Genomic DNA, 110,118 nt, shown 5'->3' on the forward strand with positions numbered 1-110,118 from the left:
CTGCGCAAGGAGTTCGCCGCGCTCAGGCCCGCCCACGTTCCCGACGCGCCCACCCACGCCTCCCTGCTGGCCGCCCGCGCTGCGGCCGGCGACCGGCCGTCCGCGCCGGCGGACCGGGCCTGACCGCGCCCGGCCGGAACGTCCGGCGGGAAAACGATCCGGGTCCGGGTCCGGTTCCGGGTCCGATCGCGGACGGTCATCTGCGGCGCCCCCTGCGGGGCGCGCCCGGCCGCTCCGGCGGGAGCTCCTCCACCGAGGTCTTGCGGATGTGGTCGTAGACCAGGGAGGTACGGACGTCGGCGATGGTGCGGTGCCGGGCGACGTGGTCGAGGACGAAGTCACGCAGGTGGCCGGTGTCCCGTACGGCCACCTGGATGATGAAGTCGTCGCCGCCGGACACCACGAAGACCGCGAGGGTCTCGGGCAGGGCGGTGACGTAGTCGCGGAACGCCTCCACCGACTCCCGGATCTTCGGATGGAGCCGGACGTGGATGAGCGCCTGGACCGGGCGGCCGATGGCGCCGAGGTTGACCTCGGCGTGGAAGCCCTCGATCACTCCCCTGTTCCGCAGGGAACGCACCCGCTCCAGGCAGGTGGAGGCGGCCACGCCGATGCGCTCGGCGAGCTCGCGGTTGGTCTGCCGGCCGTCGCGCTGCAGTTCGGCGAGGATGGCCGCATCAACTTCGTCCATGGACGCATCGTGCCATGACATTCCGAATTTCCTTCGGAATTCGGTGCCTCGCATTGAGATTCCAGCGGTCCAGATGCGAGATTCCTTCCTGAAGTTCGGAGGAAGGAGCACGTGTATGACCGTTCTGGACAACTGGGCGACCGGCCTCGACTACCGGCCCGACCTGCCCACCCGGGAGCTGCCGGTGAAGTGGGTGATCGTGATCGACCGGGATCTGCCGCGCGGGCTGCAGGCCAACGCCGCGGCCTGCCTGGCCGCGGCCGTCGGCAACGCCGTACCGGCGATCCTGGGCGCGGACGGCGCCGACGCCTCGGGCCGCGCGCACTCGGGGCTGCCCTGGACCGGGTGCACGGTGCTGGCCGCCCCCGCCGCCGTCCTGCGCCGGGTCGGGGAGGAGGCGGCGGCCGTACCGGACCTGGTGGTCACCGACATGGCCACGATCGCCCAGCGGACCACCGTCTACGGCGACTACCTGGGCGAACTGGCCCGCACCGGGAGCGAGGACCTGACCTACCTCGCGGTGAGCCTGCTCGGTCCTCGCGCGGACGTGGAACGGCTCACCGGCAGGCTTCCCCTGCTGCGGTAGCCGTACCCGGTCAGGATTCGGGGACGTCGGTGTAGAAGGCCGTGGTGCGGGCCGCGGCGGCCCGCGCGGCGGCCTCGTCGGCGCCCGCCGCGATGTTCGCCTCGCACCACCGCTGACTGCTGAGCGCCACGAACCGCCTGCCCTCCTCGGAGGCGCCCCAGGCCTCGGCCTCCTGCGGGGTCATCCCGGCCCCGGAGGACAGGTGGGCGTCGAGCCCCAGGAGCATCTGGTCCCAGCCGATGCCGACCGCGCCGGGGCCGAACTCGGCCCACCGGACGTCGTCCACGTGGGCGATGTGCTCCAGCACCAGCCGCGTTCCGCCCTCGGCGTCGGGGGCCAGCCGGACCTCGATCCAGCTGACCTCTCCGCCGTACTCCCAGGTGGCGGCGAAGCTCGTGGGCGGGTCGCAACGCTCGACCTTCCCGCCCGCGTTGCCGTGGAGCTGGTAGCGGCCGCCGGGCCGGAGCTCGCCCGAGACGGGCATGAGCCAGCGGGGAATGCGCTCGGGGTTGGTGCAGGCGTCCCAGACGTCCTCGACGGGGGCGTCGTAGGTCCGGCTGACGGTCACGGTGCGCGCCTCCCCCGCCTCCAGCACGCGCGTCCCGACCTTCCGCCGGACGGCGTTGATCTGGTGGGTGACGTCGATCATCAACTCTTCCCCTTCCGCTCCGGGTCGTCCCCGGAGTCGCGCAGACGGCGCTCCCGCCTGCCCCTGGCCAGCTCCGTCGCCAGCGCGTCCAGATGGGGGGTCCAGAAGCGCCGGAAACGATCGAGCCACACGTCGACCTCGCGCAGCGGTCCGGAGTTCACCGCGTAGAGGCGCCGGGTCCCCTCCGGGCGCACCACCGCGAAGCCGCTCTCCCGCAGCACCTTGAGATGCTGGGAGACGGCGGGCTGGGAGATGCCGAACTCCCGCTGGATGACCTCGCACACCTCGCCCGAGGTCATCTCTCCGTCGGCGAGCAGCTCGAGGATCCTGCGGCGGACAGGATCGCCGAGCACGGTGAACGCGTGCACGCCATCAAAATAGTAGTGAGAACTTATATAAATCAATTCCTATGCAGAGGCGGGCCGCCTCGGCGGGGCAGGGCACACCTCGAACAGACGCGTATGGAACGCGTCAACAACCCGGCCGGCGGCGTAGGGAAAGCGTCAAGATGCAGGGAAACCACCGGCTGTCGATATTTCATGGTTTTTGACCCTCATGGAGGGTCTCGGGGTGTTTTCGGGATCGGGGAACGGTGGTCGGCATGCCACAGGGGCGGCTGCGGGTCTACCTGGGCGCGGCTCCGGGGGTCGGCAAGACCTTCGCCATGCTGGAGGAGGGGCTGCGGGGGATGGAACGCGGCCGGGACGTGGTCGTGGGCCTGGTGGAGACCCACGGCCGTGCCCGCACCGCCGCTCTCCTGGACGGCATGGAGGTCGTCCCCCGCAGGATCCTGTTCCACCGGGGCGAGAGCTTCACCGAGATGGACACCGAGGCGGTCATCGCCCGCCGGCCGGGAGTCGCCCTGGTCGACGAGCTCGCCCACACCAACGCTCCGGGGTCGAGGAACGCCAAGCGCTGGCAGGACATCGAACAGATCCTGGAGGCCGGCATCGACGTCGTCTCCACCGTCAACATCCACCACCTGGAGTCGCTCACCGACGTGGTGCGGCGGATCACCGGGGTGACGCAGCGCGAAACCGTGCCGGACGAGGTCGTACGGCGGGCCGACCAGGTCGAGCTGGTCGACATGACCCCCCAGGCGCTGCGTCGCCGTCTGGCGCACGGGAACATCTACGCTCCGGAGGAGATCGACGCCGCGCTCTCGAGCTACTTCCGCGAGGGGAACCTGACCGCGCTGCGGCAGCTGGCGCTGTTGTGGGTGGCGGGAAAGGTCGACGAGCAGCTGGAGCACTACCGCGCCGAGCACGGCATCGCCGGAACCTGGGAGGTACGCGAGCGGGTCGTGGTCGCGCTGACCGGCGGTCCGGAGGGCGACACGCTGATCAGGCGGGCGGCCCGCGTCGCCGGCCGGAGCAGCGGCGCCGATCTGCTGGCGGTGCACGTCACCCGGGCGGGCGGCGGTCTGAGCGACGCCAGCCCGGCGCACCTGGCCCGCCAGCGCGCCCTGGTCGAGGCCCTGGGCGGTTCCTACCACCAGGTGGTGGGACAGGACGTCCCGCGGGCGCTGCTGGACTTCGCCCGCGGCGTCAACGCCACCCAGCTGGTGGTGGGCGCCTCCCGCCGCGGCCGGCTGGCCCAGGTGCTCTCCCGCGGTGTCGGTACGGAGATCATCGCGCTGTCGGGCTCCATCGACGTGCACATGGTCACCCACGGGGAGACCGCCACCGGCCGGCGGCGCCCGTGGCGCTCGCGTGCCGGGCTCTCCCGGATCCGGCGGATGGCCGGATGGGGCCTGACCGCGCTCGGCCTGCCCGCCCTGGCCGCCCTCCTCGTCCTGCTGGGCGGGGCGGTGAGCATGTCCAGCCGGATCCTGCTGTTCCTGCTGATGGTCGCCGGTGTGGCGCTGGTCGGCGGCAGGTGGCCGGCGATCACCGCCGCCGTGGGCGGCTTCGCCCTGCTCAACTGGTTCTTCACACCGCCCCTGCACACCCTGTTCGTGGCCGATGCCGACAACCTGCTCGCGCTCACCGTGTTCGTGCTGGTCGCGATCACCGTTAGCGCCGTCGTCGACCTGGCCGCCCGCCGTACCGCCGAGGCCGCCCGCGCCGGCGCCGAGGCCGAGGTGTTGTCCACACTGGCCGGGCACGTGCTGCGCGGCCAGGCCGCGCTGGTCTCCCTGCTGGCCCGGCTGCGGGAGACCTTCGCGCTGACCTCGGTCACCCTCCTGGAACGCGTCGGCGAGCCGGGCCCCGAGGACCGCGCCGATCCCGAGGCCTGGCGCATCCTGGCCACCTCCGGCGGTCCGCCCTGCGCCTGCCCGGCCGCCGCCGACACCGACGTGGTCATCGACGCCTCCCTGGTGCTGGCGGTCCGCGGGCGGCTGCTGGAGGCTTCCGACCGCCGGGTCCTGGAGGCGTTCGCTACCGAGGCCGCCGTCGCCCTGCGCCAGGAGCGCCTCCAGCACGAGGCCGAGCAGGCCAGACCACTGGCCGAGGCCGACAGGATGCGCACCGCCCTGCTGGCCGCCGTCAGCCACGACCTGCGCACCCCGCTCGCCTCGGCCAAGGCCTCCGTCGACAGCCTGCGCAGCACCGAGATCGCCTGGTCGGAGCACGATCGCGCCGAACTCCTGGCCACCGCCGCCGAGTCCCTGGCCATGCTGGACCGCCTGGTGGCCAACCTGCTCGACATGAGCCGCCTGCAGGCCGGTGTACTCGGCCTGGCCCTGCACCCCGTGGCACTGGAGGAGATCGTGCCGCGCTCCGTCGACGCCCTGGGCCCGCTGCGCGACCGCGTCAGGGGTGACGTCCCGCTGGATCTGCCCGAGATCGTCGCCGATGCGGCCCTGCTGGAACGCGTACTGGTCAACCTGCTGTCGAACGCGGCCCGCCACAGCCCACCGGATCAGAAAGCCCTGATCACCGCCAGCAGGCACGGTGACCGCGTGGAGATCCGTGTGATCGACCGCGGCCCCGGCATCCCGTACGCGGCCCGCGAGCAGGTCTTCCTGCCCTTCCAGCGGCTGGGCGACCGGGACAACCACACCGGTGTCGGGCTGGGCCTGGCGCTCGCGCGCGGGCTCACCGAGGCCATGGGCGGCACCCTGGTCCCCGACGAGACCCCCGGCGGCGGGCTCACCATGATCGTTTCCATGCGCGTCCTCCCGTCGGCGGAGGACGCGCCCACCGGGGAGGGCCCGTGACCCGCGTCCTGATCGTCGACGACGAGCCGCAGCTGCTGCGAGCGCTGCGCATCAACCTGGTCGCCCGCCACTACGAGGTCGCCCTGGCCGGTGACGGCGGCTCCGCCCTGCGCCAGGCCGCGCAGTTCCGTCCCGACCTGATCGTGCTGGACCTGGGCCTGCCCGACATCGACGGGGTGGAGGTGGTCTGCGGCCTGCGCGGCTGGACGTCGGTGCCGATCGTGGTGCTGTCGGGCCGGGCGGGCAGCCAGGACAAGATCGACGCCTTGGACGCCGGCGCCGACGACTACGTCACCAAACCGTTCGACATCGAAGAGCTGCTGGCCCGCATCCGGGCCGTCACCCGGCGCGCCGCACCGCACGAGGCGCAGCCGGCGCAGATCCGGATCGGCGAGCGCACGGTCGACCTGGCCGCCAAGACGGTCTCCGGCGACGTGCGGCTGACCCCCACCGAGTGGCGCCTGCTGGAGCTGCTGCTGCGCAACCCGGGCAGGCTGATCAGCCAGCGGCAGATGCTCACCGAGGTGTGGGGGGCGGGATACGCCAAGGAGACCCACTACCTGCGCCAGTACATGGCCCAGCTGCGGCGGAAGCTGGAGCCCGACCCCGCCCGGCCGGCCCATCTGATCACCGAGCCCGGCATGGGCTACCGGTTCGCGCCTTAAGGCCCGGCCCGCGCCGCCGGACGGTGTTCCCGCCGGCCGGCGACCGCCGCCGTGCCCGGCGCCGGCCGCGGAAGGGAACGCGCCATGCGCACCGCACACACCCGCACACACCCGCACACACCCGCCCCGGCGAGTGACATCGACCACGGAGGATGGGCCGCGATGAACACATCGACCCCGCAGAGGACCGGATCCGCGCGCGCCGAGTCCGCGCTGCGCGGCTGGCTGCTGCACGGCCTGCCGCGCAGCGACGCCAGGACCACCGGCCCGCACCACGAGGAGGCGCCGGGCCACCAGCACTCCTGGTGGCAGGTGATGTGCCTGACCGGTGTGGACTACTTCTCCACCCTGGGCTACCAGCCCGGCATCGCCGCGCTGGCCGCCGGGGCGCTCAGCCCGGTCGCCACGCTGCTGCTGGTGGCGCTGACACTGTTCGGGGCGCTGCCCACCTACCGGGCGGTCGCCAGGGAGAGCCCCAACGGGCTGGGCTCGCTGTCGATGCTGGAGAACCTGCTGCCCGGCTGGCGCGGCAAGCTGCTGGTGCTGTTCCTGCTCGGGTTCGTCGCCACCGCGTTCATCGTGACGATCACCCTGTCGGCCGCCGACGCCACCGCGCACGTGCTGCACAACCCGTTCGTGCCCGAGGCCCTCACCGGCTGGCAGGTACCGGTCACCCTGGTGCTGATCGCCGCGCTGGGCGGGGTGTTCCTGCTCGGGTTCGGCGAGGCCATCTCCATCGCCGTGGTGCTGGTCGCGCTCTACCTGGCACTGAACGTCGTCGTCGTCGGCGTCGCGGTCGAGCACGTGCTCACCGAACCCGCCCTGGTCGGTCGCTGGCACACCACGCTGACCACTGAACACACCAGCCCGATCGCGATGATCGCCGTCTCCTTGTACGTCATGCCGAAACTCGCCCTGGGGCTGTCCGGCTTCGAGACCGGCGTGGCGGTGATGCCCCTGGTCAAGGGGGATCCGGCGCGGCGCGTCGCGGGGGCCAGGAAGCTGCTGACCACCGCCGCGCTCATCATGAGCGGCTTTTTGATCACCTCCAGCTTCGCCACCACCGTGCTGATCCCGCACGAGGAGTTCGCCGAGGGCGGCAAGGCCAACGGCCGTGCCCTGGCGTATCTCGCGCACGAGTTCCTCGGCGACTGGTTCGGCACCGCCTACGACGTCTCCACGATCGCCATCCTGTGGTTCGCCGGCGCCTCGGCGCTGGCCGGACTGCTCAACATCGTGCCCCGGTATCTGCCCCGCTACGGCATGGCCCCGGACTGGTCGCGCGCCACCCGGCCGATGGTGCTGGTCTTCACCGCCGTCTCCTTCGCCATCACGCTGTTCTTCAACGCCGACGTCGAATCCCAGGGCGGCGCCTACGCCACCGGCGTGCTGGCGCTGATCCTGTCGGCGGCGGTCGCGGTCACCCTGTCGGCCTGGACCGCGGGCCGCCGCCGGGCCGCGGTTCCCTCCGGCGTCATCAGCCTGATCTTCGCCTACGCCACCGTGGCCAACATCATCGAGCGGCCCGACGGCCTGGTGATCGCGCTGCTGTTCGTGCTGGCCATCGTGATCACCTCGCTGGTCTCCCGGGCCACCCGCTCCACCGAGCTGCGCGTCACCCGCATCAGCCTGGACGACGCCGCCCGGCGCTTCATCAACGAGGCCGGGGAGATCCACCTGATCGCCAACGAGCCGCACGCCCGGGACTGCAAGGAGTACGTCGACAAGGCCCGTGAGGCCTGGGAGCTGCACCGGCTGCGCACCGCCGAAGGGCTGATCTTCCTGGAGGTGACCGTCCCGGACGCCTCGGAGTTCGAAAGCGAGCTGCGGGTCGTCGGCGAGGAACGGCACGGTTTCCGCGTCCTGCGCATGGAGAGCCCGACCATCGCCAACTCCATCGCCGCGCTGCTGCTGTATCTGCGCGATGAGACCGGCAAGACGCCGCACGTCTACTACCACTGGGCCGCCGAGGGCAACCCGATCGGCGCGCTGCTGCGCTATCTGGTCTTCGGCGGCGGTGACATCCCGCCGCTGACCCGCGAGGTGCTGCGGCAGGCCGAGCCGGACCCCGTCCGGCGCCCTCTCGTCCATGTCGGCTGAGCCGCCGTCCGCGATCTGAACCCCACCTATCAAGATCGACTTTTGGGTCGTCATCACCGCGCCGATGCCCAGGCGCGCCTCAAGCGACAGGATGGTCCGATCAATGCGCGGTTTCGCCTCTCGAGTGCTGCTGGAGCGCTTCCAGCATCCGGCTCAGATCATCGTGTCCGCGTTCGCCGTCGCCGCGGCGCTTGGCACCGTGGCGCTGGCCAGCCCGTGGGCCAGTGAGTCCGGCACCGCGACCCGGTGGATCGATGCGCTGTTCACCGCGATCTCGGCGGTGTGCGTGACCGGGCTGGTGGTCGTCGACACCGCCGGTCACTGGTCGGTCTTCGGCGAGGCCGTCATCTTGCTGTTGATCCAGGCCGGTGGTCTGGGCATCATGACCCTGGCCACCCTGTTCGCGATGATGATCTCCGGTCGGATCGGGCTGCGCGCCCGGATGTGGGCTCAGGCCGAGACCAAGGCCTTGGCGATGAGCGACCTGCGCCGGGTGATCGTCAAGGTGGTCCTGTTCAGCCTGACCACTGAGGCGCTCACCGCCGCGGTGCTGAGTGCCCGCTTCGCCCTCGGCTACGGCCAGCCGTTCGGCCGAGCCGTCTACTGGGGCATCTTCCATGCGATCTCGGCGTTCAACAACGCCGGCTTCGGGCTCCTGCCCGACAACCTGATGCGCTTTGCCACCGATGGATGGATCTGCCTGCCGATCGCGGGTGCGGTCATCATCGGCGGCTTGGGCTTTCCGGTCATTTTCGAGCTGCATCGCTCCTGGCGCCATCCGAGCCGGTGGTCGGTGCTGACCCGCATCACCGTCGTCACCACCCTGGTCCTGCTCATCGTGGGTTTCCTGATCTTCACCATCACCGAGTGGGCCAATCCCAGGACCCTGGGGCCGATGGGTACCGGCGGCAAGCTGCTGGCAGGCTTCTTCACTGGGGTGATGCCCCGCACCGCCGGATTCAACAGCCTGGATATCGCCGGCATGTACCCGACCAGCTGGATGGCCACCGATGTGTTGATGTTCATTGGCGGCGGCAGCGCCGGCACCGCCGGCGGCATCAAGGTCACCACCTTCGCCGTGCTGGCCTACGTTCTGTGGGCCGAGCTGCGCGGTGAGACCCAGGTCAACGTCGGCCACCGCCGCCTGGCCGCCGCCGTGCAGCGCCAGGCACTGGCCATCGCCCTGCTGGGCGTGGGGTTGGTCATCGCCAGTACTTATGCGTTGCTCGCGCTGACCCCGCACGGCCTGGATCGGGTGGTGTTCGAGGTGGTCTCGGCTATCGCCACGGTGGGGTTGTCGACCGGGATCACCGCCGATCTCACCGCGGCCGGGCAGCTGCTCGTCGCGGCGTTGATGTTCGCCGGCCGGGTCGGCCCGGCCACCCTGTTTTCCGCCTTGGCCCTGCGCGACCGCACCCGCCGCTATGAACTGCCCGAGGAAAAAGTCATCGTCGGCTGAGCCGCCACCGGGCGAAGCGGCGGACCGGCGCTCGCCGGCGTTCGGTGTCAGGGCGCCGCGGCGGTGTGGGCGATGATCGCGGTTGCGATGTCGTCCAGGGCGAGGACCTGACTGACCTGCCGGGTGGCGATGGCCGCCGACGGCATCGAGAAGAACCGGGAGGTGGCCTGGTCCTGGGCGATGACGGTGCCGCCGCAATGCGCGATGGCGCGCACCCCGGCCTGGCCGTCATGGCCCATCCCGGTCAGGACGACGGCCAGCGCGCGCGGACCGCAGGTGACCGCCAGGGTGGCCAGCAGCAGGTCGGCCGAGGGCCGGGACGGCGGCAGGGGCCCGGCCTCGATCAGTCCGATCCGGGACTGAGAGGTGATCAGCAGGTGCCGGCCCGGCGGGATCACCAGGACCAGGCCGGGCCGCAGCACGTCGTCGTCGGCGGCGACCTGGAGGCTCAGCTTGGTCCGCCGGGCCAGAATGGCCGCCAGCCGCTGACCGGGGTTGGCCGGGTCCTGGTGCAGGACGACCAGTACGGCCGCCGGCAGCTCCGCGGGCAACGGCCCCAGCACCCGTGACAGGGCGTCGAGCCCGCCGGCGGAGGCGATCAGCGCCACCACCGGGAAGGTCACGGCGAAATCGGCGTCGTCAGCACGATCCGGAATCGCACCGCCCTCGATCGGGCTGGTGAAATCATCCCCCAGACCGGTCATACCATCACTCAACCACACGGGCGCCCGTGTCGGCGTCCGCTCCCGGGGTTCCGATCCCGTCACCCCATCCGGCCGGGCCCGGACTCACCTGCCGGGGCGGCCGGTCGCCTCGCCGGGGAGGTAACCGCCGTCCCCCTCCGCCGTCCGGCCCGACCCTCCGTCCGGGTCGTCCTCGTCGGAGGCGACCCAGTCCAGGTCGGCTCCCACGTGCCCGCCCGTGGACGGGGCGGTGCGGCTCGGCCGGGGCCCGTCGTCGTCCGGGCCGCCCTCCACCGGTCCCCTCGCCCGGCGGGCGGCGTCCTCCGGGGTGCCGCGGGGACCGTCCGTCCCGGCGGGCATGGGATGCGGGCTCGGTCCGGCGATCGTCTCGGTGTGGCCCTCTATCTCGTCCGTCCGCGCCCCCACCGACTTCTCGTCCGAACCCGCCGTCGCCGGCGACTCGTCGTCGCGGCCGGCCATGTATCCCATGGGCTCGGACCAGCCGCTCTTGGGCTCGGCGTCGTCGTACGGGCGCCCGCCCGGCTTGGCGTTGGAGCCGCGGATCGACGCGGGACCGACGTCCCCGCCCATGTTGTGCAGCTCGGGATCGAAGGTGGTGCCCTTGTACTCCTCCCTCGCCTTCTCCCGCTCCCTGTCCTCCTCGGTCCGAGGAGCCGTCCCCTGCGGTGCTCTCTTGTTCATGACCATTCCTGCCTGCGGTTTTCCCTACCACCCCTCGATGCCCAACTGGTCCCGGACATAACAGGACACCGCCCGGCGGGACCCCGCAAGAACAGCGGCGCGGGCCGCCGGGGAAGACGGCCCGCACCGGGAGACCTCACCCCGCCTGGGGAAACCTCACTCCACGCGGGAAAGCCTCAGCCCACGCGGAAAGCCTCAGCCCACGCGGAAAGCCTCAGTCCGCGCTCTTCCACTGCGCGATCAGTTCGTCGTAGTCGAGCGTCTCCGGCTTGCCCCGCTCGTCGGCGAGCTTGGGCACCGGGGCGCCCGGCTGGTCCAGCCAGTACTGCGGGTCCTGCTCGGGGTTCAGCTTGGGCGCGCAGTCACCGCCGTACCCGCGGCGCTCCAGCCGGGAGAGGATGTCGTCCTGCTGCTTGGCGAGGTTGTCCATCGACTGCTGGGGCGTGGTCTCCCCGGTCACCGCGGTGGCGACGTTCTGCCACCACAGCTGGGCCAGTCTCGGGTAGTCGGGCACGTTGGTCCCGGTCGGGGTCCACTGCACCCGGGCGGGCGAGCGGTAGAACTCGATCAGCCCGCCGTACTTGGCGGCGTTGTCCGAGAAGTAGTCGCTCCTGACGTCGGAGTCCCGGATGAAGGTCAGTCCCACGATGGACTTCTTCAGCGAGACCGTCTTGGACGTGACGAACTGGGCGTACAGCCACGCCGCGGCCCGGCGTTCCTTGGGGGTGTTCTTGAGCAGGGTCCACGAGCCGGCGTCCTGGTAGCCCAGCTTGTTGCCGTCCTTCCAGTACGCGCCGTGCGGGCTGGGCGCCATGCGCCACTTCGGCGTGCCGTCCTCGTTGACGACCGGCAGTCCTTGCTTGGTCATGTCGGCGGTGAACGCGGTGTACCAGAAGATCTGCTGGGCGATGTTGCCCTGCGCCGGGACCGGGCCGGCCTCGCTGAAGTTCATCCCGGCCGCCTCCTTCGGCGCGAACCGCTTCAGCCAGTCCACGTACTTGGTCAGCGCGTACACCGCCGCCGGGCCGTTGGTGTCGCCGCCGCGGCTCACCGACGAGCCGACCGGCCGGCAGTCCTCCACCCTGATGCCCCAGTCGTCCACCGGCAGCCCGTTGGGGATGCCGGGGTCGCCGTTGCCGGCCATGGACAGCCAGGCGTCGGTGAAGCGCCAGCCCAGGGACGGGTCCTTGCGCCCGTAGTCCATGTGGCCGTAGACCTTCTTGCCGTCGACGGTGCCGTTGCCGTTCACCTTGTTGGTGAAGAAGTCGGCGATGTCCTCGTAGGCGGCCCAGTTGACCGGCACGCCGAGCTCGTACCCGTAGGCGTCCCTGAACTGCTTCTTGATCTTCTCGTCGGTGAACCAGTCGTAGCGGAACCAGTAGAGGTTCGCGAACTGCTGGTCGGGGAGCTGGTAGACCTTCTTGTCCGGCCCGGTGGTGAAGCTGATGCCGATGAAATCGTCGATGTCGAGCGTGGGCGACGTCACCGCCCTGCCCTCGCCGGCCATGTAGTCCGAGAGCGGGAACACGTAGTCGCCGCGGGAGTGGGTGCCGATGAGGTCGGAGTCGTTGACGTAGGCGTCGTAGATGTTCTGGTCGCCCTGGATCTGGGTCTGGAGTTTCTCGATGACGTCCCCCTCCTGGATCAGGTCGTGCTTGAGCCTGATCCCGGTGATCTCGGAGAACGCCTTGGCGAGCTGCTGCGACTCGTACTCGTGCGTGGTGATGGTCTCGGAGACGACGTTGATCTCCATTCCCCGGTACGGCGCGGCCGCCTTCATGAACCAGTCCATCTCCGCGAGCTGCTGGTCCCGGGAGAGCGTGCTCGGGGTGAACTCCCGGGTGACCCAGCGCTCCGCCGCCGCCTTGGCGTTCGCCTCGTTGAACTCGCCGGCGGGCCTTCCCCCCTCGTCGTCCTGCGCGCACGCCGCCGCCGTCAGCAGCCCGAGAACGGACAGGACGACGACCGCCCGCCTCCTGAGTGTTCTCTTGAGTGGTAACGACATCGTCTGGCTCCTCTCAGGCCGGCGTTGTCTCTCAGGTCATCCCCATCTGCCGATCACCAGCGCCGTCAGCAGAGCGCACGCCAGCGCCAGCCACATCGACAGGTCGGTGACGGCGATCCACACGGTGAGCACGACCGCCGCGCTGATCAGGCCGATGTACAGCCGGTCGCCCCGGTCGGTCTCGATCCGCAGGAAGCCGCGCCGCGCCACCGGCGGCGAGATCCTGGCCCAGACCGCCATCCCGGCCAGCAGCAGGGCCAGCCCGACGAACACCAGGGCCGTGGGCAGGGTCCACACCATCCACTCGAACACGGTCAGACCCTCCCGAGGGCGAACCCCTTGGCGATGTAGTTGCGGACGAACCAGATGACGACCGCTCCCGGGATGATCGTCAGCACGCCCGCCGCCGCGAGCAGTCCCCAGTCGACCCCGGCCGCGCTCACGGTCCGCGTCATGGTGGCGGCGATCGGCTTGGCGTTGACCGAGGTGATCGTCCTGGCGATGAGCAGCTCGACCCAGCTGAACATGAAGCAGAAGAACGCGGTGACCCCGATCGCGGAGCGGATCAGCGGCAGGAAGATGCGGATGAAGAACCGCGGCAGGGAGTATCCGTCGATCGCCGCGGTCTCGTCGATCTCGCGCGGGATCCCCGACATGAAGCCCTCCAGGATCCAGACGGCGAGCGGGACGTTGAACAGCATGTGCGCGATGGCGACCCCGAGGTGCGTGTCGAACAGCCCGACGCTCTGGTAGATCTGGAAGAACGGCAGCAGGAACACCGCGGGCGGGGCCATGCGGTTGGTCAGCAGCCAGAAGAACAGGTGCTTGTCCCCGGCGAACCGGAACCGGGAGAAGGCGTAGGCCGCCGGGAGCGCCACGATCAGCGACATGACCGCGTTCATGGACGTGTAGACGATCGAGTTCAGGTAGCTCGAGTACCACACGGGGTCGGTGAAGAACGTCTGGTAGTTGTCGAACGTCACCCGCTGCGGGAACAGCGAGAAGCTGCCGAGGATGTCCTCGTTCGGCCGGATGGACATGCCGAACATCCACAGCAGGGGGAGCATGAGCGTCGCGGCGTACAACCAGAACACCGTCCGGGCCCACGGGAGCTGCCGCCGGGCCTTGGCCGCCACCGCGACCGGTTCCGTCCGCCTCCCTTCTCCGGCCACCGTGCTCACCTCCCCGTCCTGGTGAGCACGGTGAAGAAGACGTACGAGACGATCTGCACGATGAGGAAGTACAGCAGGGAGAAGGCGCCCGCCGGTCCCAGGTCGAACTGGCCGACGGCGATCTTCGACAGCAGGATGCTCAGGAACGACGTGGCGTTCCCGGGGCCGCCTCCGGTCACCACGAACGGCTCGGTGTAGATCATGAAGCTGTCCATGAAGCGCAGCAGGATCGCGATCGTCAGCACGCCGCGCAGGCGGGGCAGCTGGATGTGGCGGAAGGTCGCCCAGGCGGAGGCCCCGTCGATCTGCGCGGCCTGGAAGTACGGCTCCGGGATCGACCGCAGGCCCGCGTAGGCCAGCAGCGCCACCAGCGGGGTCCAGTGCCAGACGTCCATGAGCAGGACCGTGATCCAGGCGTCGGTGGAGTCCAGGGTGTAGTTGAAGTTGACGCCCAGGACGTTGTTGATCGTCCAGCCGCCCAGCCCGATGTCGCCGCGCGCGAAGATCTGCCAGATGGTGCCCACCACGTTCCACGGGATGAGCAGCGGCAGCGCGACCAGGACCAGGGCCACCGACACCCCCGCCCCGCGGCGCGGCATCGACACCGCCAGCGCCACGCCGAGCGGGATCTCCAGCAGCAGCACCTGGGCCGAGAACAGCAGGGTCCGCAGGAGGGCTGCGCGGATCTCGGGATCGCGGGTGACGCTCCGGAACCAGTCCAGCCCCACGAAGATCCGGTCGGTGGGGCTGAAGATGTCCTGGACGGAGAAGTTGACGACCGTCATCAGCGGGATCACCGCGGTGAAGGCGACCGACACCACGACCGGGAGCACCAGGAACCAGGCCCGGTTGTTCTTCGTCCTGCTGTCCGCCCGGGAGGCGTCCTGCTCGCCGGGCGCCTCCCGGGCGGCGCCCGCGAGGACGTCGCCGGTGAGGATCTCCCCGGCCACCTGCCCGCCGGCGACGGTCGCGCCCGCCGGGGCGAGCTCCTCGGCGCCCTTGCCTGTCACGCTCCCTGCCTCCCTTCCGGAGATCTCCCGCGGGCTCCTTCGAGGGGCCCTTCGAGGGGTTGTTCGAGGGAGCCTCCGAGGGGCGCCAGCGATCCGCACCGGACCTCGTCCCGGAACAGGAACGCCCGGCCGGGATCGAAGCGGAAGAAGGCGACGGCGCCGGGCTCGTGCCGGGAGCCGGGGCCGGTCTTGGAGACGAGGGTGTGACCGTCCACCCGGGCGTGCACGAGGTGGTAGGAGCCCATGCGGTCCACCCCGGTGATCCGCGCCTGAAGTCCCGGGGCCGCCCGCGCCCCGGCGTCCCGGCCCGGCCCGTCCCACCCGGGGGCATCCCGTCCAGCTGTGTCCGTTTCAGGACCGCCCCATCCGGGAGCGTCCCGCCCGGGGACGATCCGGACGAACTCCGGCCGGACACCGATCCGCACCGGGCCCGGCGGGAGGTCGCCGCCGTCGCCCGCGGCGCGCCCGACGACCGCCCCGCCGACCCTGACCACGCCGCCGGTGATCTCGGCGGGCACCACGTTCATCCCGGGCGAGCCGATGAAGTGGCCGACGAACTCGTGGGCGGGCGCCAGGAACAGCTCGGTCGGCTCGCCGGCCTGCACGATCTCCCCGTCCTTGAGGACCACCACCTCGTCGGCGAAGGTCAGGGCCTCGGTCTGGTCGTGGGTGACGTAGACGAGCGTGTGACCGGTGTCGCGGTGGATCTCCTTGAGCTTGCTGCGCAGCGTCCATTTCAGCGCCGGATCGATCACGGTGAGGGGCTCGTCGAGCAGCACCGCCGCGACGTCGGGGCGGACCAGCCCGCGGCCCAGGCAGACGATCTGCTGCCGTCCCGGGTCCAGCCGCCGCGACCTGCGCCCGAGGTGGCCGTCCAGCCCGAGCAGCTGCGACACCGTACGGACCCTCCGGTCGACCTCCGCGCGGGGATACCCGCGGTTGCGCAGCGGGAAGGCGAGGTTGTCGTACACCGACATCTGCTCGTACAGGACCGGGAACTGGAAGACCTGGGCGATGTTGCGGCCCGCGGTCGGCACCGAGGTGACCTCGCGGTCGCCGAGCCAGATCCGCCCCGTCGTCGGCGAGATCAGGCCCGAGATGATGTTCAGGAGCGTGGTCTTGCCGCATCCGCTCGGCCCGAGCAGCGCGTAGGCCCGGTTGCTCCGCCAGGTCCACGTCATCGGCTTCAGCGCCCAGGTACGGCCTCCGTCATAGCTGTGGGACACACCCTCCAGGCGGATGTCAGCCATGCAGATCCACCTCCGCCGCCGACGCGGCCGGCAGGCTCCCGCCGGCCTCGTCGAAGACGAAGACGTGCGCGGGGTCCACGTAGGCCGTCGCCGGCTCCCCCGGAGTGAACAGCTGGGTCCCGGGCAGCTGGGCGACGAGGTGCCGCCGTCCGGGCAGGAGCAGGTGGAGGAACGTCGTGCTCCCCGTCACCTCCGCGAGCCGGATCTCCGCGGGGAACTCCAGTCCTCCGGGGCCGGTCCGCTCGATGGTCACCTGGTGGGGGCGGACCCCGAGGACGACGTGACGGCCGGAGCCCTGCGCGCCGGGCGCCGGGAACGAGGCCCCGAGGCACTCGATCCTGCCGTCGCGCACGACGCCCGGCAGGAGGTTCAGCGGCGGGTCGCTGAGGGTCGCGGCGACGGCCAGCGTCGGCGGCCGGTCGTACATGTCCGCCACGTCGCCGGTGTGCTGGACCCGGCCCTGGCCCAGGACCACCGCCGGCGCCGCGAAGGCCAGCGCCTCGGCCGGATCGGCGGTGGAGTACAGGACCACGCCCGGCGAGTCCGCGAACCTGTCCTTCAGATCGGCGCGCAACTGCTCCCGGAGCTTGTAGTCGAGGTTCGCGAGCGGTTCGTCCAGCAGCAGCACGTCGGCGGGCCGGGCCAGTGCCCGGGCGATGGCCGTGCGCTGCTGCTGGCCGCCGGACAGCTCCGCGGGCCTGCGCCCGAGCAGTTCCCCGATGCCCATGAGCCCGGCCACCTCGCGCACCCGCCGGTCGATCTCCCCTCTCGGGAAGGAGGGGTCCAGGCGGAGCGGGGAGGCGATGTTCTCGTACACCGACAACGAGGGGTAGTTGATGAACTGCTGGTAGACGAAGGCCACGGATCTTCTCCGTACGGAAATCGACGTGACGTCTTTCCCGTTGACGAGGACACGCCCGGACGTGGGCGGGAGCAGTCCCGCCGCGACGCGCATCAGCGTCGTCTTCCCCGCTGCCAGCGGGCCGATGAGAACCGTCATTCCGGCCGGGAATTCGAGGTTGATATCGTCCAGCCAGATCTCTCCACGCTGCCGTACGCCAACGCCATCAAGAATCAGCGTCACGGCGCCCGGTCCTCCCTGCCAGAGCATGGTCGGAACCGTGCGGTCAGCGTAGACGCTCCGGCGTGCGGTCTAGTCCTGAACCAACATCCACCTCCATATAACATGATCTGGAAGTGCGTGCCTAGATGCCGAATATCGCCACACAAATCCACACAGTCACGGCATCACCAGCTTTATCGATCAATAATTGGATTTATTGATCAAAGTAGGTCACAACCCAAAAGTCGCACGCAGCCAGGCCATATCATGAAGATCTCGCTCATGCGGTTCGCATCCCCGGTGGAAGAACACTCGCCGGGCGGCGAAAAGGCGCAGGGCCGCTCGGCGAATCCGGCCGCCTCCAGCACCGCGATCAGCGCCGGTTCACGCTCGACGCGGCCCTGGCGGTGAACGTGCTCCACCACCTCGACGACCCGGTCGACGCCATCGGCGAGGCCCATCGCGTGCCGGCTCCGGGCGGGGTGTTCGTCACCGCCTCCCCCAGCCGCCTGGACTCCCCCGAACCGGCCCACGTCTGGCGGCCGGAGCCGTCGAGCTTCGACGCCGAGGACGCGCCCCGGCTGGTGGCGGAGGTCTTCGGCCGGGCCGAGACCGAGCGCTGGGACGCGCCGCTGATCACCCTTCCCGACGAGCGCGCGGTCCGCGACTACCTGATCGGCCGATGCGTCCCGTCCGAGGCCGCCTCTGCGGCCGCCACCCGGGTCCGGACACCGATCACCGTCACCGAGAAGGGCGCGTTCGTCCACGGCTACCGGTGAGCGCGGACACGGAGCCCTCCGTACGGAGGCGGGGGTTGACCTCGGATCAGCCGTGGTAGCGCACGTGTCCTCTCCAGGAGGAGGCGTCCGCCTGTGCTTGCGCCTCGGTGGTCATGATCGTGTAGCCGATCTGCATGAGATAGACGGCCCGCTGCTCCGCCAGTTTCAGAGCGGTGATCCTGGTGGAGACCGACCCGGAGTACCAGTCGCAGGGGGTGGCGCAGGCGAAGGCCGTCTGGGTGCCTGACGTCGTGGTGGTGGTGGCCGATGTGGCCGATGTGGCCGCGGCGGCCGATGTGGGGACGAGAACTGTCACGATGAGGCCCCCGGCCAGCAGCGCGGTCCTGACGAAGGTGCTTTTGGCGCGCACGATGGGTCCTTTCCGATCAGGGCGGGTTCGGCTTTCTCCCCCACCCTGCCTGGGCGGCCGCGCGCGTCCCAGGACGGTGGCCGGACATTAGCCGGACATTCCCCGGCCACCCGAAGGTCGTCCATGACGTCCCGGTCCCAGGCCCCCAGCCCGGCCCGAGAACGCCGACCGATGATCGCCAACTCTCCCGCTCCTTACACCACCGCGGCAAAGACCTCCCCTACGCCACGAGCACCACCCACGATTCCCAGAGTTTCCGGAGCCCTCTACGCGCGTGCGCGCGAGCCAGATCCTGTGGGGCGTGGCAGATCTGCTGGGGGCGCCCTTTACGCCCGTGCGCGCGAGCCAGGCTCCTGCGTCGGGGACGGGCGTCAGGGCCACTCGTCGTCGAGGGGGTGTCCGCCGCGGAGCGGTTCTTCTCCGGTGCGCAGGTAGGCGACGGAGACGCCGAGCCGTTCAGCCAGGAGCTGGAGGACGAGACTGGTCGGCTGCTCCTGGCCGGCCTCGATGCGGGCGATGTAGCCCGTGCCGAGTTCGGGGTGGCCGAGGATTTCCTGGGATATGCCCCGGTAATGTCGGGCCTGTCGGATTCGGGTGCCGATCCCGGGATAACTTTCCACCCTGACTCCTAGTGTCGTGGTGTGTTAGTTAGGTTCGACATGATCGCATCCCGCTGTGGCCGCGGACAAGACGCTGCGGGCCTTGACGTCAAGCAGCTGCTCCGGGCCGAGCGTGCCAGACGCGAAGGAACGCGCCGACCACGCCCTCAGCACGAGGCCGGGCATCTGCAGGACGACACTGAGGGATCTTCGCCAGGGAGTCGGCGGCCTCGTTCAACAGATGCGCCGAACGCCCCTTCACGTGCTCGATCCGCGGCCCCGGAAGGCCGGCCGCCTACCGCGGGGACACGGCAGGCGGCACGAACAAGGGGCGACCGGGTCCGGCCATCAGGTGAACCGGCCGCAGAACTCGGGCGTCTCATAGGCCCCACCGCGATCCGGAGATGCCATGACCTATCCCCCACCCGGCGGCCAGCCCCCGCACGGCCAGCACCCACCCCAGCAGCCCTACGGCCAGCCCCACACACGCCCCATGCCCCACCGGCAGCCGCCCTCCGGATACGACCAGTCACGCCCGCCCCACCCTCCCCAGCAACCACCGCCGGGCTACCCCTACGGGTACGGCCACCAGCCGCCGCCCCCGCCGCCGAGGAGCAACACCGGGCTCATCGTCGCAATCGTCGCCGGGATAACCCTCGTCCTCGTCGCGGGCGTCATCACCACCCTCACGCTCCTGAGCAGTACCAGTACGCCGACCGCGGACGACCGGCTCCGCGCCTTCCCCGATGACCCGCCGAGCGTGTTCGAAGCACAGCCGGACACCAGCGACTCACCAGCGACGCAGGAGCCGGCCGAGACTCAGGCCGCCCAGGTCGCCGAGGTCGGCGAGACCGTCACCGTCAACGGATTCCAGAGCGGCGTGCAGGTCGCCGTCACCGTCAACCGGGTCGTCGACAACGCCACCCCGACCAACGAGTTCCTCAAGCCCAAGGACGGCAACCGGTACGTCGCCGTCGAGCTCACGCTGAACAACACCGGCACGGTGGTCTACACCGACTCGCCGCTCATCGGCGGAGTACTGATCGACGCCGAAGGGCAGCAGCACCAGCCGACATTCGCCGAGGTCAAGGAGGGGACTTCATTCGGCGGAGCGGTCAACATCGCCCAGGGCGACTCCCGTAAGGGCGTGATCGTGTTCGAGGTGCCCTCCGCGGCGAAGCTGGCGAAGTTGCAGTTCGGCCCGGCGATCGGCCAGCAGAAAGGCGAGTGGGCCCTGTCCTGACAGCGTCTGACAGGATGACTTCCGTTGTGGTTCGATCTTTCGCTGTAGCGACCGGCGGCAACCGCAACGATGTCGCTCCGCGGCCGGAGATCGAACACGGCCGGGGATCACCCGCGTCCGCTCTCCGTGCGCCGCTGCCGCAGCACCTGCCGTACCTCCATCAAAGCGAATCCGAGCAGGTTCAGCCCCTGCCACAGCTCCGGCCGCCCGGCCCGCTCGTCATCGGCCGCCAGCCCGATCCCCCAGACGCGGTCCACCGGGCTGGCCTCGACCAGAACCCGTTCTCCCGTGCCCAGCAGGAACTCCTCCAACGCGGCGTGCTGCCCGAACTTGGCGAGGTTGCCCCGCACCACGATGCGGGACCGGGCCGCCGTCCACGCCTCATCGTCGAACCCCCGCACCCGCCGTCCCAGGTCCTTGGCCTGCTTGGGATGCCCGGATGCCACGACCGCCGCCGCGGTCTCCTCGTCGCCGAACAACCGCGCCTTCTCGGCCATCATGAAGTGCTCGGCGGTGCGGTAGGTCACGCCGTCCACCGTGAAGTCGGCCGGCCACCACTGCGACAGGCACCCCGCCCCGACCCCGCCGGACCGTGGTGCCCGGTGCCCCCAGAACATCAGGAACTTGACCCGTTCACCCCGCTCCACCGCCGCGATCACGGCCTCCACGTCCCGCACGCCAACCGCCTCCGTCATCCCGGCCCCGTCCTCGATCGGCCGACCCACGGCCACGATCCGCCGAAGATATCCGGCCGCCCCGACAGTCTCGACTCCTTTATGAGTCACACCGCGGCCATGGACACGACCGCCGTCAGCGGGGATGCTCAGGACAGCCCTCATTCATCGATTGTTCACCGGACAGCCAGACAGCATAATGTCAGGACAAACCTGGGGCGCTTCGGGCCCCTGAGAGGAGTCGTCATGGTTTCCCTCGACCGAAGATCCTTCCTGGCGACGACCGGTGGCGCGCTCGCCAGCGGAGTGGCGCTCAACACGCTCGGGGCGCACGCCGCCTGGGCCGCGGCGGGCTGCGCGCCGGCCGATCCCGGCAGGATCGGCTACGGGGAGCTGCGCCGTACGGCGGCCCGCAACACCGGTGAGGAACTGCTCGCCCTGCCCGCCGGGTTCTCCTACGTCGTCCTCGGCAGGACCGGGACCCCGATGGACGACGGCACGCTCACGCCGATCGCCCACGACGGCATGGCCGCCTTCCCCGGTACCCGCCGGCACACCGCCCGGTTGATCCGCAACCACGAGGTCCGTACCCCGCCGGGGTCGCCGACCGGCCGGGTGCACGTTCCCGGCTCGGCCCGCTACGACGAGCTCGGCGTCGGCGGGACGACCACGCTGGAGGTGGACCTGCGCGGCGGCGAGGTGGTCCGCCAGTTCGTCAGCCTCAACGGCACGATCGTCAACTGCGCCGGCGGCCGGATGTTCGGCAACCGCGGCTGGCTGACCTGCGAGGAGACCACGGCCGGCCCCGCGCAGGGCTGGCAGCGCAAGCACGGCTACATCTTCGAGGTCCCCCTCGACGGTCCCAGGCCGGGCAGGCCCGCGGCCTCGATGCCGCTCACCGCGATGGGGCGTTTCTCCCACGAGGCCGTCGCGGTCGATCCCCGCACCGGCTACGTGTACGAGACCGAGGACGACTCCGGCAAACCCAACGGCTTCTACCGCTACCGGCCCAGGGACCCGCGGAACCTGGCCGCCGGCGGCGTGCTGGAGATGCTGAAGATCAAGGGCCGGGACGGTTACGACTGCCGCGAGGGCCAGCGCATGGGCGCGCGCCTGCCGGTGGAGTGGGTGCGCGTCGACGATCCGGACCCGGACCTGGAGAACGGCGCCCCGACCTGCGCCCAGCAGGGTCTGGCCAAGGGCGGGGCGAAGTTCAACCGTCTGGAGGGCTGCTGGTGGGGCGACGGCAGCGTGTTCTTCAACTCCACCAGCGGTGGTGACGCCAAGAACGGCGACCCGCCCAACGCCGACGGGTTCGTCGAGGGCTACGGCCAGGTCTGGCAGTACGTCCCCGGCCGCCGCGGCGGCGGGACGCTCGTGCTGGTCTACGAGTCTCCCGGCCGCAGGGCCCTGGACTCCCCCGACAATCTGACCTTCACGCCACGAGGCGGCATCGTGCTGTGCGAGGACGACGCCTCCGACGCCGACGCCGACCCGCACCCCCTGGCCCCGGGGCTGGCCAACGTCAATCGGCTGATCGGCCTGGACCCGCGCGGCGGGGAGCCGTTCGAGTTCGCGGTCAACATCAGCGACGACAGCGAGTTCGCCGGGGCGTGCTTCAGCCCCGACGGCTCGGTGCTGTTCGTCAACAACCTCGGTTCCACCGCCGCCGCCGACCCGCCCGGCCGGACCTACGCCATCCGCGGCCCCTGGGGGCGCGGGCCGCTGTGAGAACGGGACCGGAGCCGTCGCGGGGAACGGCTCCGGCGTCTCGACATCCACTCGACATCCGGCGGCCGGGGTGCTGGGATCGGAAATGTCGTACGGCGGTGCCAAGATCGGCCGGTGGGGCGCCGCGATGCCGCAGACGTTTCCGGCGTCCCCGATGTCCCCGACGGAAGGAAACGATCGTGGCTCTCGCGGGTGGCACGCTGCCCCCGGACGACGTCGTCGTCGCCGCGCTGCGCACCGGTGACGAGGCGGCGTTCGCGGCACTGCTGGACGCCTGGTCGCGGGGGATGCTGCGGCTGGCCCGCGCGTACGTCTCCACCGACGACTCCGCGCAGGAGGTCGTGCAGGACGCCTGGCTGGCGGTGGTCGAGGGGATCGACGGCTTCGAGGGCCGTTCCTCGCTCAAGACCTGGGTCCACCGGATTCTGGTCAACACGGCCAAGAAACGCGGCGTCCGCGAGAACCGGGCGATCCCGTGGAGCAGCGCCTTCGAGCGGCAGGGCGGGCCGTCCGACGGCTCCTCCCGCTTCTCCGGCGAGGACGGCGTCCCGCCCGGCCCGTGGAAGGACTTCTCCGTGCTCTGGCCGACCCCGGAGGACGAGGCGCTCGCCTCGGAGGTGCGCGGCCAGATCGCGGCGGCCCTCGCCGGTCTGCCCGACAGACAGCGAATCGTGATCACACTGCGCGACGTCGAGGGGTGCACCTCGGAGGAGGTCTGCGAGATCCTGGACATCTCCGCGGCCAACCAGCGGGTCCTGCTCCACCGTGCCCGGACGTGGGTCCGGGCACGGATCGAGGCCTATTTCGAGACGGTTGGGCGGCCCGCGTAGTGAAACGGTTTACTTCCGACAGAGATAAGGCGGTCGACGCCGTGAAGCGGTTCAGGTGCGCTGAGGTCGTGGAACTCGTCACGGTCTACCTTGAGGACGCCCTCGATGAGCCGGCACGGCTGGGGATGGAGCAGCACCTGGCCTGCTGCGGTGAGTGCGGACACCGCCTCGACCAGTTCCGCGCCGTCATCGGCGTCCTCGGCGCGCTCCCCTCCGAGGAGGACCTGCGCGGCGACGTGCGCGACCGGCTGCTGTCCGCCTTCCGCGACCGGCACCGCCGCGGCGCCTGAGAGCGCCTGCGCACCGGAGGGCGTCACCGGACCGGCGACACCATTCTGGGAACGTCTCCGCACCGGAGGATTCCGCCGGGCCGGAGAGCGCCGCTGAGCTGGGAAGGATCCTTCGCGGCCGTCTCCCTTCCGACGATCTTGCGTGATCCCCGTAACGTTCGCGCGCCTCGCGGGTCTGTAGATCCGTACGCGTCGGGCGGAAGGGGAGACGATGACCGGTCTGGCGATCGAGGAGACGCCGATCCGGGACCGTGGGGAGGTGGAGCGCTACGCGCGGGACTGCTTCAGCCCCGCCGGGGATCGGGCGGCAGCCGGCGACCGGGTGGGGATTGAGCTGGAGTTCCTGGTCTTCGACCGTGCGGACGTGACCCGCCACGTCCCGCGGGCCAGGGTCGAGGAGGCCCTCCCCCGCCTGCCGGGCGGGAGCCGCGTGACGTTCGAGCCGGGCGGTCAGCTGGAGCTGTCCGGTCCGGCGGGCCCGCTCGCTGAGGCGGTCGCCGGGCTGCAGGCCGACGTCGCCGCCGTGCGCGGGGCCCTGCGGGAGGCGGGACTGGTGCCGGCCGGGGTGGGGCTCGATCCGGTGCGGCCGCCGCGGCGGCAGCTGCGCCTGCCCCGCTACGACGCGATGGCGGAGTTCCTGGGCGTGCCGTACGGGCCGCTGATGATGTGCTCCACGGCCTCGGTCCAGATCAACCTGGACCTGGGCGACGAGCCCGCCGCCCGCTGGGAGCGCGCGCACCTGCTGGGGCCGGTGCTCAGCGCGGCCTTCGCCAACTCGCCGCTGCGGGAGGGCCTGCCCACCGGCTGGATGTCGGGCCGGCAGGCGGTCTGGGAGAACCTGGACCGGTCGCGGACGGCCCCGGTGTCCACGACCGGCGACCCGGTCGCGGACTGGGCGGAGTACCTCCTCGACGCCCGGCTGATGCTCGTACGCGAGGGCGGGGACCCGGGGAGCGAGCCGCGGTGCCGTACGGTCCGCGACGGCTCGACCTTCCGCGACTGGCTGGGCGGGGGCGGGCACCCGCCGACCCTGGCGGATCTGGCCTACCACGCCACGACGGTCTTCCCCCCGGTACGGCCCCGCGGATGGCTGGAGATCCGCTACCTCGACGCTCAGCGCCCGGAGCACTGGCCGGTGTGCACGGCCGTGGCCCACGCCCTGGTGACGGACGGCCGGGCGGCCGGCGCGGCGCTGGCCGCCTGCGAACCGCACCGGGGTCTGTGGTCGCGGGCCGCGCGGTGCGGCCTGCGGGATCCGCTGATGCGGCGGGCCGCCGAGGTCTGCTTCCGGGCCGCGGTCGAGGCGCTGCCCCGCCTGGGGGCGCCCTCCGGCCTGGTCGGCGAGGTGGCCGCCTTCGCCGACCGCTACGTGACGTCCGGCCGGTCCCCGGCCGACGACCTGATGGATCTGGTGAGCTCGCCGGGACGGTCCCTGCCGGACTGGCTGATCGAGGAGGCGCGGGTATGAGTGAGCACGAGATCAAGGAGCTGATCGCCGCCGAGCTGACCGCCGTGCGCAGCCGGTCGCTGGCCTACACCGATGCCGACGACGAACTGCTGGTGCGCCAGCACTCCGCGCTGATGTCCCCGCTGGTGTGGGACCTGGCGCACGTCGGCAACTACGAGGAGCTGTGGGTGCTGCGCGAGGCGGGCGGCATCACGCCGCTCCGTCCCGAGATCGACGACCTCTACGACGCCTTCAAGCATCCGCGCCGGGACCGTCCGTCCCTGCCCATCCTGGGTCCGCAGGAGGCCCGCCGCTACATCTCCGGCGTGCGGGGCCGGGTGCTGGACGTGCTGGACAAGATCGACCTGGACGACCCCGACCCGCTGCGCCGCAACGGCTTCGTCTTCGGCCTGGTGATCCAGCACGAGCACCAGCACGACGAGACGATGCTCGCCACCCTGCAGCTGTCCGGGCAGCCGGGACTGGTCGCCGAGGGTGACCTGCCGCCCGGCCGGGCCGGTTCCGCAAGCGGCGCCGAGGAGGTCTTCGTCCCCGGCGGCCCTTTCCTGATGGGCACCGACCTGCTGCCGTGGGCCTACGACAACGAACGCCCGGCCCACCGGGTCGACCTGCCCGCCTACTGGATCGACAGGTTCCCGGTGAGCAACGGCGCCTACGCCGCCTTCATCGAGGCCGGTGGCTACGACGACCCGCGCTGGTGGTCCGCGGAGGGCCGGCGGTGGCGCGAGAACAGCGGCGCCTGCGCCCCGCTGTTCTGGGTCAGGGACGGCGGCACCTGGTGGCGCACCCGCTTCGGCCGCGATGAGCCGGTGCCCATGGACGAGCCGGTCCAGCACGTGTGCTGGTACGAGGCCGACGCCTACGCCCGCTGGGCGGGAAAGCGGCTGCCCACCGAGGCCGAGTGGGAGAAGGCCTGCGGCTGGGACCCCGCGGCGGACCGGGCCCGCAAGTATCCCTGGGGGGACGAGGACCCCGGCCCCGGCCGGGCCAACCTCGGCCACCGGGCGGCGCGACCGGCGCCGCTGGGCGCCTTCCCCGCCGGGGCCAGCGCGTACGGCGCCGAGCAGATGATCGGCGAGGTGTGGGAGTGGACCTCCTCCCGCTTCCTGCCCTACCCCGGCTTCCGCAGCTTCCCCTACCCCGAGTACAGCGAGGTCTTCTTCGGAGGCGACTACCGGGTGCTGCGCGGCGGCTCCTGGGCGGCCGATCCGGCGGCGGTCCGCACGACCTTCCGCAACTGGGACCACCCGATCCGGCGGCAGATCTTCTCCGGCTTCCGCTGCGCCCGCCCGGCCTCCCCGGGAGACGCGTGATGTGCCGCCACGCGGCCTGGCTGGGCGCGCCGCGCACCCTCACCTCGCTGATCCACGAGCCGGGCAACGGGCTGTTCAAACAGTCCTACGCGCCGCGCCTGCAGCGGTACGGCACGGTCAACGCCGACGGCTACGGCATGGGCTGGTACGACCCCGACCACCCCGAGCCGGTCCGCTACCGCCGTTCGGTCCCCATCTGGACCGACGCCAACCTGCCCGCCCTGGCGCGGATCGCCCGCTCGCACTGCCTGCTGGCCGCCGTACGCTCGGCCACCGTCGGCATGCCGGTCGAGGAGACGGCCACCGCGCCCTTCACCGACGGGCGGTGGCTGCTCAGCCACAACGGCCGCGTCGCCCGGGACGCGGTCGGAGACCTCGTCGGCGACCCGGCCGGCGGCCCGGGAAGCGGCGGTGAGCCGGCCGGCGGCGCGGAGAGCGCCGGCGGCCCGGAGAGCTCCTGCGACTCCGCCTGGCTGGCCGCGGCGGTGTTCCCGCGGCGGCGGGCCGGGCTCCCGCTCGGCGACGCCCTCGCCGAGGTCGTCTCGCACGCCGGGGGCAAGGACCCCGGGGCCCGGCTGAACCTGCTCGCCTGCGACGGCGCCTCGCTCGCCGCGACCGCCTGGGGCGACACCCTCTTCTTCCACCGCGACGACCGTCCCGGAGGCGGTGTGCTCGTGGCGAGCGAGCCTCTGGACGAGCGGCCCGGCTGGCGGGCCGTACCGGACCGGAGCCTGCTGCTGGCCTCGCCCGGCGGCGTGCACGTCCAGCCGCTCTGACACGCCCGCGGCCCGGCCCGCCCCTCCCAACCTGGCCCGTCTCCCAGCCCGATCCGCCTCTCAGCCCGGCCCTTCTCTCAGCCTGACTCTTCTCTCAGCCTGACTCTTCTCTCAGCCTGACTCTTCTCTCAGCCTGCCCCACCGACCCTGGAGGCCCCGTGCCCGTCAGCCAGTCAGCCGTCCATGTGATCAACCATCTCGACCGCGACTATCTGCGCCAGGCCCTCGAACACGACGTCCGCGCCGGGCTGACGGCCACCCCCAAGCAACTCCCGCCGAAGTGGTTCTACGACGCGACGGGCAGCGAACTGTTCACGCAGATCACCCGGTTGCCCGAGTACTACCCGACCCGCCGGGAGCTGGCCATCCTGCGCGAGCGGGCCGCCGACATCGCGGCGGCCTGCGGCGCGGACACGCTGGTCGAGCTCGGCTCGGGGACCAGCGAGAAGACCGTCCTGCTGCTCGACGCCCTCACCGCGGCCGGGACGCTGCGCGCCTACACGCCGGTGGACGTCGACGCGCTCACCCTCGCCGAGGCGGCGCGGCGGATCACCGCCCGCTCCCCCGGGCTCACCGTACGGGCGGTGTGCGCCGACTTCGAACACCATCTCGGGCTGCTGCCGCGGGCGGGCCGGCGGATGGTGGCCTTCCTCGGCGGAACCATCGGCAACCTCGATCCGGCCGCGCGCGCGATCTTCCTGAAGGACCTGCGCGCCACCCTCCGCCCCGGTGACACCTTCCTTCTCGGCGCCGACCTGGTCAAGGACACCGCCCGGCTGGTCGCGGCCTACGACGACGCGGCCGGGGTGACGGCCGCGTTCAACCGCAACGTCCTGCACGTGATCAACCGGGAGCTGGAGGCCGACTTCGCCCCGGACGCCTTCGAGCACGTGGCGCTGTACGACGAGCGGCACGACTGGATCGAGATGCGGCTGCGCGCGACCCGGGACATGCGGGTCCGGGTCGGCGGCCTGGACCTGTCGGTGTCGTTCGCCGCCGGAGAGGAGATGCGCACGGAGATCAGCGCCAAGTTCCGCCCGGACGGGCTCCGCGACGAGCTCGCCGCGGCCGGGTTCGCGACGCTGCGCCAGTACACCGACCCCACCGGCGACTTCAGCCTCACCCTGGCCGGTGTATGACCCCCGGAACCCACGGAACCCACGGGGCCCGGCCGGTGCACGCGGCGGTCGCCGAGGCCTGGCGGGCGGCGCGGCCCGGCGCGCCGCCCGGCCACCTCGACGCCGCCGGCTGCAACGTCCCCAGTGACCAGGTGTTCGACGCCGTCGTCGCGCACCTCCGGCGGGAGCGCGAGGTGGGCGGCTACCGGGCGGTCGCGGACCTGACCGCGTCCCGGTCCGCGCTGGCCTCCCTGGTCGGCGCGGGCGCGCGGGACGTCGCCTTCCTGGAGAGCGGGACGGCGGCGATGGCGGCGCTGCTGGGCGGGTGGCGGCTCCCTCCGGGCAGCCGGGTCGGGTTCACCCGCGCCGAGTACGGCAGCACGCTCATGCTCCTGCACCGCCTGGCGCGGGAGCGCGGCTGGCGGCTGGTCGAGGTCCCGGTGGACGACGACTCCCGCGTCGACCCGGGCGGGCTGAGGTCCGTACTGGCCGGCGGGCTGGACCTGCTGACCGTCCCGCACATCGCCTCGCACCGGGGCGTCGTCCAGCCCGCGCGGACGATCGGGCGGCTGTGCCGTGAGGCCGGCGTGCCGCTGGTCCTGGACGTGTGCCAGTCCATCGGGCACGTGGACACCGGCGGCGTCGGCGCCGCCGCCTACGTCGGGACGTCCCGCAAGTGGCTCGCCGGGCCGCGCGGGGCCGGCTTCCTGATCGTCCCCGGTCTCGCCGGAGACGGTCAGGAGTCCGGCGGAGCCCGGAACGGCCGCGGGGACGGCGGGACCGGGCACGACCGGGAGCCCGGCGGAACAGGACGCCGCTGGGAGATGGACGCCGCGGCGCCCGCGCTCGGCGGCCACGTCTGGGCGCGGGGAGAGCCCTCGCCCCTGCCGGGCGCGGCCCGTTACGAGACCGCCGAGGGGTCGATGGCCGCGCGGTCCGGCCTCGGCGTCGCCGTACGGGAGCACCACGCGCTCGGTCCCGCCGCGGTCCGCGCCTGCCTGGCGGAGCTGGGCGTCACGGCGCGCCGTCTCCTCGACGGCGCCGGCGGCTGGCGTGCGGCCGAACCGCTCGGCGAGCCCTGCGCCGTCGTCACGCTCAGGCCCCCGCCGGGCGCGGATCCCGCGGCGGCCGTCGTGGACGCCGCCTCCCGGGCCGCGGAGGCGTCCCTGCTCGTGGGCACCGTACCGGTCGGCAGAGCCCCGCTGGACATGCGGACCCCCGTGCTCCGCGTCTCCCCCTTCCCCGGAACGCCCGTGGAGACCCTCCACGCCCTGGCGCGTCTCCTCTCCGGAGCCCGTCGCACGAACCTGGGCAGACCTGGCTAGACGACCTCGAACCCCCGGGGCGAGACGGGGCGGGTGGCGCGGTGATCGGCGGCCTCCCGGCAGACCGGCCGCGGGTCAGCGGCGGGCGGCGCCGGAGTCGCGGGCGACCATCAGCGAGGCGGTGTCCACCGCCTCGAAGTCGGAGCCGCGCAGGTTGCCCAGTCTGCGGAGCTGGTCGTTGTCCCAGCGGCTGTCCGGGGTTCCGCTGATGTACCAGGCGGAGCCGTTGTCGGCCACGATGAGACCGTACTTCTTCATCGCCTCGGCGATCACCCGGGCCTGGGGCGGCAGCCCGCTGATGTCCACGCCGGGCTTCAGGCGCAGGCGCAGTCCCATGGGCGGCAGCGCGGCGTCGGCGGAGTCCGAGGCGAAGTGGCGCGCGGGCCAGAGGTATTTGCGCTGACTGCGCGGTACGGTGACGCGGACGGCGTGATCGATGCGCCCGGCCGCGACCTCCTCGTAGCGCACCAGGCCGGGGGCGACCGGCAGGCCGGCGGCGTCGGCGGAGGTCCATCCGGCCGGGCGCAACTTGTTGGAGTTCAGGTCGAACACCGCTCCCGACCCCGCCTTCCAGCCCTTTCCGGAGGGATAGGCCGAGTACAGCTCGTAGAGCTTGCACGCGCCGGTGTCGACGACCAGCACGTGGCGGTCGCCGTCACCGGAGGGACCGCCCTCGATCGCGGCGCCACGCGGGACCGGGTAGGGGCCGGGGTCGCTCTCGGAGCGGTATTCGAAGGAGACGGGGACCCCGGGCTGGCCCGGCTTGACGTAGGTGATGGGGATGCCGATGGGGGCGCCCTCCCACAGGCCGGAGCCGAAGTCGGCCTTGACCTTCCTGGAGGCGCCGATGCTCGACACGTAGGCCCGGCTGGACGCGTGCGCCGGCAGCCGGGAGACGTCGGAGTGCCAGACGTTGTCGGCGGGCAGGTTGGGGCATCCGCCCAGCGAGCCGGGGGCCGGAGCCGTACGCTGCGCTCCCGCGGCCGGTGACGCCGTCACCACGGGTGCCGCCCCGAGCGACAGGACGGTGAGCAGGACCGATAGGCGACGGCCTGCGGATCTGTTTTTCATGGCGGCAGAGCCTGCAGGAACTCTCGGAAAAACGTCAACCCGTATATCCCTGTTTAGTACGTTCCAAACCCCGCAAAGAGCAGTCTTGACGCAGGTCAGAAGCGAGTGAGAAAATCTTGATGGCTCAGTGGATGAGCCACTCATCCAGCAAAGGGAACACCTTGTGATCATCGCCCGGGACACCCTGGTGGACGCACTCGTCGCGCGCCTGCGCGACGACGTGCTGAGCGGGCGCTACCCGCCCGGCGCCTACCTGCCCTCCGAGCGGGAGCTCGCCGCGGAGTACGGCGTGACGCGCACCAGCCTCAAGCACGCCCTCTCCCGGCTCGGCCAGCTCGGTCTGGTCGAGACCAAGCACGGCGTGGGCACCCGGGTGCTCGACTACCTGAGCTCCGGCGGACCGGAGCTGCTGCCCATGCTCGTCGTCGCGAACGGACCGGACTGGCTGGAGGAGATCTTCCAGACGCGGCGCGAGATCGGTGCCCTGGTCTACGCCCACGCCGCCCGGCGGCGGCGCCCCGAGCACTGCGCCGACCTGCGGACGCTCCACGGAGCGGTGGCCGCCGCGGAGACGGCCGACGACGCGCAGCTCGCCGAGTGCGAGATCCACCGGGTCCTGGCCGCCGCCTCGGGCAACCGCGTCTACGGCTTCCTGGTCAACTCGCTGCTCAACGCCTACCTGCCGGTGCGGCAGCTGCTCATCGCCCCGTTCCGCGACCCCGGGCGGGCGGCCGAGAGGCTCACGCCGCTGATCGACGCGGTCTGCGCGGGGGAGGCCGAGGAGGCCCACGCGGCGGCGACCCGCTATCTGGCCGAGACCGAGCGCCTCATGCTGGGAGGTGAGGACCGCTGACCCGCTTCCACGAGACGATGACCGGCACGACCCGCGACGGCCGGCCGATCCTGCTGCGCCTCGACGCGGTCGTCGACGGCCCGCTCGTCCCCTGGGGCGAGGTCACGGCCCGCGCCTCGGGCCGGCTCACGGTCGGCGGGCTCGCCGACGACGTCCCGGTCACCGGAACGATCGAGATCGCTCCCCTGACCCGGCGGCGCATCCGCTACCGGCTCTCCTCCGGGGACCATCGGCTGGACGGCTGGAAGTCGATCGATCCGCGCCGGCCCGTCCGGTCCATGACGACGCTGCCGGTGACGATCAGTTCCGCCTCCGGGCAGATCGCGGCCGAGGGCGTGCTCCGCTTCGACCTGCGCCGCGACCTCCTGCCGTTCCTCGGCGGCCTCCGGCCCGGAGGCGACGCCGGGCCCGACCCGCTGGCCTCCCGGTGGCGGGGCCGGCCGGGACGGCTGGAGGTCTGGTACAGCACGCTGAGCGATCCCGTCTCGGGCGCCGGCGTGTGGATCCACCACGAGCTCGTGGCCCCCGCCGACGGATCGCCCGCCTACACGCACGGCTGGGCCGCCGTCTTCCCCGCCGACGGCCCGCCGGTCCTCGGGCGGTTCGGCCCGGACCCGCTGCGGCCCGGCGCGCACCCGTTCTCCGCCGGGGAGGTGACGATGGGCCCCGCCACGCTGACGGGCCGGGCGGGCGACCTCGGCTGGCGGCTGACCCGAAGCGGCGGCGGAGACGTCCTGTACACCTTCCCCGCCTGGGCGTGGCGGCGGGAGATCCTGCCCGCCGCGCAGATCGTGACGGCGCCCGCCGCCCGTTTCACCGGCACCGTCTCCTACGGCGGGCGCCGTCTGGACCTGGACGGCGCCCCCGGCGCGACCGCCCGCATCTACGGGCACGGCAACGCCCGCACCTGGGGCTGGCTCCACGCCGACCTCGGCGGCGGTGACGTCCTGGAGATCGTCGCCGCCGTGTCCACCCGGCCGGGCCTGAACCGGCTCAGGCCGCTGCCGCTGCTCCGGCTGCGGGTGGACGGCCGGGACTGGCCGGCGGGCGACCCCCTGCTGAACGCCGCGCGCTTCACCGCGCGGCTGGGCCTGCCGCACTGGTCGGTGCGCGGCCGCGTCGGCGACCGCCGGATCTCGGTCACGGTCACCCTGCCGCCCGGACAGACGCTCGCCGTCGACTACGCCGACCCCGACGGGGCTCCCGCGGTGTGCCACAACAGCGAGCGGGCGAGCGCGACGGTCGTCGTCGAGACCAGGGCGGGCGGGCGCTGGCGCCGCGAACGCGAGTGGCGGCTCGACGGCACCGCCCATGCCGAGATCGGGTCGCGTGACGCCGGGGCCGTCCGGCGGAGCCCTCCGTGACCCCCGCGCCCCCTGGCCCAGCGTCGGGAAGGGGACCGGACCGGCATCGTGACTCCTGCCCCTGCCACGGTGTCGGTCCGGTCCCCTTCCCGACGCGCTCCGCGATCGGGGCCGCGGTCGGCGCCGTGCTGGGCGTCGAGGACCCGGCCGAGGCGGAACGGGTCGCGGCCCGCCTGCGCGCATTGCTTACGAGACTGCCATGGGCGGCGCGGGCGGGGTTCCACGCCGGTATCGGCGTGCTGGAGGCGACGTCCTGGCTGGTGGGGGGCGGACCGCTGGCCGGTCTCGGCCCGCAGCGGTGCGACGCGGTGGTGCGGGCGGTGGCGGCCCGCGCCGAGCCGGTGGCCTTCGCCCTGAAAACAATGATGATCATGGCGCGGTCCGCGGACCGCTGGGTCCCGGAGCCCGGGGAGACGTCCCGCGACCCCTGGCTGGACTGCGTCCCGGTGACGGAGTGGCCGCGCCGCTCGACCGCCGACGCGGTGGTCGTCGGCTCCGGGGCGGGAGGTGCCGTGGTGGCACTCGAACTGGCCCGGCGGGGACTCCGGACGGTCGTGGTCGAGGAGGGCCGCCGCTTCACCACGGCCGACTTCCGGGGAAGGCCGCCGGTGGAGCGCTTCACCGAGCTGTACCGCGACGGCGGGGCGACGGTCGCCCTCGGCCGTCGCCCCGTGCTGCTCCCCACGGCCTGCGGTGTCGGAGGCACGACCCTGGTCAACTCGGGTACCTGTTACCGCACGCCGGAGGCCGTGCAGGACGACTGGCGCCGGCGGTGGGGGCTGCCGTGGGACCTGGACCCCCTGCTCGACGAAGTCGAGCGCATCCTTCGCGTCGCGCCGCAGCCGCTCGGCGTGCTCGGGCGCAACGGTGAGCTGGCCCTGCTGGGCGCCGCGCGCCTCGGCTGGCGCGCCGCCCCGCTCCGCCGCAACGCCCCGGGCTGCCGCGGCCGCGGAGAGTGCGTCGCGGGCTGCCCGTCCGGCGCCAAATACGGCGTGCACCTGTCGGTCCTGCCCGGCGCATGCGCGGCCGGCGCCCGGATCGTCACCGGCGCCCGCGCCGAGCGCATCCTGGTGGAGCGCGGCCGCGCGGCGGGTGTCGTCCTGAGCCCGTCCGGCGCGGCGAGCGCCCTCGGAGGCCTGCCGGGCACGGCGCGCACCGTCTGGGGCCTGTCCGGCACGGACCGGACCGAGATCCTCGCGCCCGTCGTCGTGGTGTGCGCCGGAGCGTTGCAGACACCGCTGCTGCTACGCCGGTCGGGCCTCGGTGACCACCCGCACCTGGGCCGCAACCTGCGCATCCATCCGGCCGTCAGCGTCGCCGGGGTCTTCGACGAGCCCGTGACGGCGTGGCGCGGCGTCCTGCAGAGCGTCGGGATCGAGGAACTGCACGGCGAGGGCGTCCTCATCGAGGCGACCGGCGGCCCGCCGGGCCTCAGCTCGTTCGTTCCGCCGGGCGTGGGCCGCGAGCTGCGCTCGGTCGACGGTGACCGGCTGGCCGTCCTGGGCGCGATGGTGGCCGACGGTCCCCGGGGCAGGGTGTACGGCAGGCGCCGGGCCCTGCTCCGCTACGACCTGGGTCCCGCCGAGGCGATCCGTCTCCGCCGGGCCATCGCGGCCATGGCGGAGGTGCTGTTCGCCGCGGGCGCCCGCGAGGTGCTCACCGGCCTGCCGGGGCGGCCGCGGGCGCACTCGGCGGACCTGCTCGCCGCCGTCCCCCTGGACGGCCTCCACCTCGCCGGCTTCCATCCGACCGGGACCGCCCGGATGGGGGCGCCGGAGGCGGCCTGCCCCGTGGACCCGGGGGGCCGGCTGCGCGGGGTGCGGGGGGTGTGGGTGGCCGACGCGTCGGTGCTTCCGACCTGCCCGACAGTCAATCCGCAGCTCACCGTCATGGCCATGGCTCTGGCGATCGCCCGGCGCCTGTCCGGCCGGGCATAGGGACGGCCCGGCCGCACCGAGGCGAAGCCGGTGACCGCCGTCCTGCATCGGGCTGCCGAGCTGGTCGGGCTGGACCCCGACGCGTACCTGCGGGGGACGGCGAGCGGGCTGGACCCCCGCCTGCGCGAGGTGGCGCAGGAGTTCGCCGGCCGGGCGGCCTCGGACAAGGCGCTGCGGGCGATGGGCTACCGGGAGAGCGGGAGCGGGGCCGCGTTCGCCTTCGAGCGCACCCGGTGATCCCTGCGGAGGTGCCGTGACGCGTTCCGGCCGGACGGACCCGGATGACGAGGCGGTGCCTACACGGCGAGGGCGGGGCTGGCGGCCGTTCCCAGCAGGAGCCTGGCCTGCTCCCACAGGTCGTCCAGGATCTCCGGGTCGTTGCTCAGTTTCGCGAACAGCACCAGCCCTTCCAGCTGCGCCACCAGTGAGCGGGCCGTGCCCGGCCGCGGCGCCGGGATGGCGCCCTCGCCCGCGGCGTCGTCGAGGGCCGCCTGGACCAGGCCGATCTGCTCGGTGAAGATCTCCTCCAGGCGCTCCTGGACCCGGCTGTCCTGCTGGCTCAGTTCGAGCGCCAGGTTGGCCAGGAGGCAGCCGTGCACCGCCCCGCCGGACAGCTTGGCCCGGCGCTGCCCCTCCGCCTGCTCGCGGAAGAGCCGTTCCAGCCGGTCGAGAGCGGGCTCCGGCCCGTTCAGGATGGCGGTCCAGGCCGCCCGCTGCGCCTGCCAGTGGGCGTCGACCACCGCGATCGTCAGGGCCTGCTTGGACTCGAAGAAGTGATAGAAGCTGCCCTTCCGCACATCGGCGCGCGCGCAGATCTCGGCCACGCCGATGCTGCCGTACCCCCGGCTCAGCATGAGCTCGCAGGCGGCCTCGAGGAGCCGTTCCCGGGCGGTGCTCGATCGTCCCATGTCCGAAGTATACGGTCGGTCAACTATGATTGGACATAGTTGACCGGTCGTCTATAAGCTCGGTCCGCACCTGCGAACCAGAAAGGGCACCGATGCCTGACTTGATCACTGTCGCCGTCGCCTACCACAGCGGCTACGGCCACACCGCGCGCCAGGCGCGGGCCGCCGCCGAGGGCGCACGTTCCGTGCCCGGCGTGCTGGCGGAGCTGCACGACGTGACCTCCCTGACCGGCGAGCTGTGGGAGGCGCTGGACAGGGCCGAGGCCATCATCTTCGGCTCCCCGACCTACATGGGCAGCCAGTCGGCCGCCTTCCAGTCCTTCGCCGAGGCCAGCGCCAAGGTCTGGGCGGACATGGGCTGGCGAGACAAGATCGCTGCCGGTTTCACCAACTCGGCCGGGGTGAACGGCGACAAGCTCAACACGCTCACCTCCATGGCGCTCCTCGCCGCCCAGCACGGCATGACCTGGGTGACCCTGGGCCTGCCGCCGGGCTGGCTGTACAGCGCCGACGGCCGAGACGACGATCTCAACCGGCTCGGCGGCTTCCTCGGCGCGATGGCACAGTCGCCCTCCGACGCGGGCCCCGACATCGCCCCCTCCCCCGCCGACCTGCGTACGGCCGAGCACCTGGGACGCCGGGTCGCGCAGACCGCGCTCCGGCTCGCCTCCGGCCGCCGCGTCCTCGACGGGGCGGCGGCCTGATGGGCGCGCGCATCCCCGCGTGGTCCAGTGGAAGGCTGGAGCGGCTGCTCGGCCTGGACCACCCGATCGTGCAGGGCCCCTTCGGCGGCGGCCTGTCGTCCGTCGCGCTGGCCGCGGCCGTGTCCGAGGCGGGCGGCCTGGGATCGTACGGCGGGCACATCCTCTCCCCCGGTGAGCTCACCGGACTGGTGGCCGAGCTCAAGGCCGCGACCACCCGGCCGTTCGCCGTCAATCTCTGGGTCCCCCACCCCGGTGAGGAGAAGCTGCGGGCCGAACCGGCCGACGTCGACCGGCTCCGGCCCTACTTCGAGGAGCTCGGCCTCCCCGCGCCCGAGCCCGGCCGTCAGGCCGGGCAGGACTTCGACGAGCAGGTGGACGCGCTGCTCGCGGCCGGTCCCCCGGTGCTCAGCTTCGTCATGGGCGTCCCGCCCGCGCGGGTGCTCGCCGAGGCCCGCCGCCGGGGCATCGCGACGATCGGCACCGCGACGACCGTGGACGAGGCGATCGCCCTGGAACAGGCGGGGCTGGACGCCGTCGTGGCCTCCGGCAGCGACGCGGGCGGTCACCGGGGCGCCTTCCTGCGGCCCGTGGGCGAGTCGCTGGTCGGCACCTTCTCCCTCGTCCCGCAGGTCGCCGACGCCGTCTCCGTCCCGGTCATCGCCGCGGGCGGGATCGCCGACGGGCGCGGCGTCGCCGCGGCGGTCACGCTCGGCGCGCACGGCGTGCAGATCGGCACCGGTTTCCTGGCCACCGAGGAGTCGGGGGCCAGCGCGCTGCACAAGGCCGCCCTGCACACCCCCGACGCCCGGGTCACCGTGCTCACCAGGCTGTTCTCCGGGCGCCTGGCCAGGGCGATCCCCAACCGGTTCGTCCGGGAGATGGCGGCCTCCGAGGCGGAGGTGCCGCCGTACCCGGTGCAGAACGCGCTGATGCTGGGACTGCGCCGGGAGGCGGCCCGGCGCGGCCTGGCCGACCTGGTGAACCTGTGGGCCGGTCAGGCGGCGCCGCTGACCGTGGCGGCCGGCGCCCGCGACTACGTCGGGCGGCTCCTGGCCGAGACGGGGGAGATCATGGGGGATCGCCGCTGACGCGCCCCCGGAGCGCCGGGCGTCACGGGGCTTTCCCCTGAACCTCACTCCCTTCCTCCGGTGAGCCACCGGAGGAAGGGAGTCCGGTCACGCGGATGATCCGTACCGGAGCGGCCCTGCGACGGGCACCGGGGAGCCGAGGAGAGTACGGGGGCGGGTCCGGCGGCAGGCCGTACCCGCCCGGAGTCCTCAGCCGGGGAGGGTCTCCCCGCCGATCGGGGCGAGGATCTCGCCGGTGTAGTAGGACGACAGCCTCTCGGCCGCGAAGAAGACGTAGGACGGCGCGATCTCGTCGGGGTCGGCGGCCCGCTTCATCGGCGCCTGCTTGCCGAACTCCTCGACCCTCTCCTCGGGGAAGGTCGCCGGGATCAGGGGGGTCCAGACCGGTCCGGGCGCCACCGCGTTGACCCGGATGCCCCGTTCCAGGAGGTTCTGCGCCATCGCGTAGGTGAAGGCGTTGATCGCTCCCTTGGTCGCGGAGTAGTCGAGGAGCGTCTTGTTGCCGCGCAGCCCGTTGATGGACGAGGTGTTGATGATGGCGCCGCCCTCGCGGAGATACGGCAGCGCCGCCTTGGTCACCCGGTAGTAGCTGTGGATGTTGACCGCGAACGTGTGCTCCCACTGCTCGTCGCTCAGCTCCTCCAGCGACTCCACCGGCGACTGGTAGGCCACGTTGTTGACCAGGATGTCGAGACCGCCGAGCTCGGCCACCGTCTGGTCGACGATCGCCGCGCAGTGGTCGCGGTCGGCCAGGTCGCCCGGGAGCAGCACGCAGCGCCGCCCGGCCTCCTCCACCAGTTTCCTGGTGTGGTTGGCGTCCTCGTGCTCGATCAGGTAGGCGATCGCGACGTCGGCGCCCTCCTTGGCGAAGGCGACCGCGACCGCGCGGCCGATCCCCGAGTCACCTCCGGTGATCAGGGCGCGCTTGCCGGCCAGCAGGTCCCTGCCCACGTAGTCGCGCATCTCGTCACGGGGCTCGGGAGTCATCTGCCCGGTGTCACCCGGGTACGACTGACTCTGCGGCGGCGGTGTGCTGTTCGGTTCCTCAGGCATGTCTGCGAGGTGCCCGCCCGCTCGCGCCTTTAACACCCCGCGGCCCACCGTGCGAAACGGCGCCGGACATCCACCGGTCTCCTCCTCGCCCGGCGCCGCCCGCACAGGCCCGGTCGTCAGCGCCGCTCCTGGATGCGGATCATGTTTCCCGCGGGGTCGCGGACGGCGCAGTCGCGGATCCCGTACGGCTGCTCGATCGGCTCCTGGACGACCTCGGCATCGCCGGCCTGCAGTCTCTCGAAGGTGCCGTCGAGGTCGGCGGTGGCCAGGACGATGCCCGCGTAGGTGCCCTTGGCCATCATCTCGGCGATGGTACGGCGCTCGTCGTCGGTGATGCCGGGGTCGGCGACCGGCGGCTGCAGGACGATGGAGACGCCGGGCTGACCGGCGGGACCGACCGTGATCCAGCGCATCCCGTCGTATCCGACGTCGTCGCGGACCTCGAAGCCGAGGGCGTCGCGGTAGAAGGCCAGGGAGGCCTCCGGATCGTCGTGCGGCAGGAAGCTCGCGTGAATGGTGATGTCCATGGTGATCAGGCTAGGCGCGGCTCCGGGTCCGGAGCTTCTCGATTCCTGACCGGTTCGCTCCCCTGATCGGGGTCCTACATCGCCCCCAGGTACACCCAGGCGCCGTCGTGCCGGACGAAGCGGCTGTGCTCGTCCATCTCCCCCGCCTTCCCGCGCTCCAGATAGTGGGCGCGGAACCGTACGGTCCCCTCGGTGTGGATGACGCCGCCGCCGGTCCTCTCCAGGACCTCCAGCCGCACCCACCGCAGCGCCGGGTCGAGGTCGAGGCGGGGCGGGCGCGTCGTGGGATGCCAGGTGCGCAGGAGGTACTCGCCGTCGCCGACGGCGAAGGCGCTGAACCGCGAGCGCATGAGCAGCTCCGCGGTGGCCGCGGCGGCCTCCCCCCGGTGCAGCCGCCCGCAGCAGTCCCGGTACGGGGCGGGGAGCCCGCACGGGCACGAGGTGGTGAGGGCGGGCAGGGCCCGGGAGCGTGAACCGCGTCGCGACATGCCCTCAATTGTGCCCCTCTGTGCAGGTCCCTCTGTGCAGGTCCCTCTGTGCAGACCCCTCTGTGCAGGCCCCTCCGTACGCGCCGGTTCAGGCCGCCCCCGTCCGGACCGTGCCCGTCCGGACCGCGCCCGTCCGGACGGGCCGCCGGGACGTCAGTTCTTGACCGCCCGCAGGATCACGAACTTCGGGTCGCTCGCGACGACCTCGCAGTTGCCGAAGATCCGGCGGAGCTTGACGTGGTATCCCAGGTGCCGGTTGCCGATCACCCACAGTTCGCCCCCGCGGCGCAGCGCGGCGCGCGATCCGGTGAACATGCGCCAGGCCGTCGCGTCGGTCGTGGCCCGGTGCGTGTGGAAGGGCGGGTTGTTCAGCACCAGGTCCACCGTCCCGGCCGGCACACCGGCCATGCCGTCCCCCACCCGGAACTCCGCCGTCCTCCGCTCGCCGGCGTTGGCCCGGAACGTGGCCTCGGCCGAGGCCACCGCCTGGTGGGATTCGTCGATGAACAGCACCTCGGCCTCGCCGTTGGCCAGCGCGGCCGCCGTCCCGACCACCCCGTTGCCGCAGCCCAGGTCCACCACGCGCTCCGGCCCGCGGCGCCGGGGAAGATTGCGCAGGAAGAATCCGGTGCCGATGTCGAGACGGTCGGCGCAGAAGACGCCGGCGTGATTGGTGACGGTCAGGCCGGCGGCCGCTCCGGCATCGGCGGGCAGCGTGTAGCTCCGCGGCCAGGGGTTGGGCGTCCGGGCGAGGCCGGGATCGGGCGAGCAGAAGATGAGCCGCGCCTTCTTCACGGCCAGCGACGTCCTGGTCGGTCCGAGGATCCGCTCGAAGAGCCGGAGCGTCGAGGTGTGGATCTCGGTGACCATCCCCGTGCCGACGACGACGGTGCCCGCGTGCACGTGGGGCGCCAGGCGGTGCAGCTGGTCCTCCAGGAGCGCGAGCCCCTTGGGTACCCGGACCAGCAGCACGTCGATCCGGTCCGGCGGCGTGTCCCTGGTCGAGAGCAGCCGTACCGCGTCCGCGTCGATCCCGTTGCGCTTCAGGTTCGCCCGGGTCGCCTCCTGGGCGAGGAAGGAGTCGGTGACCTGCACGGGGCGGTGATCGGCGAGTGCGGTGGCCAGAGCGCCCCACCGGTCGCCCACCACGACCACGGCGCCCGACAGATCCACCGGCCCGGCCACGGCGCCCGACGGGTCCGCCGGCGCGCCGCCGGACCCCCGCAGGTGCCGGAGCAGGTATTCGTCGGCGGCGTCCCAGGCGCGGAACGGGTCGCGGGGGTCCTCGGGGAAGCGGGCGAGGTCGAACTCGCCCGTAGGCGTCGTCAGGCGGTTCGTCACACCCGGGGACGGTGACGCGGTCGCCCGGGCGCCGGGGCGACGCCGCTCCGGCGCCGGCGGCTCCGAGCCGGGCGGCACCGAAGTATCAGAAGTCACCCACGCAGTTTACTTCCGGCAGCTCATCCCCCCTCACCACATGATCCCGGCCGTCCCCCGGGCGCCGCATGCCCCGAACCCCTCCCACCGGTACGGACTTTGCGGGGCCACGGTGATCCCGCGTCCCCTTCCCCTGGGGGCGGGCGGCCCTCCCGCCGCCCGCCGTGAGAGATCGGCATCCCCCTGCATCTACCTATCGCTTGCTTGGTTAAGGGGCTACTCTCGACGTGAGTCCCGCGCAGGAGCCTCGGCGGTGAACGCCTCGCCCCGCACGCCCCTGCCCGCGGACGGCGACGCCACCGCTGCCGATCACCGACCAGGAGGCTCCATGACCGGCACCACCCCCCGCTGACCGGCACGGCGGCGCTGGTCACCGGCGGCGGCAGCGGCATCGGACTGGCGTGCGCGCGGCGCCTGGCCGCCGACGGCGCCATCGTGACCATCTGCGGCCGGACCGAGGCGCGGCTGAAGGAGGCCGCCGAGACGATCGGCGCGCGCCACATCGTCACCGACGTCACCGACGAGGAGCAGGTCGCGGCGGCGGTGACGTTCGCCGCGGCACCCGCGCCGCTGCGCGCCGTCGTGCACAGCGCGGGCGGATCCACCTCGATCGGCCCCCTGCCGCACCTGGACACCGACGCCTGGCGGGCCACGCTGGAGCTGAACGCCACCGGCACGATGCTCACCCTCAAGCACGCCGCCCGCACCATGGCCCGAAACACCCCGCGGGGCGGTGCGTTCGTGGCCATCTCGTCGATCGCGGCGTCCACCACGCACCGCTGGTTCGGCGCGTACGGCGTGTCGAAGGCCGCCGCGGACCATCTGGTGAAGCTGGGCGCCGACGAACTGGGCCCGGTGGGCGTGCGTGTCAACGGCATCCGGCCGGGCCTGGTCCGCACCGAGCTGGTCGCGGGCATCACCGCTCCCGGCCCCGTACTGGACGACTACCTGGCGTGCATGCCGCTGGGCCGGGTCGGCGAACCCGATGACGTCGCCGAGGCCGCCCGGTTCCTGGCCGGGCCCGAGTCGTCGTGGATCACCGGCCAGATCGTCAACGTCGACGGCGGGCACCACCTGCGCCGCGGCCCCGACTACCGCGCGATGTTCGAGCCCATGTTCGGTGCCGACGCGCTGCGCGGAATGCCCCCCGAGGAGTGAACCCCTACTCCCCTTCCGGCGTGCCGTCCCTTCCGGCGTGCCGCTCGTGCCGTCAAGGGCCGGAGGCTCCGTCCGGATCCGTGCTACCGCATCTCCGCACACCGGTGGCCCGGGGGCGGCGGGGTGATGTGGAGGCGGTCCAGGAGCATCGACAGGAGTTCGTCGGTGATCTGGTCGAGGGTGGCGTCGACCCAGCCGACGGCCCAGTCGTGCATGAGGCCGTTGACGGCCCCGATGAACGCGGCGGCTGTGACGCGGTAGTCGCGGTCGGGGATGTGGCCGCGCTCGGCGGCGTCCCGGGCTTGTGCGCACAGGAAGTCGATCCAGCGGGCGCGGCGGTTCAGGCGCTGGCGGTCCAGGCGGGGGCTGACGCCGATGACCTCGACGAAGGCGATGCGGATGTGGCGGGGATCGGTGGTGGCTCCGGCGGCGTAGGCGCGGAACAGCCGGGTGTAGCGGTCGTAGGGCTCCAGGTGCCGCACCTGGGGCAGGATGTCCAGGACGGACCGCTCGGCGACGTCGTTGACGTGCAGGTGCAGTTCGGCCAGGAGGTCTTCCAGCGTGCGGAACTCCTCGTAGAACTGGCGGGTGGACAACTCGGCGGCCCGGCACACGTCGGCGATCCTGGTGGCGCGGTAGCCGGGCTCGGCGCCGAAGAGGTCCAGGCCCGCCCGGAGGAAGCGGGCGCGGCGCTCGGCCTGCCGTTCGCTCGCCGACCTGCCTCCGTACCGGCCGGCCGCCGGTGTGATTCTGCCCGCCACCGTGTCCTCCGCTCCGCGATGCACCGATTTTCTCCCACCGGGGCTTGTGGCGCGGATCACAGGTATCTACTCTCAGGTAACAAGGTTTGAAAATATAGATATTCAGACTTGCCGGGCTCCGGCACACGGCCCGCAGCAGCTGCGGAACCGCCCGGCCGGCCACGCACGATCACTTCCTTCCATCCGCGTGAGCGTCTCCGGGCCCCTCACGCCGTCGCCGAGGCGCGGGGCCCGTTGCGCACTCCTTGCACCCCCCACCCCCCCCATGGAGGAATGACCATGCATGCCTCTGCCTGTGCACGCTGGCGCAGATCCCTGCTCGGCGGTGCCGTGGCGGTCATGACGGCCGCCGGCACCGTCTGCGGCCTCACCCCCGGGCCCGCGAACGCCGCCCTCGCCCTGCAGGAGGTGATGCTGGTCGGCAACAACTGGGAAGGCGTCGCCGACGTCATCAAGCCGAGCGGCACTTTCGCCAGGATCGGCCGGATCAACCTCATCCCCGACAGGAACGAACGGCTGCGCGAGATCTACCTCAACCCCATCCGGCTGGCCTTCTTCCTGGGCATCCGGGAGACCGTCGGCGAAGGCCACGACCAGTACATCGACGACATGTACTCCACCCCCGACGGCTCGGCCATCGTCGTCTCCCGCCCCAGCTTCGCCGACGTGGCCGCCGTCGACACCGCCACCGGCAGGCTCAGGTGGCGCTTCCCGGTGTCGGGATTCCGCTCCGACCACATGGCCGTCTCCCCGGACGGCACCCGCGTGGCCGTCTCGGCGTCCACCTCCAACACCGTCCACGTCCTGGACATCACCACCGGCCGGCAGATCGGCTCGTTCAAGACCGGCGACAAGCCGCACGAGAACGTCTTCGCCGACGGCGGCAGGCACCTGTGGAACATGTCGATCGGCGAGGTCAACAACGACTTCGACGATCCGTCGCAGGACTGGCTGAAGGGCGACCGCAAGATCACCGTCGTGGACGCCGCGACGTTCAGGAGGGTCAAGGTCATCGACATGCGGCCCCGGCTCGACGCCTTCGGCCGCAGGGACCTGTCCGACGCGGTCCGGCCCGTCGCCTTCACCCCCGACGAGTCCAGGTTGTATTTCCAGGTGTCCTTCTTCAACGGCTTCGTCGAGTACGACGTGGCCGCCGACAGGATTCTCCGGGTGAAGACCCTGCCCGAGAACCCCGACACCAGCGACGACCGCAGAACCTTCGTCAACGACTCCCGCCACCACGGCATATCCATGAGCCCTGACGGCGCCAAACTGTGCGTCGCCGGCACGATGGACGACTACGCCACCATCGTGGACCGCGCCACCCTGCAGGAAGGGCCGCTGGTGGGTGCGGCCAAGCCCTACTGGGCCACCGTCAGCGGCGACGGCGCGGCCTGTGTGATCTCCGAGAGCGACGCCGACCAGGTCACCGCCATCGACTTCGCCACCGGCCGCAAGATCACCTCTATCCCCGTCGGGGATCATCCGCAGCGGATCCGCCTGGCCCGCCTGCCGGCCGGCTGGACCGGCACGACCGGTTGATCGCCTGGTGCGGGCCGAGGCCGATGCCGTCCGGATGTGGAGCCGGTCGACTACCGCGTCGTCCGCGGCGTGAGGCCGCACAACCCGGCGCCCCGGCCGTACCGCCGGGGAACCGCGCGGGAAAGCCGGGGGCGGAGCCTCTGCCGCCGGTCCCGCCAGCCCGGGCGAGCGGCCTCCCCGCGCGGCGGCCGCACCGCGCGAACCCTCAGGGGAGGCGGCCGATGTGGGCGAGGGCCTGCTTCAGCAGGGTCCCCTGCCCACCGGTCATCTCCTTCTGCACCATGGGCGAGGCCGCCTCCTCCGGCGTGAACCAGACGAGGTCGAGGGCGTCCTGCCGGGGACGGCAGTCCCCCGCGACCGGGACGACGTAGGCCAGGGACACCGCGTGCTGCCGGGGGTCGTGGTAGGGCGTGACCCCCTGCGTCGGGAAGTACTCGGCGATGGTGAACGGCTGCGGAGAGGCCGGGACGCGGGGCAGCGCCACCGGGCCGAGGTCCTTCTCCAGGTGGCGCATGAGCGCGTCGCGGACGCGCTCATGGTGGAGCACCCGCCCGGACACGAGGGCGCGGCTCACCGTCCCGTCCGCCCCGATGCGCAGCAGCAGGCCGACATGCGTGACCACTCCGGTGTCATCAACCCGCACCGGCACGGCGTCGACGTAGAGGATCGGCATCCGGGCACGTGCCGACTCCAGCTCGTCAGGAGTCAGCCAGCCGGGACTGGTTTCGGTCATTTCGGTCATTAATCGATCGTACTTCCCGGCCGTTCGGATGGCACGATCGCTCCCTCCGCAAGAGCCCGGTTCTCCCGGGAATCGGGCCGGGTCCCGACGACGACGGTGGCGTGCGTTTCACCCGATACGGCCACCCTCGGGACCAGCCCGCCGCGCGCGACGCCGTCGGCGGCCCGCGTCGCCTGGTGCTCACCCGTCTCGACCAGCAGGACACCGTCCGGTGCCAGCCACAGCGCCGCCGCGGCGGCCACCCGCCGCACGACGTCGAGCCCGTCCGCTCCCCCGTCGAGCGCCGTCCGCGGCTCGTGCACGCGGGCCTCCGCAGGCAGCAGCCGTACCTCCCCGCTGGGGACGTACGGCGCGCTGGCGACCAGCACGCCGACCCGGCCCCGCAGCGCGGCGGGGAGCGGCCCGTAGAGGTCGCCCTCGTACACCCGGCCGCCGGCCGCGGCGACGTTGCGGCGGGCGCACCGCACCGCCGCGGGGTCGATGTCGACGGCGTGCAGTTCCACCCGGCCCAGGGCCGCCGCCAGCGCGGCGCCCACCGCTCCCGAGCCGCAGCACAGGTCGACGACGACGGTCCGGCCGCCGGTGGGGGCCGTGATCCGCCGGGCGAGGGTGGCGGCCTGGCGGACGAGGAACTCGGTGCGGCGGCGGGGGACGAAGACCCCGGGGTCCACGGTCATCCGCAGGCCGCAGAACTCCGCCCAGCCGAGGACGTGTTCGAGGGGCAGGCCGGCGACGCGCCGGTCCAGCATGACGGCGAGGTCGGCCGGCGTCCGCGCCGTGGAGACGAGCAGGCGGGCCTCGTCCTCGGCGAAGACGCAACCGGCCGCCCGGAGCCTGGCGACGATCTCGGACCGGGACGGGGCCGGCGGGGAAAGCGACATGGGAACCCTTCGGAAACTGCCGATGGGCGCTCCCGGGCGCTACGCGGGGCGGACCGCGCGGCCGCGAGGCGGGAGCGCCCAGCCTGATCTGGCGGTAATGGGGCTCACCTCCTCGAAACGATCGCCGCTGGAGAGGGCCACACTATCCGATCCGCGTCGCGGAGTCCGTGCGGCCTGCCGGGGACCCGGGCGTCGCGGAGTCCGTACGGCCTGCCGGGGACCCGGGCAGGGAGCCGCGTGCCACGTGCGCAAGAGTGACCTCGGTGAGCATGGCCTCCTCGTGGTCGCGCATCGCCTCCCACAGCTCGGCCAGCGGCCCGGCCACCCCCGGGTAGCCGCCGTGGTCGCTGCCCTCGGGAACGCCCTCGACGATCGCGACGATCTCGGCGAGGGTGATCTCCTCGGCGGGGCGGGCCAGCCAGTAGCCCCCCTCGGGGCCACGCTGGCTGTGCAGCACTCCGGCCCGCCGCAGCTGGAGCAGGATGCTGTCGAGGAACCGGCGCGGGATTGCCTGGGCCGCCGCGATCCGCTCCGCGTGGACGGGGCCGGGCGGAGCGGCGGCGAGCTCGGCCGTCGCACGCAGGGCGTACTGGGTTCTGGCGGAGATCCGCATGACCGTCCGATCAGGTGGTGACCTGGTGCAGGCCCCAGCGGCGGCGCAACGCGGTGTCGGCCGCGCCGAAGAGCAGGTCGACCGCGATGCCGATGACCAGGATGACGATCATCGTGGCGAGCAGGCCCGCTGAGTCGGCCAGCTCGCGGGCGAAGTGCAGCTGCTCGCCCAGCGACGCCTGGTTGGCGATGATGACCAGCAGCTCACCGGCCATCAGGGACCGCCAGGCGAACGCCCAGCCCTGCTTGAGCCCGGCCAGGAACGACGGCAGGGAGGCGGGCAGGATCACGTGCCGGTACAGGCTCAGCCGCCGCAGGCCGAGCATGTGCCCGGCGCGCAGCAGGATGGGCGGGGTGTAGTCGACGCCCGCGATGAGCCCGTTGGCGATGGACGGCGCCGCGCCGAGGATCACGACGAACGTGATGGCGCTCTCGGTCAGCCCGAACAGCAGGATGGCCAGCGGGAACCAGGCGATCGACGGCATGGTCTGCAGGCCGGTGATCAGCGAGCCGACCGCCCGGCGCAGCGGGCGGATCCTGGACACCAGGGCGCCGACGACGAGACCGACCGCGATGGCCAGTGCGAACCCGACGACGGCCCGGCGCATGGTGACGGCCACGGCGCCGTAGAACTCGGCCTCGCCCATGCGGTCGGCCAGCTCGGTCAGAGTGGTGACCGGCCCGGCGAAGACGTACTCGGGCCACCAGCCCGCGAGCACGACGCCCTGCCAGACCGCCAGGACGATCACGATCGCGGAGGCGACCGGCCAGATCCCCGACCACAGGCGGGAGGCGAACCCGCGCCGCTGCCCGACGGACAGTTCCAGCGCGTCCAGCCCGGCGAGCTGCCGGGCGTGGATGTCGGCCTGCGGGGTTCGCGCGTCGACGGCCACCTCGGGCCCCTTTCCGGATCGTTCCTCCGACGGCCGTCCGGCCGTCCCCTGGGATGTGAGGTCAGCGGCCATGGCGCAGGACCTCCTCGCGCAGCCGGTCGGTGATCTCGGCTGCCTGCCGGGCCACCTCCGCCGAGTCGGTACGGCGGGGCCGCTCCAGCGTCACCGGGAAGTCCCGCACCACCCGGCCGGGCCGGCTGGACAGCAGCACCACCCGGTCGCCGAGCCGTACGGCCTCGCGCACGTTGTGCGTGACGAACAGCACCGACAGGCTCCGTTCGCGCCAGATGCGCTCCAGCTCGTCGTGGAGCAGGTCGCGCGTCATCGCGTCCAGCGCGCCGAACGGCTCGTCCATCAGCAGCACGTCGGCGTCCTGGGCGAGCGCGCGGGCCAGCGCGACCCGCTGGCGCATGCCGCCCGACAGCTCGTGCGGACGCTTGCCGCCGAACCCGTCGAGGTGCACGATCCGCAGGAACTCGGCGGCGCGAGAGCGCCGCTCCGCCTTCGCCACGCCCTTGGCCCGCAGCGCCATCTCGACGTTGGCCGAGACGGTCAGCCAGGGGAACAGCGCCGGTTCCTGGAACATCATGGCCACCCGGTCGCGGTCGGCCTCGATGGTCCCGGCGGTGGGCGCGTCCAGCCCGGCCACCAGCGACAGCAGCGTGCTCTTGCCGCAGCCGGAGGCGCCCAGCAGGCAGACGAACTCGCCGGGGGCCACGTCGAGGGAGACTCCGTCCAGGGCCAGCAGGCCGTTCGTGCCGTGGCCGTACACCTTGGAGACCGACTCCAGGCGGACGGCGGGTCCGCGGCGTGCGGCCCGGTCGGCGGTCTGCCCGTTCAGCGGATCGGTCAACGGCGGGGTCAGCGGAGCGGTCATCGGGTGTCGCCTCCTACTTGTCGGAGATGGAGGGCCGGCCCTTGGCGGCGAGGACCTCGTTGAGGATCTTCAGGTCGTAGATGCCGTTGAGGTCCACCGGCTCCAGCAGGCCCACCTTGACGGCGTGGTCGGCGCTGCCCACCAGAGACGAGGCGATCGGGTCGTTGGTGAAGGTGATGTTCTTGAACGCGGCGTCGAGCACCTCGGGCTTGAGCGGCTTGCCGGTCAGCTTCTCCAGCGCGGCGTTGGCGGTCCGGGCGGCCCCGGCCGGGTCGGACTCGATGAGCGCGTTTGCCTCGACGTGCGCCTCGACCAGCTTCTTGACCGTCTCGGGGTGCTCCTTGGCGAACTCCTGGCGGACGATCAGGTGGGTGATCACGAACTGCTTGTCCGGCCACAGGTCGCGCTCGTCGACGAGCACCTTGCCGCCGCTCTCGGTGATCAGACGGCTGGCGAACGGCTCGGGCACCCAGGCTCCGTCGATGTCGCCGGTGGCGAAGGTCTGGATGGTCTGGGAGTTCTCCTGCGGCACGATGGAGACCTCGCCGCCGCCCTTGGTGTCGGTCTTGACGCCCTGGGAGTCGAGCCAGTAGCGCAGCGCCACGTCCTGGGTGTTGCCGAGCTGCGGGGTGGCGATCTTCTTGCCCTTGAGATCGGCGACGCTCTTGATCTCGGGCTTGACGACGAGGAACACCCCGCCCGAGGCCGCTCCCGCGATGATCTTGATGGCCTCGCCCTTGGACTTGGCCCAGGCGTTGATGGCCGGGTTCGGGCCGACGTAGGTGGCGTCGACCGCACCGGAGAAGACCGCCTCGATGGCGGCCGGACCGGCGTTGAACGTGCTGGTCTTCAGAGTGGTTCCGGAGCCCAGGTGCTTGGCGAACAGCCCCTTCTCCGTCCCGACCAGCGCGGTGGCGTGCGTGATGTTCGGGAAGTAGCCCAGGCGCACCTCCGCGGGCCCGCCGTTCCCGCCCGCCGCGGTCGCGCCGGTGGACTCCGTGCCGCCGCAGGCCGCCACGGCCGTCAGCGCCAGCGCGGCGACGGCCACCGCCACTCCGCGAAGCCTGCGGTCCTTGCGAGCGCTCATGATTCTCCCTATTTCCCACTTATTTAGTAGACTTAGTGTGTTTATAGGGCCGGAGAGCTCTCACGTCAAGCTCTCCGGCGGTAACGGGATGATGACGAACGGTCATGGGCGCGCCGGAGCAGCCGGGGGACGCGGGCCCGGCCGCTCCGGCGCACCGGTCAGGGGTGGGCGATGAACCGGCCGAAACGGCCCTGGTGGTACAGGAGGGGACGGCCCGAGCCGTGCAGGACCGCCTCCGCGACCAGGCCCACGACCAGGACGTGGTCGCCCACGTCCACCGTCTCGTACGGCAGGCAGACCAGGTGCGCCGAGACGTCCCGCAGCAGCGGCGCCCCGAGCGGCCCGGGGCTCCAGCGGGTGGGCGCGGCGAAGCGGTCGACGCCCTTGCTGGCGAAGCGCGCGGCCAGCTCGGCCTGGTCGCTGGCCAGGATGTTGACCGCGAAGTGGTCGGCCTGGCCCAGCCACGGCCAGGTGGTGGAGCCCTGGTCGACGTAGAACGAGACCAGGGGCGGGTCCAGGCTGACCGAGGAGAAGGAGGTCGCGGTCAGCCCGACGGGCACGCCCTGGCTCTGCGCGGTGATCACGACCACGCCCGCGGCGTGCACGGCGAGCGCCCGGCGGAAGGTGCCGCGATCCACGGGCCGGACCGGCGGAGCCTCCGGAAGGGTCCCCGGGAAGGTCCCCGGAAGCGTCTCGGTCATGCTCCCGCCCCTTCCCTCAGCACCGCGGTCACCTGGGGGGCGACCCGGTCGGCCCAGCGCGCGAGGACCTCGCCGGGATCCGGTGTCTCGGCTTCCAGCAGCGCCAGCCCGGGGGTCGGCACGTGGGCGCCGAGCTCGACCAGGACGGGCCGCAGGTGCAGCTCGACCGCCAGGGCGTGCCGGGGGTCGCCCATGACCAGAAGCGGCAGCGCCGTGGTCCCGGCCAGCGCGCCGCCGGGGAGCCGGTCGAGGAAGGCCTTGAGCAGCCCGGTGTAGCTGGCCTTGTAGGTCGGGCTGGCCACCACGAGCACCTCGGCCCCCGCGACCAGCTCCAGCGCCACCTCCACTCCCGCGGACGGGCCGGGCGCCAGCAGGTGCGGCCCGAGCGCCGCCAGGTCCACGACCTCGCCCGGACCGTGGTGCCCGATCCGCCGCCCGATCGCCTCGGCGGCGGCCTCGGCCGCGGCCCGTGTCCTGGACCCGGCACGGGGGTTGCCGACCAATGTCACGAGGGAGCCCACCGGCGCACCGTCCTCTCGTCGCTCCTTGTCCGCCACCGGGATGCTCACGAGACCACCACCGGGTCGAGCCGCCTGTCCGCGCTCCGCGCGTAGCGGGAGGCGGGCCGGTCCAGGCCGTAGTTCTCGCGCAGCGTACGGCCCTCGTACTCGGTCCGGAACAGGCCCCTGATCTGCAGTTCCGGCACGACGTGGTCGACGAAGTCCGCCAGGCCGCCGGGCAGCACCGGCGGCATGACGTTGAACCCGTCGGCCGCGCCGTTCTCGAACCACACCTGGATCTCATCGGCGATCTGCTCCGGCGTCCCGGCCACGACCCGGTGCCCCCGGCCGCCCGCCAGGCGGCCCAGGAGCTGCCGGACGGTGAGGTTCTCCCGGCGGGCGAGGTCGATGACGAGCTTGCGGCGGCTCTGGGCCCCCTCCGTCTCGACGGAGACGTCGGGCAGCGGCCGGTCCAGCGCGTCGTGCGTCAGCTCGATGCCCGTCATGCTGGAGAGCTGGGCCAGGCCGTACGCGGGGATGATGAGGTCCTCCAGTTCCTTGCCCAACCGGAGCGCCTCCCGCTCGGTGGAGCCGATGATCGGAGAGATGCCGGGCAGGACCAGCAGCTGGTCGGGGCGCCTGCCGTACCGGGCGAGACGGCCCTTGAGGTCGGCGTAGAACTCCTGCCCCTCGGCCAGGGTCTGCTGGGCGGTGAAGACCGCCTCGGCGTGGCGGGCGGCGAACTCCTTGCCGTCCTCCGACGAACCGGCCTGGACCAGGAGCGGGTGGCCCTGCGGCGGGCGGGAGGTGTTGAGCGGGCCGCGGACCCGGAAGTGGACGCCGTCGTGGTCGAGCGTGTGGATCTTGCCGGCGTCGGCGTAGAGACCCGCGCGGCGGTCGCCGACGACGGCGTCGTCCTCCCAGCTGTCCCAGAGCCGGGTGACCACCTCCAGGAACTCGGTGGCCCGCGCGTAGCGGTCGGCGTGGGCGGGGCGCTCGATGCCGAAGTTGCGCGCCTCGGCCTCGCCCGCGGAGGTGACGATGTTCCATCCGGCCCGGCCGCCGCTGATGTGGTCCAGCGAGGCGAACTTGCGGGCCACGTGGAACGGCTCGTTGTAGGTGGTGGACACGGTCGCGATCAGGCCGATGTGGTCGGTGACCGCGGCCAGTGCCGACAGCAGCGTCAGCGGCTCCAGCCCGCCCAGCGCGTTGTGCCGGACGTCGCCCTGCAGGGCGAGGCCGTCGGCGAGGAAGACCGAGTCGAGCCTGCCCCGCTCGGCGATGCGGGCCAGCTCCTGGTAGTGCCGGACGTCGGTGAGGCGGGCCGGTTCGGTGAGCGGGTGGCGCCAGGCCGCCTCGTGGTGGCCGACCCCCATGAGGAAGGCGTTCAGGCGGAGCGTACGGAAGCTCATCAGGTGGTCCTCCACGTCGAGAAACGGCGCTCCACGCTGAGCAGGAGCAGGTTGAACAGCAGACCGAGCGCGGAGATCGTGATGATTCCGGCGTACATATCGGGGATGCGGAAGTTGAACTGCGTGTCCTGGATGAGGTAGCCGAGTCCGGCCTTGGCCCCGACCATCTCAGCGAAGATCAGCACGAGGATGGAGTAGGCGCCAGCCAGCCGGATGCCGGTGAAGATGGTCGGCACGGCCGCCGGCAGGATCACCTTCTGGAACAGCCTGACCGGGCCGAGCCCCATGGACCGGGCCGACTTGATCAGCAGCGGCTCCACGGTCCTGACCCCGCTGACGGTGTTCAGCAGGATCGGCCAGGCGCAGGCGTAGAACACGAAGACGATCTTCGAGGTCTCCCCCAGGCCGAAGATGAGGATGAAGACCGGCAGCAGGGCCACGGCCGAGGTGTTGCGGAACAGCTCCAGCACCGGGCTGAGGAACTCGGCGACCGGCCGGTACCAGCCGATGGCCAGGCCGAGCGGGATGGCCAGCACGATGGCCAGGCCGAAGCCGGACAGGGAGCGGATCAGCGACGCCTGGAAGTGGTCCAGCAGCTGCCCGCTGAGCAGCAGGTCGTACCAGGCGGCCAGGATCTCCGACAGCGGCGGCACGAACACCGCGTCGACCACCCCGAGGCGGGGCAGCGCCTCCCAGACGCCGGCCAGCAGCACCAGGGCCAGCGACCGGTTGACCGCGGCGAGCAGCCGGGCCGCCAGCGGGGGCCGCGTCCTCCCGGCGACCTTGAAGAAGTTGGTGGCCCTGTCGTCCGCGGTGGGGACGTCGCCCCGCGGCGGGCCCACCGGGTTCACCGGGTTCACCGGGCTCGCAGCCTCCGTTCCGTCCGCCTTCTCCGGCTGCGCCGCCCTGCGCGCCGGGCCGGCGGGGGCGGGGGCGGGGGCGGCGGAGTCCGATGCGGGGTGGGGAACGGTCAGGGTGGTGTCGTCAGCCAACGGTCCGCTCCTGTTCCTGGGCCGCGGCGACCTCGTCGCGCAGCAGAGTCCAGATGTGGTGGCGGTACTCGCCGAATCCCGGGTCGGCGCGCAGGTCGCCCTCGCGCGAGTCGAACGCGATGTCGAGGACCCGCTTGATCCGGCCGGGCCTGGAGGTCATCACGGCGACCCGCTGCCCCAGGTAGACGGCCTCGTCGATGCCGTGGGTGATGAACACCACCGTCTTGTTCGTCTTCTCCCAGATGCGCAGCAGCTCCTCCTGGAGGGACTCCCTGGTCTGGGCGTCGAGCGCGGCGAACGGCTCGTCCATCAGCAGCACGTCCGGGTCGAAGGCGAGGCTGCGGGCGATAGCCACGCGCTGACGCATGCCGCCCGACAGCTCGTGCGGGTAGCGCTGCTCGAACCCGCTCAGCCCGACCAGCTCCAGGTAGTGCCGGGCCCGCTCGCGCCGCTCCCCCTTCGGTACGGCCTTCGCCTCCAGCCCGAACTCAATGTTGGCCAGGGCCGTGCGCCACGGGAACAGCGCGTACTGCTGGAAGACGATGCCGCGGTCCAGGCCGGGGCCGTCGACGACGCGGCCGTCGATGAGGATCTGCCCGGTGGTGGGGGCGGTGAGGCCGGCGATCAGGTCGAGCAGCGTGGACTTGCCGCAGCCGCTCGGGCCGACCAGGGTGAGGAACTCCCCCTCGCGCACGTCCAGGTCGATGCCCTCGACCGCGGTGAACGGCCGGTCGGATCCCCGGATCTGGAAGACCTTGCCGACCCCCCGGATGCCGATCTTCACCGGTCCGGCGGTGATGTGGTCCGTGGTGATGTGGCCCGTGGTGAGGTGGCCCGTGGTGAGGTGTTCGGCGGTGTGCGGGCTCACGAGGCGCTCCCGTTCCCGAAGGGGTTGAACTCGTTGGTGTACAGGTCAGACGTCTTGACCTGGCCGGACGTGATCTCGCCCTCGCGCTCCAGCCAGTCGATCCAGGTCTGGAACTCCTTGGCGTCGATCACGCCGCCCTTGCCGCGCACGCCGCTGCTCTGCCAGAACTCGACGGCCGTGGTGTCCTCGTTGCGCCCACGCTTGGCGATGATCTCCTTGTACTTGGCGACCACCTCCTCACGGGAGTGGGTCTGGGTCCACTCGATGGCCTTGGCGTACGCCTCGACGAACTTCTTCGTGGTGGTCGGATTCTCGGCGATGAAGTCCTCGCGGAGCACGACGCTGCCCGCGGTGAAGGAACCGAACAGGTCGATGTCCTTGAACAGGGGGGTGATGCCCCCGCGCTCCAGGGCCTTGTCCCGCAGGATGCCGCCGAGCGCGGCCACGTCGATCTGCCCTTGCCGCAGCGCCTGCTCGGTGTTGACCGGCGGCACGACGACCAGCTCGACCTTGTCGATCTCCTCCGGGGTCAGGCCGCCGCGCTTGAGGTACTCCTTGAGCACGGCCTCCAGGTGGGCGCCGAGCGTGTTGACCCCGATCTTCTTGCCGATCAGATCGCGGGGCCCCTTGATCGGCGAGCCGTCGGCGACGTAGTAGCCGATGTAGCTCTTCTCGTCGCTTCCGTAGTAGCCGACCACAGCCTTGATCGGGGCCCTGGCCGCGACGAGTTTGATGATGGCGCCGTTGAAGGCGCCGCCGAAATCGGTCTGGCCGGTGGCGGCCGACTGGATGTCCTGCGGGCCCGAGATGGTGTTCCCGATCCACTTGAGCTTGATGTCCCCGAGGTAGCCGAGCTCCTGGGCCAGCTCGGGGAAGGTGACGGCGCCGACGCTGCCCTGGTAGCGCAGCTCGGTCACCTCCGAGCTGCCGGGTTTGGCGGAGCCGGAGGCCGAGCCGCAGGCGACCAGGGAGGCGGCCAGCAGAACGGAGAGGAGGGCATGACTGGTTCTGATCACGGAAGTGGTCCTCAGGAAGGGCATGCTCGCGCGGGGCCGTGCCGCGGGCGGGGCATGCCGGTGGAAAACAGAGTGGAGTTCACGGAGGAGGGCGTGGGCGCCGTCGGCCACGCGCGGGGCGAGGGTGGGGAGGGCGCGTCCCCGCGGTCCGGGGACGCCCCGTCGGCCACCTGCGCGGGGCGAGGATCGGCGGGCGGCGCTATGGCCGCGCGCTCTCGCCGGGCAGGACGGAAACGGGTGGGCGGCGATCCGTGATCAACGACACTGCGCGCTGGCGACGTGACCGAAGTCCACGTGCGGGCGCCGGGTCAGGCGAAGTCCCTGGCTCATGCTCCGAACCTACGGCCGGGCACGGGATAAGTCAACATTTCCTACTGGTTTTGAAGGAAAAGCGGCCGGGTGCGGCTCCCCGACGGAGAACCGCACCCGGCGCGATCGGTTACGGGCGGCCGATGAACCGCGTCAGTCCAGGCAGAACTCGTTGCCCTCGGGGTCGGTCATCACGATGAAGCCGGCGCTCATCGGCAGGTCCGGCTCGTGGCGGCGCACCCGCTTGGCTCCCAGGGCGACGAGCCGGTCGCACTCGGCCTCCAGCGCCGCCATCCGCTCCTCCCCCCGCAGTCCGGGAGCCGCGCGGACATCGAGGTGCACGCGGTTCTTGGCGACCTTGCCCTCCGGCACCCGCTGGAAGAACAGCCGCGGGCCGTGCCCGTCCGGGTCCTCAAGGGCCGATCTCGTGTTGCGCTCCCCCTCCGGCACGCCGGCCCGCTCGAGGAAGTCGTCCCACGCGGCCAGCGGGTCGACGCCCTCGGGCAGGTCGACTCCGGGCGGGCCGGGATGGACGTAACCCAGCGCATCGCGCCAGAAGGACGACAGCGCCCGCGGGTCGTGGGCGTCGAAGGTGACCTGGATCTGACGGCTCATCGGATGCTCCTTCGTCGTGGGTGCGCAACCACTCTGACATCGATGGCGGACAGGAACGGTCCGCTATCTCTGGCAGAGTGGTGACATGGACGCGGTGAGCGGTGAGGAGCGGGGGACGACGGAGCGGGTGCTCACCCTGCTCGGCCTGCTGCAGCAGCGCCGGGTCTGGACCGGCCCCGAACTGGCCGGCCGGCTCGGGGTCACCCCGCGCACGGTACGGCGCGACGTCGAGCGGCTGCGCACGCTCGGCTATCAGGTGCTCGCCAGCCAGGGGGTCGGCGGCGGCTACCAGCTCGCCCCGGGGCAGGACCTGCCGCCGCTGCTACTGGACGACGAGGAGGCGATCGCCACCTCGGTCTCGCTGCTCGCCGGCGCGGGCGGCGCGGTCGCCGGCGCGGGCGACGCCGCGCTCCGGGCACTGGCCAAGCTCGACCGGGTGCTGCCCACCCGGTTGCGGCACGAGGTGCGGACGCTCTCCGGCTCGGTGGAGTTCTTCGGCGGAGGCCGTACGCCGGTCGATCCCGAGGTGCTCATGACACTGGCCAGAGCCTGCCGCGACGAGGTCGAGGCCGGCTTCGGCTACCCGTCCGGGAGCGAGGTGAGACGCCGGCGGGTCGAGCCCTACCGTCTGGTCGCCTCCGACCGGCGCTGGTACCTGTTCGCCTACGACCTCGATCGCGACGACTGGCGCAGCTTCCGCGTCGACCGGATGACCGACGTGTCCGCACGGACCTGGCGCTTCCGCCCGCGCCCGGCGCCCGACGCGGCGGCGTACGTGCAGGAGAGCGTGGCCAGCCGGGTCTACCCGCACCAGGCGCGCTTCCTCGTGCACGCGCCGGCCGGCACGGTGCGCGCGCAGATCCCGGCGTCGGCGGCCGTCGTGCACCGGCGGGGGGAGGAGTTCTGCGAGGTGCTCAGCGGTGGCGGCAACCTCGACTTCGTGCTCATGCACGTGCTCCTGCTGGGACACGACTTCGAGGTGCTGGACCCTCCGGAGCTGCGGAGACGCTGCCGCGTGCTGGCGGAGAGGCTGTCCTCGGCCGGTGGAGCCTAGCCCTGCGGGATGTTCTCGCCCTGCGGGATGTCCTTGACGAACACGAGCCCGTCGACTTCGGGCAGGTGGGACGGGTCCATCGGGGCGTAGCCGAACCAGGGGGACACACCGGGGGCGGGCAGCGCGTCGCCGAGGGCGGCGGTCAGCCCGCGGACGTCGATGAGGCAGCGGTCCTCGGGGAGCGTGTACAGGAGCCCTTCGAGGGTGTCCGGGGCGGGGGTGTCCACCCCCCGGTGCCGGATCGTGCCGACAGCCGTGGCCAGGAAGGCGTACTCCTCGCCGAGGTGGGCGTTCACGATCGAACCGGCGCTCCACCACTCCAGCGGCAGGTCGCCCAGCCGCATCGAGCTCTTGCTCCGCTGGAGGTGGGCGTTGTGGGCGTGAGCCAGCACCGGGCCCCGCTCGGCGACGGCGAGGAGGTTGGCGGCCATCATCGAGTCCCGCAGGGCGCACATCCGCGTCACGCGGGCCGGTGAGGTGTCGGCCATCCAGAAGTGGTAGCCCAGCAGGCCGGTGGCGGTGCGCCCGTACAGGCGCGCCCGCTCCCAGTCGTCCCGGGAGGTCGCCGCGATCAGGTGCGGCGTCTGCGCGTCGAGCAGCGCCACGAGATCGTCGGCGAGCCACCGCAGCTGCCGGGCCTCGGCGCTCTGCCCCACGGACTGGGACGGGTCCATCACCGCGGCGGGGTTGGACCAGCGGTCGTCGTCGCCGAGGAGGCGGTCCAGTGTTCCCGCCGTGCAGGGAAGCAGGTCCGGCTCCGTCCAGGCCGCGAGGTAACCGTGGAGCGCGGTGAGGGCCTGGCGGGGGCTCGCGGCCCAGTACTCCAGCGGGCCGTCGAAACCGGCGAAGCGCAGGTGCTCGGAGGCGGGCCGGCCCTCGTTGCGGGCGCGCATCCAGCGCACGAGCTCGCGGTTGGCCTCCGACGCGCCCCAGCCGTGGCTGAAGCCGCGTTCCATGACCTCGTCGAGGGTGCCCGTGCCGGAGGTGACGTAGTCGTCCACGACCAGGCCCATCATGCAGTCGCTCTCGATCGCGATCGACCGGTAGCCCTCCTCCTCGACCAGCTGACGGAAGAGTTCGTTACGCACGTCGAGCAGGGTGTCCTCGCCGTGGGTGGGCTCGCCCAGGGCGAGCAGCCGCGGACGGGCCGGGAGCAGCCGCATGACGGCGGCGGCCTCGACGGCATGGGCGGCGTCCTTGATGCCAGCAATCATGCCTTCAACAATATCGTTGAAGTATTTAGTTGAAGGTTTACCTCGATATCACCAGGATTATAAGGCTCAACCCTCAAATACGTGATCGAAGCGGTCGTCGGCGGCGACCGTTGCTAGTCTCGCGATCATGACAACCAGGAACTCCCACTGCTCCTTCTGCGGTACGGCTTACGCCCCGGACCAGCCCTGGCCGCGGACCTGCGCCGGCTGCGGCAACACCGCCTACCTCAACCCGCTGCCGGTCGCGGTGATGCTGCTGCCCGTGGACGGAGGGCTGCTGGTGGTCCGCCGGGACGTCGAGCCGCGCCGCGGTGAGCTCGCCCTGCCCGGCGGGTTCATCGACCTGGGAGAGTCCTGGCAGGAGGCGGCGGCCCGGGAACTCCGGGAGGAGACGGGCGTCGTCGTCGCGCCGGGGGACGTCCGGCTGTTCGACGTGATCAGCGCCCCCGACGGCACCGTGCTGATCTTCGCGCTGGGACCCCGCACCGGATCGGCCGCCCTCCCGCCGGTCGCCGCCACCGCCGAGACGACGGAGTGGCTGCTGATCGACGAGCCGCAGGAGCTGGCGTTCCCGCTGCACACGCGGGTCGTGGCGGAGTACTTCGCCGCGGAGGGCGCGACCCTGCCCGGATAGCTCCGGCCGCCGGCCAGGTCTCGTGCCGGATCCGGCACCGGCGGCCGGTCAGGTTTCCCGCGGAAGCCGTACGGTGACCGTCTGGGAACCGCCGCCCCGGTCCGCCAGCCGCCCGAAGGCGAGGGTGAGCCTCTCCCCGGTCGTGGCGCCCCTCAGCAGCCGGTGCCCGCCGAGCACCCCGTCCACCGGCCGGTCCCAGGTCACGGTCAGCTCGTCCAGGTCGCGCCTGGGGTCCGACACGGTCAGCGTGGCCGTGCCGTCCCCGTGCTCCCGGACGAGGACCGAGCACGGGGCGGAGGCGGCCAGACCGCCGGCGGCCCCGCCGTTCCAGAAGTTGACGGCGGTGATCCCGAGCGAGGGGATCCGCACGCCCTGCAGGCGGGCGGTGTTGGCGAGCACGCCCGCCCAGCCGGGATCGGCCGCACGGGCCCCGGTCCCTTCCGGGCTCGCGCCCGGCAGGAGCAGGTAGGCGTAGCCGGCTCCGGCGGGATCGACGCCGTGGTCGAGCCAGAGGGTCACATAGCTCCGGGTCGCCTCGGCCGGGTGCCCGGGGCGTTGCCTGCCGGTGCGCTCCTCGCGCAGCGTGCGCAGGGGCCCGCCGTCCAGCACGACGTAGCCGCCGTGCCCCGCCAGGTGCGCCCAGCCCGCCGCGGCGTCCACGGTGAGGGGCGCGGCGGTCCTGCGGTTGTCCACGACGGTCTCCACAGGCACGCCGTCCTGCCCCGTGATCCCGGCGCCCAGGCAGACCACCGCGTCGTCGAGGAAGAACCACGACTTGAAGGCCTCCATCGTGCTGTCGAGGCCGTTCAGGTGCTGGCCGACCGCCGCGTACGTCCCGTCGGTGGCGCCGCCCACCCAGCGGCCCGGCGGACGGCTGCCGCCCCACGCCTCGCCCGCGCCGTCGGCCAGCCGTTTGGTGGAGACGGTCGTGCCCGGCAGGCGGTAGGGGTCGACGGTGGGCCAGAAGCAGTCGGAGTAGTGGTCGCCGTGGCCCTCGCCCCACCAGTAGAGCATCCCCGAGCCGGTGTGCCAGCCCCGCAGGTTCTCGCCGTTGCCGTACTCGTAGTGGCCGATCCGGTCCGAGGCCATGCTGAGCGCCGCACACCACCCCGGTCTGCGGTGGACGGCGCGGGCGCTCATCGCCATCAGCCGGTGCCCGGAGGGCTCGCCGGCCGCCGGGACCGCGTCGTCGTCCAGGACCGCGGCGAGGCGCGCGTGGAACCCCAGGTCCTCGCGTTCGGCGGTGGCGAGCATGGGGCGGTGGGCATCCCGCAGCGCCCACCCCTTGACCATGCCCTGCCAGCGGGCCCGCTCGGCGGCCGAGGCCTCCTGCCCCAGCAGCAGGATCGCGGCGGCGATCAGGTGGCCCCTGTGGTGGTCCCCGTACGGCACCCTGCCCACCGCGCGTCCGCTGACGAGGTCCATGCAGAAGCCGTCGTGGATGAACGGCGCGAACGACCGCTCGACCATGTCGAAGACGATCTGCCGGTCCGGGTCGGTGATCTCCCACGGTGAGCCCCGCAGCACCGCGAACATCGTCGCGAGGCCGGACAGCAGCGTCCCCCCGTAGGTGCCCTGGTAGGGGATGGACGTGTGCTGGACGAACGAGCCGTCGCGGTAGAACCCGTCGCCCTCGGTGACGTAGGAGAAGACCGGGGAGAGCGCCGAGACGGCCAGCGCGGCCTTGGCCGGGTCGGAGCCGAGGACGGCGCGCAGCAGCGTCACGGTGCACAGGTCCACGCGGTTGGCCGCGGTGCTGGTGCCGCTGTAGTCGTCCAGGCGGCGCTCGGGGACGAAGTGGTCCACCGCGCTCAGCAGCGCCGCGCCCTGCCGGTCCGTCAGTGCGGGCCGATCAGCAGGGCCGCGTCGAGGAGCTTCCTCGGGGCGCCGATCTGCCAGTTCCACCAGTTGCCGGCCGGGACCGCGCCCGCGGCGTACACCCGCCACCGGTAGTGGTCGATACCGGCCGCGACGGCTCCGGCCAGGTCCACGTCGCCGGTCAGGCCGGTGCCCGGCAGGGCGTACGCCCGGGCCATGGTCTGCAGCCGGGCCGGAGTGGCCCGGAGCGAGGGGAACGGAAGGTCCGGCCAGAGCGACCCCCCGGCCGGCGCCATGGCCCGCCGGTACCGGGCCGCCGCCGCCCCGCGTTCCGCCAGCCGGGTCCGGTACGGCTCGGCCTCCGCGTCGAAGCCCGACCCCGCCGAGACCTCCCGCCAGCGGCGGCGCAGCGCGGCGAAGGCGGCCTCCACCTCCGGCGGCACGTCCCCGGACGGCCGTCCGGCCGCCGTCCGGGGGGTGTCCGCCGCGGCCAGCGCCCCGGCCAGGACTCCGGTCGCGGCGGCTCCGCCGAGCCGCAGGACGAATCGTCTGGAACAGCCGGTCACCGAGCAATTGTCGCGCGGGCGATCGTCACTCCGGAACGCCCGCCGCGCAGATCAGGAGATCGCCTCGGCGGGGCGGGCACGGAGGACGAACCGCACGGGAAGGGCGGTGGCGGCCAGGGTCAGGACGGCCACCGAGGCGACCAAGGCCAGGTAGGCCGGCGGCGGCACGTGCGGCCGTGCCGAACCGGTCATGCCCAGGCTGAAGGCCGTGAGCGTGACCAGCGAGATCACTGTGCCCACGGCCACCGAGACCAGCACCGCGGTCAACGTCTCCAGACGGGCCATCCGCAGCACCTGCCGGGGCGTGGTGCCGACGAGACGGAGCAGGGCGAACTCGCGGGAGCGGTCCGAGGCGGACATCGCCAGCGTGTTGACCGCGGCGATCGCGGTGAACGCGATGATCAGGCCCATCGTCACGTAGTTGACCTCGGCGTTCGGCGTTCCCACCGCGACGGCCCGGACCCTGTCGAGCACCGCGACGCCGGGCGCGGCCCGCTCCAGGGCCGCGCGGGAGAGCGACGGCGCCGAGACCAGGGCGGTGGAGAACGGGTCGTCCACGTGCGGACGCACCAGCCCGTGCGCCAGGAGGAGCTCACCGTACCCGAGGCCCCGCTCGTAGAGGGCGACGACGCGGAGCGTCACGGCAGTGCCGTCGCCGAGGGTGAGCCGGAGCGGCGAGCCGACCGACACACCGAGGCGGGATGCGGCGGTGCGGCTGACGGCGACCGTCTGCGGGCCGAGCCCGTGCAGCGACCCGGCGACCACCCCGGGGTCGAGTGTCAGCGAGAGCCCCGCGGGCGTGACGGCCTGCGCGCCGTACTTCTCCAGGCCGACCCGGACCGAGGTGTGCAGCACCTCGGTGACCGCCTCCACGCCCGGCACCCCGCGTACGGCCTCGGCCGCGGCGGAGGAAACCCGCGTGCCGAGCACGTAGTCGGCGCGGTCACCGGCCGCCGCCTCCTCCTGCGCGGCGTACCCCATCGTGGTCTGCACGAACAGGATCGTGCACGTCATCGCGACCATCAGGCTGAGCGGAGTGATCACCAGGGCCAGCCGGTGCGACCCGGCCCGCAGGTTCGCGGCGGCGAGGTACCCGCTCACCCGGGAGGCGCGCAGCACCGCTCCGAGCAGCGCGACGGCCACCCGGGCGATCACCGGACCGAGCAGGGCGGCCGCGACCGTCCACACCAGTGCGGTCAACATCGTCACCGGGCCGGACGCCGCCTCGGTGGACAACCCCGACAGCACCAATGTCAGCACGGTACCGCCCGCGGCGCACAACAGCCCGGCGAGCATCCGTCTCCGGGGCAGGCGCGCGGTCGGCAGCGCCGCCTCACCGAGGGCCTCGACCGGGCGGATGCGGGCGGTACGGCGGGCGGAGACGCGCGCGGCGGTCCAGGCGGCCAGGACGGTCGCCGCGAGCGCGGCGAGTACCGGGAACGGGCTCACCACGAGCCGCAGGTTCTCCGGCATCACACCCAGCGCGACGAACCGGGAGCGCAACCAGAAGCCCAGGCCGATCCCCAGAGCGGAGCCCAGGGTTCCGGCGACGACGCCGAGCACGAGCGCCTCGCCGCCGAGCAGCCGACGCACCTGCCGTGGTGTCGCCGCGACCGCCCTCAGCAGGGCGATCTCCCGGTGGCGCTGCTGGACGGAGAGCGCGAACGTGCCGACCACGACGAGGATCGCGACCAGCAGCGCGGTGCCGCCGAGGGCGCCGCCCATGCTGACCAGCTTCAGCCGCGCCTGCTCCGCATCGAGGAACTCGGCCGCGCCGCGCTCGTCGCCGGTGTGGACGACCGCACCGCCGGGCACCGGGGGCAGGTCGATCCGAGGTGCGCCGGATCGGGGAAAGACGCCGATCGCGCTGACCAGACCGGGGCGACCGGCCAGGCGGCGGGCCTCGGAGGCGGCGAAGAACAGCGTGTCCTGGCTGGGCAGGGCCTCGGCGGTGACGCCCGTCACCCGGTAGACCCGTGAGCCCGCCGGTGACTCCACGGTCACCTCGGCGCCCACGTCCAGCCCCGCCCGCGCGTCCGCCACCAGTTCGTTCCCGTCCCTGGGCGCGCGTCCGGCGCGCAGGGTGAACGGAGTGAGCGGAGCCGACTCCCAGCCGTGCCCCCAGAAGGACCGGCCCGCGACCAGGACGGGGAACGTCACCTCGGTGACCACCCGCCCGACCCCCGGGAGCCGGCCCAGCTCCCCGGCGAGGGAGGCGGGGATCCACCGGCGCTCCGACAGGGCCTTGGCCTTCGCCTTGGTCTTGCCCTCCGACTTCCGGATCGTCTCGCGGACGTACCGGTCGCCCGCGACGAGCACCGGGGCACCCGCGTAGCGCTCGGGGGCGACGCCGCCGCGCAGCCCGGTCTCCAGCAGCATCCCGCAGGCGCAGACCAGGGCCGCCGCGCACATCAGGGCGAGGAAGGCGCCCGCGAAGCCGGCCTTGCGGTGCCGGATCGTCCGCAACGCGAAGAAGATCATTACACCCACGCTCCCAGCCTGGTCATCCGCTCGGCCACCCGGTCGGAGGTCGGCGCGGTCATCGCGTCCACGATCCGGCCGTCGGCCAGGAACAGGACGGTGTCGGCGTAGGAGGCTGCCACCGGATCGTGGGTGACCATCACCACGGTCTGGCCCATGCCGTCCACCACCTCGCGGAGCAGCCTCAGCACGTCACGGGCGGTCATCGTGTCGAGCGCGCCGGTGGGCTCGTCACCGAAGACCACCTCGGGCCGGATCGCCAGCGCCCGGGCGATGGCCACCCGCTGCTGCTGCCCGCCGGAGAGCTGGGCGGGCCGGTGCCCGGTCCGCCCGTCCAGGCCGACCCGCGAGACGATCTCTCGGAGCCAGGCCCGATCCACCCGGTTGCCCGAGAGCCGGAGCGGCAACGTGATGTTCTCGGCCACGGTCAGCGACGGCACCAGGTTGAACGCCTGGAACACGAATCCGATCCGCCGCCTGCGCAGCTTCGTCAGCCGCGTCTCGTCCATCCCGGTCAGCTCGGTGCCGCCCAGCCGTACCGAGCCCGAGGACGGTGAGTCCAGCCCGGCCGCGCAGTGCAGAAACGTGCTCTTCCCCGACCCCGACGGTCCCATCACCGCGGTGAAGCTCCCCTGCGGGATGCCCACCGTCACCTCGCGCAGGGCCGCCACCGCACCCTGGCCCGCGCCGTACACCTTGCTCACCGCGTCCAAACGCACCACGTCCGTCATGCCTGCCAGCCTGCTGGCCTGCGGTCCGCCAGGCCAGAGATGTGATCACCGGCGGACCGTGACATCGTCATGATCCGGACACTGGTAGACATGTCCCGTGATCCGTGTGCTGTTGGCCGAGGACCAGTACGTCGTCCGGGGCGCCCTGGCGGCGCTGCTGGGCCTGGAGGAGGACCTGGAGGTCGTCGCCGCTGTCGAGTCGGGTGACGCCGTGGTGCCCGCCGCGCTCCTGCACCGGCCCGACGTCGCGGTGCTCGACATCGACATGCCCGGCGCGCTCGACGGCCTCGCCGCCGCGGGAGAGCTCCGCCTGCGCCTGCCCGCCTGCCGGACGCTCATCCTCACCGCGTACGGCAAGCCCGGCCATCTCCGCCGGGCGCTCGGCGCGCGGGTGGACGGGTTCCTGCTCAAGACCGCACCGCCGGAGGAACTGGTGGCCGCTATCCGCGCGGTGGCCGACGGCGAGCGGGTGCTCGACCCCTCGCTGGCGGTGACGGCCTGGGACCTGGCCGACAACCCGCTCACCCCCCGCGAGGCCGACGTGCTCCGGCTGGTGGCCGAAGGGACCGACGCCGCCGAGATCGCCGGGCGCCTCTTCCTGAGCGCGGGGACCGTGCGCAACTACATCACCGCGATCGTCGCCAAGCTCAACGCCCGCAACCGGGTCGACGCCGTGCGCATCGCGAGAGAGGCCGGCTGGATCTGACCGCGCCGTGCCCACACAGCCGGGACGGGGAGACGGGGACGGGTCCGCCGAGGAGGGACCGGGGCGCCGTGCCGTCCGAGGCGCGGGGAGCCTCAGCCTGCGGGTACGGACATGGCGAGGGACGCGGTGGGGACACGGGCCTCGATCTCGAACCGCTCGCCGTCGCGGGTGGTGGTGAGACTGCCGCCGAGGGCGGCCAGCCGCGTGGTCAGATTGCCGACTCCCGCCGAGCCGCGGCGCCCCGCGGTCCGGTCCGGGGCGGGGACCGCGGCGGGGACCGCGTCCGGGCGCACGCCGTCGTTGCGCACGCGGAGCCGTACCTCGCCCTGCTCGCAGTCCGTCGCGATCGTGCAGCGGCGTGCGGCACTGTGCCGGAGCACATTGGTCACCGCCTCACGCAGCACCGTGCTCAGCACGGTCTCGACCTCAGCGGCGACCCGGCCGTGGCCCAGCTCGACCGTGACATCGATGCCCGCGGCGCCCAGGAGCGACCGCGCCGACTCCGCCTCGGCGGCCAGCGACATCTCGTGCCGTTCCCCGGAGACGGAGCGCATGTCGGCCTCGGCCTTCTCCACCATCCCGAGCACGTCCTCGATCTCGGCGCGGGCCCGGACGGGGTCGAGCCTCCTGGCCAGCTCGCACCTGAGGAGGATCGCCGCCATGCTGTGGCCGAGCAGGTCGTGCAGGTCCCGGGCGGCGCGCAGGCGCTCCTCGACCACCGCCGATCGGGCCAGCTCCTCCTTGACCGCCTGGACCTCCTCCGCCAGCAGGGCCAGACGGAGGAGCCCGTGGACGACCAGGCCGGTCACCAGCGTGCTCACGGTGTAGTTCACCGTCACGGCGGGCTCCAGCCCGAGGACGACGCCGATGACCGCGGCGCTCGCCGTCACGGAGGCGACGAGCGGCCAGGCGAGCACCGCGGGGAAGGCCAGCAGGAGCGGACCGGAGAGGAAACCGGCGACGCCCAGCCAGACCTCGCCGAAGGCGGGGATCGGGAGATAGGTGAGCAGGGCCATGGCCGCCAGTGACCGCAGGTGGCGGCCGGACACCAAGCGGAGCTGCAGGAGGAGGATCAACCCGAGGCAGGCGGCCGCCGGGAGCAGCGAGCCCGCCGGGAGCCGGAGCAGCGCCTTGGCGCTGAACCCGGCCAGGACGACGGCCAGCAGGGTGAGGGAGAGAACCGAGGCGTGCCGGTCGTCCGGCGGGAGCGACGGAGCGGATCCGGCGCAGGGAAGCATGACGGAGACGGTGAAACGTCCGGTGGGGGACAGACCCGTCGCGAGCGATCCGCCCGCCTCGGCGACCCGGCCGGGAAGGTCGCTCAGGCTCTCGTCCTCCGCGGTCCTGACTCCGTCGTTGGAGACGCGGAGCCGGACTCCGCCCTCGGACGTGTCGGTCTCGATCTCGCACGTCGTCGCCGTGCCGCGCCGTACGACCTCGGTCACCGCCTCCCGGAGCACGGCCGCGAGCAGCGCGCCCGCGGGCCCCAGCGGTTCGGCGTGGCCGACGCGCACGTGCGCGGTCACGCCCGCGGCCGCCAGCATCGCGCGGGCGGTGGTGATCTCGGGCGCCAGAGACATGGCGCGGTACCCGGAGGCGGCGGTCCGCGCCTCGGCCAGGGCGCGCCGTGCCGTCCCCGCGACCTGTCCGAGGATCTCGGCCGTGTGTTCCGGCTCGGCCAGGGCGCGCCTGCCGCCTTCGGCGATCATGACGAGGCCCCGCCCGAGACCGTCGCTCAGTTCGGCGGCGATGCGCAGCCGCTCCTCGGCGACGGCGGCCGCGGCGAGGGCGAGCCTGGCCGAGTACAGCTGGTCGACCCGCTCGGTGAGCCGGGTCAGGCCGTAGACCACCAGCGCGATCAGGATCATCGTGATCGTGGCGTCGGCCGTGGCCGACGCCTCGCCGTACCGGACGGAGCCGATCACCGCCGCCGCCGCGGCGACCGCCGGAGCAAGCGGCCACAGCGGCGTCAGCAGCAGTGACCCGGCCAGGAAGCCGAGCATGCCGACGGACGCGCCGGAGGCGAGAACGCCCCAGAACCCGGCTCCGGCCTGTACGGCGAACAGCATCGGCCCCCGGAACCGTCTGAGCACCGGCAGGACATGAACGAGCTGCAGCGCGAACACGACGATCGCGATCGGCACCCCGGCCAGCAGGTACACGCTCGCGAACGCGCCCAGAACGGCGAGGGTTATCCCCCGGGCCAGGTGGGGCGCCTGCATCTGTGGCAAATCCGTACCCCCGAACATCCGGGGGAACAGCCTAGACGAGCCGGCCTGCCGATCGCTGCTCCCAAGGCGCGGGCCCGGCGGCGAATGCGCGGACTGGACCCCCGTCCACGCAAGGTGGCAGAGCAGTTCGCCGCCCGGCGACGCGACGGCGACCGGGAGCGGCTATCCGCGTTTCACCCGCCGCGGGCTTACGATCCCACCCGGGGTCCGACACGAGAAGAGACTGATCATTTCAATGTCCACCGGGCGAAGACGCGATCCAGGCCGCCGTCGATTCGGCGTGGGACGGGCGAGGGGTTCCGCCCGCGCCCAGCTCGCGCTGATCGCCGCCGTCCAGGTCCTGGTGATGGCCACCTGGTTCTCCGCCTCGGCGGTCGTCCCCGCCCTGCGCGGCGAGTGGGGCATCACGCAGGGCGCGGCCACGTGGCTCACGGTCTCGGTGCAGCTCGGTTTCGTGACCGGCGCGGTACTCGCCGCGGTGCTGAACCTGCCCGACGTCATCCCCGCGCACCGGCTCGTCGCGGTGTGCGCGCTGGCCGCCTCGGCGACGACCGCGAGCGTCGCGGCCTTCGCCGACGGTCTGGGGACGGCGGTGCCGCTGCGCTTCGCCACCGGCGTCGCCCTGGCCGGCGTCTACCCGCCCGGCCTGAAGCTGATGGCGTCGTGGTTCGAGCGGGGACGCGGCTTCGCCCTCGGGCTGCTGGTCGGCGCCCTGACGCTGGGCAGTTCGCTTCCGCAGCTCATCAACGGCTTCGCCGCGCTGCCCTGGCGGACGGTGCTGTACGTGTCGTGCGCGCTGGCCGCCGCGGGCGCTCTGCTCGCCGCCTGGTCGGTACGGCCCGGCCCGCACTCCGCCGCCGCGGCGCCGTTCGCCCCCCGGTACATGGTCACCCTGTTCCGGGAACGCGGTCCCCTCCTGGCCAATCTCGGCTACCTGGGGCACATGTGGGAGTTGTACGCCGTGTGGACCTGGCTGCCCGCGTACATCACCGCGAGCCAGGCGGCCCACCCCGGCCGGACCGCCGGAGCGCTGCCGCCCGGGGTGACCGCGTTCGTGGCGATCGGGGTGGCCGGCCTCGCCGGGTGCCTGCTGGCCGGGTGGCTCGGCGACCGCGTCGGCCGGGCCCGGCTGGCGGCGCTGGCGATGACGGTCAGCGGCACCTGCTGCCTGCTGGCCGCGGTCGTCTTCGGCGGGCACCCCCTGCTGGTGTTCGCGGTGCTGATCGTCTGGGGCGCGTCCGTCATCGCGGACTCGGGCCTGTTCTCCGCCTGCACGAGCGAGGTCGCCGACCGCCGCTACGTCGGCACCGCCCTGACCACGCAGACGGCGGCCGGGTTCCTGCTGACCGTCGTCACCATCCAGGCGACACCGCTGCTGGCCGAGGCGGCCGGCTGGCGTGTCGCGGTGGCGGTGCTCGGGATCGGGCCGCTCGCGGGCGCGGTCGCCATGGTCCTGCTCCAGCGGTACATGACCTCGGTTCACTCACAGACGACCGGAAGGACGACGGTGCACACCCATGAGCACGACATGGCCGAAAGGCGCCCCGAGACCAGGTGACCGCGCCGAGCTCTCGCGCACGGTGGAGGCCGCCGACATCGAGCTGTTCACCCGGATCAGCGGCGACCGCAACCCGCTGCACTACGACGAGCAGGCCGCCGCGGACTCGCGCTTCGGCGGGATCATCGTCCAGGGCGGGGTGACCAGCGCGATCCTCAACGCCGTCGTGGCCGAGCGGCTGCCCGGGCCCGGCACCGTGTTCCTGAACGTGAACTGGAACTTCCTCGCGCCGGTACGGCCCGGAGACGAGATCACCGGCGCGGTCCAGGTCATCGAGGTGCGGACGGACAAGCCGATCACCAAGCTGCGTACCACCGTGACACGCCAGGACGGCACCCTGGTCCTGGAGGGGACGGCGGTCTGCTACACGACGGCGCTGATCTGACCGGCCCGTTCCCGGGAGAGGTCAACCCGGCCCCGGGTACACGGTCGTGTCCTCCCGTCTCGTCGCAGCCGTGCGGTAGGCACCGGGAGAGGTGCCGGTCTCCCGCTTGAAGGCGGCGGCGAAGGCCAGGTCGGACTGGTATCCGACCTGGGCCGCGACCGCGGCCACGGTGGCGCGCCGGTCGCGCAGCAGGGTCCGGGCCCGTTGCATGCGGACGGCCAGCAGGTAACGCATGACGGGCCGGCCCACCTGCGCGGTGAAGCGGGCCGAGAAGGCGGCCCGGGACAGGCCCGCGGTACGGGCCAGCGCGGCCACGGTCCACGGATGGGCCAGGTCGCCGTGCATGGCGTCCAGGGCCCTGGTCAGGCACGGGTCGGCGAGCCCGGCCAGCCATCCCGGCCGGTCGACGGTGTCGCTGTGATGCCGCAGGGCGCGGACGAGCATCGCGTCCGACAGCCGGGCCATCACCAGCTCGCTCCCCCGCCCGCCGGCGAAGGCCTCGGCCCGCAGCACCTCGACGAACGGCGCCAGCCAGGCGGCGGCGTGACCGGGTACGTGGATCACCCGCGGGAGGCCGTACAGGACGGGATGGTCCGGTTCCCCGATGAGGAACGCGCCGCAGACCACGACGGTGTCGGCTCCGCCGATGTGCAGGCGGTTGCCCGGGGTGCGCATCGCCAGCTCGAAGCCGGACACCCTGGCCGCCCGCCGCCCCCCGTCCGGGGAGCGCAGGACGTGGGAGTCCCCGCGCGGCAGGATCACCAGGTCTCCGGTGGCGAGCCGCACCGGCTCGGCGTCCCCGTCGCCGCTCCCGCTCCCGCTGTCTTCCCCTCGGGGTTCGAGCGCCAGCTCGCACTCGCCACGGGCGACGATGTGCACCCCGCGCAGCCCCGGCTGGTCGAACCCGACCTGGAACGGGGTTCCCAGCTCCAGCCACCGGTAGGCGGCGCTCTCGAAGCGCAGCTCGCGCATGACCGTGTCCAGCAAGTCCATGGTGAGACGGATTCTATGGTTTTCCGGACGATCACACATGGTCCGTCTGCCCACGGCTTCCTAGCCTCGTATTCAGGAGGCTGATGATGAAACCGAAGAACGACTCCGGCGGCCGGGCCCCTCGACACGGGGAGGGCGGGCCGGACATGGACCTGATCTCACAGATCACGCGGATCGCCCAGGTCAAGATACCCGTCACCGACCTGGCCGCCAGCGTGGAGTGGTACCGCCGGCTGCTCGGCCTGCGGCTGTGGGTGGAGATCGTCGAGGACGGGGTCGTGCGCGGCGCCGGGCTGATGGATCCGCACGACCGCTTCAACCTCTCGCTCCGCCACCGGTCGGTGTGCGCGAGCGAGCCGGATCTGCGCGGCTTCGACGTGGTCGCCTTCACTCCGCAGTCGCGCGCCGCCCTCCACCGGCTGGCCGAGCACTGCGACCGGCTCCGGATCGCGCACTCCGGCGTCCAGGAGACGCCCGGCGGCGCCCTGCTCGACGTGCCCGACCCGGACGGCACCGTGCTGCGTTTCTACGACTTCACCCAGCCCACCGGCGGTTTCACCGGGGTGGAGTTCCGCGACGGGCGGCACGTGGGTTTCTACGACACCTCACGGCTGCCGGCGTCCCGCGCCGCGGACGGCGCGTGACGTCCCGGCCCGGCCTTCCGCTGCGGCCGGATTCAATGGCCCGCTCCTGGAACGCTCGCCGCCTCGGCCGAGGGCGCGACGCCGTACGCCAGCCCCGGCTCGGCCAGGCACACACGGCGCAGGGCCCGCCGGACCGCTCAGATCGCGGCGATCAGGGCGATCAACTGCTCGCGGAAGGCGGCGTAGTCGTCCAGCGCGCCGAACAGGGTGTCGGAGTCGCGCTCCTGCCTGCGCGCCTCGTCCAGCACCTCGCGTCCGGCGGCGGTGATCTCGATGAGGGTCCGGCGCCGGTCGCGCGAGTCCGTCTCCTTGACCACGTAGCCGGACCGCCGCAGGTGCTCGACCGTCCGGCTCATCGTCTGGTCGGTGACCCGGCACAACGTGGCGAGCTCCCGCTGGGGCAGGCACCCCTGCGCAACATGGTGCAGGGCGATGAGGCCCGCGTGGGTGAGGCCCCGGGCCGACAGGAAGGCGTGGAAGCGCCCCTCCACCACGCGGGCGGCCACCGACAGCAGACGGCCGGTGGGCCAGGAACGGATGTCGGCGCGCACGTCATCCGGGTATCGCGCGACATGCTGTTCATCGCCTTCTGCCACCGGCCCATTGTCCCAGAACCGTCCGGGTCCCTCCCGTCATTGTTCAGCTCGCTGATTAACCACATAATAGTCAGCATGCTGAATGATTCGGGCGAGCGAGGGGCGCATCGCGCTCTGGTCATCGGCATCGCGGCCAGCGCCGTGCTGACCGGGATGGTGTGGCTGCTCGGCCAGCGCCTGCACGGCATCCGGCTCCTGCCCGACCAGGGCGCGGCCTGGTACTACTGGAAGCTGCCCGAGCCGACCGCCTGGAGCCGGGCCTCGGCCTGGCTCGGTTACGCCGCCCACCAGGCGGCGATCTGGGGACTGATCTACTACGCCCAGACACGGGTCCGCCGCTACACCTCGGGCCTGCACACCGTCAACGTCGTCGCCCTCGCGGTGAACTTCGCCTTCGTGCTCCTGCACACCCTGCAGACCCACCTGTTCTACGACGGTCTCGCCCAGGACGTCTCGATCTTCAGCTCTCAGGGCTCGGTGGTCCTGCTGCTGGTCGTGGTCCTGCTGATGGAGAACCGCCGCCGCGGCCTGTTCCTCGGCCGGCCCGCGCCCATCGGCGCCGAGGTCACCGGGTTCGCCCGCAAGTACCACGGCTACCTGTTCAGCTGGGCCGCCGTCTACACCTTCTGGTACCACCCGATGGAGGCCACCAGCGGGCATCTGATCGGCTTCTTCTACATGTTCCTGCTCCTGCTGCAGGGCAGTCTCTTCCTGACCCGGGCGCACACCGACCGCAGATGGACCTTCACCCTGGAGATCATGGTGGCGGTGCACGGCACCCTCGTGGCCGTCATGACCAGCGGCCCCGGCGGCGCCTGGCCGATGTTCCTGTTCGGCTTCCTCGGCGTCTTCCTCGTCACGCAGATGCACGGCCTCGGACTGTCGGCGGCCGTGCGATGGCTGCTCGCCGCCGCCTACGCGGGGGCCGTCCTGGTGGTGTACGGCGCCCGCGGCCTCGGCTCGGCCCACGAGATCGTCCGCATCCCCGCGATCGAGTACCTCCTGGTGGCCGTGGTGGCCGTACTGATCTGGCTCGGACTGAGAACATCCAGACTCCTGACCGGAGCCGAACCCCCCGTCAGCCGTCGAGGACCCGGTCGTCCAGGTGAGCCCCGTAGAACGCGGTCTGGCGGGCCATGACGACGCTCATCGGCGTACCGCGCGGCACGCCGTAGACGGTTCCGGGGAAGTCCAGGCCGCGCTGCTTGTCCCACAGTTCGTCGTGCCGGTCGGGGGAGAACAGCTCGGCCGGGTCCCCGGCCGCGATCCAGCCGATCGGCACGACGCTGTCCGGCTCCAGCCGCGAGTTGACGTGCAGCACGCTGTTGATCCGCAACTCCGAGCGCGTCCCCGCAACGGATCCGGGGAACAGCGACGCACCCGTGGCCACGAAGACCTCGTCCTCGACGGCCGCCCCGTTGACGTGTGCGTGCGGGCCGATCAGCACCGCGTCGCCCAACACCGCCGGATGCTTCGCCCGGCCGCGGACCAGCGCGTTCTCCATCACCACCACGTCCGCGCCGGTACGCACCTCGCCGTCCTCGGCGGTGAGCACGGCACCGTGCAGGATACGCGCCCGCTCACCCAGGACGACCCCGCCGCAGAGAACCGCCGAGGGTGCGACATATGCCGACTCGGGAACCACCGGTCTCTTGCCTCGATGCTCGATCAACATGCCTCGAGCGTACAGACGTCACCGGCGCCACCGTGCGGTGGCGCCGGTGACCTGTGTGCGGCGTCTCACCGTGCCGGCGCCGGGCCTTAGGTCCGGTACGCGCCGTATCGGCGCGACCCGCGCCGTACCGGCCGACCGCGCCGTCACCACGAGTCGACGAACAGGCCCTCGGGCGTGCCGGGCGGCACCGGTGAGGCGCGCAGGGCGCGGGTCAGCCACGCCCGTGTCTCCGCGGGGTCGATCACCGCGTCGATCTCCAGGTGCGCCGCGACGTTGACGGCCCGGCCCTGCTCGTAGGAGAGGGCGACCATGCCCTGGAACGCCTTCTCCCGCTCGTCGGGGTCGGCGATGGCCTCCAGCTCGCGCCGCATCGCCAGCCGGACGGCGCCCTCCAGGCCCATGCCGCCGAACTCGCCGGTGGGCCAGGCCACGTTCAGCGCCGGGGAGTGGAACGCGCCGCCCGTCATGGCCTGGGCGCCCAGGCCGTACCCCTTGCGCAGCGTCACGCTGAACAGCGGGACGGTCAGCTTCGCCGCCCGCAGGAACAGCCGGCACACGTGCCGGACGGCCGCCTCCCGCTCGGAGGCGGGCCCGACCATGAATCCGGGCGTGTCGACCAGGGAGAGCACCGGCAGCCGGTGTGCCTCGCACAGGTTGAGGAAGCGGGCTCCCTTGTCGGCGCCCGCCGCGGTGATCGCCCCGCCGAGCACGGCGGGGTCGTTGGCCAGCACCCCGAAAGCACGGCCCTCGAAACGCGCCAGGACGGTGATCATGCCGGGGGCGAAGTCCCTGCGCAGTTCGAGCACCGAACCGGTGTCGGCGAGCGCGTCCAGCACCCGGCGGACGTCGTAGACGCGCTTGCGGTCCTCGGGCAGCAGGAACCGCAGCCCGCGCTGGTCGGCGCAGGACCAGTCGGCGAGGTCGCCCTGGAAGTAGGCCAGGTACCGCCGGGCGGTCGCGACCGCCTCCTCCTCGTCCCCGACCACGATGTCACAGACGCCGTTGGCCGCCTGCACGCTCACCGGGCCGATCTCCTCGGGAGCGTAGGTGCCCAGGCCGCCGCCCTCGATCATGGCGGGGCCGCCCATGCCGATCGTGCTGTCGCGGGTGGCGATGACGACGTCGCAGCAGCCCAGCAGCGCCGCGTTCCCGGCGAAGCAGCGGCCGTTGACGACGCCGACGAGCGGCACACGGCCGCTCAGCTCCGCGAAGCGCACGAACGAGGTGGTGTCGAGGGCCGAGACCCAGGGGGCGTCGGTGTCTCCGGGCCGTCCCCCGCCGCCCTCGGCGAACAGCACCAGCGGCCACTTCCACCGCCCGGCGAGCTCGACGAGGCGGTCCAGCTTGCGATGGTTGTTGTATCCCTGCGTGCCTGCGAGAACGGTGTAGTCGTAGGCGGCCACGGCGCAGGCCGCGCCGGGGCCGAACAGGTCGGCGTTGACCGTGCCGACCCCGGTGATCAGGCCGTCCGCCGGGCTCCGCCGGAGCAGGTCCTCCTCGTCCCGGCGGCGGCGCTGGGCGGCGACGGCGAAGGCGCCGTACTCGTTGAGGCTGTCCGGATCCAGCAGGGCGGCCACGTTCTCACGGGCGGTGCGGTGGCCGAGCGCGCGGCGTCTGGCCACCGCCTCCGGCCGCGCGGAGTCGCGTGTCAGCTCCCAGCGTTCCCGCACCTCGCGCAGGGCGGGACGGATGTGGTCCAGGTCCTGGGAGAGGGGAGCGGCCGTGTCCTGCGCGCTCTCCTGCTCGCCGTACGGCTCCAGGAACAGCACCGGGCGGCCGTCGGCGACCGTGTCGCCGGCCCGGACCGCGAGCTCGCGGACCCGCCCGCTCACCGGGGCCTCCACCGGGAAGCGCATCTTCATGGCCTCCAGGACCGCCAGCGGCTGACCGGCGCGTACGGCCGTGCCCGGTCCGGCCTCGACGGCGATCACGACGCCGGACGTGGGCGCGACGACCGCCACGGTTCCCGGCGGCGCGGCGGCGTCGGGGACATCGGAGGGGTCCGCCGGTCCCCCGGCGGTGTCCGTGGCGAGGTCCTCCGCGGGATCCGGCAGGAAACGTCCTCGCGGCAGCGCCTCCGCGGCGGCGAGCAGTTCGGGCAGGCGCGTCTCCAGCCAGGCCGTCGTCATCCGCGCGTGATGGATCTCCGGCCGGTCGAGTACGGCGCGCAGCAGCGCGATGTTGGTCGTCACCCCTTCGACGCGGAACTCGGCCAGCGCCCGTGCCGCCCGGCGCAGCAGGGCCGGAAGGTCGGATCCGGAGCGGGAGACGACCAGCTTGGCGAGCAGGGGGTCGAATCCCAGCCCGGGAGCGAACCCGGCGCGGACGAAGGTGTCCACCCGCAGGCCGGGACCGCCGGGCGGCTCGAAGGCGCGCAGTGCGCCGCCCGAGACGCTCACCCGTCCGTCGGCCGACAGGCTCTCCATGGTCACGCGCAGTTGGACGGCGGAGGCCGCCGGGGGCGGGAGGGAGGGATCGAGCTGCCCCTCCAGTCCCAGGTCGCCCAGCCCTGCGCCCGCCGCGAGCCGGAGCTGGGCGGCCACGAGATCGACCCCGCTCAGCTCCTCGGTGACGGTGTGCTCGACCTGCAGGCGCGGGTTGACCTCGATGAAGAAGAACTCACCGCCGGGTCCGACGAGGAACTCGACGGTTCCCAGCCCTTCGTACCGGACCTCACCGGCCAGCCGGAGCGCCGCCTCGATCAGCCGCGTCCGCAGGGCGGGATCCAGGGCCGGGGCGGGGGCGAACTCCACGAGTTTCTGGTGGCGGCGCTGGACGGTGCAGTCGCGTTCCCACAGGTGGGCGACCCGGTGGCCGTCGCCGACGATCTGGACCTCGATGTGGCGGGCGTCCTCGACGAGCGCCTCCGCGTACAGGCCGTCCGCGCCGGATGCGGTCCGGGCCTCGGCTCCGGCCTCGGCGTAGGCCGCCGCGAGAGCGGCCCGGTCCCGGACGATCCGGATGCCGCGCCCGCCTCCGCCGGCGAGCGCCTTGACCACCACGGCGCGGCCGGCGAGCGTGTCCATGAACGCCCGGGCCTGCTCCAGTGTGGTGGCCTCCCGGGTGCCCGGGACGACGGGCACCCCCGCCCGATCGGCCAGGGCGCGGGCGGCGGCCTTGTCGCCGAAGACCTCCAGCGTCGCGGGTGCGGGCCCGACGAAGACGACGCCCGCCTCGCCGCAGCGCCGGGCGAACTCGGCGCTCTCACTCAGGAAGCCGTACCCGGGGTGCAGATGCGTCGCCCCGGCCTCGACGGCCGCGCCCAGCACCTTCTCCATGTCCAGGTACGCCGCGGCGCCCAGGCCGGGCAGCGGCCGCGCCTCGTCGGCGTGCAGCACGTGCGGCGAGCGCGCGTCGTCCTCGGAGTGGACCGCGACCGAGCGCCAGCCCAGGTCCGCGGCGGCCCGCGCGACGCGCACGGCCACCTCTCCCCGGTTGGCGATGAACAGCGTCGGGGTGCCGTGCATCGGGCTCCTCACTCCGAGAGCGCCCCCACCCCGTGGACCGGCGGAGTACGCCATGGACCGGCGGACATACCGACCGATCGGTATGTCCGCCGAACATACCATCCTCCCCGGCGTCCCCGGCGTCCCCGGCGTCCCCGGCGCGGCGCGCCCCCCGTTCGGGCCGGAGCAGGTGCGGACGTCGGGCACCATGGACAGGTGGCTCACGTGCTGAACGAGGGTTCCGGTGGCGCGGCCGGCGCATCGCCCGGCCACCCGGGCGTGCTCGACGGCCCGCCGTTGCGGGCGCTGGCCGATCTCGTCGCGGACGGCGAGGTGGTGGTCCTGAGCGGGGCCGGCATCTCCACCGAGTCCGGCATACCGGACTACCGCGGGGAGACCGGCCGCAGGCGGCGGGCCGAGCCGATGACCTACCAGACGTTCGTCGGCAGCCCCGCGGCCCGCCGCCGTTACTGGGCCCGCAGCCACCTGGGGTGGCGGCACATCGCCCGGTCCGTTCCCAACGCCGGTCACCGCGCGGTCACCGGGCTCCAGGAGCGCGGGCTGATCGCCGGGGTCATCACCCAGAACGTCGACGGTCTGCACCAGGCCTCCGGCACCCGGGAGGTGATCGAGCTGCACGGCGGCCTCGACCGCGTGCGCTGCCTCGGCTGCGGCGAGCGCACCTCCCGCGCCCTGCTCGACCAGCGCCTGCGCGTCGCCAACCCCGGCTGGCACGCCGAGGCCGACACGGTCAACCCGGACGGCGACGCCGTCCTCGCCGACGACCTGGTCGGCTCCTTCACCGTCGTGGACTGCCTCGGCTGCGGCGGCCTGCTCAAGCCCGACGTGATCTTCTTCGGTGAGAACGTACCGCGCTCCCGGGTCCAGGCGTGCTACGCGCTCACCGAGCGCGCCGGCATGCTGCTCGTCCTCGGATCCTCGCTGACGGTGATGTCGGGCTACCGGTTCGTCCGGCACGCCGCCGAACGCGCCATCCCCATCGCCATCATCAACCAGGGCCCGACCCGGGGCGACGCCCATGCCCTCCAGGTCCTCGACGCCCCCCTGGGACCGGCCCTCACCGCGCTCCTGTCGGAGCTCGGCCCGGCGGCCCGGTGACGGGAGCGGGATCCGCCCTCGTTCCCCCGATCCGCGCCTGTTCCTTCCATCCGCGCCCGTTGCTCCGGGTCGCCCTCATCCCTCCGGCCCGCGCTCACTCCTTCTCCGGCTCCTCGTCCGGGTCGCCGCCGCCGGGCTCGGCCATCGGGCGGGCCATCCGGGCCTGGGCGGGCTCGGGCATGAGCTTGCCGGCCACGCTCTGCAGCACGTTCTTCTTCGACCCGGCCACCACGTGGTCGTCGCCCTTCATCAGCGCCTCGAACCCCTGGCGCGCCACCTCCGCCGGGTCGTCCTTCTTGCCCGAGCCCACCTTGGTATCCTCCATGTCCGCGCGGCGGAAGAAGTCGGTGTCGGTGGGGCCGGGCAGCAGGGCGGTGACCGTGACACCGGTGTCCTTGAGCTCCTCCCGGATCGCCTCCGAGAAGGAGTACAGGAACGCCTTGGACGCGGCGTACACCGCGTGGAACGGCCCCGGCATCGTGCCGGCGATGGAGGAGGTGAACAGCACCCGGCCCTGACCGCGCTCGACCATGCCGGGCAGCACCCGCTTGGCCAGGTGGACCGCGGAGACCACGTTCAGCTTGAGGAGCTTCAGCTCGGCGTTCAGATCGGTGTCGCGGGCGAAGTCACCGCTGACTCCGATGCCCGCGTTGATCGCGACCGCGTCCACCGGGCGGCCGGACGCGGTGACACGGGTGTAGAACTCCTCGACGCCGTCATAGTGGGCGAGGTCGACGCGCACGCTGGAGACCGTCGCGCCGAGATCCTCCAGGGAACGGGCGGCCTGGACGATGTCCTCGTCCTCCGCAGCGATGACGAGATCGAACCCGTTCCGGGCGAACTGCCCGGCGAGCTCGTAACCGATTCCGCTGGACGCGCCGGTCACAACGGCCAGTGGCCTGGTCCCGGGAACGCTCATGGTCTCTCCTTCACTGTGCTGGCATCGGGAACGGTTCCGTTCCCTTGATCGGGCACATGACGCATCAGGCGGACAGTTCCCCCGGTCGAGCACATGACGCATCAGGCCAGACAAAAGAAGGACAGTCGTGGCAGGTTCAGCCCATGGCACAGGGGTAGGGCAGCGGCACATGCCAGACCGATCGACGAGGAGCGCAGGCATGACCTTCAATCCGCTGCAGGAACGCGGCATCCCTCTGGACCGCCAACTGCGCAACTGGCGCGAGCTGAACGTCGCCCCGATCGATCCCGACCACGCCGATCCGTACACCCGGTGCCGGATCATCGCCCTCAACGGCATCGAGGTCGAGTCGATCATGTTCAGCCACCAGTTCGCCCGCCACTGCCCCGACCCGGCCGTCAAGCAGCAGCTCGCCGAGGTCCGCTACATCGAGGCCCAGCAGCAGAAGGTGGTCAACTGGCTGCTGCCCGGCCTGGCCTCGGTGCTGGAGACGACCATCGCCTACGAGCAGGTCGCCGTGGACCTGACCGCCTGGGTCGCGCGCATGGAGCCCGACCCCTACCTCAAGCAGGCCTACCAGTTCGGCGTGCTGGAGGACTTCGACCACCTGTACCGTTACGCCAACCTGTTCGAGATGATCGAGCACCGCAAGGCGGAGAAGCTCGTCGACGACCTCACCGAGGTCATGCCCGGCCGGCCCACCTACCTGCACCACCGCCATCCGATCGACAACGTGCGCGAGCCGTACGACAAGAACACCACCGACCCGATCTCCAAGCTGCACGCGCTGACCATCATGGCCGCCGAGCAGCAGACCATGAACTTCTACATGAACGTCGGCCCCACCTACATGGAGCCGATCGCCCGCCAGCTGTACCAGGAGATCGGCCTGATCGAGGAGGAGCACGTCACCCACTACGAGTCGCTGGTCGACCCGGGTGAGACCTGGTGGGAGATGCTCCTCAACCACGAGTACAACGAGTGCTACCTGTACCACTCGTTCATGCAGACCGAGTCCGACCCGAAGGTCAAGGCGATCTGGGAGCTCCACCTGAACATGGAGCTGGAGCACCTGCGCCTGGCCGCCGAGCTGTTCAAGCGGCACGACGGACGTGACCCGGAGCAGGTGGTGGCCTCCGCGCTGCCGGCGCCGGTGACCTTCGAGCCGAACAAGGCCTACGTGCGTGAGCTGCTGGCCACGCAGATCGACTACACCACCATCGGCACCGGCTACGTGCAGGAGGCGCACGAGCGCTTCGAGCAGCTGCAGCAGGCCATCCACGGCGGCGACGTCTCCCAGTCGCCCGGTGAGCTGGTCATCGCCGAGAACCGCGACAAGTCCGGGCGTGAGTACCGCCACGAGACCGAGGGCCCGCACCCGGTGCCCAGCCTGCGCGTCAACCGCTGATCCCCTCCGGGGTCGGCCCCCGGAAGGCCGCACGGGCCCGCGCCCCGGCCCGCGGCCTCCCCCGCACCCCGCCGCACACATCGGCCCGCATCCCCCCAGAAGGGGACGCGGGCCGTGTGCTGTGCAGGCGCGGACGAGAAATTTCATCCGAAATCCGAACTCCTCCGAACCACATGTGCGCCGTGAGTGTCGAAATCCCTGGAGCGGTCCACTGAAAGTCCTCTGGAACGGTCCACAGGGGCTGAGCCCACCGGACATGGTGAATGGGGAGAGTTTGATGACGAGCACTGCGAGGTCGCGCCGGTCCGTGGGGGCGAAGGCGAGGCGGGGGGCGGCCGTGACGCTCGCCTCGGCGGGTCTTGCGGCGGTCGCGGCATGCGGCACCGGCACCGGCGCCGGCGACGCCGTCGGGGGTGACGCCGGCGGGAGAACCGGTTCCGCCGGAACCGAGACGCCCACGATCCAGACCGTGCTGCTCGCCGCCGCCGTACGGGCCGCCGGTGAGCACACCGCCGACACGTCCGTCGACTGCCGCAAGGTCAAGTGCGTGGCGCTCACCTTCGATGACGGCCCCGGAGAGTACACCGACGAGGTGCTGAGCCACCTTGCGGCCTACCGCGCCCGCGCCACCTTCTTCGTGGTGGGGCAGAACGTCGCCGCCAATCCCGGCGTCGTCCGGCGGACCGCGAAGGCGGGACACGAGATCGGCAACCACAGCTGGTCCCACCGCAACCTGACCACGCTGTCGGCCGCCGGCCTCCGAGCCGACCTGAACCGCACCAGCCAGGCCATCAAGGCCGCGACGGGCACCGCGCCCAAGGTCATGCGGCCGCCGTACGGGGCCTTCAACGACACCGTCCGGAGGAACTCACCGCTCCCCGTCGTCCTGTGGAGCGTGGACACGGAGGACTGGCGCTACCGTGACAGCGCCCGCGTGGTGCGCAAGGCCAAGAGCGTGGGCCCCGGGGGCGTCATCCTGTTCCACGACATCCACCCGACGACGGTGAAGGCGATCCCGCAGGTGCTGGAGGCCCTCTCCGCGCGCGGCTACCGGTTCGTCACGGTCAGCCAGCTGTTCGGCGGGAAGCCGCCGAAGGTCGTCTACAGCGGCGGCCCCGCGGCCGCCGCGGCTCTCTGACCCGGGTCCGCGCAGCCGTGGGGCCCGGACCCACGCCGCGGACCGCCGGTCACGCGGGACGCTGCCACGCCGCCTTGAGCGTGCTGAGCCGCCAGGGTGTCATTTTGAGTACGGTGATGCGTTCGTCCCGGTGGTCCTCACCGCCCAGGATGCGCGGATCGTAACCGAGCGGCTCGTCGGCGTCCGCGAACAGATCCCACACCTTCCTCCTCGTCGCCTCGTCGTCGGCGAAGGCCGCGTCGCACTCGGCCACCGCCACCTCGTGGGCCGGGTCCCAGTACGAGCACGACACGTACGGACGGCGCGACAGGTGCGCCACCTTGAGCGGAGTGGGCCGGGTGAACACCCATCCGGTGACGCCGTCGCCGGTCCGCTCCCAGTACGGGTGCACCACCCGCGAGCGCGGCCGGCCGCGGCTGTCCACGGTGGCGAGGGTGCACCACACGATGCGGTGGGCGATCCTCACGAACTCGTCGAGCAGCCCGGCGGGCGGAAGGTCGGCGGACGGAGCGCTAGGATTCACAACCATGGTTGTGAATCCTAGCGCGGAGACCCTCGACCTGTCTCTGGTGGCCCTGTTCGCCGGCTGGGCCATGACGGAGGAGGTGCGACGCCGTTTGACGGACGACGGCTTCGGCGACCTGCGCTTCAACGACGGTGTGGTCATCCAGCACCTCCTGCGGGGACCGCTGTCCATCACCGCCCTGGCCGAGCGCATGGGCGTCACTCAACAGGCGGCCTCCAAGACCGCCGCCGACATGGAGCGCCGCGGCCTGCTCACCCGCGAGCCCGCCCCCGGCGACGCCCGCACCCGCCTGCTGGGCCTGACACCGCACGCCACCGCCTCCGTCGAGGCGGCCCGCGCCCACCGTGCCGTGCTGGACGCCGAGCTCGCCGAGCGGTTCGGCGCAGACCGGATCGCCGAGACCCGCGCGGTGCTGGCGGCCGTTCTGGCCCACTTCGACCATGATGACGCCATCCGCCGCCGCCGGGTCCGCCCGCCCGTCTGACCATCCGCTCGGCCCTCTTGCGGCGCGGCGCCGAGGCTGCGGCGATCAGTCCGGAGGAGAGAAGACGTGCCGTGCCGGGTTTTCCGCGTATGTGACGATGGGAAGGTGACGGAGACGATGACCGCCTGGATGGTCCGCCGGCCCGGCCCGGTGGCCACCCGCCCGCTGGAGCGAGTACGGCTTCCCGTGCCCGAGCCCGCCCCCGACGAGGTGCTCGTCCGGGTCGAGGTGTGCGCCGTCTGCCGCACCGACCTGCACCTGGCCGAGGGCGACCTGGCCCCGCGACGGCCCGGTACGGTGCCCGGGCACGAGGTGGTCGGGCACGTCGCGGCCCGCGGCGCCGGAGCCGGCCGGTTCGCCGTTGGGGCGCGGGTGGGCGTGGCCTGGCTCCGCGCCGCCTGCGGCACGTGCCGCTACTGCGCCCGGGGCTCCGAGAACCTCTGCCCGGACTCGCGCTACACCGGCTGGGACGCCGACGGCGGTTACGCCGAGTATCTGACCGTGCCGCAGGACTTCGCCTATCCGCTGCCCGCGGACCAGCCCGCCGAGAAGCTGGCCCCGCTGCTGTGCGCGGGCATCATCGGCTACCGGGCGCTGCTCCGCTCCGACCTGCCGCCCGGCGGGCGCCTGGGCGTCTACGGCTTCGGCGCCTCGGCCCACCTCACCGCCCAGGTCGCCCTCGCCCAGGGCGCCACGCTGCACGTGCTGACCCGCTCCGGGTCCGCCCGCGAACTCGCCCTGGAACTGGGCGCCGCCTCTGCGGGCGACGCCTACGACGCTCCCCCCGAGCCGCTGGACGCCGCCATCCTGTTCGCCCCGGTCGGCGACCTGGTCCCGGTGGCGCTGGCGGCCCTGGAACGGGGCGGCACCCTGGCCGTGGCCGGGATCCACCTCACCGACGTCCCGTCCCTGGTCTACCGGGACCACCTGTTCCAGGAACGCACCCTGCGCAGCGTCACCGCCAACACCCGCGCCGACGGCCACGCCCTGCTGGAACACGCCGCCCGCCACCCGCTGCGCGTCGCCACCACCCCCTACGACTTCGACCGGGCCGACCGGGCCCTGAAAGACCTGGCCGCCGACCGCGTCACCGGCGCCGCCGTCCTCCGCATCGCCGACTGACCGTCCCACCCGCCGGCGACGTCACGACCGTCACTCCGCTCATGAGCGATCCCCTCCGGGGTGTCCTCCGCGCACCACCACACGCACCCACCAATGGGCCCCGCAAGACTGGTGCCGCCGAGCCCGTGGGGCTAGGCAAGCGTCCTCAATGCTCGCCGCCTCCCGGTCCGGGGTTTCCGGAAGTCCGGCAGATCCGCCACAAGCCGCACGGCAAATCTGCCACGGCGCGAGGGGGGACGGTCGCCCTTCCCCATGGGGAGACGCTCGCCCTCCCCCATGGGGGGATGGACTGCATGGCGTGATGTCGGCGTGCCCAGGCGGGAGCGGCCGGTGAATTCGGCATGAAGAAGCCGCGCTCTCGCGAAGGGCGCCAGGCGCTTGTCAGGCGGCCGGAGCTCGCGGCGTCAGGCGGACCTCGAGGTCCGCGTCCAGGGCGCGGGCCAGGCGTTCCAGTACCGGCAGGGTGGGGATGGTGCCGCCGGCTTCGAAGCGCGCCACCGCCGACTGGGTCATGCCGGCCTCCCGGGCCAGGTCGTTCTGGCTCCAGCCGCGTCCCTCCCGCATGGCCCGGACCGCCTTGCCCAGCTCGTAGGCGATGCGCGCGGCCTCGTAGGCCTCGGCCGCACCCGGTTCGGCCATGCGCCGGTCCCGCAGTTCCCGCCAGGTTTCCTGTTCGCTCATACCGCCTCTTCTTCCTCGTCGACGGTGTGCGCCAGCGCGATGCAGCGGCGCATGGCCCGCCGAGCCCGCTTGATCTCCCGATCGTCGCGTGCCCGCGTCTTGGAGAACACAGTCAGCAGCACGATCCGGCGACCGGGCGCGATCCAATAGGTGATGCGCATGGCGAGCTCGTCGAGGTGGAACCGGAGTTCGCGGAGCTTGCCGTCGAGCTGCTTGGTGTAGGGCTTCCCTAACAGGGGCCCTTCCGCCGCGAGCAGATCGACGTAGAAGACCACGCGTGCGAACAACGTCGCAGGCAGGTCCTCAAGCCACGCGCGAACTTCTGGCTCCAGCTCGACAGTACCCCAACTCATAGCATCGATGCTATGAGTGGCGTCACTGTTGCGATGCGCTTTCGCGTAAAGACGCAAAGTAACGATCACCGCTCCGATGCCAACTGGACCGCACAGAGCTTGACGTTGGTACCGCCGAGCCCGTGGGGCTAGGCAAGCGTCCTCAATGCTCGCCGCCTCCCGGTCCGGGGCTTCCGGAAGTCCGGCAGATCCGCCATGGCTTCGTTCGTCGGTTACGGTGCCGGATGCTGCCGATTTCGGGCACTGGCGAGGTCTTGTCGATCCCATCACCCGTGACTTCCGGCACCACCTCTGTTGCGCCGGCTACCGCCTGCCGATGACCAAGCTTCTCGCCCCCCATGGTGACGAGCCGCCACGAGTCAGCGTGCGCTGCCCTCGGCATGAGCCAGCGTTGCCGTGTGACGGTGAGCCGTCGCAGCCACAGCCGCAGGGGGTATGCAATTCCTCTAGTCGACGCTTGATAAAGCGAATGCTTGAATAAGTCGCATGGGAAGCACCCTTGCGGATCAGCAGCTCGATGCTCTGTTCACAGCGCTCAGCGACCGCACCAGACGAGACATCGTGGCCCGGCTGAGCAGGGGCGAGGCGACGGTCAAGGAGCTGGCCGAGCCGTACGCCATGAGCCTGCAGGCCGTTTCACAACACATCCGGGTGCTCGAGCGGTGCGGTCTGATCAGCCAGAGACGGCACCGGCAAACCCGGCCATGTCGACTCGAACCCGCGGCGCTCGATGCCGCGCTGTCATGGATCGAGGAGAGCCGGCGCGTCTGGTCAGAGCGAATGGACCGGCTGGAGACGCATCTCGCCCGCCTTCAGGAGGGTGAGAAGCAGTGAACGGCGACGAACTCATCTACCGGCGGGTCTTGCGCGCACCGCGCGAGCTGGTGTGGCGGTGTCTGACCGAGCCCGCCGAACTTGCGCATTTCTGAGGCCCGAGCGGCATGGCCGCGCCGATCGACGGCATCGTCGTCGAACTCCGTCTCGGTGGCCGCTTCGAGACCCTGATGCTCGGCGAGCAGGGCAGCCATCGGATGGTCGCCACCTTCACCGAGGTCGTCCCGCCCGAGCGACTGGCCTGGGTGGAGCCGACGACCGGGATGCACACCATCAGCACGCTGACGACCTCGGCGACGGCACGACCGCAGTCGTCATCCGTCAGCGGAACGTGCCCGAGCCGATGCGCACGCCCCAGGCCCGCGTCGGCTTCCTCACCTCCCTCGACAAGTTCGAGCAGCACCTGAGCCACCTGATGCGGGGAGACCGATCGTGACCGACCCTCAGCACTGGGTGGCGCACACCTACACGGGGCTCGCCGACCTCCTCACCGCCACGGCCGCCGACACCTGGAACGCCCCCTCCCTGTGCGAAAAACGGCTGGTGCGCCATGTGATCGCACACGTGACGATGCCGGTGCGGCTGACCGCCGAGCGGTTCGGCGCCGAGATGGCGGCGGCCGGCGGCGACTTCACCATGCTTTCCGACACCGTGGCCGCGCGGGACGCTTCACTGCCCGTCGCCGACCTGCTCGACCAGCTCCGATCACCGAGACTGCACGGCTGGCAGCCGCCGGGCGGCGGTGCGGCCGGTGCGGCCGGTGCGCTCAACCATGCCGTCATCCACTCCCTGGACGTGACGATCGCGCTCGACCGGCCCGCGGTCGCATCGGCACAGGCGATAACCGCCGCCCTCGACCAGCTCACCGCCAGCAACGGCACCTGGTTCGGGGGCGATCTGACCGGTGTGCGGCTCGAAGCCGCCGACACCGATTGGAGCTGGGGAGACGGCCGGCTCATCCGCGCCGACAGCCGTGCCCGTCTTCGCGCGGACCGGGTCTGGACTCCGGCCGCTCCGCCGCGACCTGCTCCGCAGGCGCGCGCGATGGGCGGTCCTGCGGGGAGGAGCCGAACCGGATCGACCACGGAGAAGGTGTCGGGGCGGCGATGACGGTGAGGATGAACTCACGGGAGCGGCTCAGCCGGGGCTGGGATCCCGTACGAGCCGATCGCGGTACCGCATGCCTGTCCGGTGAGTTGTCCGCGCCCGAACCGACCCCCGGCGGCGCCGACTCTCAGCCGGGCAGGAACCGGCGGGCGTAGGCGCGGACGTCGGCGTCGGCGTCGGACAGGGCGCCGCGCAGTGCGGCGGCGACCTCCGGCCGGGTCGCCCACGGGCCCAGCGCGAGCACGGCCGCCTTGCGCACGTCGAGGTTGCCGTCTCCCAGCGCAGTGATGAGCGGTCCGGCCGCGTCCGCCGGATCGCCCGCCCCGAGGCACCGGGCCGCGCCGGTCCGCACCTGCCACGCGGGGTCCTCCAGTGCCCGCACTGCCCGGGCGAGCAGGGGCGATCCGGTGGCGCCGGAGGACTCCAGGGCGGCGGCCCGGACGAGCGGATCGGGGTCGTCGGCGAGCTCCGCCAGCGCCGCGGAGGGTTTGCCGATCGTGCCCAGGCCCGTGGCGACCCGGACGCGGACCTCACGGGAGGCGTCACCTGCCGCGGCCGCCACCAGATCGCTCTCGTCCAGGGAGACCAGGCCCCGGATCGCCTCGATGCGCACCCGGTGGTCGGCGTCCCGCACGCCCGTGGCGAAGGTCTCCGGCGTCCCCAGGCGCAGCGCCCGCAGTACGTCCAGGACGGTGCTCCGGACCGCGGCGTCGGGGCTGTCCGCCCGCGCGGCGAGGTCCGCGCCGAGTGCGGGGGTGGCGGGCAGCACCTCGACCAGCTCGCGCAGGCCGCTCGCCGCGGCGCGCCGTACCGTGCCGTGGTCGTCGGCGAGCGCGGCGGCCAGCGCCCCGCCCGCGCCCTCCGGGGCGCTCTCGGTGAGCGCCGCGATCGCCGCCCGGCGCACCTTGGGGTCGGGGTCGGCGAGGTAGGGAGCGAACCGGTCCAGGGACGGCTGCTCCTCGGTGAGGCGGTGCAGCTCCAGGATCCGGGGGGAGCGCCCGACGGTGGCCCGGCCGGTGCGGGCCGTCTCGGTCCGGCGCACCGCGGCGCTGGTGTGGGCACCGACGAGTACAGGTTCCGCCCGGACCGGCTGGAACTCCTCGACGGGCACCAGGTACGGCTCGACGGGGCGCTTGAGGAACTCCATCGCGCCGTCGGGCCGCCTGCGCAGGTTCAGGTGGAACAGCCAGGAGGCGTCGTCCCGGGCGGGCAGGTCGGCCCGCTCGTGGTAGAGGCCCCAGCGGCTCTCGGTCCGAACCAGCGAGGAACGGGCGGCCATCTCCGCGCAGTCGCGGATGAAGTCCACCTCCGCGCAGCGCATCAGCTCGTGCGGGGTGCGCGCGCCCATCGAGGCGATCTCCTCACGCATGCGCTCGAAGGACTCCAGTGCGATCTCCAGCTTGGCGCCGGTCTTGGGCGGGGCGACGTAGTCGTTGACGAAGCGGCGCAGCTTGTACTCGACCTGCGGCTGCGGCGGCCCGTCGGGGTTGCGCAGCGGGCGGTAGACGAGCTCGTGGGCCGCGGTGACCTGGTCCTCGGGGAGCGTCTGCGGGACGGCGTGGCAGGCGGCGGCGTGGGCTCCGGCGAGGTCGCCGAAGACGAACGCCCCGATCATGTAGTTGTGCGGCACGCAGGCCAGGTCGCCGGCCGCGTACAGGCCGGGGACGGTCGTGGCGCCGTTCTCGTCCACCCACACGCCCGAGGCCGAGTGGCCTCCGCACAGGCCGATCTCGGAGATGTGCATCTCCACGTCGTGGGTGCGGTAGTCGTGGCCGCGTCCGGCGTGGAAGGTGCCCCGGGTGGGCCGCTCGGTGGAGTGCAGGATGTTCTCCACCGCGGTGACCGTCTCGTCGGGCAGGTGGGAGAGCTTGAGATAGATCGGGCCGCGGGCGGAGGCGATCTCGGCGGCGACCTCTGCCATCATCTGGCCCGACCAGTAGTCGGAGTCGACGAACCGCTCCCCCCGGTTGTTGACCTGGTAGCCGCCGAACGGGTTGGCGACGTAGGCGCAGGCAGGGCCGTTGTAGTCCTTGATCAGCGGGTTGATCTGGAAGCACTCGATGCCGCTGAGCTCGGCACCGGCGTGGTAGGCCATGGCGTAGCCGTCCCCGGCGTTGGCCGGGTTCTCGTAGGTCCCGTAGAGGTAGCCGCTGGCCGGCAGGCCGAGCCGCCCGCAGGCGCCGGTGGCCAGGATGACCGCCCCGGCCCGCACGGTGACGAACCGCCCGCTGCGCGTGTCGAACCCGGCCGCGCCCACCGCCCGGCCGCCCTCGGTCAGGACCCGGACCGGCATGACCCGGTTCTCGATCCGGACCCTGTCGCGGATGTCGCGGCGGCGCAGCACCCGGTAGAGGACCTTCTTGACGTCCTTGCCCTCGGGCATGGGCAGCACGTAGCTGCCGGAGCGGTGCACGCGGCGGACGGCATACTCGCCGTACTCGTCCTTCTCGAACTTCACGCCGTAGCCTTCGAGCCTGCGGACCATGTCGTGGCCGCGGGTGGCGGTCTGGTAGACGGTCTTCTGGTTGACGATCCCGTCGTTGGCCCGGGTGATCTCGGCGACGTAGTCCTCGGGGACGGCCTTGCCGGGGATCACGGCGTTGTTGACCCCGTCCATGCCCATGGCCAGGGCTCCGCTGTGCCGTACGTGGGCCTTCTCCAGCAGCAGCACCCGGGCGCCGCGCTCGGCCGCGGTGATCGCGGCCATCGTGCCGGCGGTCCCGCCGCCGACGACGAGCACCTCGCACTCCAGTTCGAGGCGGTCCTCGATCGGGGGGATCTCCATCACAGCTCCTCGATGATGCGTTCACGCAGATTCGTACGGGCGGCCTCCCCGGCGGGTACGTCCAGGACGGCCCGCACCCCGGTCCGGCCCGGCTCTCCGGTACGGCCCAGCACCGCCACGCGGTCGGCCAGCAGCAGCGCCTCGTCCACGTCGTGGGTGACGAACACGACCGTCGCGGCGGTGTCACGCAGCACGTCCAGCAGCAGGCGCTGCATCCCGGCGCGGGTCTGCGCGTCCAGCGCTCCGAACGGCTCGTCCATCAGCACCGCGCGCGGCGCTCCGACCAGGGCACGGGCCAGCTGCACCCGCTGGCGCATGCCGCCGGACAGTTCACGGGGCAGGTGCCCGGCGAACCCGCCCAGCCCGACCTTCTCGATCCACTCCTGCGCGACCCGCCCGCGCTCGCCCCGGGGCACGCCCCGGATGCGCAGCGGCAGCTCGACGTTGCGCCGGACCGAGCGCCACGGCAGCAGCCCGTCGTCCTGGAAGACCATCGCCCGGTCCGCCGAGGGGCCGGTGACCTCCTCGCCTCCGGCGAGCACCCGGCCCCCGCGGGGCGGGAGCAGCCCGGCCAGGGCGCGCAGCAGCGTGGACTTCCCGGAGCCGGAGGCGCCCACGACGACCAGGACCTCGCCGGGAGCGACGTCCAGCTCGACGTCCCGCAGCACCGCGTCCCGGCCGTAGCCGAGACCCGCCCGCTCCAGCCGGAAGGCGAGACCCGTACCGCCCGCGTGCCGGGCGCCGTTCGCCGTCACACCGCCCGCCGGTCGTCCGGCGGCGCTCTCCGTGACCGACGTCATCTCCCGCTCCCTTCCGCTCGGGGCAGCCAGCGGGTGGCCCGCCGCCCGATCAGTTCGATGGCGGCCGAGGTCAGCCAGCCGAGGACGCCGATGGTGATCATTCCGACGATCACCCCCGGGTAGTCGACGACCGTGTAGGCGTGCCAGGTCCGGTAGCCGACCCCGAACTCGCCGGAGATCATCTCGGCGGAGATCACACAGATCCACGCCACGCCCATGCCGACCGAGAGCCCGCCGAAGACGCCCGGCAGGATGCCGGGCAGGACGACGTTCCACAACACGTGGCGGCGGGTCCCGCCGAGGGTCCTGACCGCCTCCTCCCAGATCGTCGGCAGAGCCCGTACGGCGTGCCGCGTGCTGACCGTGATCGGGAAGAAGGCCGCGGTGAAGGTGATGAAGACGATGCCCTGCTCGTCGGTGGGGAAGAGCAGGATCGCGATCGGCACCAGGGCGATGGCGGGGATCGGCCGGACCGCCTCCAGCAGCGGCAGCAGCACGTCTCCGGCGCGCCGGGAGCGGGCGACCAGGATGCCCGTGGTGATCCCGGCGACCGCGGCGAGGCCGAAGCCGGTGAGGATGCGGATCAGGCTCTGCAGCAGGTCGAGATGGTAGAGCGAGGTCGTCAGCTGCGCGCCGAACCGCTCGGCGATCTCGCCGAGTGTGGGAAGGCGGTCGAAGCGCAGCCAGAGGCGGGCGTCGGCGGCGGTGAGCACCTGCCAGAACCCGGCCGCGGCCAGCAGGGAGGCCGCCCGGATCCCCCACCGGAGCGCGGTCCGGCCGCCCGCCGTCCCCCGGGGACCGGCCGGGTCCGCGGCCACGTCCGTATCCGGCGGCGAGGAGGGGGCCAGCGTCGGGGAGCCGGCCATCACGCGCCGTCCTTCTCCGCGCCGTCCTTCTCCGCGCCGTCCTTCGCGGCGGCCTTCAGGGCGTCGTCGTAGGAGACGGTCCTGGCGCCGCGGTGGGCGTCGAGGTAGGCCTCGGCCCCGTCCTCGGTGGTGAAGGGCAGGAGGCGGGCGTTCTCCTCCGCGTCCGGATCCTCGACCCAGAACGCCCGGTCGGCGAACCAGCGGGTGCCGGTGGCGGCGTCGGGCACGTAGGCGGCGCGGACGTCCGCCGCCCCGTCCGCCTCCGCCTTCGCGATCCCGCGGAGCAGGCAAGTGGGGGTCGCCGCGGGACGGGTGGTCTCCTCACCGGCGAGCCAGAGTTCGGAGGCGGTGGCGGGGTCCCTCACCGGGATCCCGCAGACGGGGTCGTCCCCGGTGATCGCGGCGGGGTTGACGGTGGAGGCGGTGTCGGCGTCGTAGGCCGGGCCGTACGCCTTGCGCAGGTAGGAGTCGTTGACGAAGCGGGACAGGTCCACCCCGGAGAAGCCGTCGCCGATGCGCTTGAGGTAGGGCACGTCGTGCTCGTGGGCGGCCCGCAGCTGCGGCTTGAGGGTGACGTCGAAGGTGGAGATGCCGCCGGGGCCGTTGTAGAGGTAGACCACCTCGGCCGGGAGCCCGGTCTCCTTCGCGACCGACTCGGCCGCCTCCAGCGGGTGCTCGTGCAGGTAGCGGGTGGCGTCGATCTGCGCCTTGAGGAACGCGTCGACGACCTCGGGGTGCTCCGCGGCATAGGCCGCGCGCACCACGGTGCCGTGGAAGGTCGGCACGTCCAGGGAGGCGCCGTCGTAGAGCAGCCGGGCCTTGTCCTGGAAGACCAGCAGGCCGGGCCAGGCGACGAACTGGGCGTAGCCCTGGACGGTCCCGGCCTCCAGCGCGGAGGCGCCGACCGGCGGCTGCTGGTTGACGGTCTCGACGCCGTTCACCGGGTCGATCCCGGCCTTCTCCAGCGCCTGGACCAGGGTGCCGTGCCCGGCGGAGCCGACGCTGGCGGAGATCTTCTTCCCCTTGAGGTCGGCGAGGGTCCTGGCCTCGGAATCCTTCGCGACGACGACCATGTTGAGCGCGCCGCGCAGGTTGTAGCCGGTGACGGCGACCAGTTCGGTGCGGGCCTCCTCGGCGCCCTGCGTGCGGGAGGCGTTGATCAGCAGCGGGTAGTCGCCCATCGAGCCGATGTCGACCTTCCCGGCCACCATCTTCGCGGTGATCGGCGCGCCGGTGTCGTGGTCCTGCCACTCGACGGTGTACTCGTCGCCGAGCCGCTTCTCCAGGTAGCCCAGCGAGCGCAGCAGCGTGCCCGCGGTCACGGTGTTGATCGTCTTGGACTGGTAGCCGATGACGACCCGGGTCTTCCCGGCGCCGCCGTCACCGCCCGCGGCACCGGCGACCGAGCAGCCCGCGACGGCCAGCAGCAGGGCGGCCGCGACCACCGCACGGAGGGGGTTCATCTTCGCAGGACCCTTCATCGCAGCAGGTAGGGGATGTTGATGGTGACCGCGTCCACGGGGCAGCGGGCGGCGCAGGGGCCGCAGTACCAGCACTCGTCGACGTACATGTAGGCCTTGCCGGTCTCGTCGCTGATGGCGAGCGAGTCGAGCGGGCATGCTTCGACGCAGAGCGTGCAGCCGTCGATGCACAGGGCCTCGTCGATGGTCACCGGGACCTCGACGCGCTGGGTGATCAGGGGCATGTGTTCTCCTCGGTGGCCTCGCGGGCCTCGGGGGCGTCAGGGGCCCGGGTGTCCTCGACGTCGCGGCGCAGATGACCGCGCATGGCCAGGCGGTCGCCGCGGAAGCGGACGAACTCCAGGTCGACCGGGCGCCCGTCGGCCAGGTGGGTGAGCCGCTCGATCATCAGGAGGGCGGCTCCGCGCGGGGCGTCGAGCACGGCGGCGGTGTGGGCGTCGGCGCTGACGGCCTCCACGGTGAGCTCCGCCGTGCCGAGCGGCTGCCCGGTGATCCGCTCCAGCAGCACGAAGATGTCGTTGCGCTCCAGGTCGGCGTCGAACAGCGGCTCCCCGACGTCCCGGACGAGGTAGGTCAGGTCGAGCGAGAGCGGCAGCCCGTTCAGGCGGCGCAGCCGTTCCAGGTAGACGACCGGCTCCCCGGTCGCCACCCCGAGCCTGCGCCCGACCGCGGCGGGCGGCTCGATGAGGCCCATGGTGCGGACCTCGTTGCTCACCTCGCCGTGCTCGTGGAGCGTCTCGGCCAGCCCGAGCAGCCGGTGCAGGCCGTGCGGGTACTTCCCGGCGGCGACCGTGGTGCCCACCCCGGGGCAGCGCTCCACGAGGCCCTCGCCGCGCAGCAGGTCCAGCGCCTCACGCACGGTGTTGCGCGAGGCGCCGAACTCGCGGGCGAGCGCCGCCTCCAGGGGCAGCCGGCCCCGGCCGTACCCGCCGTGCACGATCTCCCGGCGGAGCAGGTCGGCCACCTGCCTGGCCCGGTCGGCCCTGCTCCGCCGTGCCCCGCCCGCGGCGGATACGGCCGCCGTCTTCCCCATGCCCGCCTCCCGACGTCGCCGGCGTGATGACGGGCATAACCCTACTCAACCAGTAGGGATACTGGAATAACGGGAAGATTGCGCCATCCACGATCCCGCTCGCACCGCTCCGACCTGCGGTTGAACGGAGGAGGCGGCGAGACCCGCCAGCAGACCCGCCAGCAGGCCGGCCCCTGAGCCGCGGCGGGCCCGACCTGGAGGCCCTGACCTGGAGGCAAGCTTCATGTATTTCCTATTGATTTATAGGGTAATTTGGCTCAAGTTCGGGGATGTGAGCAGCGAGCTTCTGACCGCGCGCCGCCACGTCGACCTCCGGCGGCCGGGGATCGGTCCCATGAGCACGGGCGGGGCCCTGGGGGGTGCCCCCGCCCGTTTCCCCAGGGGATCCGCGTGGCCGCGGAAAGGCACTTCGTGAGTGAGCAAGATCTGACAGCGGGCGGCGAGAGTCGTACCACGTTCACCGAGGACCGGGCGTCCGCCGTTCTCAGCGTCGTCGCCCCGGGGCTCGCCTCCCCGCTGTTCAGCGGTCTCACCGTTGTCGGCTGATCCCACGGTGACGGCGGGACCGGCCGGAACGGATGAGACGGCGGCGCCCCGCGCGTCCCGCACCGGGCGGACCAAGATGTTCCTCCTGCTCGGCGCGGTGACCTCGATAGGCCCGCTCGCCATCGACCTCTACCTGCCCGCGCTCCCCCAGCTCGCCGGCGATCTGGACACGAGCGCCGCCGCGGACCGGCACCGCTCCCGGCGCGGTTCTGCGATCACTCGCCGCGGTGGCCCGGCACCGGACCTTCGCCGTCCTCACCCTGACCGCGGCCTTGTCCAGCGGTGCGATGTTCGGCTACATCTCCGGCGCCTCCTTCGTGCTGCAGGAGGGATACGGGCTCTCCCCGCAGGGCTTCAGCCTGCTGTTCGGCGTGAACTCGGCCGGAATGATCATCACCGGGCAGCTGGCCGGCCGGCTCGCCGGACGCGTCCCGATGCGCCGCCTGCTCGCGATCGGGCTCGCGCTGTCGGGTACCGCCGGAGTGCTGCTGCTCGTGGCCGCCCTCGCCGGCCTCGGCCTGCCCTGGGTGACGTCCGCCCTGTTCCTGATGACCTCGGGACAGGGGATGATCTACCCCATGGCCCTGACCCTGGCCATGTCCAGCCAGCCCACCTTCCGCGCCGGGAGCGCCTCGGCCCTGTTCGGCCTGGTGCAGTGGATCGTCGGCGGGCTCACCGGGCCGATCGCGGGCGCCTTCGGCACGCACACCCTGCTGCCGCTCGCCGTCACCATCGCGGCCCTGAGCCTGAGCGCCTGCCTGTCGGGAGGCGTCCTGCTGAGAAGGGTCCACTGAGATCGTTACCGCCTTCCGCGGAAGCGGCGGGCGAGGGTTAAGCGTTCCCCAGGAATCCACCTTCCCGTAAGAGAGGTCCCGGCCGTGCGGGTAAGCGATCCGGTATGCGCTATCACGCTCTGGTCTGCGGCTACGACGGCACACTGTCTACGGACGGCCGGGTCGGCGACAGCACCGTGGCCGCCCTTGAGCGCCTCGTGCGGTCGGGGCGGCGGCTGATCATGGTGACCGGCCGGGACATGGACGGGCTCACCTCCGTCTTCGACCGGCTCGACCTGTTCGAACGGATCGTCGCCGAGAACGGGGCCGTCCTGTACGACCCGGCCCGGCAGGAGGCCACCGTGCTGGCCGAGCCTCCGCCCGCGGAGTTCGCCGACCGCCTGCGGCGGGCCGGTGCGCGACCGCTCAGCGTCGGCGAGGTTGCCGTCGCCACCCGGGAACCCCATGGCGGGACCGTCCTGGACACGATCCGCGACCTCGGCCTCGAACTTCAGGTGATCTTCAACAAGGGGGCGGTGACGGTCCTGCCGTCCGGCGTGAACAAGGCCACCGGCCTGGCCGCCGCCCTCGACGCGCTCGGCCTGTCGCCGCACAACACCGTCGGCGTCGGCGACGCCGAGAACGACCACGCTCTGCTGTCCGCCTGCGAATGCCCGGTGGCCGTCGCCGACGCCGTACCCGCGATCAAGGAGCGCTGCGACGTGGTGACCGACCGGCCGGGCGGGGACGGCGTCACCGAGCTCATCGACCGGATCCTCGATGACGACCTCGCCGACGTCGACCCCGGGCGCCGCCACCTGCCGCTCGGCACCGCGGAGGGCGGGGAACGGGTGCGGCTGGCGCCGTACGGCACGCGACTGATGATCGCCGGCCCCTCCAACAGCGGCAAGTCCACGACCGCGGCCGCCCTGCTGGAACGCGTCTCCAAGGCCGGTTACCAGTTCTGCCTGATCGACCCCGAGGGGGACTACACCGACGGGATCGGGGGCGCCATCGTGCTGGGCGACGCCCGGCGCGCGCCCACCGAGGAGGAGATCCTCCAGGTGCTCGAGAAACCGGCGCAGAGCGTCGTGGTCAGCCTGCTGGGCGTGCCGCTGGACGACCGGCCGGGATTCTTCGAGGCGTTCCTGCCGCGGCTGTCGGCGGTGCGCGCCCGGCAGGGCCATCCCCACTGGCTGATCGTCGACGAGGCCCACCACATGCTGCCCCAGGGGTTCGGGACGGAGTCGGTGGAGCTGCTGGGCAAGGTCGGCGGCCTGCTGCTGGTCACCGTCCATCCGTCCCTGGTCAGCGAGCCGGTCCTGCAGGCCCTGAACGCGGTCGTCGCGGTGGGGGAAGACCCGGCCGACGTCCTGACCACCTTCGCCTCCGCCGTCGGGCGGGACGGAGTCCGCTCGGACCTGCCCGGCGACCTGGCCACGGGAGAGTTCCTCCTGTGGCGGCCGGCCGGCGAGCCGGTCCGGGCCCGGCTGATACCGCCGGAGGGCGAACGTCAGCGGCACCTCCGCAAGTACGCGGCCGGTGAGCTGGGGGAAGAGGACAGCTTCTACTTCCGCGGCCCGGACGAGGCGCTGAACCTGCGGGCGGGCAACCTGACGGCGTTCTGCCACATCGCCGACGGGGTCGACGACGGCACCTGGGAGCATCACCTGCGCCAGGGGGACTACTCACGCTGGCTGGCGGAGAACGTCAAGGACGAGGAGCTGGCCGCCGAGGTCGCCGAGATCGAGCAGGAGGCCGGAAAATCCGGAGGGGCCGGGCGGGAAGGCGGCGGATCGGCCGCCGAGACCAGGCGGCGGGTGCGCGAGCTCATCGAGAACCGCTACACCGCCCCCGCCGAACCGGGCGGAGGCGCGGGTCACCTCAGAGGTAACGCCACTGGGCGCAGATCTCCCTGAACTCCTCGGGCACCTCGTCGGGTGAGGGCAGCGGCCGGCCCCGTACGACCGTGCCGCTGCGGATCTTCTCCCGCCAGTCGCCGATGCCCTTGACGAACCCGCCGTGGTCCTTGTTCCCGTACTCCAGCATCTCGGGCTCCCACTCGACTCCGAGGAACGCGCAGAGCCGTCGCAGCTCGGTCTCGGGGTCGGCGACCAGCGCCTCGTACCTGACGGTCACACCGTCCAGATGGGTGCGGGCCTCCTGCAGGTAGGTCATGTAGCTCAGCGTCCGCGGTACGGCCTCCTCCAGCGGGCGGTTCTCCGGGTCGCCCTCGTGCCACGACTGCATGATCGACACCGGGTGACGGAGCAGGAAGATGAAGCGGGCGTCCGGCCAGCAGGCCGAGATGCGCCGCCAGGCGAACACGTTGCTCGGCGTCTTCTCCACCAGGATCGGCTTGCCGCTGCGGGCCAGCTCGCGGTGGAGCATGCGGTCCCACACGATGTGCTCGATGTCGCTGTGGGTGTGGCCGAGCAGTTCCATGGCCTGCCGTACCGGATCGGTCGGCAGGCCGACGGTCAGCCGCCGGAAATGCGTCTCGATGGGCGAGTGGATCCGTGAGTGGCTGTTCAGCAGGACGCGCAGCAGAGTGGAGCCGGACCGTACGGACGACAGCAGGAAGACCGGCTCGCGCAGCAACCGGTCGTGCGCGGGGTCGACGGGCGGGCGCACCACGTCACCGGGGAGCCGTACCGTCTCCGGCGGAGGCGACGGAGGCGACGGGGCCGGCCGGGGGGTTCGCGTCACCCGTGTCAACGTGTACCCCGTCAGCCCTCCGAGCGTGGCGTTGGCCCGATATTTCCAGCTCATAGACGGCAAACGTAGACAGGGACGGTGAACCCCGAGTTAACCGGCGCTGCGAGAATCATCCGCCGTCCCGTGCCCGTCGGCGCCCGAGAAGCCTCCACCCGGTGAGAACGGCCGCGGCGATCCCCACGGTCACGCCGATCGGGACCCATGGGATCTCCGTCCCGGTGCCGCCGGGGGCACCGGCCACGGGAGAGGCGGCGGGCGTGACCACCGGAGAGTCCTGCGAGGCGGGCGGTGGTGTGGCCGTACCGAGCGCGGAGAGAAGTTCCCCGGAGAGCGCTTCGTCGTCGCCGGACACGTCCTCTCGGCGGAGCGGCCGGTCACCGGGGAGGACCGGCCGGTTCCCGGCGCACAGCGAGGTCGTCAACGCGACTCCGGGATCGCCTCCCACCAGGTTGGACACCTTGTCCGAGGCCAGTACCAGGTAGCGGGAGCCGATCGTGAAGGCGTACCCGCACGCGGCCCCGTCGGCGTTGCTCACCACCTCGAACTCGGCGGCCGGTGCTCCCTTGTAGACCTGGTCGGCCCGGAAACGGTAGACGACCGGCGGCGGAGGGCCGGACGAGCCGCCCGGGGCCCGGCGGGCGCTCACCACCGTCCCGGTGAAGGCGGCCGTCGCCGTCCCCACCTGCTCGGTCGGCGTCAGTTCCGCACAGCTGCACGCGCAGGCCGTACCGGGAACGGCCACGGCGGCGGCCAGGATCAGGAGAACGACGAACAGCCGGTGTCTCATGCCCCTCATGACGCGTATGCGGCATCGGCGGTTCGATGCCGGCGGGGTGAGCACCAGATGTTACCTGCCGGTAATGAGAATTTCACCGTCTTCAAATTCTCATTACCGGCTCATACGCTGCGGCCACCGAAGCGCTGCGGCCCGTGCCACGCCGAAAACCCCGCGCCACGCTCAAGACGCCACGCTCAAGACGCCACGCTCAAGACAGAGTGTGAACAAGCCGTCGTCACGCGTGCCGCCGCGCCTCACCCCCCGCCCAGCTTGCTTGAGGAGTGCGCATGGCGCGACGTCGCTCGACCCTGCCCATCTGTCTGCTGTCGGCCGTGACCGCCGTCACCCTGACCGGCACGGCTGCGGTCACCCCGGCCGCCGCGGCTTCCGCCGTGGTCCGGACCGGGGGCGCGCCCGTGGCCACCACCGGGTTCCGGTTCGTCGACGTTCCCGGCGCCGGCGTGACCCTCAAGGCCAACGTCATCGCCCCGTCCGCCGCCGGCCGGTATCCGGCCGTCATCCTCCCCTCCAGCTGGGGACTGAACGATCTGGAGTACCTGGCCCAGGCGAAGGCCCTGGCCGGGCGCGGCTACGTCGTCGTCTCGTACACGCCGCGGGGATGGTGGTCCTCCGGAGGCGAGATCGACACCGCCGGTCCCCAGGACATGGCCGACCTGTCCAAGGTCATCGACTGGACGATCGCCAGCACCGCCGCAGACCCCGCCCGCATCGGCGCGGCCGGGATCTCGTACGGCGCCGGCCTCAGCGCGCTCGGCGCGGCGTTCGACCCGCGCATCCGGGCCGTCGCCATGCTGAGCGGCTGGACCGACCTGACCTACTCTCTCTACGGCGACTCCACCCGGCACCGGCAGTCGGCCGGGCTGCTCAAGCTCGCCGCCGACCTCCTCGGCAGGGCCGGTCCGGAGCTGACCGACAAGCTGGAGGACTTCGCCGCCAACCGCGACGTCGCCGAGGTCGCCGCGTGGGCGGGCGTCCGCTCCCCGGCGACGTACCTCGACGCCATCAACGCCAACCGGCCCGCGGTGCTGATCGCGAACGCCTGGGGCGACTCGTTCTTCCCGCCCAACCAGCTCCTGGACTTCTACGGGCGGCTGACGACCCCCAAGCGCCTGGAGCTGCGGCCGGGCGACCACGCGATCGCCGAGTTCACCGGTGTGCTGGGGCTGGAGAACGACGTCTGGACCAGCGTGCACCGCTGGTTCGACCAGCATCTGGCCGGCGTCGACACCGGCATCGCCGGTGAGCCGCCGGTCCAGGTCAAGCCACACAACAGCGCCATGGAGGGGTACGCGGACTGGACGGCGCTCGCCCCCACGACCCGCCGGTACGGCCTGGGCCACATCCGCCGGTTGGACGGCACCGGCCTGCTCGGCGGAGACCCCGGCTCCGGCTGGAGCAAGACCCTCCCGACCGACCGCGACACCAGGGCCAACGGCGGCCAGGTGCTCATCACCAACGGCGTCGCCGCGTTCACCGGGGAGCGGCCGAAGATCTGGCTGCCCGCCGTGGACCGCGGCCGCGCCGGGGTGTGGGCGTCGGAGCGGCCGTCCACCATGCAGCGGATCCGCGGCGTTCCGAAGCTCCACCTGGAGCTGACCGGCGCCCCGGCGCAGGGCACCGTCGTGGCCTACCTCTACGACCTCGACCGGCTCGGCAACGCCAAGCTGATCACCCACGCCCCTGTCAGCTGGCTGGACGGCGGCGGCGACCGCGGCGTCGACCTCGACCTCTCGGCGACCGCCTACGACCTGCCGGCCGGTCACTCCCTGACCCTCGTCGTCGACACCGTCGACCCCCTGTACTACGACGAGAACGCGCCGAACGGCTCGATAACCATCGGCGGCGGGTCCTACCTGGACATCCCGCTGACGTAGGCGCCGGGTGCGGACGGGCCGCAGCGGGACAGCCCGTCCAGCATCAGCTCGATCGACCGGCGGGCTGCGGCCTGCGCCGCGGCGAGGTCCTCACCGCCGTGCAATACGCCCTCCACCATGCCGAACAGCAGCTCCAGGTCGTGCGGGTGGAAGTCGCCACGCACCTCGCGACGCTCCTGGGCGCGCTGCAGGGGCCCGGCCAGCGCCGCGACGATCCGGCGCTTGTGCCGTTCCCGCGCCCCGGTGTCCAGGCGGTGCGTGAGCGTCACCAGCGAGCGCATCGTGATCTGCGCGTGCAGCACCTCCCGGAGCAGATCCCGGAAGGCCACCGGCCGGTCCGGGTCGCCGGCGCAGGCCTCCAGCCGGGAGATCTCGTACGCGATGACCGCGTCGGCGAGCGCGTTGCGGTCCGGGAAGTGACGGTACAGCGTGGCCTGGCCGACTCCCGCCCGGCGGGCGATCTCCGGCATCACACCCAGGGACCGCGGGTCGGACATCATGCCCACCGCGGCCTGGATGATCGCCAGTCGATTCCGCTGAGCGTCTTGACGACGCGGCCTCCCCGCACCGTAAGGCATCCCCTAGCTCCTTACCCGCCAATGTTACTGACAGGTAGCGATGATCTCACCGGCACGGGGACATGGCTACACCCCCGGTCCCCGGATCAGGCCCGGCCGGGATCAGAAGAGGGTCGGCGGCTCAGCCGGCTCGGGCTCGGGCAGCGGTTCGAGCTCGGGCAGCCGGGCCCGTACCTCGTCGTGGAAACGGCGGGCGAGCATGAGCGCCTCGGCGTTGTCGGGAGTGTGGATGAACACCGTCGGCGAGCGGCCCTCGCGCAGCCACTCGGTGACCGCGCCGACCCAGTGCCGCCAGCCCTCGGCCGTCCGCGCCGGGTCGTCCCGGCCGATGTAGCGGATGATCGGGCGGTCGGTCAGGGCGTGCGACCGGCGAGGGAGCCGCGGCTTCTTCGTCCACGCCTCGCGTTCGGCGTCGCTGGCCGGAGGGCTCTGGAAGAGGGCGACGGTGTCGAACGGGATCCACTCGGCGCCGACCCCGGCGAGGACCTGCTCCAGGAGCCGCGCCGATCGCGGCTCGTCGAAGAACGCGCGGTGGCGGACCTCGACGGCGTACCGGTGAGAGCCGGGGAGTCCGCGGAGGAAACCCGCCAGCGTGCCCAGGTCGGACGGGGCGAACGAGCCCGGCAGCTGCACCCAGAGGGCGTGGGCCCGCGGGCCGAGCGGCTCGATCGCCTCCAGGAACGACCGCAACTCCTCGTCGGCGCCGGTGAGGCGGCGCTCGTGCGTGATCGACCTGGGCAGCTTGACCACGAAGCGGAAGTCCGGGCCGGTCTGCCGGGCCCACGACTCCACGCTGTCCCGCGCCGGTGTCGCGTAGAACGTCGTGTTGCCCTCCACCGCGTTGCACCAGGTCGCGTAGGAGCGCAGACGCTCCCCGGGAGGGAGCGGATGGGGCAGGAAACGCCCCTGCCACGGCTTGTGCGTCCACATCGCGCATCCCACATGAAGTCGCATGGACTCGACGCTATCGAACACCGCCGACGGCTGTTCCGGCCCGGACGCTCATTCCGCGAGCAGGCGGCGCAGGGAGTCCTTCATGGTCGTGACGAAGGCCTCGCGTGTCCCGGGGGACAGCAGGTCCAGGGAGAGGTAGGGGTTGAGGTCCTCCAGCTCGACCAGGAGCAGTTCCCCGTCGTGGGTACGGCAGGCGTCGACGCGCTGGATGCCGTACTCGATGGTGTTCCAGTCGACGAAACGCCGCGCGAAGTCCAGATCGGCCGGGGCCGGGTCGTACCGTTCCAGGGCCCAGCGCCGGTCGGGCCGGGGCGCGTACAGGGCGTACTGGAAGGCGTGGTCGACGAAGTAGAACGAGACCTCGTAGCGGAAGCCGACGCGCGGCTGGACGAGCACGCCGTCGAAGGCCACGTCCTCCAGCCGGTCCCGGGGGACGAAGGTCAGCCCGATGGAGTCGGCGCCGAACAGGGGCTTGACGGCGTACTCGTCCGCCTCCGGCAGGCGGCCGAGGTCCTCGCGGCGGCCGATCGTCGGGATCACCGGGTACCCGGCGGCGCTCAGGTCGAGGAGATACCGCTTGCCGGCCATGTCGCCCCTGCCGGTCAGCTGGTTGTAGACGCGTACGCCGTCCCTGAGCGCGCGGGCGCGGAAGTCGTCGTATCCGGCCCGGTAGTGCAGGACCGGGCCGCTGTTGCGCACCACGACCATCTCGAAGGCGCCCATCAGCCCGGCCGCGTCCGCCGGGTGGCACAGGGCGAGGTCGAAGTCCTCCCGGAGCCGGGAGGTCAGGAAGATGTCCTCGTCGCAGTAGCGGCGCCCGCGGGCCTGGTAGGCCAGGTCGGTGACGAACAGGACGCGGGGCCGGGCGGATGGCATGTTCCTCCTGACGGATCGGGCTTCCTGCAAGCTACCCGCTCCTGCGGCGCCCCCGTCCCCTCCCCCCGGCGGACGGGCGGTCAGGTGGGCCGAGGGCGAGCCGACCCGGGCCCGGCCGACTGGCCCCGATCACACGGCCTCCGATTCCACATGTTGGGAACATCCAGATGTTGATAACATCTGAGCGCTGGAGTTTTTCCATGGGCGGCGGAGGGAGGGTGACGGTGGTCAGGCTGACCCGGGCACAGCAGCAGGAGCGCACCCGAACGGCGGTGCTGGCGGCGGCGAGACGGGAGTTCACCGAGCGCGGATACGCCGACGCCAAGGTCGACCGGATCGCCGAGCGGGCCGGACTGACCCGGGGCGCGGTGTACTCGAACTTCCCGAGCAAGCGCGCGCTCTACCTGGCGGTCCTGATCGACTCGCTCGAGCGCGCCGAGGCGGCCGGGGCGCCGCCGTCACCCGGCCCGGCCGAGGCGCTGGGCGCGTTCGCCCGCGTCTGGCTGGAACGGCTGCCGCTGTCCGGCGACACACCCGCCGGCGGGAAGCTGCAGTCACGCTCGCTGGCCGGATTGTTCGACGACGAGCCGGGCCGTACCGCGCTGGCGCAGGTCGCCCGGCTGGAAGCGCTGCTGCTGGCTCTGGCGCTGGAGTCGTATCCGCCGTACCGCACGGAACGGGTCCGGCTGGTACGGCTGGCCGAGCTGACGCTCACGATGCTGGCCGGTGCGGGCCATCTGGCGGGCACCGCACCGGGGTTCGGCGATCCCTTCGACGTGGCACACGCCTGCCGGCACCTGGCCGACCTCGACCTCGCCGACAGGTGGGACCCGCCGCACCTGCCCTACGTCGCCCCCGCGCGTCTCGTCCGGGACGCCTGGGAGCCGCCCGCGGCGCTGCCGGACCAGATCACCGGTCGCCCGGCCGGGTTCGGGGCCGACGGAGTGATCGCGGTCCTCGGGAGCGGCCGGCTGGAGGCGGCCGAGGAGGCCGTCCGGGCCGCCCGCCCGGGTGACCAGATCACCGTGGCCGTGGTGACGGGCGATCCGGCCGAGGTCGGGCGCCTTCTGCGGCTGAGGATCGGCGACCTCGCCGGGTGCCTGCGGCGGGTGTTCTCCCCGGACGCCTGGCCGGACCTGCGCCTCGTCCTCGACGACGGCGCCGTGGCGTCGGCCGTCGGCGTCCCGGACCCGGATGACGGCACCGAGGCGGCGGTACGCGTCCGGGCGGGCGAGATCTCCGCCCGGGCCCACGGGCGCGGCGCCGCCCACGCCGCCGCGGTCGCGGACGGCCCGGCCACTGCGCCGTCCGGTGGATCCGGTGGCTGAGCCACGTCTGGATCCGGTGGCTGAGTCACGTCGCCCGGCGTGTCCCCGACGCCAGGACTACCAGGACTACCAGGACTATCGGGCCGAACCCCACGGCCTCCAGGAAGGCCCACCGACATGCTGAGATCACCTCATTCGACGAGCGACGACCTGCTGGTGCTCCATGCCCTGCGCTGCATCGGGTTCGCCGCCCTCTCCCGCCTGGCCGAGGCGACGGGACTCTCCGAATCCGACACGGAGTCCGAGCTGATCGATCTCGCGGTGGCCGGCCTCGTCACACGCGACTCCGGCGGCTTCGGTGACTTCGGCGGGTGGGGGCTGAGCGAGGCCGGCCGTGCCGCGGACGCCGAGCGGATCCGCGACGAGCTCGACACGGCCGGCGCCCGGACCGCGGTGACCAGGGCGTACGACGACTTCCTGGTGCTCAACCCGGAGCTGCTCGACATCTGTACGGCATGGCAGCTGCGATCCGCCGGCGGCGTCATGACCGCCAACGACCACACCGATCCCGTCTACGACTCCCGGGTCCTGGAACGGCTCGCGGACCTCCACCGGCGTGCCGACGCCGTCTGCGCGGGCCTGTCCGCGGCGCTGCTGCGGTTCCAGCGGTACCGGATCCGCCTCGCCACCGCGCTCGCCCGGGCCGAGGCCGGGGCGGTGGAGTACGTGACGGACGACTTCGAGTCCTACCACACCGTGTGGTTCCAGCTCCACGAGGACCTGCTGGCCACCCTGGGAATCCCGCGGAACTGAACGGACGCGCCGATGATCTGGATCCACCCGCTCTCGCCGGAGACCGAGGAGCCGCCGGACGTCCTCGGCGGCAAGGGGCACGGCCTCGTCGTCCTGCGACGTCTCGGGCTGCCCGTGCCCCCGGGGTTCGTCATCGGGACCGGGGCCTGCCTCGCCTTCCTGCGTGACGGGCGGTTCCCCGACGGCCTCGGCGCCGAGCTGGCGACCGCCGTCTCCGGCCTGGAGGCCGCCACCCGGAGGCGTCTGGGCGCGCCCGAACGGCCGCTGGCGGTGTCCGTCCGCTCGGGCGGCAGCGTGTCGATGCCCGGCATGATGAACACCGTCCTCAACGTCGGTCTCACCTCCGAGGCCACGGCGGGGCTGGCGGCGGAGACGGGTGACGTTCGGTTCGCACTCGACTCGCGCCTGCGGTTCCTGTCCGGTTTCGCCTCCGCGGTCGCCGGCGTGCCCCCGGAAAGCCTCGACGCCGCCGCGCGCGCGGTGGCCGGCCACGGCCCGGGCGACGATGAGGCACGCCTCGCCGAGACGATCGCAGGCGTCGAGGCCCTCATCCGCGAGCGAACCGGCGGGCCGGTCCCGGACGACGCGGCGCGGCAGCTGGAACTGGCCGTCGGAGCCGTGTTCTCGTCATGGGACACACCGCGCGCCAGGACCTACCGCACGCTGCACGGCATCCCGCACGACCTCGGCACGGCCGTCACCGTGCAGGCCATGGTGTTCGGCAACCGCGACGGCCGCAGCGGCACCGGCGTCGCCTTCAGCCGCGACCCCAACACCGGCGAGAGCGTCCCTTACGGTGACGTCCTGTTCGGCCGCCAGGGCGAGGACGTGGTCTCCGGCAGGTCGGCGACCCTGCCGCTGGGCGAGCTGGCCGGACGGGAACCGGCGGTGTGGGCCCGTCTCCTGGACGCCTTGGAGCGGATCGAGGGCCACTGTCGCGACGCCTGCCAGGTGGAGTTCACCTTCGAGGCGGGCGAGCTCTGGCTCCTGCAGGTACGGCCCGGCGGCCTCGCCGGGCGCGCGGCCGTCCGCGTCGCGGTCGACCTCGCCGACGAGGGCGTCATCAGCCGCCGCGAGGCACTGCTCCGGGTCTCGCCACGGCATCTCCGGTACGCCCGGACGCCCCGGATCGAGACCGCGGGCACGCTCGACGTCCTCACCCGGGGACTGGGCGCCTGCCCGGGGGTCGCGGCCGGCAGGCTGGCCACCACCGCCGACCGGGCGGTCCGGATGGCGGCCGACGGCCCGGTCATCCTGGTGCGCCCGCAGACGTCACCGCTCGACATGCACGGCCTGGCCGCCGCCGCGGGAGTCGTCACCGCCCGCGGCGGGCCGGCCAGCCACGCCGCCGTCGTCGCGCGGGCGATGGGGAAACCCGCCGTCGTGGGGGCCGCGGACCTCACCGTCGACGACGCCGCCGCCTCCGTGCGGGCGGGCGGGCGGGTCTTCCCGGAGGGCACGCTCGTCACCGTCGACGGGACCGGCGGAGAAGTCGTCGTCGGCAGCCCCCGCGTCGTCACGGCGCCCACCGACCCCCACCTGCACCGCCTGCTCGAATGGGCCGACCAGGTCTCGGGAGGCGTCCCGGGAGCCGGACCGGAACGCGACGACGCGGAACGCCTCAGGGCGGCCCACGCGGCGTCGGGGGCGCACTGACGGCACGGCCGTACCGGCGGGATGGGCGGAATCAGCGAAGGCCGGCACCGTACACGTGATCGACCTTCATCGCCATGAGAACCCTGCGGTCGGACGCCATCACCGACCGGCGCTCCTCCCAGTCCGGGTGCTCCCCCGCGGCGATGCGGTAGTAGCCCATCAGGGCCTCGACCTCGGGACCGCGGGGATCGGTCCCCGGTCCGGTGAGCGTCACGGTGCCCGGCGGGGCCGCGGTGCCGCATAGCGCGCGGTCCCGGGACTCCGCGCCGGGAAGCCCGGCACACAAGGAAACCGCCGAACGATCGTCAGGGGTTCGTCTTGCGGGAACGCGCCGCGCCGCTCAGGGTGGGAGAGCCGCCGGATGATCCACCGGCCCGCGCGGGGCGCGAGGCGGAGACACCCGGCCGGGAGGCGAGAGAAGGGACGACGATGCGTGCCGTACGAATGACCGCATGGCAGGGCGAGCCGGAGATCCTCGACATCCCGGTACCCGAGCCGGGGCCCGGCCAGGCGCTGGTCAAGGTGGCGGGAGCCGGGGTCTGCCACTCCGACCTGCACATCATGGAGTGGCCGGAGGGGCTGCTCCAGTACGAGCTGCCCTTCACTCTCGGGCACGAGGTCACCGGATGGATCGAGCGGACCGGACCCGGCGTGCGGGGCTGGGGCGAGGGCGAGGCGGTGGCCGTGTACGGGGCCTGGGGCTGCGGACGCTGCCACCGCTGCGTCCAGGGCATGGAGAACTACTGCGAGCAGACGTCCGCGATCAAGTCCTCCGGGGGCGGGCTGGGCCTGGACGGCGGGATGGCGGAGTACATGCTCGTTCCCTCGTCCCGGTTCCTCGTCCCGCTGGGCGATCTCGACCCGCGTACGGCCGCCCCGCTCACCGACGCCGGTCTCACCTCCTACCACGCGATCAAGCGTTCCCTGCACCGGCTGGTGCCGGGGAGCGCGGCGCTGGTGATCGGGGTCGGCGGTCTCGGGCACATGGCGGTGGAACTGCTCAAGGCGCTCAGCCCGGCCACCGTGATCGCGGTCGACACCGCGGCCGGCAAGCGGGACCTGGCCAAGCGGCTCGGCGCCGACCACGTGCTCACCGGCGGCCAGGACACCGCGCTCCAGGTCCGCGACCTGACCGGGGGCCGGGGCGCGGAACTCGTGCTGGACTTCGTGGGCGGGCAGCAGACCCTCGCCCTGGCGGCCGCCTGCGCCTCCTCCCTCGGCGAGGTGGCCATCGTCGGCATGGCGGGCGACGAGCTCCCGGTGGGTGTGGGCCGGTTGCCCTTCGAGTGCTCCGTCAGCGTGCTGTACTGGGGATCGCGTCCCGAGCTGATGGAGGTCATCGCGCTGGCGCAGCAGCGCCGCATCACGCCCCAGGTCGAGACGTTCCCCCTGGAGCAGGCGCCGGAGGTCTACCGCAGGCTGCGCGAGGGACGGCTCACCGGCCGGGCCGTGCTCCTGCCGCACGGCTGACACCACGGCCGCCGGTCGATGACACCGCGCCGGCCGGTCGTCCCGTCAGCTCGTCAGCCGGTCAGTTCGTCAGCGGGCCGAACTCCTTGCGGGTGTCGATCACCTCGCCGAAGAGCTCCCACCGCTCGCCTTTGAACCTCATCAGCTGCATCGACTCGATGGGGAAGCCGTCGTCGGCTCCCGTGGTCATCGTCACCCCCGGCAGCAGCATGCCGACCTGCACGTTGTCGAGCGAGCGCACGGCGTCGCGCAGCCCCTCGCGCGTCGGGCACTTCACGGCCTCCATCGCCTTGTGGAAGCTGGCGGCCACCGCCCAGCCGAAGGCGAAGTACGGCACGGCCGGGTTGGCCCCGGGAGCGTACTGCCTCATCTTCTCGAAGTAGAGCATCATCTCCGGGTCGTTCTTCCACTGCGGGTCGTTGGGATCCTTGTAGTACGCGGCGGACACCACGCCCTGCACGTTCTCGAACCCGACCGGCTTGAGGACGGTGATCGACGAGGAGACGTTGTTGACGATGTGCAGCGGGTTCCACGTCCTGTTCCTGGCGTCGGCCGCCAGCGCCTGGGAGCCGAACTTGGGCGTCGTGACGTTGAGGAACACGTCGGCCCCCGACTCGGCGAGGTTGCGCATCTGGGGGTCGACGCTCGGGTCGGAGACCTCGTAGCTCTGCTCGGCGGCCACCGTGATCCCGCTGCCGTCGATGGCCCGCTTGAACCCTTCGAACAGGTCCTTGCCGAAGTCGTCGTTCTGGTACAGCACCGCCACCTTGGCGTCGGGGCGCTCCTGCTTGAGGTACTGCGCGTAGACCCGGGCCTCGGAGACGTAGTTCGGCTGCCAGCCGATGGTCCACGGGTGGGCGGTGTCGGTGCCCCACTTCGACGCGCCGGTCGCGACGAAGATCTGGGGCACCTTGCGCTGGTTGGCGTAGTCCCAGGTCGCCGTCGTCGACGGTGTGCCCAGCGTCTGGAAGAGCGCGAACACCTGCTCCTGCTCGACGAGCCTGCGCGCCTCCTCCACGGCCTTGGGCGGCTGGTAGCCGTCGTCGCGCACCACGAACTCGACCTTGCGCCCGCCGATGCCGCCCTTCTCGGCGTTGACGTAGTCGAAGTACGCCTTGATGCCCTTGGGGATGTCGCCGTAGGCGGAGGCGGGTCCCGACAGCGGGTAGATGCCGCCGAGCTTGATGCTCGTGTCCGTGATGCCGGTGGTCTGCTGGCCCGAGCACTGGCCCGCGGCCGTCGTCGCGCCCGTCCCCGCCTCCTCGCGCCCTCCGCAGGCCGCCGTGGCCAGCAGCAGGGTCGTCGTCACCGCCGCGCAGCCGATGGGAGATAGCCGCATTTCCGTTACTCCTTCCGGAGGATGTTCTCGGTCGAGCGCGCCACGCGCCCCGCCAGCCCGGCCAGTCCGGTCGGCGCGACGTACATCACCACGATGATCAGCAAGCCGAAGATCACACCGGGCGCGGCGTCGTTGATGTCCTGGGAGATGCTCGGGACGAACATCACGAAGAGCCCGCCCAGCAGCGGCCCCGAGAACGAGCCCAGGCCGCCGACGACGATGCCCGCCAGGAGGGTGATCGAGAGCGTGACGACGAACGAGTCCGGCGAGACGAACCCGATGACCCAGGTGTAGACGCAGCCCGCCGCCCCGGCGAACATCGCGCTCCAGGCGAAGGCGAGCGTCTTGTAGAACGGCAGCCGCACGCCCATGACCTCGGCCGCCGCCTCGTTGTCCCGGACGGCGTGCAGGGCCCGGCCGACGCGCGAGCGCAGCAGGCCGTGGGCCAGCAGGAAGGCGAGGACGGTCACGGCCAGCGTCAGGAAGTACAGCCACTGGTCCTCGGCCAGCCCCGTCCAGGCCGGCGGCGCCGGCTTGGCGAGCGTCAGCCCCATGGAACCGCCGGTCACCGACTCGAACCGCTTGAGCAGCGGGACCAGGAAGATCGCGATGGCCAGCGTCACGAGGGCGAGATAGAGCCCTCGCAGGCGTACGGCGGGCAGGCCGAGCGCCAGGCCGAGCACGAACGCCACCGCGGCGGCGATCGGCAGGGTCAGCGGGTACGGCAGGTCCCACCGGTCGAGCATGATCGCGGCCGCGTAGGCGCCGACGGCGAAGAAGGCGCCGTGGCCCAGGGAGATCTGACCCGCGTGGCCGACGAGGAGGTTCAGGCCGAGCAGCGCCACCGCGTAGACCATCACCATGGTGAACTGGAAGACGCGGAAGGGCACGAGCTGGAACGGCAGAGAGCAGGCCACCGCGAGCAGCACCGCCACCGCGATCCACCGCCGCCGGAC

General features: G+C 72.4%; 108 protein-coding genes and 1 pseudogene (1 of these 109 only partly in view). 46 read left to right on the top strand and 63 right to left on the bottom strand.

All coding sequences use genetic code 11. The annotated features are described in order from the left end of the window. Nucleotides 1–196 precede the first annotated feature (196 nt). Complete coding sequence (locus IEZ08_RS15755) at nt 197–691, bottom strand: Lrp/AsnC family transcriptional regulator (RefSeq protein WP_068923336.1); 495 nt, start codon at nt 689–691, stop codon at nt 197–199. Between the two features lie 115 nt (nt 692–806). Here IEZ08_RS15755 and IEZ08_RS15760 point away from each other — a divergent pair, with 115 nt between their 5' ends. Next, nucleotides 807–1,277, top strand: a complete 471-nt coding sequence (locus IEZ08_RS15760; protein WP_068923335.1) for a DUF2000 domain-containing protein — start codon at nt 807–809, stop codon at nt 1,275–1,277. Nucleotides 1,278–1,287: 10 nt separating this feature from the next. Here IEZ08_RS15760 and IEZ08_RS15765 read toward each other — a convergent pair whose 3' ends face one another. Together IEZ08_RS15765 and IEZ08_RS15770 are read right to left on the bottom strand one after the other, a co-directional pair. Next, the gene (locus IEZ08_RS15765; RefSeq protein ID WP_068923334.1) at nt 1,288–1,926 is read right to left on the bottom strand and encodes an SRPBCC family protein; all 639 of its coding nucleotides are present in this window, start codon (nt 1,924–1,926) and stop codon (nt 1,288–1,290) included. Further along, entirely contained in the window at nt 1,926–2,294 is a 369-nt protein-coding gene (locus tag IEZ08_RS15770; protein ID WP_068923333.1) for an ArsR/SmtB family transcription factor, read from the bottom strand. Before IEZ08_RS15770 ends, IEZ08_RS15765 begins: the two co-directional genes overlap by 1 nt. A gap of 233 nt (nt 2,295–2,527) precedes the next feature. Here IEZ08_RS15770 and IEZ08_RS15775 point away from each other — a divergent pair, with 233 nt between their 5' ends. From IEZ08_RS15775 to IEZ08_RS15790, 4 genes are all read left to right on the top strand, one after another. Further along, nucleotides 2,528–5,089 (top strand): DUF4118 domain-containing protein, encoded by a 2,562-nt coding sequence (locus IEZ08_RS15775; protein WP_068928760.1) that lies wholly within the window; start codon nt 2,528–2,530, stop codon nt 5,087–5,089. Beyond that, on the top strand, nt 5,086–5,754 hold the full coding sequence (locus tag IEZ08_RS15780; RefSeq protein WP_189242380.1) for a response regulator: 669 nt from the start codon (nt 5,086–5,088) through the stop codon (nt 5,752–5,754). The genes IEZ08_RS15775 and IEZ08_RS15780 overlap by 4 nt, the downstream gene beginning before the upstream one ends. A 162-nt stretch (nt 5,755–5,916) precedes the next feature. Next, nucleotides 5,917–7,854, top strand: coding sequence for an APC family permease (locus IEZ08_RS15785; protein WP_068923331.1), 1,938 nt, complete (start codon nt 5,917–5,919; stop codon nt 7,852–7,854). 103 nt (nt 7,855–7,957) lie between these two features. Then, nucleotides 7,958–9,313 (top strand): TrkH family potassium uptake protein, encoded by a 1,356-nt coding sequence (locus tag IEZ08_RS15790; RefSeq protein ID WP_068923330.1) that lies wholly within the window; start codon nt 7,958–7,960, stop codon nt 9,311–9,313. A 47-nt stretch (nt 9,314–9,360) separates the two neighbouring features. Here IEZ08_RS15790 and IEZ08_RS15795 read toward each other — a convergent pair whose 3' ends face one another. The 8 genes from IEZ08_RS15795 to IEZ08_RS15830 form a co-directional block, all read right to left on the bottom strand. Then, a complete protein-coding gene (locus IEZ08_RS15795) occupies nt 9,361–10,017 on the bottom strand; it encodes a chemotaxis protein CheB (protein ID WP_084780055.1) in 657 nt (218 codons plus the stop codon). Between the two features lie 84 nt (nt 10,018–10,101). Then, complete coding sequence (locus tag IEZ08_RS15800; protein WP_068923329.1) at nt 10,102–10,698, bottom strand: hypothetical protein; 597 nt, start codon at nt 10,696–10,698, stop codon at nt 10,102–10,104. A gap of 214 nt (nt 10,699–10,912) precedes the next feature. After that, complete coding sequence (locus tag IEZ08_RS15805) at nt 10,913–12,703, bottom strand: ABC transporter substrate-binding protein (RefSeq protein ID WP_189242381.1); 1,791 nt, start codon at nt 12,701–12,703, stop codon at nt 10,913–10,915. Nucleotides 12,704–12,739: 36 nt separating this feature from the next. After that, a complete protein-coding gene (locus IEZ08_RS15810; protein ID WP_203863396.1) occupies nt 12,740–13,015 on the bottom strand; it encodes a DUF2160 domain-containing protein in 276 nt (91 codons plus the stop codon). 2 nt (nt 13,016–13,017) lie between these two features. Continuing rightward, complete coding sequence (locus IEZ08_RS15815) at nt 13,018–13,884, bottom strand: carbohydrate ABC transporter permease (RefSeq protein ID WP_218061707.1); 867 nt, start codon at nt 13,882–13,884, stop codon at nt 13,018–13,020. After that, complete coding sequence (locus IEZ08_RS15820; RefSeq protein WP_203863397.1) at nt 13,881–14,885, bottom strand: carbohydrate ABC transporter permease; 1,005 nt, start codon at nt 14,883–14,885, stop codon at nt 13,881–13,883. Before IEZ08_RS15820 ends, IEZ08_RS15815 begins: the two co-directional genes overlap by 4 nt. After that, nucleotides 14,882–16,135, bottom strand: a complete 1,254-nt coding sequence (locus IEZ08_RS15825) for an ABC transporter ATP-binding protein (RefSeq protein ID WP_189242382.1) — start codon at nt 16,133–16,135, stop codon at nt 14,882–14,884. The genes IEZ08_RS15820 and IEZ08_RS15825 overlap by 4 nt, the downstream gene beginning before the upstream one ends. Next, nucleotides 16,128–17,219: an ABC transporter ATP-binding protein gene (locus IEZ08_RS15830; RefSeq protein WP_203863398.1), complete on the bottom strand. Its 1,092-nt coding sequence runs from the start codon at nt 17,217–17,219 to the stop codon at nt 16,128–16,130. The genes IEZ08_RS15825 and IEZ08_RS15830 overlap by 8 nt, the downstream gene beginning before the upstream one ends. Nucleotides 17,220–17,465: 246 nt before the next feature. On the opposite strand from IEZ08_RS15830, the gene IEZ08_RS15835 reads away from it, so the two are divergent. Continuing rightward, nucleotides 17,466–17,609 (top strand): hypothetical protein, encoded by a 144-nt coding sequence (locus IEZ08_RS15835; RefSeq protein WP_176728479.1) that lies wholly within the window; start codon nt 17,466–17,468, stop codon nt 17,607–17,609. After that, the gene (locus IEZ08_RS15840) at nt 17,606–17,977 is read left to right on the top strand and encodes a class I SAM-dependent methyltransferase (protein ID WP_189242384.1); all 372 of its coding nucleotides are present in this window, start codon (nt 17,606–17,608) and stop codon (nt 17,975–17,977) included. Before IEZ08_RS15835 ends, IEZ08_RS15840 begins: the two co-directional genes overlap by 4 nt. Nucleotides 17,978–18,023: 46 nt before the next feature. Here the strand turns inward: IEZ08_RS15840 and IEZ08_RS15845 are convergent, their stop codons facing one another. Further along, nucleotides 18,024–18,347, bottom strand: coding sequence for a hypothetical protein (locus IEZ08_RS15845; protein ID WP_068923326.1), 324 nt, complete (start codon nt 18,345–18,347; stop codon nt 18,024–18,026). Between the two features lie 371 nt (nt 18,348–18,718). After that, a complete protein-coding gene (locus IEZ08_RS15850; protein ID WP_084780053.1) occupies nt 18,719–18,967 on the bottom strand; it encodes a helix-turn-helix domain-containing protein in 249 nt (82 codons plus the stop codon). Nucleotides 18,968–19,355: 388 nt separating this feature from the next. On the opposite strand from IEZ08_RS15850, the gene IEZ08_RS15855 reads away from it, so the two are divergent. Next, complete coding sequence (locus IEZ08_RS15855; RefSeq protein ID WP_141703935.1) at nt 19,356–20,189, top strand: DUF4352 domain-containing protein; 834 nt, start codon at nt 19,356–19,358, stop codon at nt 20,187–20,189. A gap of 107 nt (nt 20,190–20,296) precedes the next feature. Here IEZ08_RS15855 and ybiA read toward each other — a convergent pair whose 3' ends face one another. Further along, nucleotides 20,297–20,884 carry a riboflavin biosynthesis intermediates N-glycosidase gene (gene ybiA, locus IEZ08_RS15860; protein WP_189242385.1) on the bottom strand — a complete coding sequence of 196 codons (588 nt, stop codon included), beginning with the start codon at nt 20,882–20,884 and terminating at the stop codon, nt 20,297–20,299. Between the two features lie 225 nt (nt 20,885–21,109). Between ybiA and IEZ08_RS15865 the strand changes: the two genes are divergently transcribed. The 8 genes from IEZ08_RS15865 to egtE all read left to right on the top strand — a co-directional run bounded on the left by IEZ08_RS15865 (nt 21,110) and on the right by egtE (nt 29,714). Next, nucleotides 21,110–22,594 carry an alkaline phosphatase PhoX gene (locus IEZ08_RS15865; RefSeq protein WP_068923323.1) on the top strand — a complete coding sequence of 495 codons (1,485 nt, stop codon included), beginning with the start codon at nt 21,110–21,112 and terminating at the stop codon, nt 22,592–22,594. A 179-nt stretch (nt 22,595–22,773) separates the two neighbouring features. Next, nucleotides 22,774–23,424, top strand: a complete 651-nt coding sequence (locus tag IEZ08_RS15870; RefSeq protein WP_229803148.1) for an RNA polymerase sigma factor — start codon at nt 22,774–22,776, stop codon at nt 23,422–23,424. A 68-nt stretch (nt 23,425–23,492) separates the two neighbouring features. Beyond that, nucleotides 23,493–23,714 carry a zf-HC2 domain-containing protein gene (locus tag IEZ08_RS15875; protein ID WP_229803149.1) on the top strand — a complete coding sequence of 74 codons (222 nt, stop codon included), beginning with the start codon at nt 23,493–23,495 and terminating at the stop codon, nt 23,712–23,714. 211 nt (nt 23,715–23,925) lie between these two features. Next, a complete protein-coding gene (egtA, locus tag IEZ08_RS15880; protein WP_189242386.1) occupies nt 23,926–25,182 on the top strand; it encodes an ergothioneine biosynthesis glutamate--cysteine ligase EgtA in 1,257 nt (418 codons plus the stop codon). Beyond that, complete coding sequence (gene egtB, locus IEZ08_RS15885; RefSeq protein ID WP_068923320.1) at nt 25,179–26,495, top strand: ergothioneine biosynthesis protein EgtB; 1,317 nt, start codon at nt 25,179–25,181, stop codon at nt 26,493–26,495. The genes egtA and egtB overlap by 4 nt, the downstream gene beginning before the upstream one ends. Continuing rightward, nucleotides 26,495–27,271 (top strand): ergothioneine biosynthesis protein EgtC, encoded by a 777-nt coding sequence (gene egtC / locus IEZ08_RS15890; protein WP_189242387.1) that lies wholly within the window; start codon nt 26,495–26,497, stop codon nt 27,269–27,271. The genes egtB and egtC overlap by 1 nt, the downstream gene beginning before the upstream one ends. Before the next feature lie 158 nt (nt 27,272–27,429). Beyond that, nucleotides 27,430–28,410, top strand: coding sequence for an L-histidine N(alpha)-methyltransferase (gene egtD, locus IEZ08_RS15895; RefSeq protein WP_189242388.1), 981 nt, complete (start codon nt 27,430–27,432; stop codon nt 28,408–28,410). After that, nucleotides 28,407–29,714 carry an ergothioneine biosynthesis PLP-dependent enzyme EgtE gene (gene egtE, locus IEZ08_RS15900; RefSeq protein WP_189242389.1) on the top strand — a complete coding sequence of 436 codons (1,308 nt, stop codon included), beginning with the start codon at nt 28,407–28,409 and terminating at the stop codon, nt 29,712–29,714. The genes egtD and egtE overlap by 4 nt, the downstream gene beginning before the upstream one ends. A 75-nt stretch (nt 29,715–29,789) precedes the next feature. On the opposite strand, the gene IEZ08_RS15905 is transcribed toward egtE, so the two are convergent. Continuing rightward, complete coding sequence (locus tag IEZ08_RS15905) at nt 29,790–30,785, bottom strand: hypothetical protein (protein WP_203863399.1); 996 nt, start codon at nt 30,783–30,785, stop codon at nt 29,790–29,792. 163 nt (nt 30,786–30,948) lie between these two features. Between IEZ08_RS15905 and IEZ08_RS15910 the strand changes: the two genes are divergently transcribed. The 4 genes from IEZ08_RS15910 (at nt 30,949) to IEZ08_RS15925 (ending at nt 35,176) form a co-directional block, all read left to right on the top strand. Then, nucleotides 30,949–31,638 (top strand): FadR/GntR family transcriptional regulator, encoded by a 690-nt coding sequence (locus tag IEZ08_RS15910; protein WP_068923315.1) that lies wholly within the window; start codon nt 30,949–30,951, stop codon nt 31,636–31,638. 17 nt (nt 31,639–31,655) lie between these two features. Further along, entirely contained in the window at nt 31,656–33,002 is a 1,347-nt protein-coding gene (locus IEZ08_RS15915; protein ID WP_203863400.1) for a tocopherol cyclase family protein, read from the top strand. A gap of 125 nt (nt 33,003–33,127) precedes the next feature. Further along, the gene (locus IEZ08_RS15920) at nt 33,128–34,939 is read left to right on the top strand and encodes a GMC family oxidoreductase (RefSeq protein ID WP_203863401.1); all 1,812 of its coding nucleotides are present in this window, start codon (nt 33,128–33,130) and stop codon (nt 34,937–34,939) included. A gap of 30 nt (nt 34,940–34,969) precedes the next feature. Continuing rightward, a complete protein-coding gene (locus IEZ08_RS15925) occupies nt 34,970–35,176 on the top strand; it encodes a hypothetical protein (protein ID WP_068923314.1) in 207 nt (68 codons plus the stop codon). 59 nt (nt 35,177–35,235) lie between these two features. Here the strand turns inward: IEZ08_RS15925 and IEZ08_RS15930 are convergent, their stop codons facing one another. Further along, nucleotides 35,236–35,847 carry a TetR/AcrR family transcriptional regulator gene (locus tag IEZ08_RS15930; RefSeq protein WP_068923313.1) on the bottom strand — a complete coding sequence of 204 codons (612 nt, stop codon included), beginning with the start codon at nt 35,845–35,847 and terminating at the stop codon, nt 35,236–35,238. 92 nt (nt 35,848–35,939) lie between these two features. Here IEZ08_RS15930 and IEZ08_RS15935 point away from each other — a divergent pair, with 92 nt between their 5' ends. After that, a complete protein-coding gene (locus IEZ08_RS15935) occupies nt 35,940–36,551 on the top strand; it encodes a flavodoxin family protein (protein WP_068923312.1) in 612 nt (203 codons plus the stop codon). Beyond that, a complete protein-coding gene (locus tag IEZ08_RS15940) occupies nt 36,551–37,639 on the top strand; it encodes an NAD(P)H-dependent flavin oxidoreductase (RefSeq protein WP_189242390.1) in 1,089 nt (362 codons plus the stop codon). The genes IEZ08_RS15935 and IEZ08_RS15940 overlap by 1 nt, the downstream gene beginning before the upstream one ends. A gap of 189 nt (nt 37,640–37,828) precedes the next feature. Here the strand turns inward: IEZ08_RS15940 and IEZ08_RS15945 are convergent, their stop codons facing one another. The 4 genes from IEZ08_RS15945 to IEZ08_RS15960 form a co-directional block, all read right to left on the bottom strand. After that, on the bottom strand, nt 37,829–38,692 hold the full coding sequence (locus IEZ08_RS15945) for an SDR family oxidoreductase (protein WP_189242391.1): 864 nt from the start codon (nt 38,690–38,692) through the stop codon (nt 37,829–37,831). Between the two features lie 116 nt (nt 38,693–38,808). Beyond that, nucleotides 38,809–39,219: a VOC family protein gene (locus IEZ08_RS15950; RefSeq protein ID WP_068923309.1), complete on the bottom strand. Its 411-nt coding sequence runs from the start codon at nt 39,217–39,219 to the stop codon at nt 38,809–38,811. A gap of 74 nt (nt 39,220–39,293) precedes the next feature. Then, nucleotides 39,294–39,707 (bottom strand): YchJ family protein, encoded by a 414-nt coding sequence (locus IEZ08_RS15955; RefSeq protein WP_068923308.1) that lies wholly within the window; start codon nt 39,705–39,707, stop codon nt 39,294–39,296. A gap of 153 nt (nt 39,708–39,860) precedes the next feature. Continuing rightward, complete coding sequence (locus IEZ08_RS15960; RefSeq protein WP_068923307.1) at nt 39,861–41,048, bottom strand: methyltransferase; 1,188 nt, start codon at nt 41,046–41,048, stop codon at nt 39,861–39,863. A 444-nt stretch (nt 41,049–41,492) separates the two neighbouring features. Between IEZ08_RS15960 and IEZ08_RS15965 the strand changes: the two genes are divergently transcribed. Further along, complete coding sequence (locus tag IEZ08_RS15965; protein WP_189242429.1) at nt 41,493–42,302, top strand: SDR family oxidoreductase; 810 nt, start codon at nt 41,493–41,495, stop codon at nt 42,300–42,302. Between the two features lie 83 nt (nt 42,303–42,385). On the opposite strand, the gene IEZ08_RS15970 is transcribed toward IEZ08_RS15965, so the two are convergent. Continuing rightward, nucleotides 42,386–43,063: a TetR/AcrR family transcriptional regulator gene (locus tag IEZ08_RS15970; protein WP_189242392.1), complete on the bottom strand. Its 678-nt coding sequence runs from the start codon at nt 43,061–43,063 to the stop codon at nt 42,386–42,388. 279 nt (nt 43,064–43,342) lie between these two features. Between IEZ08_RS15970 and IEZ08_RS15975 the strand changes: the two genes are divergently transcribed. Next, nucleotides 43,343–44,605, top strand: coding sequence for a YncE family protein (locus tag IEZ08_RS15975; protein ID WP_189242393.1), 1,263 nt, complete (start codon nt 43,343–43,345; stop codon nt 44,603–44,605). Between the two features lie 205 nt (nt 44,606–44,810). On the opposite strand, the gene IEZ08_RS15980 is transcribed toward IEZ08_RS15975, so the two are convergent. From IEZ08_RS15980 to IEZ08_RS16040, 13 genes are all read right to left on the bottom strand, one after another. After that, a complete protein-coding gene (locus tag IEZ08_RS15980; protein ID WP_203863402.1) occupies nt 44,811–45,347 on the bottom strand; it encodes an NUDIX hydrolase family protein in 537 nt (178 codons plus the stop codon). Next, complete coding sequence (locus tag IEZ08_RS15985) at nt 45,347–46,228, bottom strand: putative protein N(5)-glutamine methyltransferase (protein ID WP_068923302.1); 882 nt, start codon at nt 46,226–46,228, stop codon at nt 45,347–45,349. The genes IEZ08_RS15980 and IEZ08_RS15985 overlap by 1 nt, the downstream gene beginning before the upstream one ends. 142 nt (nt 46,229–46,370) lie before the next feature. Next, nucleotides 46,371–46,841 (bottom strand): RrF2 family transcriptional regulator, encoded by a 471-nt coding sequence (locus tag IEZ08_RS15990; RefSeq protein WP_068923301.1) that lies wholly within the window; start codon nt 46,839–46,841, stop codon nt 46,371–46,373. Between the two features lie 10 nt (nt 46,842–46,851). After that, complete coding sequence (locus tag IEZ08_RS15995) at nt 46,852–47,733, bottom strand: ABC transporter permease (protein WP_068928749.1); 882 nt, start codon at nt 47,731–47,733, stop codon at nt 46,852–46,854. Nucleotides 47,734–47,794: 61 nt separating this feature from the next. Then, nucleotides 47,795–48,610 (bottom strand): ABC transporter ATP-binding protein, encoded by an 816-nt coding sequence (locus tag IEZ08_RS16000; RefSeq protein ID WP_084780051.1) that lies wholly within the window; start codon nt 48,608–48,610, stop codon nt 47,795–47,797. Nucleotides 48,611–48,623: 13 nt separating this feature from the next. Beyond that, a complete protein-coding gene (locus tag IEZ08_RS16005) occupies nt 48,624–49,697 on the bottom strand; it encodes an ABC transporter substrate-binding protein (protein ID WP_068923300.1) in 1,074 nt (357 codons plus the stop codon). A gap of 158 nt (nt 49,698–49,855) precedes the next feature. After that, entirely contained in the window at nt 49,856–50,398 is a 543-nt protein-coding gene (locus IEZ08_RS16010; protein ID WP_068923299.1) for a flavin reductase family protein, read from the bottom strand. After that, nucleotides 50,395–50,961 (bottom strand): NADPH-dependent FMN reductase, encoded by a 567-nt coding sequence (locus IEZ08_RS16015; protein ID WP_373294355.1) that lies wholly within the window; start codon nt 50,959–50,961, stop codon nt 50,395–50,397. Before IEZ08_RS16015 ends, IEZ08_RS16010 begins: the two co-directional genes overlap by 4 nt. A gap of 2 nt (nt 50,962–50,963) precedes the next feature. Next, a complete protein-coding gene (locus IEZ08_RS16020) occupies nt 50,964–52,310 on the bottom strand; it encodes an LLM class flavin-dependent oxidoreductase (RefSeq protein ID WP_189242394.1) in 1,347 nt (448 codons plus the stop codon). Next, nucleotides 52,310–53,302, bottom strand: a complete 993-nt coding sequence (locus tag IEZ08_RS16025) for an ABC transporter permease (RefSeq protein WP_229803153.1) — start codon at nt 53,300–53,302, stop codon at nt 52,310–52,312. Before IEZ08_RS16025 ends, IEZ08_RS16020 begins: the two co-directional genes overlap by 1 nt. After that, on the bottom strand, nt 53,295–54,086 hold the full coding sequence (locus IEZ08_RS16030) for an ABC transporter ATP-binding protein (protein WP_203863414.1): 792 nt from the start codon (nt 54,084–54,086) through the stop codon (nt 53,295–53,297). The genes IEZ08_RS16025 and IEZ08_RS16030 overlap by 8 nt, the downstream gene beginning before the upstream one ends. A gap of 80 nt (nt 54,087–54,166) precedes the next feature. Continuing rightward, the gene (locus IEZ08_RS16035; RefSeq protein ID WP_203863403.1) at nt 54,167–55,186 is read right to left on the bottom strand and encodes an ABC transporter substrate-binding protein; all 1,020 of its coding nucleotides are present in this window, start codon (nt 55,184–55,186) and stop codon (nt 54,167–54,169) included. A 462-nt stretch (nt 55,187–55,648) separates the two neighbouring features. Beyond that, nucleotides 55,649–56,110, bottom strand: a complete 462-nt coding sequence (locus IEZ08_RS16040; protein ID WP_189242396.1) for a VOC family protein — start codon at nt 56,108–56,110, stop codon at nt 55,649–55,651. Nucleotides 56,111–56,195: 85 nt separating this feature from the next. On the opposite strand from IEZ08_RS16040, the gene IEZ08_RS16045 reads away from it, so the two are divergent. Further along, complete coding sequence (locus IEZ08_RS16045) at nt 56,196–57,164, top strand: helix-turn-helix transcriptional regulator (RefSeq protein WP_189242397.1); 969 nt, start codon at nt 56,196–56,198, stop codon at nt 57,162–57,164. Here IEZ08_RS16045 and IEZ08_RS16050 read toward each other — a convergent pair. Next, on the bottom strand, nt 57,161–58,378 hold the full coding sequence (locus IEZ08_RS16050; protein WP_189242398.1) for an erythromycin esterase family protein: 1,218 nt from the start codon (nt 58,376–58,378) through the stop codon (nt 57,161–57,163). The genes IEZ08_RS16045 and IEZ08_RS16050 overlap by 4 nt on opposite strands. 127 nt (nt 58,379–58,505) lie before the next feature. Between IEZ08_RS16050 and IEZ08_RS16055 the strand changes: the two genes are divergently transcribed. Then, the gene (locus IEZ08_RS16055) at nt 58,506–59,012 is read left to right on the top strand and encodes an NUDIX domain-containing protein (RefSeq protein ID WP_189242399.1); all 507 of its coding nucleotides are present in this window, start codon (nt 58,506–58,508) and stop codon (nt 59,010–59,012) included. Between the two features lie 48 nt (nt 59,013–59,060). Here the strand turns inward: IEZ08_RS16055 and IEZ08_RS40260 are convergent, their stop codons facing one another. Genes IEZ08_RS40260 through IEZ08_RS16070 form a run of 4 tightly spaced genes read right to left on the bottom strand, consistent with a single transcriptional unit; the run spans nt 59,061 to nt 64,608 of the window. Further along, complete coding sequence (locus IEZ08_RS40260; RefSeq protein WP_268249333.1) at nt 59,061–60,818, bottom strand: polysaccharide lyase 8 family protein; 1,758 nt, start codon at nt 60,816–60,818, stop codon at nt 59,061–59,063. A gap of 32 nt (nt 60,819–60,850) precedes the next feature. Further along, entirely contained in the window at nt 60,851–61,396 is a 546-nt protein-coding gene (locus IEZ08_RS40265; RefSeq protein WP_268249334.1) for a hypothetical protein, read from the bottom strand. A gap of 51 nt (nt 61,397–61,447) precedes the next feature. Further along, nucleotides 61,448–63,877, bottom strand: a complete 2,430-nt coding sequence (locus tag IEZ08_RS16065) for an FtsX-like permease family protein (RefSeq protein ID WP_084780050.1) — start codon at nt 63,875–63,877, stop codon at nt 61,448–61,450. Then, on the bottom strand, nt 63,877–64,608 hold the full coding sequence (locus tag IEZ08_RS16070) for an ABC transporter ATP-binding protein (protein ID WP_068923292.1): 732 nt from the start codon (nt 64,606–64,608) through the stop codon (nt 63,877–63,879). The genes IEZ08_RS16065 and IEZ08_RS16070 overlap by 1 nt, the downstream gene beginning before the upstream one ends. 97 nt (nt 64,609–64,705) lie before the next feature. On the opposite strand from IEZ08_RS16070, the gene IEZ08_RS16075 reads away from it, so the two are divergent. Continuing rightward, on the top strand, nt 64,706–65,314 hold the full coding sequence (locus IEZ08_RS16075; protein ID WP_068923291.1) for a response regulator transcription factor: 609 nt from the start codon (nt 64,706–64,708) through the stop codon (nt 65,312–65,314). 92 nt (nt 65,315–65,406) lie between these two features. On the opposite strand, the gene IEZ08_RS16080 is transcribed toward IEZ08_RS16075, so the two are convergent. After that, nucleotides 65,407–67,536, bottom strand: a complete 2,130-nt coding sequence (locus IEZ08_RS16080) for a sensor histidine kinase (RefSeq protein WP_203863404.1) — start codon at nt 67,534–67,536, stop codon at nt 65,407–65,409. Nucleotides 67,537–67,825: 289 nt separating this feature from the next. On the opposite strand from IEZ08_RS16080, the gene IEZ08_RS16085 reads away from it, so the two are divergent. Both IEZ08_RS16085 and IEZ08_RS16090 read left to right on the top strand, forming a co-directional pair. Next, entirely contained in the window at nt 67,826–69,103 is a 1,278-nt protein-coding gene (locus IEZ08_RS16085) for an MFS transporter (protein WP_203863405.1), read from the top strand. Then, complete coding sequence (locus IEZ08_RS16090; protein ID WP_068923289.1) at nt 69,063–69,488, top strand: MaoC family dehydratase; 426 nt, start codon at nt 69,063–69,065, stop codon at nt 69,486–69,488. Before IEZ08_RS16085 ends, IEZ08_RS16090 begins: the two co-directional genes overlap by 41 nt. A 21-nt stretch (nt 69,489–69,509) precedes the next feature. Here the strand turns inward: IEZ08_RS16090 and IEZ08_RS16095 are convergent, their stop codons facing one another. Then, entirely contained in the window at nt 69,510–70,481 is a 972-nt protein-coding gene (locus IEZ08_RS16095; RefSeq protein WP_203863406.1) for an AraC family transcriptional regulator, read from the bottom strand. Nucleotides 70,482–70,564: 83 nt separating this feature from the next. Between IEZ08_RS16095 and IEZ08_RS16100 the strand changes: the two genes are divergently transcribed. Further along, the gene (locus tag IEZ08_RS16100) at nt 70,565–71,125 is read left to right on the top strand and encodes a VOC family protein (protein ID WP_203863407.1); all 561 of its coding nucleotides are present in this window, start codon (nt 70,565–70,567) and stop codon (nt 71,123–71,125) included. 137 nt (nt 71,126–71,262) lie between these two features. On the opposite strand, the gene IEZ08_RS16105 is transcribed toward IEZ08_RS16100, so the two are convergent. Next, nucleotides 71,263–71,721 (bottom strand): MarR family winged helix-turn-helix transcriptional regulator, encoded by a 459-nt coding sequence (locus tag IEZ08_RS16105; protein WP_203863408.1) that lies wholly within the window; start codon nt 71,719–71,721, stop codon nt 71,263–71,265. A 75-nt stretch (nt 71,722–71,796) separates the two neighbouring features. Between IEZ08_RS16105 and IEZ08_RS16110 the strand changes: the two genes are divergently transcribed. Continuing rightward, entirely contained in the window at nt 71,797–72,861 is a 1,065-nt protein-coding gene (locus IEZ08_RS16110) for a hypothetical protein (protein WP_229803157.1), read from the top strand. Here the strand turns inward: IEZ08_RS16110 and IEZ08_RS16115 are convergent. Together IEZ08_RS16115 and IEZ08_RS16120 are read right to left on the bottom strand one after the other, a co-directional pair. Next, complete coding sequence (locus IEZ08_RS16115; RefSeq protein WP_068923286.1) at nt 72,800–73,396, bottom strand: gamma carbonic anhydrase family protein; 597 nt, start codon at nt 73,394–73,396, stop codon at nt 72,800–72,802. The two genes, IEZ08_RS16110 and IEZ08_RS16115, sit on opposite strands and share 62 nt — an antisense overlap. Before the next feature lie 143 nt (nt 73,397–73,539). Further along, on the bottom strand, nt 73,540–76,863 hold the full coding sequence (locus IEZ08_RS16120; protein ID WP_068923285.1) for an acetyl-CoA carboxylase family protein: 3,324 nt from the start codon (nt 76,861–76,863) through the stop codon (nt 73,540–73,542). A 204-nt stretch (nt 76,864–77,067) separates the two neighbouring features. On the opposite strand from IEZ08_RS16120, the gene IEZ08_RS16125 reads away from it, so the two are divergent. Continuing rightward, a complete protein-coding gene (locus tag IEZ08_RS16125) occupies nt 77,068–77,961 on the top strand; it encodes an NAD-dependent protein deacetylase (protein ID WP_373294356.1) in 894 nt (297 codons plus the stop codon). 94 nt (nt 77,962–78,055) lie between these two features. Here IEZ08_RS16125 and IEZ08_RS16130 read toward each other — a convergent pair whose 3' ends face one another. Further along, nucleotides 78,056–78,880 (bottom strand): SDR family NAD(P)-dependent oxidoreductase, encoded by an 825-nt coding sequence (locus IEZ08_RS16130; RefSeq protein ID WP_068923284.1) that lies wholly within the window; start codon nt 78,878–78,880, stop codon nt 78,056–78,058. 199 nt (nt 78,881–79,079) lie between these two features. Between IEZ08_RS16130 and IEZ08_RS16135 the strand changes: the two genes are divergently transcribed. Together IEZ08_RS16135 and IEZ08_RS16140 are read left to right on the top strand one after the other, a co-directional pair. Next, nucleotides 79,080–80,288, top strand: coding sequence for a hypothetical protein (locus IEZ08_RS16135; protein WP_068923283.1), 1,209 nt, complete (start codon nt 79,080–79,082; stop codon nt 80,286–80,288). Nucleotides 80,289–80,565: 277 nt separating this feature from the next. After that, a complete protein-coding gene (locus IEZ08_RS16140; protein ID WP_189242402.1) occupies nt 80,566–81,426 on the top strand; it encodes a polysaccharide deacetylase family protein in 861 nt (286 codons plus the stop codon). A 49-nt stretch (nt 81,427–81,475) separates the two neighbouring features. Here IEZ08_RS16140 and IEZ08_RS16145 read toward each other — a convergent pair whose 3' ends face one another. After that, nucleotides 81,476–81,955, bottom strand: a complete 480-nt coding sequence (locus IEZ08_RS16145) for a pyridoxamine 5'-phosphate oxidase family protein (protein ID WP_068923282.1) — start codon at nt 81,953–81,955, stop codon at nt 81,476–81,478. Here IEZ08_RS16145 and IEZ08_RS16150 point away from each other — a divergent pair. Both IEZ08_RS16150 and IEZ08_RS16155 read left to right on the top strand, forming a co-directional pair. Beyond that, nucleotides 81,954–82,436 carry a MarR family winged helix-turn-helix transcriptional regulator gene (locus tag IEZ08_RS16150; RefSeq protein ID WP_189242403.1) on the top strand — a complete coding sequence of 161 codons (483 nt, stop codon included), beginning with the start codon at nt 81,954–81,956 and terminating at the stop codon, nt 82,434–82,436. The two genes, IEZ08_RS16145 and IEZ08_RS16150, sit on opposite strands and share 2 nt — an antisense overlap. Before the next feature lie 105 nt (nt 82,437–82,541). Continuing rightward, nucleotides 82,542–83,558, top strand: coding sequence for a zinc-binding alcohol dehydrogenase family protein (locus IEZ08_RS16155; RefSeq protein ID WP_373294354.1), 1,017 nt, complete (start codon nt 82,542–82,544; stop codon nt 83,556–83,558). A gap of 381 nt (nt 83,559–83,939) precedes the next feature. On the opposite strand, the gene IEZ08_RS16160 is transcribed toward IEZ08_RS16155, so the two are convergent. After that, nucleotides 83,940–84,239 (bottom strand): helix-turn-helix domain-containing protein, encoded by a 300-nt coding sequence (locus tag IEZ08_RS16160; protein WP_068923280.1) that lies wholly within the window; start codon nt 84,237–84,239, stop codon nt 83,940–83,942. Further along, nucleotides 84,236–84,592, bottom strand: coding sequence for a type II toxin-antitoxin system RelE/ParE family toxin (locus IEZ08_RS16165; protein ID WP_068923279.1), 357 nt, complete (start codon nt 84,590–84,592; stop codon nt 84,236–84,238). Before IEZ08_RS16165 ends, IEZ08_RS16160 begins: the two co-directional genes overlap by 4 nt. Nucleotides 84,593–85,078: 486 nt before the next feature. Between IEZ08_RS16165 and IEZ08_RS16170 the strand changes: the two genes are divergently transcribed. Then, nucleotides 85,079–85,426, top strand: coding sequence for an ArsR/SmtB family transcription factor (locus tag IEZ08_RS16170; protein WP_068923278.1), 348 nt, complete (start codon nt 85,079–85,081; stop codon nt 85,424–85,426). Here the strand turns inward: IEZ08_RS16170 and IEZ08_RS16175 are convergent. Beyond that, nucleotides 85,405–85,620 carry a hypothetical protein gene (locus tag IEZ08_RS16175; RefSeq protein WP_189242404.1) on the bottom strand — a complete coding sequence of 72 codons (216 nt, stop codon included), beginning with the start codon at nt 85,618–85,620 and terminating at the stop codon, nt 85,405–85,407. The two genes, IEZ08_RS16170 and IEZ08_RS16175, sit on opposite strands and share 22 nt — an antisense overlap. A gap of 238 nt (nt 85,621–85,858) precedes the next feature. Between IEZ08_RS16175 and IEZ08_RS16180 the strand changes: the two genes are divergently transcribed. Then, nucleotides 85,859–86,536 (top strand): maleylpyruvate isomerase N-terminal domain-containing protein, encoded by a 678-nt coding sequence (locus IEZ08_RS16180; protein WP_084780048.1) that lies wholly within the window; start codon nt 85,859–85,861, stop codon nt 86,534–86,536. 124 nt (nt 86,537–86,660) lie between these two features. On the opposite strand, the gene IEZ08_RS16185 is transcribed toward IEZ08_RS16180, so the two are convergent. Genes IEZ08_RS16185 through IEZ08_RS16210 form a run of 6 tightly spaced genes read right to left on the bottom strand, consistent with a single transcriptional unit; the run spans nt 86,661 to nt 93,498 of the window. Next, the gene (locus tag IEZ08_RS16185; RefSeq protein ID WP_068923277.1) at nt 86,661–89,318 is read right to left on the bottom strand and encodes a fumarate reductase/succinate dehydrogenase flavoprotein subunit; all 2,658 of its coding nucleotides are present in this window, start codon (nt 89,316–89,318) and stop codon (nt 86,661–86,663) included. Then, nucleotides 89,318–90,118 carry an ABC transporter ATP-binding protein gene (locus IEZ08_RS16190; RefSeq protein WP_084780047.1) on the bottom strand — a complete coding sequence of 267 codons (801 nt, stop codon included), beginning with the start codon at nt 90,116–90,118 and terminating at the stop codon, nt 89,318–89,320. The genes IEZ08_RS16185 and IEZ08_RS16190 overlap by 1 nt, the downstream gene beginning before the upstream one ends. Then, a complete protein-coding gene (locus IEZ08_RS16195) occupies nt 90,115–90,984 on the bottom strand; it encodes an ABC transporter permease (protein WP_084780046.1) in 870 nt (289 codons plus the stop codon). The genes IEZ08_RS16190 and IEZ08_RS16195 overlap by 4 nt, the downstream gene beginning before the upstream one ends. Beyond that, complete coding sequence (locus tag IEZ08_RS16200) at nt 90,984–92,447, bottom strand: ABC transporter substrate-binding protein (RefSeq protein ID WP_203863409.1); 1,464 nt, start codon at nt 92,445–92,447, stop codon at nt 90,984–90,986. Before IEZ08_RS16200 ends, IEZ08_RS16195 begins: the two co-directional genes overlap by 1 nt. A 14-nt stretch (nt 92,448–92,461) precedes the next feature. Next, the gene (locus IEZ08_RS16205) at nt 92,462–92,689 is read right to left on the bottom strand and encodes a 4Fe-4S dicluster domain-containing protein (RefSeq protein ID WP_068923275.1); all 228 of its coding nucleotides are present in this window, start codon (nt 92,687–92,689) and stop codon (nt 92,462–92,464) included. Then, nucleotides 92,680–93,498: a GntR family transcriptional regulator gene (locus tag IEZ08_RS16210; protein WP_084780045.1), complete on the bottom strand. Its 819-nt coding sequence runs from the start codon at nt 93,496–93,498 to the stop codon at nt 92,680–92,682. Before IEZ08_RS16210 ends, IEZ08_RS16205 begins: the two co-directional genes overlap by 10 nt. A 411-nt stretch (nt 93,499–93,909) precedes the next feature. On the opposite strand from IEZ08_RS16210, the gene IEZ08_RS40270 reads away from it, so the two are divergent. The 3 genes from IEZ08_RS40270 to IEZ08_RS16220 all read left to right on the top strand — a co-directional run bounded on the left by IEZ08_RS40270 (nt 93,910) and on the right by IEZ08_RS16220 (nt 96,736). Next, the gene (locus IEZ08_RS40270) at nt 93,910–94,044 is read left to right on the top strand and encodes a hypothetical protein (RefSeq protein WP_268249336.1); all 135 of its coding nucleotides are present in this window, start codon (nt 93,910–93,912) and stop codon (nt 94,042–94,044) included. Nucleotides 94,045–94,205: 161 nt separating this feature from the next. After that, nucleotides 94,206–94,838, top strand: coding sequence for an MFS transporter (locus tag IEZ08_RS16215; RefSeq protein WP_084780044.1), 633 nt, complete (start codon nt 94,206–94,208; stop codon nt 94,836–94,838). A 104-nt stretch (nt 94,839–94,942) separates the two neighbouring features. Then, nucleotides 94,943–96,736, top strand: coding sequence for an HAD family hydrolase (locus IEZ08_RS16220; RefSeq protein ID WP_189242406.1), 1,794 nt, complete (start codon nt 94,943–94,945; stop codon nt 96,734–96,736). Here IEZ08_RS16220 and IEZ08_RS16225 read toward each other — a convergent pair. Together IEZ08_RS16225 and IEZ08_RS16230 are read right to left on the bottom strand one after the other, a co-directional pair. Further along, complete coding sequence (locus tag IEZ08_RS16225) at nt 96,702–97,589, bottom strand: sulfotransferase family protein (protein WP_189242407.1); 888 nt, start codon at nt 97,587–97,589, stop codon at nt 96,702–96,704. The genes IEZ08_RS16220 and IEZ08_RS16225 overlap by 35 nt on opposite strands. Before the next feature lie 55 nt (nt 97,590–97,644). Then, on the bottom strand, nt 97,645–98,322 hold the full coding sequence (locus IEZ08_RS16230) for a hypothetical protein (protein WP_189242408.1): 678 nt from the start codon (nt 98,320–98,322) through the stop codon (nt 97,645–97,647). A gap of 278 nt (nt 98,323–98,600) precedes the next feature. On the opposite strand from IEZ08_RS16230, the gene IEZ08_RS16235 reads away from it, so the two are divergent. Next, a complete protein-coding gene (locus tag IEZ08_RS16235; RefSeq protein WP_189242409.1) occupies nt 98,601–100,208 on the top strand; it encodes a CocE/NonD family hydrolase in 1,608 nt (535 codons plus the stop codon). Here IEZ08_RS16235 and IEZ08_RS16240 read toward each other — a convergent pair. The 3 genes from IEZ08_RS16240 to IEZ08_RS16250 all read right to left on the bottom strand — a co-directional run bounded on the left by IEZ08_RS16240 (nt 100,184) and on the right by IEZ08_RS16250 (nt 102,616). After that, nucleotides 100,184–100,708 carry a TetR/AcrR family transcriptional regulator gene (locus IEZ08_RS16240; protein ID WP_244894210.1) on the bottom strand — a complete coding sequence of 175 codons (525 nt, stop codon included), beginning with the start codon at nt 100,706–100,708 and terminating at the stop codon, nt 100,184–100,186. The genes IEZ08_RS16235 and IEZ08_RS16240 overlap by 25 nt on opposite strands. Before the next feature lie 180 nt (nt 100,709–100,888). Then, entirely contained in the window at nt 100,889–101,740 is an 852-nt protein-coding gene (locus IEZ08_RS16245; protein ID WP_189242410.1) for a DUF72 domain-containing protein, read from the bottom strand. A 48-nt stretch (nt 101,741–101,788) separates the two neighbouring features. After that, nucleotides 101,789–102,616: an ATP-grasp domain-containing protein gene (locus tag IEZ08_RS16250; protein ID WP_068923268.1), complete on the bottom strand. Its 828-nt coding sequence runs from the start codon at nt 102,614–102,616 to the stop codon at nt 101,789–101,791. A 224-nt stretch (nt 102,617–102,840) separates the two neighbouring features. Here IEZ08_RS16250 and IEZ08_RS16255 point away from each other — a divergent pair, with 224 nt between their 5' ends. The 3 genes from IEZ08_RS16255 to IEZ08_RS16265 all read left to right on the top strand — a co-directional run bounded on the left by IEZ08_RS16255 (nt 102,841) and on the right by IEZ08_RS16265 (nt 106,353). Then, nucleotides 102,841–103,944, top strand: coding sequence for a TetR/AcrR family transcriptional regulator (locus tag IEZ08_RS16255; protein WP_068928734.1), 1,104 nt, complete (start codon nt 102,841–102,843; stop codon nt 103,942–103,944). Between the two features lie 117 nt (nt 103,945–104,061). Then, nucleotides 104,062–104,697 (top strand): transcriptional regulator, encoded by a 636-nt coding sequence (locus tag IEZ08_RS16260; RefSeq protein WP_068923267.1) that lies wholly within the window; start codon nt 104,062–104,064, stop codon nt 104,695–104,697. A 12-nt stretch (nt 104,698–104,709) separates the two neighbouring features. Beyond that, on the top strand, nt 104,710–106,353 hold the full coding sequence (locus tag IEZ08_RS16265) for a pyruvate, phosphate dikinase (RefSeq protein WP_068923266.1): 1,644 nt from the start codon (nt 104,710–104,712) through the stop codon (nt 106,351–106,353). Nucleotides 106,354–106,384: 31 nt separating this feature from the next. On the opposite strand, the pseudogene IEZ08_RS16270 reads toward IEZ08_RS16265, so the two are convergent. Further along, a pseudogene (locus tag IEZ08_RS16270) lies at nt 106,385–106,585 on the bottom strand (pyridoxamine 5'-phosphate oxidase family protein); the annotation flags it as partial. Nucleotides 106,586–106,782: 197 nt separating this feature from the next. On the opposite strand from IEZ08_RS16270, the gene IEZ08_RS16275 reads away from it, so the two are divergent. Then, on the top strand, nt 106,783–107,823 hold the full coding sequence (locus tag IEZ08_RS16275) for an NAD(P)-dependent alcohol dehydrogenase (protein ID WP_068923265.1): 1,041 nt from the start codon (nt 106,783–106,785) through the stop codon (nt 107,821–107,823). 61 nt (nt 107,824–107,884) lie between these two features. Here the strand turns inward: IEZ08_RS16275 and IEZ08_RS16280 are convergent, their stop codons facing one another. Further along, the gene (locus IEZ08_RS16280; protein ID WP_068923264.1) at nt 107,885–109,162 is read right to left on the bottom strand and encodes an ABC transporter substrate-binding protein; all 1,278 of its coding nucleotides are present in this window, start codon (nt 109,160–109,162) and stop codon (nt 107,885–107,887) included. 5 nt (nt 109,163–109,167) lie between these two features. Further along, nucleotides 109,168–110,118, bottom strand: partial view of a branched-chain amino acid ABC transporter permease gene (locus IEZ08_RS16285; RefSeq protein WP_229803159.1) — the 3' portion only. 69 nt of this gene lie beyond the right edge of the window; 951 of the gene's 1,020 nt are visible here — the last part of the coding sequence; its start codon lies beyond the right edge, outside the window — the gene reads right to left on this strand; its stop codon occupies nt 109,168–109,170.

Source organism: Planobispora rosea (genome assembly GCF_014648175.1).
Taxonomy (GTDB): domain Bacteria; phylum Actinomycetota; class Actinomycetes; order Streptosporangiales; family Streptosporangiaceae; genus Planobispora; species Planobispora rosea.

What these genes read in the sequence shown, in the direction of transcription:
- IEZ08_RS16045 (WP_189242397.1), top strand. Translation starts at nt 56,196, where the DNA reads ATGGACGCGGTGAGCGGTGAGGAGCGGGGGACGACGGAGCGGGTGCTC.
- IEZ08_RS16040 (WP_189242396.1), bottom strand. Translation starts at nt 56,110, where the DNA reads ATGAGCCGTCAGATCCAGGTCACCTTCGACGCCCACGACCCGCGGGCG.
- IEZ08_RS15755 (WP_068923336.1), bottom strand. Translation starts at nt 691, where the DNA reads ATGGACGAAGTTGATGCGGCCATCCTCGCCGAACTGCAGCGCGACGGC.
- IEZ08_RS15765 (WP_068923334.1), bottom strand. Translation starts at nt 1,926, where the DNA reads ATGATCGACGTCACCCACCAGATCAACGCCGTCCGGCGGAAGGTCGGG.
- IEZ08_RS15915 (WP_203863400.1), top strand. Translation starts at nt 31,656, where the DNA reads ATGACCGGCACGACCCGCGACGGCCGGCCGATCCTGCTGCGCCTCGAC.
- IEZ08_RS16210 (WP_084780045.1), bottom strand. Translation starts at nt 93,498, where the DNA reads ATGGGGAAGACGGCGGCCGTATCCGCCGCGGGCGGGGCACGGCGGAGC.
- IEZ08_RS16275 (WP_068923265.1), top strand. Translation starts at nt 106,783, where the DNA reads ATGCGTGCCGTACGAATGACCGCATGGCAGGGCGAGCCGGAGATCCTC.
- IEZ08_RS16190 (WP_084780047.1), bottom strand. Translation starts at nt 90,118, where the DNA reads ATGACGTCGGTCACGGAGAGCGCCGCCGGACGACCGGCGGGCGGTGTG.
- IEZ08_RS16280 (WP_068923264.1), bottom strand. Translation starts at nt 109,162, where the DNA reads ATGCGGCTATCTCCCATCGGCTGCGCGGCGGTGACGACGACCCTGCTG.
- IEZ08_RS16130 (WP_068923284.1), bottom strand. Translation starts at nt 78,880, where the DNA reads ATGAGCGTTCCCGGGACCAGGCCACTGGCCGTTGTGACCGGCGCGTCC.
- IEZ08_RS16250 (WP_068923268.1), bottom strand. Translation starts at nt 102,616, where the DNA reads ATGCCATCCGCCCGGCCCCGCGTCCTGTTCGTCACCGACCTGGCCTAC.
- IEZ08_RS16225 (WP_189242407.1), bottom strand. Translation starts at nt 97,589, where the DNA reads ATGAGCTGGAAATATCGGGCCAACGCCACGCTCGGAGGGCTGACGGGG.
- IEZ08_RS16050 (WP_189242398.1), bottom strand. Translation starts at nt 58,378, where the DNA reads ATGATTGCTGGCATCAAGGACGCCGCCCATGCCGTCGAGGCCGCCGCC.
- IEZ08_RS16000 (WP_084780051.1), bottom strand. Translation starts at nt 48,610, where the DNA reads ATGACCGCTCCGCTGACCCCGCCGTTGACCGATCCGCTGAACGGGCAG.
- IEZ08_RS15980 (WP_203863402.1), bottom strand. Translation starts at nt 45,347, where the DNA reads ATGACCGAAATGACCGAAACCAGTCCCGGCTGGCTGACTCCTGACGAG.
- IEZ08_RS15825 (WP_189242382.1), bottom strand. Translation starts at nt 16,135, where the DNA reads ATGGCTGACATCCGCCTGGAGGGTGTGTCCCACAGCTATGACGGAGGC.
- egtC (WP_189242387.1), top strand. Translation starts at nt 26,495, where the DNA reads ATGTGCCGCCACGCGGCCTGGCTGGGCGCGCCGCGCACCCTCACCTCG.
- IEZ08_RS16095 (WP_203863406.1), bottom strand. Translation starts at nt 70,481, where the DNA reads ATGGACTTGCTGGACACGGTCATGCGCGAGCTGCGCTTCGAGAGCGCC.
- IEZ08_RS16110 (WP_229803157.1), top strand. Translation starts at nt 71,797, where the DNA reads ATGCTGAATGATTCGGGCGAGCGAGGGGCGCATCGCGCTCTGGTCATC.
- IEZ08_RS16010 (WP_068923299.1), bottom strand. Translation starts at nt 50,398, where the DNA reads ATGACCGAGACGCTTCCGGGGACCTTCCCGGGGACCCTTCCGGAGGCT.
- IEZ08_RS15790 (WP_068923330.1), top strand. Translation starts at nt 7,958, where the DNA reads ATGCGCGGTTTCGCCTCTCGAGTGCTGCTGGAGCGCTTCCAGCATCCG.
- IEZ08_RS16170 (WP_068923278.1), top strand. Translation starts at nt 85,079, where the DNA reads ATGGGAAGCACCCTTGCGGATCAGCAGCTCGATGCTCTGTTCACAGCG.
- IEZ08_RS16240 (WP_244894210.1), bottom strand. Translation starts at nt 100,708, where the DNA reads ATGATGTCCGACCCGCGGTCCCTGGGTGTGATGCCGGAGATCGCCCGC.
- IEZ08_RS15800 (WP_068923329.1), bottom strand. Translation starts at nt 10,698, where the DNA reads ATGAACAAGAGAGCACCGCAGGGGACGGCTCCTCGGACCGAGGAGGAC.
- IEZ08_RS15855 (WP_141703935.1), top strand. Translation starts at nt 19,356, where the DNA reads ATGACCTATCCCCCACCCGGCGGCCAGCCCCCGCACGGCCAGCACCCA.
- IEZ08_RS16080 (WP_203863404.1), bottom strand. Translation starts at nt 67,536, where the DNA reads ATGCAGGCGCCCCACCTGGCCCGGGGGATAACCCTCGCCGTTCTGGGC.
- IEZ08_RS16185 (WP_068923277.1), bottom strand. Translation starts at nt 89,318, where the DNA reads ATGGAGATCCCCCCGATCGAGGACCGCCTCGAACTGGAGTGCGAGGTG.
- IEZ08_RS15785 (WP_068923331.1), top strand. Translation starts at nt 5,917, where the DNA reads ATGAACACATCGACCCCGCAGAGGACCGGATCCGCGCGCGCCGAGTCC.
- IEZ08_RS16090 (WP_068923289.1), top strand. Translation starts at nt 69,063, where the DNA reads ATGAGCACGACATGGCCGAAAGGCGCCCCGAGACCAGGTGACCGCGCC.
- IEZ08_RS16020 (WP_189242394.1), bottom strand. Translation starts at nt 52,310, where the DNA reads ATGAGCTTCCGTACGCTCCGCCTGAACGCCTTCCTCATGGGGGTCGGC.
- IEZ08_RS15945 (WP_189242391.1), bottom strand. Translation starts at nt 38,692, where the DNA reads ATGCCTGAGGAACCGAACAGCACACCGCCGCCGCAGAGTCAGTCGTAC.
- IEZ08_RS15805 (WP_189242381.1), bottom strand. Translation starts at nt 12,703, where the DNA reads ATGTCGTTACCACTCAAGAGAACACTCAGGAGGCGGGCGGTCGTCGTC.
- IEZ08_RS15975 (WP_189242393.1), top strand. Translation starts at nt 43,343, where the DNA reads ATGCATGCCTCTGCCTGTGCACGCTGGCGCAGATCCCTGCTCGGCGGT.
- egtA (WP_189242386.1), top strand. Translation starts at nt 23,926, where the DNA reads ATGACCGGTCTGGCGATCGAGGAGACGCCGATCCGGGACCGTGGGGAG.
- IEZ08_RS16140 (WP_189242402.1), top strand. Translation starts at nt 80,566, where the DNA reads ATGACGAGCACTGCGAGGTCGCGCCGGTCCGTGGGGGCGAAGGCGAGG.
- egtB (WP_068923320.1), top strand. Translation starts at nt 25,179, where the DNA reads ATGAGTGAGCACGAGATCAAGGAGCTGATCGCCGCCGAGCTGACCGCC.
- IEZ08_RS16005 (WP_068923300.1), bottom strand. Translation starts at nt 49,697, where the DNA reads ATGAGCGCTCGCAAGGACCGCAGGCTTCGCGGAGTGGCGGTGGCCGTC.
- IEZ08_RS15760 (WP_068923335.1), top strand. Translation starts at nt 807, where the DNA reads ATGACCGTTCTGGACAACTGGGCGACCGGCCTCGACTACCGGCCCGAC.
- IEZ08_RS15905 (WP_203863399.1), bottom strand. Translation starts at nt 30,785, where the DNA reads ATGAAAAACAGATCCGCAGGCCGTCGCCTATCGGTCCTGCTCACCGTC.
- IEZ08_RS15950 (WP_068923309.1), bottom strand. Translation starts at nt 39,219, where the DNA reads ATGGACATCACCATTCACGCGAGCTTCCTGCCGCACGACGATCCGGAG.
- IEZ08_RS16070 (WP_068923292.1), bottom strand. Translation starts at nt 64,608, where the DNA reads ATGACGGACGTGGTGCGTTTGGACGCGGTGAGCAAGGTGTACGGCGCG.
- IEZ08_RS16195 (WP_084780046.1), bottom strand. Translation starts at nt 90,984, where the DNA reads ATGGCCGGCTCCCCGACGCTGGCCCCCTCCTCGCCGCCGGATACGGAC.
- IEZ08_RS16245 (WP_189242410.1), bottom strand. Translation starts at nt 101,740, where the DNA reads ATGCGACTTCATGTGGGATGCGCGATGTGGACGCACAAGCCGTGGCAG.
- IEZ08_RS15835 (WP_176728479.1), top strand. Translation starts at nt 17,466, where the DNA reads ATGAAGATCTCGCTCATGCGGTTCGCATCCCCGGTGGAAGAACACTCG.
- IEZ08_RS15930 (WP_068923313.1), bottom strand. Translation starts at nt 35,847, where the DNA reads ATGGGACGATCGAGCACCGCCCGGGAACGGCTCCTCGAGGCCGCCTGC.
- IEZ08_RS15985 (WP_068923302.1), bottom strand. Translation starts at nt 46,228, where the DNA reads ATGTCGCTTTCCCCGCCGGCCCCGTCCCGGTCCGAGATCGTCGCCAGG.
- IEZ08_RS16145 (WP_068923282.1), bottom strand. Translation starts at nt 81,955, where the DNA reads ATGGTTGTGAATCCTAGCGCTCCGTCCGCCGACCTTCCGCCCGCCGGG.
- IEZ08_RS15955 (WP_068923308.1), bottom strand. Translation starts at nt 39,707, where the DNA reads ATGTCGCGACGCGGTTCACGCTCCCGGGCCCTGCCCGCCCTCACCACC.
- ybiA (WP_189242385.1), bottom strand. Translation starts at nt 20,884, where the DNA reads ATGACGGAGGCGGTTGGCGTGCGGGACGTGGAGGCCGTGATCGCGGCG.
- IEZ08_RS16150 (WP_189242403.1), top strand. Translation starts at nt 81,954, where the DNA reads ATGGTTGTGAATCCTAGCGCGGAGACCCTCGACCTGTCTCTGGTGGCC.
- IEZ08_RS16135 (WP_068923283.1), top strand. Translation starts at nt 79,080, where the DNA reads ATGACCTTCAATCCGCTGCAGGAACGCGGCATCCCTCTGGACCGCCAA.
- IEZ08_RS15990 (WP_068923301.1), bottom strand. Translation starts at nt 46,841, where the DNA reads ATGCGGATCTCCGCCAGAACCCAGTACGCCCTGCGTGCGACGGCCGAG.
- IEZ08_RS15940 (WP_189242390.1), top strand. Translation starts at nt 36,551, where the DNA reads ATGGGCGCGCGCATCCCCGCGTGGTCCAGTGGAAGGCTGGAGCGGCTG.
- IEZ08_RS16100 (WP_203863407.1), top strand. Translation starts at nt 70,565, where the DNA reads ATGATGAAACCGAAGAACGACTCCGGCGGCCGGGCCCCTCGACACGGG.
- IEZ08_RS15775 (WP_068928760.1), top strand. Translation starts at nt 2,528, where the DNA reads ATGCCACAGGGGCGGCTGCGGGTCTACCTGGGCGCGGCTCCGGGGGTC.
- IEZ08_RS15865 (WP_068923323.1), top strand. Translation starts at nt 21,110, where the DNA reads ATGGTTTCCCTCGACCGAAGATCCTTCCTGGCGACGACCGGTGGCGCG.
- IEZ08_RS16265 (WP_068923266.1), top strand. Translation starts at nt 104,710, where the DNA reads ATGATCTGGATCCACCCGCTCTCGCCGGAGACCGAGGAGCCGCCGGAC.
- IEZ08_RS16220 (WP_189242406.1), top strand. Translation starts at nt 94,943, where the DNA reads ATGCGCTATCACGCTCTGGTCTGCGGCTACGACGGCACACTGTCTACG.
- IEZ08_RS16175 (WP_189242404.1), bottom strand. Translation starts at nt 85,620, where the DNA reads ATGGCTGCCCTGCTCGCCGAGCATCAGGGTCTCGAAGCGGCCACCGAG.
- egtE (WP_189242389.1), top strand. Translation starts at nt 28,407, where the DNA reads ATGACCCCCGGAACCCACGGAACCCACGGGGCCCGGCCGGTGCACGCG.
- IEZ08_RS16200 (WP_203863409.1), bottom strand. Translation starts at nt 92,447, where the DNA reads ATGAACCCCCTCCGTGCGGTGGTCGCGGCCGCCCTGCTGCTGGCCGTC.
- IEZ08_RS16055 (WP_189242399.1), top strand. Translation starts at nt 58,506, where the DNA reads ATGACAACCAGGAACTCCCACTGCTCCTTCTGCGGTACGGCTTACGCC.
- IEZ08_RS16120 (WP_068923285.1), bottom strand. Translation starts at nt 76,863, where the DNA reads ATGCACGGCACCCCGACGCTGTTCATCGCCAACCGGGGAGAGGTGGCC.
- IEZ08_RS16065 (WP_084780050.1), bottom strand. Translation starts at nt 63,877, where the DNA reads ATGATCTTCTTCGCGTTGCGGACGATCCGGCACCGCAAGGCCGGCTTC.
- IEZ08_RS16160 (WP_068923280.1), bottom strand. Translation starts at nt 84,239, where the DNA reads ATGAGCGAACAGGAAACCTGGCGGGAACTGCGGGACCGGCGCATGGCC.
- IEZ08_RS16235 (WP_189242409.1), top strand. Translation starts at nt 98,601, where the DNA reads ATGGCGCGACGTCGCTCGACCCTGCCCATCTGTCTGCTGTCGGCCGTG.
- IEZ08_RS16115 (WP_068923286.1), bottom strand. Translation starts at nt 73,396, where the DNA reads ATGTTGATCGAGCATCGAGGCAAGAGACCGGTGGTTCCCGAGTCGGCA.
- IEZ08_RS16165 (WP_068923279.1), bottom strand. Translation starts at nt 84,592, where the DNA reads ATGAGTTGGGGTACTGTCGAGCTGGAGCCAGAAGTTCGCGCGTGGCTT.
- IEZ08_RS15935 (WP_068923312.1), top strand. Translation starts at nt 35,940, where the DNA reads ATGCCTGACTTGATCACTGTCGCCGTCGCCTACCACAGCGGCTACGGC.
- IEZ08_RS16205 (WP_068923275.1), bottom strand. Translation starts at nt 92,689, where the DNA reads ATGCCCCTGATCACCCAGCGCGTCGAGGTCCCGGTGACCATCGACGAG.
- IEZ08_RS16260 (WP_068923267.1), top strand. Translation starts at nt 104,062, where the DNA reads ATGCTGAGATCACCTCATTCGACGAGCGACGACCTGCTGGTGCTCCAT.
- IEZ08_RS15795 (WP_084780055.1), bottom strand. Translation starts at nt 10,017, where the DNA reads ATGACCGGTCTGGGGGATGATTTCACCAGCCCGATCGAGGGCGGTGCG.
- IEZ08_RS16230 (WP_189242408.1), bottom strand. Translation starts at nt 98,322, where the DNA reads ATGAGACACCGGCTGTTCGTCGTTCTCCTGATCCTGGCCGCCGCCGTG.